The sequence below is a fragment of the Sphingopyxis sp. EG6 genome (genome assembly GCF_003609815.1).
GTDB lineage: Bacteria > Pseudomonadota > Alphaproteobacteria > Sphingomonadales > Sphingomonadaceae > Sphingopyxis.
On the sequence record NZ_AP017603.1, the window covers coordinates 3,346,989 to 3,458,306 of the forward strand.

The window sequence follows — 111,318 nt, forward strand, 5'->3', positions numbered from 1 at the left end:
ATAACTGGCTCCCCAAGCGAGCTGCGAACCCGGGATGTCGTGGCGTAGGCTGACATCGACCAGATACTCCTGCCCCTCGCTCTGATCGCGCCAACTGCCCGTCAGCGGATCCCGCACGCGGTTGCGGCGCCAGGTCAGGTCGCTGTTGATGCGCGCGCCTTTCCAGCCCAGCCGATCGAGCAGCAGCGTCGCCTTTGAACTGATGCGATAAAGATGCGCACCCGGCAAATTGCCGCGGCCCTCGGTGGTCGGCGACAGCGGGATCTGGTCGACCAGGTCCTGCGCATAGGCATAAGCGAAGGCGACCGAGGCGTTGCCCCATGCGCTCAGGTCTTGGACGAACTCCAGCTCGGTGCGGTTGACCACCGGCGGCACCAGCAGGCCGTTGCCGCCGTTGCCCTGGCCGTTGGCGACATCGACTGAACTCGCAAAATCGAAGAAGTTGAGCTGGTCGACGCGGCGCTGGAGCTGATAGTTGATCGTGGTCCGCGGCCCGACCTTCCACGCCAGCGCAAGCTTGCCTTTCGGCCGCACAAAGCGGCGCGTCAGGCCATCGGGACCCGATGACGACAGCGCGCTATATTCGGCGCCAAGGTTGATCTGCGCGGTGAGGTTCGGCGCCAGTGCGCGCCCCCAAGTCAGCGATGCTTCGCCGCGCTTTTCCTCGACCTTGGTCTTTTCACCGCCGAAGATGACGGGCAGGAAGCTGCCGTCGGGCTGGAGCGTCGCGAACTCGGCATCGACGTCGAGTGTATTATACGCCCCCTCCAGCGCGACCTGCCAGTCGGTGCCGCCTGCGGTGCGCCAGCCATATTCGCCGCGCAGGATCGATTCGCCCTCGTCGGCGGTCTGGGTGAACCGCTCGCCGCTGCGCCCGCCAATCGCCCTGTCGACGATGAACGTGTCGACATTGGGGCTATGTTCGAACCGGTAGAGTCCGATCAGTTTGAGCCGTCCTTGGCCCAGCCCAAATTCATAATCGCCGCCGACGTCGAAATTATGCTCGTCTTCAACCGATTTGAACGTCTCGCGCAAAGTGCCGTTTGTTGGCCCCACCGCGACGCTGCTCGCCGCATCGACGAGCTTCTGCAACTGGCCGCCCAGATTGAAATTCCACTTGTCGCCGCCGGCCGTGGTGCGCGCGAGAGCCAGGGCGAGACGCGGCCTGTCACCGCTGTAGCTGGCCAACTCGTCGCGTGTCGATTGCCGCACGCCGTTGCCGTCAAACCGTTGCTCCGGACCCCAATGGCCATTCCGGTTGGCTTCATTCTTCAGGCTGAGCGTCACATGGGTGCCGCCGATCGTGCCGGTGGTCGAAACCTCGCCGTTCAGCCAATTGTCGTCGAGCCGTGGGCGCCAGTCGGGTTGCCAGCGGATTGTGGTCGTGAACCCCGCCTGTGCCGTGCCCGCGACCAAGACGACATTGGCGACCTGGCCCGTCAAGCCTGGAACATTCAGGCTGGCCCCGTCGACGATATCGACATAGGCGACCTGCGAGGCGGCAATGCGTTGCAGCGCGCTGCGCGCGTCGGTCGATTTATTGGCGATACGCTCGCCGTTGATCAGGACATTCTCGGTCGCCGCACCCAGCCCGCGGGCGCCCCCGTTGGTGCCGGTGACGATCACGAATCCCGGCACCTTTTCGACCATGTCGAGCGCGGTGCGCGGCGAAAAGCTGGCGAAATCGCCGGGGGTGTAACGCTGCGCGCCGTCGGCCGGAGCCGGAACCGCACTGGCAGCGGTAGCGGTAGCGGTAGCGTCTCCGGCCACCGGCTCGGCGCTCTGCGCAAAGGCAAGTTGAGGCGCCAACAATCCCATGGCCATCGCTAACGTCGATGCCCCTGCGGTCATCCGCATCATAATCCCTCCCTCGGCGCTGTCGCTTCGACACAGCACCCGCGGCGATCGTTTTCAGGGGCTGGAAGTCAAAAGCTTATCCACCAACGCCGCGCGAATTTCGACGAGCACGTTGCACCGGTACCTCGACGTACACAGCGCGCGATGGCTGTTGTGCCGCGAAACTCAATCGCGCAGCAGCTCGTTGATCCCGGTCTTGGCGCGGGTTTTGGCGTCGACGCGCTTGACGATGACCGCGCAATAAAGCGACGGCCCCGGCGTCCCGTCGGGCAGCGGCTTGCCGGGCAGCGATCCGGGCACGACGACCGAATAGGCCGGAACCTCGCCCATGAAGACCTCGCCCGTCGCGCGGTCGATGATCTTGGTCGAGGCGCCGAGATAGACCCCCATCGACAGCACCGCGCCCTCGCGGACGATCACCCCCTCAGCGACTTCGGCGCGCGCGCCGATGAAGGCGCCGTCCTCGATCACCACCGGTCCGGCCTGTAGCGGTTCCAGTACCCCGCCGATCCCGGCGCCGCCCGACAGATGGACGTTGGCGCCGATCTGGGCGCAGCTGCCGACGGTGGCCCAAGCGTCGACCATCGACCCCTCGCCGACATAGGCGCCGATGTTGACGAAGCTCGGCATCAGTACCGCACCTTTGCTGATAAAGGCACCGCGGCGGACGATCGAACCGGGGACAGCGCGGAAGCCCGCATCGCGGAAACGATTCTCGCCCCAGCCGACGAATTTCGACGGCACCTTGTCCCACCAGGTCGCGCCGCCGGGGCCGCCATCGATGATTGCCATGTCGTTGAGGCGGAACGACAGCAGCACCGCCTTTTTCAGCCACTGGTTGACCTGCCACGCGCCGTCCGCGTCGCGTGTCGCAACGCGATAGCTGCCGTCATCGAGCCCGGCGATCGCGGTGTCCACCGCCTCGCGCACCGCGCCGGTCGTCGTCAGGCCCAGCGTGTCGCGCGCGTCCCACGCGGCTTCGATCGTGCTTTGCAGGTCGCTGGTCATGAAATTCCCCATGGTAAAGGCAGGCTGTCGAGCCAGTCGGTGATGTCGTTCACATGAAAATCGACCTGATCCGGCAGGTGGTCGCGATGGCCGCTTTCGCTGCCATTGTCCAGCCAGACGGTGGTCATCCCCAGCGCTTTTGCGGGGGTCAGGTTGCGCGCCATATCCTCGACAAACAGGCTGCGCGCCGGGTCGATACCCAGATGCGTGGTCATCATGGCATAGGCCGCGGGATCGGGTTTGGGCGTATAGGCGGTGGCGCGAATGTCGCAGATGCCGTCGAACAGGTCGGCAATGCCCCGCGCATCGAGCACGCGCGCCGCATAATCGGCGTCGGCGTTGGTGAAGACCAGCTTGCGACCCGGCAGGCGCTCAAGCCCTGCACGAAGCCGCCCATCGGGCGCGATCCGGTCGAGCGCGATGTCATGGACGTCGACCAGAAAATCCTCGGGATCGACGTCATGGTGGCGCATCAGCCCCGCCATCGTCGTGCCATGATCATGAAAATATTGCTTTTGCACCCGCCGCGCCTCGACCGCGTCGACATTCAGCAAGCGCATGATGAACGCGCCCATCCGCGCGTCGATCAGGTCGAACAGCTTTGCCGACGGCGCATAGAGCGTGTTGTCGAGATCGAAGACCCAGGCGTCGATATGGTCGAGGGGAACGGACATGGCGTGGCGGCGCATAAGGGCTGGGGTGGGCGGCGGCAAGCGCGAGCGTTTTACCGGACTGCAATATCTGTAGATATAGATGGGACGATGCTAGCTTGACCGTCATCCCGGCGAAGGCCGGAATCGCAACGACGCGTCGAAGTCAGAGGGCGAGATCCCGGCCTTCGCCGGGATGACGAAAGTCAGGGGAATGGCGATGGCCCAAGCGAACCGATCCGAAAATATCCGGCGGATGTCTGGCCGTCCCTTGTCGGCCTTGCTCAGCATCGCTGCGCTGTCGCTCGCCGGTTGTGGCGGCGGGGGCGGGGCGCGGCCTGCGCCGACCCCGGCCCCGCCCGCGGCTCCGGCACCGACCCCAACCCCCGTGCCGACTCCGACGCCCGCACCCACCCCGACCCCGCCGCCGACGGGCAATTTCAACACCCCCGAAACGCGGCGATCGGATGGGGTGAATTTCCACGGCGCGATCACGGCCTATCAGGCGGGGGCGAGCGGGCAGGGCATTTTGGCGGGGGTCATCGACGACGGTATCGACGAAGACAGCCCGGAGTTTGCCGGGCGCATTTCGTCCTTCTCGGCCGATCTTGCCGGATCGCGCGGGATCAATGGCGAAGGCACGCATGGCACCAACGTCGCACAGATCCTGCTCGGGGCGAAAAACGACGCGGGGACGATGGGCATCGCCTATAACGCCAATCTGCTCGTGCTGCGCGCCGACCGGCCGGGAAGCTGCGCCACCGAGGATCCGGCCAACGACGAAAGCGGATGCCAGTTTCCCGAAAGCGCCATTGCCGCGGGGCTCGATCGCGCGATCAGCGCTGGCGCGCGCGTCGTCAACATCTCGCTTGGCGGCGACGATCCGCCCGGTGCGACCTTGCGCAGCGCGGTGCAACGCGCCACCGCGGCCGGGATCATCGTCGTCCTTTCGGCGGGGAATGAAGGCGACACCACCGCGAGCGGCAACGATCCCAACAACCCGGAACCTTTTGCGCAGGGGATGCGCGATGCCGGTGGCGGCCTGGTCATCATCGTCGGTTCGGTCGACGAAAATGGCGTCCGGTCGGACTTCAGCAACCGGGCCGGGATCTATGCCGGATCCTATCTGGCGGCGCTCGGCGAGGAAGTGTGCTGCACCTACAAGGATGGCGTGATCGAAACCGAGGGCAATTTTGTCTTCGTCATCAGCGGGACCAGCTTCGCGGCGCCGCAAGTCGCGGGCGCGGTGGCGCTCTTGGCGCAGGCGTTTCCGAACCTGTCGAGCCAACAGATCGTGCAATTGCTCTATCAATCGGCGCGCGATGCGGGCGCAGCGGGCGACGACGCCGTGTACGGGCAGGGCATTCTCGACATCGCGCGCGCGTTCCAGCCGATGGGGGCGACGGCACTGGCGGGGACCGCGACGGCGGTCAATCTGGGCAGCGCGCTGGGGGTGCTTGGCGGGCCGATGGGCGACGCGGGGGCGGTCGGCACCGGGGCGACAGTCGGGCTGGTCACCGACGGTTTCGGCCGCGCCTTCAACGTCGATTTCGGCCAGTCGCTGGCGCCGCGCCGCCCCGATTTCAAATTGTCGGGCGCGTTTGGCGGATTGATCCGCCAGCAAAGCGCCGCCAGCCGAGCCACCGCCTTGTCGCTGGTGACCGCGACGGGGGCGGGGACGGGCAGGGGCGACGCGCTCGCCGGGCTGTCGTTTCACGATGCGCAGGCGGCCCGCACCCTTGCCGCATCGGTGGTGACGCGCCTCGACGCGCGGACGCGGATCGGCTTTGCGGCGGGGCGCGGGACGAGCGGCTTGCTCGCGGGCGAACGCGGTGAAAGCGGTCATGCCATGCTGATCGGCGACGGCGCGCACGATGGGCTGGGCTTTGCCGCCAGTCCGGGTATCGGATCGATGCTGCGCCACAATATCGCGGCCAATCACCATGTCAGCATCGTCTTGGAAGACGGCTGGGTATCGGGTTCGCGCTGGCAGGACGATCCGCTGCTCCGTTACCGTTCTGCTCGCGACAGCCGGTACCAGCGGGTCGGCGCCGCGTGGGACGCCCGCTTCGGTTCCGCTCGCGCCGTGCTCGGCGGCAGCTGGCTGCGCGAATCGGACAGCCTGCTCGGCGCGCGGCTCGGCCCGGTGTTTGGGTCTGGCGGCGCAACCAGCCTGGTCGGCGATGCCAGCCTGGGCGTCACACTGACAAAGGGCTGGAGCCTGACGGGTGCCTGGCGACAAATGTGGACCCGTCCCGATCGCGCCGGGCTGGTTGCGGGCGGGGCGCTGTGGTCGTCGGCCTTCTCGGTCGACATCGCCAAGGCGGGATTGTTCCGCCCCGGCGACCGCGCCGCGCTTCGCATGGCCCAGCCGCTGCGTGTCGCGCGCGGCGGCGTCGACCTGATGCTGCCGGTCGCGCATGATTATGCCAGCGGGCGCACCGACTTCGCCCGTCGCCCCTATAATCTCGCGCCCACCGGGCGTGAACTGGTCGTCGAGGCGAGCTATGCGCTGTCGCTGCTCGGCGGCGACCTGATCGCCAACACATGGATCCGCCGCGATCCGGGCCACATCGCGGCGCTGCCCGACGACAAGGGCGCGGCGCTGCGCTTTACGCTCGGCTTCTGATCGGCTCTAACACTCCCCAAACGCAAATCAGGGGATGCCAGAATGAAACCGATCCATTGCCTTCCGCTCGCGCTGCTCGGCGCCGCGCTCGCGTCGCCGCTTGCGGCGCAGACGCCCGCGCGCACCGTGATTCACGCCGGACAATTGCTCGCCGAACCGGGCAAGCCGGTGCGCGGCGCCTCGACGATTGTCGTCGAAAATGGCCGGATCATTGCGGTAACCGACGGCTATCAACCCGCCGAACCCGGCGCGACGCTGATCGATCTCAAGGACAAATATGTCCTGCCCGGCCTGATCGACAGCCATGTCCATCTGACCAGCGATGCAGGCGGGATCGCCGGGCAGCTTGAGGATGTCACGCTCAGCCCCGCAGCGCAGGCGTTCAATGCGCAGGTCAACGGGATGAAGACGCTGCGCGCCGGTTTCACCACGGTCCGCAATCTTGGCGATGGCGACGGCGCGACCCTCGCGCTGCGCGATGCCATCCTGGCGGGCAAGGTGCAGGGGCCGCGCATCGTCGATGCGGGCGCCAGCATTTCGGGCAGCGCCGGGCATATGGACGGCTCCTTGGGCTATCGCGACGAGCTGCGGCCCTTTTTCGCAGGCGCGGGCAACACCTGCAACGGCGCCGACGATTGCCGCCGCGCGGTGCGGCTCCAGGTCGGGCGCGGCGCCGACGTCATCAAATTCGCCTCGACCGGCGGGGTGAACAGCCGCATCGGCGCGGGCCTTGGCAAACAGATGTTCGATGATGAAGCGAGGGCGATCGTCGAAACCGCGCAATTGTTCGGGAAAAAGGTCGCGGTCCATGCACATGGTGCCGACGGTATTCGCCTTGCGATCGATGCCGGGGCCGACTCGATCGAACATGGCACGATCCTCGATGAAGCGACGATCGCCGCGTGGGCGAAATCGAAGACCTATTATGTCCCGACGCTGTCGACCGTGAACGGCTACAAGGAACGCATTGCCGCCAATGCCGCGGCGTATGAACCCGATGTGCTGGCGAAGATCCAGTGGCGCATCGGCATCACCGGGAAGAGCCTGGAACAGCTTGTCCCGCGCGGGGTGAAGATCGCCTTCGGAACCGACGCTGGCGTGTCGAAGCACGGCCGCAACGGCGACGAGTTCGAGCTGATGGTCCAGCACGGCATGACCCCGGTCGCGGCGCTCAAGGCGGCGACGGTCAACGCCGCCGACCTGCTCGGCCTGTCGAACGAGATCGGCAGCATTGCCGTAGGCAAGAGCGCCGACATCATCGCCGTGGCGAGCGATCCGCTGGCCGACGTGCGGGTGCTGAAAAAGGTCGATTTCGTGATGGCGCGGGGAGCGGTGGTCGATTGACCGCCCAAAATCCTCCCTGCCGCGTAACGGTGGGGAGGGGGACCGCCCGTGAAACGGGTGGTGGAGGGGCGGCAACGTCGCGCCATGGCCCCTCCGTCAGCGCTTCGCGCTGCCACCTCCCCATCGCTGCGCGACAGGGAGGATCGTCTAATTCGCCAATGCCGCGCGCAACGCCAACCACTGCTCCTGCTTCGCCGCATAGCCGATCGTATTCGCCGCACTGCTCGACGGCAGATCGACGATCGCGAGGTCGTCGATCACCGGGAGCTGCTTCCGCCCGATCGCCGCGGCCTTGCCACCATTGAACGCAATCATGCGCAGCTCAGGCAGCCCGGCGATCAGCGCCGCAAGGTCGTGCGCTTCGACCTCGCGAATCTCGCTGTCGCTGCTCGACCGGCGCGCCGCCGAACGGATCACATCCCACAACCCGATTTTCGCCGCGCATAACGCGGCAAGCCGGTCGTCGTAGCTCCGGTCGGCAAGCGGCTGGCCAATAACTGCACCGAGCAGGCGCCAGAACTGGTTGGTCGGATGGGCATAATATTGGCGCGCGGCGAGCGACCGTGCGCCCGGCAGGCTGCCGAGGATCAGCAGCCGGGTGTCTGCTGCCACTTGGGGCGCGAAGCTGGCGTGGCGGATGATGGTCATGCGCGGTCGATAGCTCGCGCGAACCGGCGCAACAATATTGCCCACCCCTTGACCGCGACGGGAATCGGGTCTAGGGGCGCGCTCGACCGAAAAGGGCGGTTTGCCGCCTTTTTCAGTTGCAACAGCGCTTGAACATTGCTGGCGCGGATGGAGCCTCCGGGGATCAATTGCGATCGACCGGGGTCTTTTGCTGTTACAAGGTCGCCTGTTTTCCGCAGAATTCTGCGGGTTTCGGACCGATGCTTCATCCACCGCGGTACAGTAACCGTTCGCCCCGATGGGCGGACATGTAAAGGTGAAGCATTCATGCCCACGATCAACCAGCTGGTCCGCAAGGGCCGGACTCCCCAGAAGGTGAAGTCCAAAGTCCCGGCGATGGACGCGAACCCGCAGAAGCGCGGCGTTTGCACCCGTGTCTATACGACGACCCCGAAAAAGCCGAACTCGGCGCTCCGCAAGGTTGCGAAGGTCCGCCTGACCAACAGCCGCGAAGTCATCACCTACATCCCCGGCGAAGGCCACAACCTCCAGGAACACAGCGTTGTGCTGATCCGCGGCGGTCGTGTCCGCGACCTTCCCGGTGTGCGTTACCACGTCCTGCGCGGCGTGCTCGATACGCAGGGTGTGAAGGACCGCAAGCAGAGCCGTTCGAAGTACGGCGCGAAGCGTCCGAAGTAAGGACCGCTTTTTCGGCTATTTGATCATCCCGAGCCGCCAATGCGCCGGGATGCTGTTGTAAAAGGAATTACCCATGGCTCGTCGTCGTCGTCCTGAACGCCGCGAAATCCTGCCCGATCCCCGTTTCGGGGATGTCGTGCTGTCGAAATTCATGAACAGCGTCATGCTGGACGGGAAAAAGTCCGTTGCCGAAAGCATCGTTTACGGTGCGCTCGAATCGGTCGAAGCCCGCGCCAAGAAGGAACCGCTCGGCGTGTTCCACGAAGCGCTCGCGAACATCCGCCCGAACATTGAAGTCCGCAGCCGCCGCGTCGGTGGTGCGACCTATCAGGTTCCGGTCGAAGTCCGCCCCGACCGCGCGCAGGCGCTCGCGATCCGCTGGCTGATCACCGCCGCGCGCAACCGCAGCGAAACCACGATGGCCGCACGTCTGTCGGGCGAACTGCTCGACGCGTCGAACAACCGCGGCAATGCGGTCAAGAAGCGCGAAGACACGCATCGCATGGCCGAAGCCAACCGCGCTTTCAGCCACTACCGCTGGTAATTGCGGGGGCGCTCCCTGCGTAAGGGGACGTCTCGCAATCGTAACAATCGTTCCTATATCGGGGGTGGCTCCAAAGGCCTCCCCCCAAATCCAAGGAAAAGACCATGGCACGCAGCCATCCGCTCGAACGCTATCGCAATTTCGGTATCATGGCGCACATCGACGCCGGCAAGACCACCACGACCGAGCGTATCCTTTACTACACCGGCAAGTCCTACAAGATCGGCGAAGTCCATGACGGCGCTGCGACGATGGACTGGATGGAGCAGGAGCAGGAACGCGGCATCACGATCACGTCGGCCGCCACCACCTGCCTGTGGAAAGCCGACGAAGGTCAGGGTCCGGAACACCGCCTGAACATCATCGACACCCCCGGCCACGTCGACTTCACCATCGAAGTCGAGCGCTCGCTGCGCGTGCTCGACGGCGCGATCACCGCGTTCGACGGCGTTGCCGGCGTTGAGCCGCAGTCGGAAACCGTGTGGCGCCAGGCGGACAAGTACAAGGTTCCGCGGATGTGCTTCATCAACAAGCTCGACCGCACCGGCGCCGATTTCTATTATTGCGTCCAGACGATCATCGATCGCCTCGGCGCGACCCCGGCTGTGCTGTATCTGCCGATCGGTTCGGAAGGCGGCTTCAAGGGGCTCGTCGACCTCGTCAACGAACGCGCGATCATCTGGAAGGACGAAAGCCTCGGCGCCGAATTCTTCTATGAAGACATCCCCGCCGACCTCGCCGACAAGGCTGCCGAATATCGCGAAAAGCTCGTCGAACTCGCCGTCGAACAGGACGACGAGGCGATGGAAGCCTATCTCGACGGCACCGTCCCCGACGTCGCGACGCTCAAGAAGCTGATCCGCAAGGGGACGCTGGCGCAGGCGTTCGTTCCGGTCCTTTGCGGTTCGGCGTTCAAGAACAAGGGCGTCCAGACGCTGCTCGACGCGGTTGTCGACTATCTGCCTTCGCCGCTCGACATTCCCGACGTTCAGGGGATCAACCCCGACACCGACCAGCCCGACTCGCGTGAGACGTCGGACGCGGCGCCGTTGTCGCTGCTCGCGTTCAAGATCATGAACGACCCGTTCGTCGGCTCGCTCACCTTCGCGCGCATCTATTCGGGTACGCTCAATAAGGGCACGTATCTGAACTCGGTGAAGGACAAGAAGGAAAAGGTTGGCCGCATGCTGCTGATGCATGCGAACAGCCGCGAAGACATCGAAGAAGCCTATGCGGGCGACATCGTTGCGCTGGCCGGCCTCAAGGAAACCACCACCGGGGACACGCTCTGCGCGACCAACGCGCCGATCATCCTCGAGCGGATGGAATTCCCCGAGCCGGTGATCGAGCTGTCGGTGGAACCGAAGACCAAGGCCGACCAGGAACGCATGGGCATCGCGCTCAACCGCCTGGCCGCCGAGGATCCCTCGTTCCGCGTGTCGACCGACCATGAATCGGGCCAGACGATCATCAAGGGCATGGGCGAGCTTCACCTCGACATCCTCGTCGATCGCATGAAGCGCGAGTTCAAGGTCGAAGCGAACGTCGGCGCGCCGCAGGTGGCGTACCGCGAATCGCTCGCGAAGGCGGTCGACGTCGACTATACCCACAAGAAGCAGTCGGGCGGCTCGGGCCAGTTCGGCCGCGTCAAGGTCACCGTTTCGCCGGGCGAACGCGGCGCGGGCATCACCTTCATCGACGAGATCAAGGGCGGTAACATTCCGCGCGAATATATCCCGTCGGTCGAAAAGGGCATGCGCGAGTCGGCCGAAAACGGTCATATGATCGGCTTCCCGATCATCGACTTCGAAATCAAGCTCACGGACGGCGCGTATCACGACGTCGACTCGTCGGCGCTGGCGTTCGAAATCGCGGGCCGTGCGGCGATGCGCGAAGTGGCGGCAAAGGCCGGCATCAAGCTGCTCGAACCGGTGATGAAGGTCGAAGTCGTTACCCCTGAGGAATTCATGGGCGACGTGATCGGCGACCTTAACAGCCGTCGCGGGCAGATTCAGGGCACCGACAGCCGGGGTATCGCCCAGGTCGTCGAAGCGATCGTGCCGCTGGCGAACATGTTCGGTTATGTGAACCAGCTGCGCAGCTTCAGCCAGGGTCGCGCAAGCTACTCGATGCAATTCTCGCATTATGAAGAAGTGCCGACCAACGTCGCCGAAGAAGTGAAGGCCAAGATGGCCTGATGGGGTTGAAGCCGCGCGGGCTTGCACCGCGCGGCAAGACCCTCTAAGGGCGGCGCCTGATTCAGCAGGCTCGTCCAGGACTGATCAACGCAAACATTGAACAAGAAGGTTATACCATCATGGCCAAGGCTAAATTTGAGCGGACGAAGCCGCACTGCAACATCGGCACCATCGGTCACGTCGACCATGGCAAGACCTCGCTGACCGCAGCGATCACCAAGGTGCTCGCCGAAAACGTCGCCGGCAACGCCGCCGTCGACTTCGCGAACATCGACAAAGCTCCGGAAGAGCGCGAGCGCGGCATCACCATTTCGACCGCACACGTCGAATATGAAACCGACGGCCGCCACTATGCGCACGTCGACTGCCCGGGCCACGCCGACTATGTGAAGAACATGATCACCGGTGCCGCCCAGATGGACGGCGCGATCCTCGTCGTGTCGGCCGCTGACGGCCCGATGCCGCAGACCAAGGAACACATCCTGCTCGCAAAGCAGGTCGGCGTTCCGACCATGGTCGTCTTCCTCAACAAGGTCGACCAGCTGGACGATCCCGAGCTGCTCGAACTCGTCGAGCTGGAAATCCGCGAAGAACTGTCGAAGCGCGACTTCGACGGCGACAATATTCCGATCATCCCGGGTTCGGCGCTCGCCGCCCTCGAAGGTCGCGACGACAACATCGGCAAGGACGCGATCCTGAAGCTGATGGCTGCCGTTGACGAATGGATCCCGCAGCCGGAACGTCCGCTCGACAAGCCCTTCCTGATGCCGATCGAAGACGTGTTCTCGATCTCGGGTCGTGGTACGGTTGTCACCGGCCGCGTCGAAACCGGCATCGTCAAGGTTGGTGAAGAAGTCGAAATCGTCGGCATCAAGGACACCAAGAAGACCGTCGTCACCGGCGTCGAAATGTTCCGCAAGCTGCTCGACCAGGGCCAGGCTGGCGACAACATCGGTGCGCTGATCCGTGGTGTTGGCCGTGAAGAAGTCGAGCGTGGCCAGGTTCTGGCGAAGCCCGGCTCGATCACCCCGCACACCGAGTTCACCTCGGAAGTGTACGTCCTGTCGAAGGACGAAGGTGGCCGTCACACGCCGTTCTTTGCGAACTATCGTCCGCAGTTCTACTTCCGCACCACCGACGTCACCGGCGAGGTCATCCTCCCCGAGGGCACCGAGATGGTCATGCCGGGCGACAACGTCCAGCTGTCGGTCAAGCTGATCGCCCCGATCGCCATGGACCAGGGTCTGCGCTTCGCGATTCGCGAAGGCGGCCGCACGGTCGGCGCAGGGGTTGTCGCGACCATCACAAAGTAATATAGGGCCGCGAGCCGCGCGATTCGGACCGATTCGCGCGGCTCGTAGCTTAAAGATTTTTGATGGCCGGACCGGCTTCCTCGAGGGGGCCGGTACAGGCCATTTCGGCTCTTTCGCATCGTCAGACGGGATTCGACTGGAACAGTCATGGAAACGCAGAATATTCGCATTCGCCTGAAGGCCTTTGATCACCGCGTGCTCGATCAGGCCACCACCGACATCGCCGACACGGCGCGTCGTACCGGAGCGCTTATTCGCGGCCCGATCCCGCTGCCGACGCGCATTGAAAAATTCACCGTGAACCGCGGCCCGCACATCGACAAGAAGTCGCGCGAGCAGTTCGAGGTGCGTACCCACAAGCGGCTGCTCGACATCGTGCAGCCCACCCCGCAGACGGTCGACGCGCTGATGAAGCTCGACCTTGCCGCGGGCGTGAACGTCGAAATCAAGTTGGCCTAAGCCAACGCAGCCCTCGCAATAGCGAGGGTCTCTATCGGCAGCTGCTTCGGTGGCTGCATTTGTCCGGAGTGATCCGGACCGACGATAGGGTGGATACCGCCGGACCGCTTCTTCGAAGCATCAGGGTCCGGGCTGCGTCCCCCGTCTCGCCGCTTCTCCTTCGGGAAGGCGGCACCTCAGCCCGGACGGGGCGATGCATCAAAATTTGGGCTGGGAGGGTTCCGTCGGGGCAATGTCCCAATGGGTCCCGCAAGCCGTGCGGAATGGTCCGCCCGGCCTCTGTTGAGGAGTATTGATCATGCGGACTGGCGTGATCGCGAAGAAAATGGGGATGACCCGCCTGTTTCAGGACGACGGCCGCCATGTGCCCGTCACCGTCCTGAGCCTCGAAGGCTGCCAGGTCATTTCCGTGCGCGAACAAGAACGCGACGGCTATGTTGCCGTCCAGCTCGGTGCCGGCTCGGCGAAGGCGAAGAATGTTGCGAAGCCGCAGCGTGGCGCTTTCGGCAAGGCCGAAGTCGAACCCAAGGCGAAGGTCGTCGAATTCCGCGTCTCCGACGACGCGACGCTCGACGTCGGCGCCGAACTGTCGGCCGACCATTTCGTCGCTGGCCAGATCGTCGACATCCAGGGTGTGACCCAGGGTAAGGGCTTTGCCGGTGCGATGAAGCGCTGGGGTTTCGGCGGTATGCGCGCGAGCCACGGTGTTTCGATCAGCCACCGTGCGCATGGCTCGACCGGTAACCGCCAGGATCCGGGCCGCGTCTTCAAGAACAAGAAGATGGCCGGTCACATGGGCGCGCGCAACCGCACCCAGCAGAATCTCGAAATCGTCCGTACCGACGCCGAGCGCGGCCTTCTCTTCGTCAAGGGCTCGGTCCCTGGCTCGAAGGGCGGCTGGCTGATGGTCCGCGATGCGGTCAAGCTGCCGCGCCACCCCGAAGCCCCCTATCCGGCGGGCATCAAGAGCGCCGCGAACGCCAATCACGAAGCCCCGGCTGATGCGCCGGTCGAAACCCCGGTCGAAGAAACCGTGGTCGACACCGCCACCACCGACGGCGCACAGGAGTCCTGATCATGAAGGTCAAGGTTCAAACCCTCGACGGTAAAGCCGGCACCGACATCGATCTCAACGACGATGTGTTCGGCGTCGACGCCCGCGCCGACATCCTGCACCGCGTTGTTGCATGGCAGCTCGAAAAGCGCCGTGGTCCGGCCCGCGCCGCCCGCGAACGCAGCGATGTGTCGCGCACCGGCAAGAAATTCGGTCGCCAGAAGGGCGGCGGTACCGCGCGTCACGGCGATCGCAAGGCGCCGATCTTCATCGGCGGTGGCAAGGCGCACGGCCCCCGGGCCCGCACCTTCGGTCACTCGCTGAACAAGAAGATCCGCGCGCTCGGCCTGAAGATGGCATTGAGCGACAAGGCGAAGGGCGGCAAGATCGTCGTTCTCGACACGCTCGAGCTCAAGGATGCCAAGACCAAGGCGCTCGCCGGCAAGCTCGGCAAGCTCGAACTCGGCAACCGCGCTCTCTTCATCGATGGCGATGCGGTCCATGAAAGCTTCGCCATGGCATCGGCCAACCTGATCGGTGTCGACTCGATGCCGGCGGCTGGCGCCAACGTCTATGACATCATCCGTGCCGACACGCTGGTCCTGACCCGCGCGGCGGTCGAAAAGCTGGAGGCCCGTTTCAATGGCTAAGGCAAAAACAGTCGACGCGCGTCACTATGACGTGATCCTCGCTCCGGTGATCACCGAAAAGTCGACGCTGCTCAGCGAGAACAACGCGGTGGTGTTCAAGGTCGCGAACGACGCAACCAAGCCCGCCATCAAGGCCGCCGTCGAGGCGCTGTTCGATGTCAAGGTGATCGGCGTGAACACGCTCGTCACCAAGGGCAAGACCAAGCGCTGGAAGGGCAAGCCCTACACCCGCAGCGACGTGAAGAAGGCGATCGTTCGCCTGGCCGAAGGCCAGTCGATCGACGTCACGACCGGCGTCTGATTGTAGGAAGAGGCAGAGAAAATGGCACTTAAATCCTATAATCCAACCAGCCCCGGACAGCGCGGCCTGATCCTCGTCGACAAGTCGGCGCTGTGGAAGGGCAAGCCCGTCAAGGCGCTGACCGAAGGCAAGCGCAAGACCGGCGGTCGCAACAACAAGGGTCATGTGACCTCGCGCGGCATCGCCGGCGGCCACAAGCAGAAGTACCGCTTCATCGACTTCAAGCGTCGCAAGTGGGACATGTCGGCCACCGTCGAACGTCTGGAATATGACCCCAACCGCACCGCTTTCATCGCGCTGGTGAAATATGAGGACGGCGAACTCGCCTATATCCTCGCGCCGCAGCGTCTGGCGGTCGGCGACACTATCGTCGCGGGCAAGAAGACCGACGTGAAGCCGGGCAATGCGATGGAATTGTCGCAGATGCCGGTCGGCACGATCGTCCACAATATCGAGATGAAGCCGGGCAAGGGTGGCCAGATCGCCCGTTCGGCAGGCACCTATGCCCAGGTCGTTGGTCGCGACCGCGGCCTGGTGATCGTGCGTCTCGGTTCGGGCGAGCAGCGCTACATCCGCGGCGAGTGCATGGGTACGGTTGGCGCGGTGTCGAACCCCGACAACCAGAACACCAACATCGGCAAGGCCGGTCGCAGCCGCTGGCTTGGCAAGCGCCCGCTGACGCGCGGTGTTGCGAAGAACCCGGTCGATCACCCGCATGGTGGTGGTGAAGGCCGCACCTCGGGTGGCCGTCATCCGGTGACCCCGTGGGGCAAGCCGACCAAGGGCGCCCGCACCCGCCACAACAAGTCGACCGACAAGATGATCATCCGGTCGCGTCACGCGAAGAAGAAGAGGTAAGCCATGGCTCGCTCGGTCTGGAAGGGTCCCTTTGTGGACCTCCATCTGCTCAAGAAAGCCGAAACGGCCCAGGACGGCGGCAGCTCTGCCCCGATCAAGACCTGGTCGCGCCGGTCCACCATCCTGCCGCAGTTCGTGGGGCTGACCTTCAACGTCTATAACGGCCGCAAGTTCGTGCCGGTATCGGTCAACGAAGACATGGTCGGCATGAAGTTGGGTGAATTTGCGCCGACGCGCTTCTTCCCCGGCCACGCGGCTGACAAGAAGGGCAAACGCTAATGGGCAAGGAAAAGTCCCCCCGCCGCGTTGCGGATAACGAGGCGCTGTCGGTCGGCACGCAGATCCGCGGGTCGGCGCAGAAGCTGAACCTCGTCGCCGCGCTGATCCGCGGTCGCAAGGTCGAAGACGCGATGAACGTCCTCGCTTTCTCGAAGAAGGCGATGGCGGTTGACGTGCGCAAGGTTCTCGCCAGCGCCGTCGCCAACGCGGAAAACAACCACAACCTCGACGTCGACGCGCTCGTCGTCAAGGAAGCGAGCGTCGGCAAGTCGCTGTCGATGAAGCGCTGGCATGCGCGTGGCCGCGGCAAGTCGACCCGGATCGTCAAGCCGTTCAGCCGCATCCGCATCGTCGTGCGCGAACAGGAAGAAGAGGCGTAAGATGGGCCAGAAGAGCAATCCGATCGGCCTGCGCCTGCAGGTCAACCGCACCTGGGACAGCCGCTGGTTCGCCGAAGGCCAGGACTATGGCCGCATGCTGGTCGAGGATCTGAAGATCCGCCAATATGTGTTCAAGACCCTGCCGCAGGCCGCGATCTCGAAGGTCGTGATCGAACGTCCGGCGAAACTGTGCCGCGTTTCGATCTATGCCGCCCGCCCGGGCGTCATCATCGGCAAGAAGGGCGCGGACATTGAAAAGCTGCGCAAGAAGCTCGGTGAACTGACGGGCAGCGACGTGTCGCTGAACATCGTCGAAATCCGCAAGCCCGAAGTCGACGCCAAGCTCGTCGGCCAGGGCATTGCCGACCAGCTCGAACGCCGCGTCGCGTTCCGCCGCGCGATGAAGCGCGCGGTGCAGTCGGCGATGCGTCTGGGCGCCGAAGGCATCCGCATCAACTGCGCCGGCCGTCTCGGCGGCGCGGAAATCGCGCGCACCGAATGGTACCGCGAAGGCCGGGTGCCGCTGCACACGCTGCGCGCCAATGTCGACTATGCCGAATCGACCGCGCACACCGCCTATGGCGTGTGCGGGATCAAGGTGTGGATCTTCAAGGGCGAGATTCTCGGCCACGACCCGATGGCGACCGACCGTCTGATGCTCGATGCACAGACGACCGGCGTCCGTCCGGCTCGTGAAGATCGCCGCTAAGGACAACTGACATGTTGCAACCGAAAAAAACCAAGTTCCGCAAGGCTTTCAAGGGCCGCATCCACGGCAATGCCAAGGGTGGCACCAGCCTGAACTTCGGCTCCTACGGGCTGAAGGCGATGGAACCCGAGCGCATCACCGCGCGCCAGATCGAAGCGGCTCGCCGTGCGATCAGCCGTGCGATCAAGCGCCAGGGCCGTTTGTGGATCCGCATCTTCCCCGACGTCCCCGTGTCGTCGAAGCCTGCCGAAGTCCGCATGGGTAAGGGCAAGGGTTCGCCGGAATATTGGGCGGCGCGCGTGAAGCCGGGTCGCATCCTGTTCGAACTCGACGGCGTTCCCGGCCCGGTGGCCGCGCTGGCGTTCGAACGCGCGGCGATGAAGCTGCCGATCAAGACGAAGGTGATCGCCCGTCTCGGCGACACCTCGCACCTGGAGGGTTAAGGGCCATGGCCAAGACCGAAGATTTCAAGGCCAAGACCGACGACCAACTGTCGGAACAGCTTGGCGAACTGAAGCGTGAGGCGTTCAACCTCCGCTTCCAGGCGGCCACCGGCCAGCTTGAAAAAGCATCGCGCGTCAAGGAAGTCCGGCGTTCGATCGCCCGCATCAAGACGCAGCAGACCGAGCGCGCGCGCTCGGCCGCGAAGTAAGGAGACTATCGATGCCGAAGCGCATTCTGACCGGTACGGTGGTGTCCGACAAGGGCGACAAGACCGTCGTGGTGAAGGTCGAACGGAAGGTGAAGCACCCTCTGTACGGCAAGATCATCCGCCGCTCGAAAAAATATCACGCCCATGATGAGGACAATGCCATCAAGGCTGGCGAAACCGTCCGCATCGAGGAAACGAAGCCGATTTCGAAGCTCAAGACGTGGAAGGTGCTCGACAAGGTCGACACCCACAGCAAGCCCCAGAGCCCGACGGCTCCCGCTGCTGACGCCTGAGCTGAGTTTCACGGAACCGCCGGGGTTGCCCGGTAGGCCAAAAGAGAAGGAAGTGCATCGATGATTCAGATGCAGTCACAATTGGAAGTCGCTGACAACAGCGGTGCCAAACGCGTCCAGTGCATCAAGGTGCTGGGCGGATCGAAGCGCCGCACCGCCGGCGTCGGCGACGTCATCGTCGTGTCGATCAAGGAAGCCCAGCCGCGCGGCAAGGTGAAGAAGGGTGACGTGCATCGCGCCGTCATCGTCCGCACCCGCAAGGATGTGCGCCGCGCCGACGGTTCGGTGATCCGTTTCGACACCAACGCCGCCGTGCTCGTCAACAAAAATGAAGAGCCGATCGGCACGCGTATCTTTGGCCCCGTCGTTCGCGAACTGCGCGGCCGTGGCTATATGAAGATCATCAGCCTGGCGCCGGAGGTGCTCTGACCATGGCCAACAAGATCAAGAAGGGCGACACGGTTGTCATCCTGTCCGGCAAGGACAAGGGCAAGACCGGCGAAGTGACGCAGAGCCTGCCGAAAGACGGCAAGGTTGTCGTCGCGGGCGTCAACATCATCACGCGGCACCGCAAGCCGAGCCAGACCAACCCGCAGGGTGGCCTGGAACGCAAGGAAGCGCCGCTGTTCGCGAGCAAGGTTGCGCTGGCCGATCCCAAGACCGGCAAGCCGACGCGCGTGCGTTTTGAAACCAAGGACGGCAAGAAGGTGCGTGTCGCCGTGAAGTCCGGGGAGACCATCAGTGGCTGACAATTACACCCCCCGCATGCGCAAGCGCTACGACGATGTGATCGTCAAGGCGATGACCGAAAAATTCGGTTACAAGAATGCGATGGAAGTGCCGAAGATCGAAAAGATCACGCTCAACATGGGCGTCGGCGAAGCCACGCAGGACAAGAAGAAGGTCGAAGCGGCCGCTGCCGAGATGGAACTCATCGCCGGCCAGAAGCCCGTCGTGACCAAGGCGAAGAAGTCGATCGCACAGTTCAAGCTGCGCGAAGGCATGCCGATCGGTTGCAAGGTCACCCTGCGCCGCGAACGCATGTATGAATTCCTCGATCGCCTGATCACGATCGCAATGCCGCGCATCCGCGACTTCCGCGGCGTGTCGGCGACCAGCTTCGACGGTCGTGGCAACTATGCCATGGGCCTGAAAGAGCAGATCATCTTCCCCGAAATCAACTATGACCGCATCGACCAGGTGCGCGGCATGGATGTGATCGTGACCACCACGGCGCGTACCGACGACGAAGCCCGCGAACTGCTCAAGCTGTTCGGCTTCCCGTTCCCGATCGCAGCCGAAGAAAAGGCAGCCGCCTGAGTCCCCGACGGGACCAGGCCGGCTCTTTCAAGAAGGAAAGAGAACTTAAGTCATGGCGAAACTGAGTTCGACGAACAAAAATGAGCGTCGCAAGCAGCTGGTGAAGAAATATGCCGGCCGTTATGCGAAGCTGAAGGCGATTGCTGCGGACACCTCGCTCGACGATGGCGAGCGTCTGATCGCGCGCCTCAAGATGGCGGAAATCCCGCGCAATGGTAACCCGACCCGCATCCGTAACCGGTGCGAGATGACGGGCCGCCCGCGCGCTTATTATCGCAAATTCCGGCTGTGCCGTATTCAGCTCCGCGATCTGGCCAACAAGGGCCTGATCCCCGGTGTTGTTAAGTCGAGCTGGTAAGGGACTGACAAGATGGCAATGACCGATCCTTTGGGTGATATGCTCACCCGCATCCGCAACGGCCAGACGGCGAAGAAGGACAGCGTCCTGACGCCGGCGTCGACCCTGCGCGTCCGCGTTCTCGATGTTCTGCAGCGCGAAGGCTATATCCGCGGTTACAGCGAAGAAGCGCTGGGCGCCAAGGGCGAGCACAAGGGCATCCGCATCGAGCTGAAATATTTCGAAGGGCAGCCGGCGATCCGCCATGTGGCGCGCGTTTCGAAGCCGGGCCGCCGCATCTATTCGGGGTCGAAGGACCTGCCGATCGTGCGCAACGGCCTCGGCATCACCATCGTGTCGACCCCGCGCGGCGTCCTGTCGGACGCCGAAGCCCGCGAGCAAAATGTCGGCGGCGAAGTGCTGGCGGAGGTGTTCTGATGTCGCGCATTGGTAAAAAGGCAGTAGCGATCCCCGGCGGTGTCACCGCCGCGATCGACGGCGGCCAGCTGTCGGTGAAGGGTCCCAAGGGCACCCTCGCGATGCCGCTTTCCGACCTCATCAATTATGAAGTCGGCGAAGGCAGCATCTCGGTGCAGCCCGCGAACGCAACTCGCGAAGCGCGCGCGTTCTGGGGCATGCAGCGCACCCTGGTGCAGAACCTGGTCACCGGTGTGACCGAAGGTTTCACCAAGGTGCTCGAAATCACCGGTGTCGGCTATCGCGCCAACTCGCAGGGCAAGACGCTGAAGCTGCAGCTTGGCTACAGCCATGATGTCGATTTTGCGGTGCCCGAAGGCATCGAGATCAAGACGCCGGACAATACGACGATCGAGATCAGCGGCATCGACAAGCAGAAGGTCGGTCAGGTCGCGGCGGAAATCCGCCGTTGGCGCAAGCCGGAGCCCTATAAGGGCAAGGGCATCAAATATCGCGGCGAGTACATCTTCCGCAAAGAAGGCAAGAAGAAGTAAGCCATGGCACATCTTACCCCATTCGAAAAACGCCGCCAGCGCGTTCGTACTGCCCTTCGCAAGCGGGCTGGTGGGCGCGCGCGCCTGTCGGTGCACCGTTCGGGCCGGCATATCTATGCCCAGCTTATCGATGATGCCGCCGGCCAGACGCTGGCTGCCGCCTCGACGCTGGACAAGGATGTCCGCGGCAAGACCGGCGCGACCACCGCGGCGGCTGCCGACGTTGGCAAGCGCCTCGCCGCTGCCGCGAAAAAGGCCGGCGTGACCCAGGTCGTGTTCGACCGCGGCGGTTTCCTGTTCCACGGGCGCATCAAGGCGCTGGCCGACGCGGCTCGCGAAGGCGGATTGGAGTTCTAATATGGCTGACGAAGTACAGAACGCCGAAGGCGCTGTCGAAGCGACCGAAAACACCGGCGCGCCGCGCCGTGGCCGTGGCGGCCGCGACGGTGGCCGCGGTGGTCGTGAAGGTGGCCGTGGTCGCCGCGACGACCGTCGCCCGCGCGACGAGGATGGTGGCGAAGAGCTGATCGAAAAGCTCGTCCACATCAACCGCGTTTCGAAGACCGTGAAGGGCGGCAAGCGCTTCGGTTTCGCCGCGCTCGTCGTTGTTGGCGACGGCAAGGGCCGCGCCGGTTTCGGTCATGGCAAGGCGCGCGAAGTGCCCGAAGCCATTTCGAAGGCGACCGCTGCCGCGAAGAAGGCGATGATTCGCGTTCCGCTGCGCGATGGCCGCACGCTGCACCATGATGGCCGCGGTCATTTCGGCGCCGGTCTGGTGACCGTGCGTTCGGCACCCGCGGGGACCGGCATCATCGCCGGTGGTCCGATGCGCGCCGTGTTCGAATCGCTGGGCGTGGCCGACGTTGTGACCAAGTCGAACGGCACCTCGAACCCCTATAACATGATCCGTGCGACCTTTGAGGCGCTCGGCGAACAGACCAGCCCCAAGTCGGTCGCGCAGCGTCGCGGCAAGAAGGTGTCGGATCTGATCAAGCGCGGCGGTGCATCCGACCGGGCAGCCGAAGCCGAAGCGGCAGCGGTGACGGAGTAAGATCATGGCCGACAAGAAGATCAAGATCCGCCAGATCGGTTCGCCGATCCGTCGTCCCAAGGGCCAGCGCGCCATCCTGACGGGCCTCGGCCTCGGCAAGATGCACCGCGAGGTCGAACTGGTCGACACCCCCGAAGTGCGCGGCATGATCCGCAAGCTTCCGCACATGGTGGAAGTCGTCGAGGGCTAAAGGCGCGATGAAGCTCTACCGCCTGTTGACCGGTCCCGACGACAGCGCCTTTTGCGCGCGGGTCGAAGGATTGCTCAACCGGGGGTGGCAGCTTCATGGCAGCCCCTCGATCACCCAAGTCGATGGCCGCGGCTATGTCGCCCAGGCCATTGTGATGGAAAAGGCCGGACCCTATCCCGGTTTTCAGCCATCGAGTGAAATTGAACCGGACTGAACGTCTTTCCTCGGAAAAACGGCAGTCCATAGCGCGACCACAGCGAAAGCGAGTGCAACATGACGATCAAGCTTAACGAACTTCGTGACAACAACGGCGCCCGCAAGGGCCGCATGCGCGTCGGACGCGGCATCGGCTCGGGCAAGGGCAAGACCGCCGGCCGCGGCCAAAAGGGTCAGAAGGCCCGCAGCGGCGTCGCGATCAACGGCTTCGAAGGCGGCCAGATGCCGCTTCACATGCGCATCCCGAAGCGCGGCTTCAACAACATCTTCGGCAAGGACTTTGCGATCGTCAATCTGGGCATGATCCAGAAGCTCGTCGACGCGAAGAAGCTGGATGCCAAGGCTGTTGTCGATCACGCCGCGCTCAAGGCCGCTGGCGTGGCGCGCGGCGGCAAGGACGGCGTCCGCCTCCTCGCCAAGGGCGAATTTACCGCCAAGCTGAACTTCGCGGTCGCCGGTGCGTCGAAGGGCGCGATCGAAGCGGTCGAAAAGGCCGGTGGCAAGGTCGAACTTCCCGAAGTCAAGGAAGCGGCGCCCGAAGGCAAGAAGGCCCAGCGTCGGGCCAAAGCCAAGGCCGAATAATTCAGACAAGGGCGGCTCCTCCGGAACCGCCCTTTGTCATTTGAACACACCCTATCCCCGTTCGTGTCCCGACTTCGCTCGACACGAACGGATGAAGCAGCCGGTATCGACCAGCTGCGTTGCAAAATAGGCCTTTCCCCTTGCGCTTCGTGACCGGCGAACGCACATAGGCGCCGGGTCGCGGGGGGCGCGGTCCGGAATATCCTCGAGGAAACTACCCATGGCCTCTCGCGCCGACCAGCTTGCTTCCAACCTCAATTTCTCGAAATTCGGTCAGGCGACCGAACTCAAGAACCGCATCTGGTTCACGATCGGCGCGCTGATCGTCTTCCGCTTCCTGTCGTTCGTCCCGCTGCCCGGCGTCGATCCGGTCGCGCTGTCGACGCTCTACAGCCAGGCGGCATCGGGCGGCGTCCTCGACATCTTCAACACCTTCTCGGGCGGCAGCCTGGAGCGCATGAGCATCATCGCGCTCGGCGTCATGCCCTACATCACCGCGTCCATCGTGGTGCAGCTCGCGGCAGCCCTGTCGCCCAGCCTCGCCGCGCTCAAGAAAGAGGGCGAAAGCGGGCGCAAGAAGCTCAACCAATATACCCGCTATGGCACCGTGTTCCTGACCGCGATCCAGGGCTATTTCATCGCCGTCGGTCTCGAAACCCTCGGCGCCAGCCAGGGCATCGCCGCAGTGGTCGATCCGGGCATGATGTTCCGGATCGGCGCGGTGATCAGCATCGTCGGCGGTACCTTGTTCCTGATGTGGCTTGGTGAGCAGATCACCGCGCGCGGGATCGGCAATGGCGTGTCGCTGATCATCATGGCGGGCATCCTCGCCCAGCTGCCGCGCAGCTTTGCCCAGATGTTCACCCAGGTCCGCGAAGGATCGATGGGCGGCGGCACGGTGGTCGCGGTGTTCGCGGGCGCCATCCTCGTCATCGCCTTCATCGCCTTCATGGAACGCGCCCAGCGCCGCGTGCTCGTCCAATATCCCAAGCGCGCGACGCAGCGCGGCGGGATGCAGGCCGACCGCAGCCATCTGCCGCTCAAGGTCAACACTGCGGGCGTCATCCCGCCGATCTTTGCCTCGTCGCTTTTGCTGATGCCGCTGACGATCACCCAGATGATGGGCAATAATGTCCAGGGCGATACCGCGATGGGCGATTTCCTGATCACGCTGAACCAGTATCTGGCGCACGGTCAGCCGCTCTACATGGCGCTCTATGCCGCGGGTATCATCTTCTTCTGCTTCTTCTATGTCGCGGTCGTCTTCAACCCCGAAGAAACCGCGGACAATCTGAAGCGTCAGAACGGCTTCATCCCCGGCATCCGCCCCGGCAAGAATACCGCCGCCTATCTCGACCATGTCTTGACCCGCATCACCGTGCTGGGGGCGGCCTATCTGGCGGCGATCTGTCTGGTCCCCGAATATTTCATCGCGCAATCGGGGCTTCCCTTCGCGCTCGGCGGCACCAGCCTGCTGATCATCGTCAACGTGACGATCGACACGATCAGCCAGATCCAGAGCCACATGCTCGCGCATCAATATGGCGACCTGATCAAAAAGGCGAAATTGAAAGGCGGCGTTGCGCGGCGCTAAAGCGCCCGCTACGGCAACTGCGACACGGCAGAGGCAACAGGGGCTTCCATGACGCTGAATATCATTTTGCTCGGTCCGCCGGGAGCGGGCAAGGGAACGCAGGCGGTGCGGCTCGAGGACGAGCATGGCATGGTTCAGCTGTCGACCGGCGACATGCTGCGCGCGGCGGTCAAGGCGGGAACCCCGATCGGCGTCCAGGCCAAGGCGGTGATGGACGCGGGCGAGCTGGTGTCGGACGAAATCGTCTCGGGGCTGATCGGTGAACGGCTCGATGCGCTCGGCAACGAAACCTCGGTGATCTTCGACGGCTATCCGCGCACCGCCGCGCAGGCCGACGCGCTGGACAAGATCCTGTCGGACCGCGGCCGCAAGCTCGATCATGTCATCGAGCTGCTGGTCGAGGAAGACGCGCTCGTCGACCGCATCACCGGACGCTTTTCGTGCGGCAATTGCGGCGCCGGCTATCACGACCGTTACAAGCTCCCCAAGGTGGCCGATGTTTGCGACGTTTGCGGCAGCCACGACTTCAAGCGCCGCCCCGACGACAATGAAGAAACCGTGCGCACCCGCATGGCCGAATATCGCGCCAAGACCGCACCGATCCTGCCGATCTATGAGGCGCGCGGCATCGTGACGCGGGTCGACGGGATGGCGCCGATCGATCAGGTCAACGACGCGATCGAGGCGATCCTCGCCCCTGCTGGCTAGTCAGCTCCCTCGGCGCCGGTTATTGAGGCACCAAGGGGGGACAGGCTGATGGCAATTTCCGGATATTTCGCAGGCGCCACGATGATTGCGGCGCTGACCTTTGCGCCCGCCGCGACTGCCAAGGTCGTCGACCAGAGCGAGGCCGGCTTCACCGTCGCGCACGCCGCCCAGGTCGCCGCGACCCCCGCCGACGTGTGGAAAATGCTGCGTATGCCGCAAAACTGGTGGTCGAAAGATCACAGCTGGTCCGGCGACGCCGCGAACTTCTGGCTCGATTCGCAGGCGGGCGGCTGCTTCTGTGAAAAATTGCCCGACACCGGCGCCGGGGTTGGCAGCGTCCAGCATGCGCGCGTGCTGTTTTCCAAGCCCGGCCAGCTGCTCCGCCTGTCGGGCGCCTTCGGTCCGCTGCAGGGCGAAGCGCTGAACGGCACGTTGACGATCCAGATCAAGGCCACCCCCACTGGCAGCGCGCTGCGCTTCGACTATGTCGTCGGCGGCTATATGCGCTTCAAGGTCGCCGACATCGCGCCCGCGGTCGACAAGGTGATCGGCGAGCAATTGATCGGACTGGCGAATGCGCTCGGCGGCGCGCTGCCACCGAGCCGCGAGGAAAAGGCTGCTACTGCGGCCGAAGCGGCTGCCAAGCCCGCCGCCGAAACCCCGCCCGCTGAGGATGAGCCGGGCCTCGACGCCGCGGTCGCCGATCTGGTCGATGAGACGCCGAAGGCCGAGCCCGAAGGCGGGCGCTAAGCACGTAGGCCAAATTTTGACCCGTTTGCCCTGAGCTTGTCGAAGGGCCGCCCTTTCTTTTGGCGCCGCAAGAAGACCAGTGCTTCGACAAGCTCAGCACGAACGGTTTGAGATGAATGGGTCGGCGCTAAGCGTCCGGCGTTCCGCGCAGCCTGGCCAGCGCCGCAAACGGCCCCGCCGCCTCTTCGCTCAGCACGCCCTTCTCCGCGAGAATCCGGTCGGCGTCGGGGTGGCGCGGAAAGGGGTCGAGCGCGAGCGACAGCGTCTGCACCGCGGCCTCGCCCAGGTCGATGCGATCGCCTTCGAGCGGCAGCAGGTCGCAATCCTCGCTGCTGATCTCAATCTCTTCCTCGGCGTCGACCGGCGCGTCGACATCGCGCAGGAAACGCAGATCGAACGGTTCGTCCACCGTCGCCGGAACGGGCAGCCCGGTCGCGGCGCACGACTGGACGATGGTCGCGCGCACCGCCCCCTTGGCGCCGATTCCGCCCGCAACGGACCGGATTTCGGCGGTGAGGAAAAAATGATCGACCGCGATCAACCCCAGTCGCTTTGCGATTCGCGCGCGCGCCTCGGCATCGGCTTCGACCGCCACGGCGCGCCCCTGCGCCGCATCGGCCAGCGTCAGGGCCAGCGAAAATTCGCTCGCCGCGCTCACGCCGTCGCTCCGCCCAGCCGGTCCGCGACGATCAGCTCGGCCACCGGGGTTGCTGTCAACGCCGCGCGCAGCTTGGCGACTTCGGCCATCACATGCGCCAGCCCCGCCGCATCGGGTGCGCTACCGCGCCACAGATTGCGGACCAGCGCGGCGCGGAGCTCCTCCGACCCGTCGGCGGCACGATAAACGCCCAATCGCCCGCCCAGCGCCCCGACCATCCGGCCGATCTGCTTGCCGACCACCATGTCGCCAAACCCGATCTGGCGCATCTGGCCGTCCATGTCGGTGACGAACAATTCGGTTAGTTCGACCCCGGCGCGCGCCTGTGCGGGATCGTCGTCGATCCGGTGGAGGACGAGCGCGAGGACCAGGCTGACCATGTCGAAACGCCCGTCGAGCGTGTCTGGGACCAGGCCCTCAGCATACCAGTGCGGCGCGCGCGCGGCGGCGACGACGGCGTTCCACAGCGGGCGACGCGCCTCGCGCGGGTCGGGCTGCGAACGGAAGAGTTTGCGGAGCGAGAACATGCCCACCGCTTAGGCGCAATTCGTGCCGCCGAAAAGGGGCGCCGGTCCGCCGCACGGTCAGCTTCTGGCAAGCTTCGCCGCGCCACAAGCAGCTTGTGCGCCGCATCTGCTTGCGGTTAAGAGGCGCGAGAGCGAGCGCCGACCGCTGGCAAAGGCCGCGACAGGCGCAACGGAGATTATAGATGCCGAATTTCAAGCTTTCGTCTGCCGCTCCGCGCGCGCGCCTGATCGTTCTTGGACTTGCCGTCGCGCTGACCGCCAGCGGCTGCGCGCAGCTCAAGGGCCGACAGGGCTATGTCGTCGATCCGCTGCTGACCACCGCGATCACCCCCGGCGTCGACAACCGCGAATCGGTCGAAAAGACGCTCGGCCGTCCGACCTTCGTCGGCCAGTTCAGTGACAATGAATATTATTATGTCTCGCGCGAAACGCGCCAGCTCGCCTTCGCCAAGCCGCGCCCGGTCGACCAGCAGGTGCTGCGCGTCCGCTTCGACGCCGCGGGCAATGTCGCCGCGGTCGACCGCACCGGACTGGAGTTGGTGAGCAAGATCAGCCCTGAAGGCGACAAGACCCCGACGCTGGGCCGCGAACGCAGCTTCTTCGAAGATATTTTCGGCAATATCGGCGCGGTCGGCGCACCGGGCGCGGGGGCGCCCAGCGGGCAGTAATCTTTATGCTTTAATCCTCCCTGTCGCGTAGCGATGGGGAGGGGGACCGCTCGCCGGAGGCGAGTGGTGGAGGGGCGGCGACGTCGCGCCAAAGCCCCTCCGTCAGCGCTTCGCGCTGCCACCTCCCCATGGCTGCGCCACAGGGAGGAACATTAGAAATTACTGCGCGATTCCGCCCGCCGCGAGCACCGCGAGCGTGACCAGGTCCGACGCGGTCGATGCCATCGTCGCGACCTGCACCGGATGCTCCATCCCCACCAGCATCGGCCCGATCACCGCGCCGCCACCGAGCTCGCGCAGCAGCTTTGCCGACAGGTTCGCCGATTGCAGCCCCGGCATGACCAGCACATTCGCGGGGCCCGACAGGCGGCAGAAGGGGTAGTTTTTCATCACCTTGGCGTTCAGCGCGACGTCGGGCGCCATTTCGCCTTCATATTCGAACGCCGGCTGGCGCCGGTCAAGGATCGCCACCGCCTCGCGGATATTCTCGAGCCAGCTCCCCTCGGGGTTGCCGAAGGTCGAATAGGACAGGAAAGCGACGCGCGGTTCGTGGCCCATGCGCCGCGCGACCTGCGCGGTGCGCTCGGCGATATCGGCGAGCATTTCGGCGGTCGGCCGCTCGTTGACCGTCGTGTCGGCCATGAAGATCGTGTGATGCTGGTCGACGAGCACATGAATACCGAACGGCGTCTTGCCCTCGGCATGGTCAATCACGCGGCGGATTTCGCGCATCGTCTGCGAATAGGTACGCGTCGTGCCGGTGATCATCGTATCGCCCAGCCCCATTTTCAGCAGCAGCGAGCCAAAGATATTGCGGTCGCGGTTGACCATGCGCTCGACGTCGCGGCGCAAATATCCGCGCCGCTGGAGCCGCTCATAGAGCATGTCGACCATCGCGGGGACGTGCGGTGAATTGACGCTGTTGTGCACCTCGAAACTCTCCGCGTCGGCGACGCCCATCGCGCGCAGCTTCTCGTGCAGCCCTTCGCGCCCGACAAGCACCGGCGTGCCGTACCCGCCGTCGCGGAACTGGATCGCGGCGCGCAGCACCGTTTCTTCCTCGCCCTCGGCAAAGACGACGCGCTTCGGATTGTTGCGCGCGGCTTCATAGGCGAGCGTGAGCACCGAGGTCGTCGGGTTGAGCCGCGCGCGCAAGGACGTGCGATAGGCGTCGAGATCGGCGATCGGCCGCTGCGCAACCCCCGTCTCCATCGCCGCCTTGGCGACCGCCGCGGGCACGATTTCCATCAGCCGCGGGTCGAAGGGCGAGGGGATGATATATTCGGGGCCAAAGCTCGACGCGCGCCCGCCATAGGCCGCGGCGACTTCTTCGGGCACCTGCTGGCGCGCAAGGTCGGCAATGGCGTATGCAGCTGCGATCTTCATTTCCTCGTTGATCGCGGTCGCATGGACGTCGAGCGCGCCGCGGAAGATGAAGGGGAAGCAGAGCACATTGTTGACCTGGTTCGGATAGTCCGACCGCCCCGTCGCGATGATCGCGTCGGGTCTTGCTGCACGGGCATCCGGCGGCGAGATTTCGGGATCGGGGTTCGCCATCGCAAAGATGATCGGCGCGGGCGCCATATCCTTGACCATCTCGGGCTTCAGCGCGCCGGCGGCGGAGAGGCCCAGGAACACGTCGGCGCCGACGAGCGCTTCGGTTAGGTCGCGCGCCTCGGTCGGCACGGCGTGCGCCGATTTCCACTGGTCCATGCCTTCGGTGCGGCCCTGATAGATGGTACCCTTGCGGTCGCACATGATGACATTTTCGTGCCGGACGCCCATCGCCTTGATCAGCGCGGTGCACGCGATCGCCGCCGCCCCCGCGCCGTTGACGACGACCTTGACCGTCGAAAGGTCGCGCCCGGTCAGGTAACAGGCGTTGATCAGCCCCGCCGCGGTGATGATCGCGGTGCCGTGCTGGTCGTCGTGAAACACCGGGATGTTCATGCGCTCTTTCAGCGCGGCCTCGATGATGAAGCAGTTGGGCGCGGCAATATCTTCGAGGTTGATGCCGCCAAAGCTTGGCGCGAGCAGCTCGACCGCCTCGATGAAGCGCTGCGGATCTTCGGTATCGACCTCAAGGTCGATCGAATCGACGTCGGCAAAGCGCTTGAACAGCACCGCCTTGCCTTCCATCACCGGCTTCGAGGCGAGCGCGCCGAGATTGCCGAGCCCCAGGATCGCGGTTCCGTTGGAAATCACCGCGACCAGATTGCCCTTGATCGTATAGTCATAGGCCTTGGCGGGATCTTCGGCGATCGCCTTCACCGGCACCGCGACGCCGGGCGAATAGGCAAGGCTCAAATCGCGCTGCGTCGCCATCGGCTTCGACGCGACGATCTCGATTTTCCCGGGGCGTCCATATTCATGGTAAAGCAACGCCTCGCGGTCCGAAAACTGCACCTTGCTGCCGCTGTCCATCATCTATCCCCTATTCAATCGCATCAGACGCGCGCCCGAGCCCTTTCCCTAACGTCGCGGGCGCCGATTGTAACCGGCAATATTATCGAGCGGCGGTCCGCCGAACGGTTCCGGTTTTTGCATCCCGGATAGAGTCCGCGATGCTGCGTGTCCGCATGCAGCCGGAAGCGGACGTGTCTTCTCCCCTCCCTTTTAGGGAGGGGCTGGGGGTGGGTAGCCGCCGAAGGCGGCATTCTGCCCCGGCTCGCTTCGCTCGCACCCACCCCTAACCCCTCCCTGAAAGGGAGGGGAATGGCTTAAAACCACCCCAAAGCGGCCATTCCGCCCGCACCCGCTACCCCGACCTTGCCTTGTGTCCCCCAATCACTAAGCAGGGCGCATGCCCGCCACTGCCCGCTCCGCTGCCAATTCCAACCAAGCCGCGCCCGCCGCAACGCCGATGATGGCGCAATATTGGTCGTTGAAGGACAAGGCGGGCGACTGCCTGCTTTTCTATCGCATGGGCGATTTCTTCGAGCTGTTCTTTGATGATGCCAAGGCGGCGGCGGCGACGCTCGACATTGCGCTTACCTCGCGCGGCGAACATGGCGGACAGTCGGTGCCGATGTGCGGGGTTCCCGTGCACGCCGCCGAAGCCTATCTCGCGCGGCTGATCCGCGCGGGACACCGCGTCGCGATCGCCGAACAGGTCGAAACCCCCGCCGAAGCGAAGGCGCGCGGCGGGTCGAAGGCGCTCGTCGCGCGCGACATCGTGCGGTTCGTCACCGCAGGAACGCTGACCGAGGAAAGCCTGCTCGAAGGGCGTAGCGCCAACCGGCTCGCGGCGCTCGCCGAGGTCGGCACCGATGGCGAGGTCGCGATCGCCGCCGCCGATATTTCGACCGGGCGGTTCGAGGTCGTCGCGGTCGCGCGGCACGCGGTCGATGCCGAACTCGCGCGGCTCGCGCCGTCCGAACTACTGCTCAGCGAGAGCGCGGGCGACCTGCCGATTTCGTCGGCACGCCAGATCGTGCGCCGCCCGCCGTCGGACTTTGCCAGCACAAACGCACAGAAACGGCTCGAGGCCTTTTTCGGTGTCCAGACGCTCGATGGTTTCGGCGCGTTTTCGCGCGGCGAGGTCGCGGCGATGGGTGCGCTCGTCGCCTATCTCGACCATGTCGGCACCGGCTCGCCGACCTTCCTCCAGCCGCCGCTGCGCCACCTCGCGTCGGGCCGCATGGCGATCGACGCGGCGACGCGCGAAAGCCTCGAACTCGTCCGCACGATGACAGGGACGCGCGACGGCAGCCTGCTCGGCACGATCGATCGTACGGTGACCGCGGCTGGCGCGCGGCTGCTCGCCGACGATATCGCGAGCCCGCTCACCGACAAGGCGGCGATCCTCGACAGGCTCGACCTCGTCGATGCGCTCGCGCGTGATGCGCTGTGGCGCGGCGAGCTCCGCGCGGCGCTGCGCGCGCTTCCCGATGCCGGTCGCGCGCTCGGGCGCCTCGTCGCCGGACGCGGCGGACCGCGCGACTTGGCGCAGCTTCGCGATGCGCTCGGCGGCGCGCGGCTGCTCCGCGAACGCCTCGCGCGCCGCGCCGACCTGCCGCCTTTGCTCGCGCGCCTGCTTCCCGGGCTCGACGGGCATGGCGCGCTCGTCGACGAACTGACGCGCGCGCTCATCGAGACCCCGCCGGTCGACGCCGCGCAGGGCGGCTATGTCGCCGAAGGCTACGACCATGCGCTCGACGCCTTGCGCGAGACCGCGCGCGACGGGCGCAAGGCGATTGCCACATTGGAAGCGCAGTATCGCGACCGCACCGGCATCACGTCCCTGAAGATCCGCCACAATGGTGTGCTCGGCTATCATGTCGAGGTACCCGCGAAGCACGCGGACGCGCTGATGGCGCCCGAATCGGGCTTCACCCATCGCCAGACGCTCGCGGGCGTGGTGCGCTTCAACTCGTCCGATCTCCACGAAGCCGCGAGCCGCGTCACGCAGGCGGGCGTCCACGCGGTCGCTGCCGAGGCGGCACATCTCGAAGCCCTCACCGACGCCGCGATCGCGCGGCGTGAGGGGATCGCCGCGTCGTGCGACGTGCTCGCGCGGATCGACGTCGCCGCCGCGCTCGCCGACCATGCGATGAGCCACAACTGGTGCCGCCCCGACCTTGCCGACACGCCGTGCCTCGACGTCACCGGCGGGCGCCATCCGGTGGTCGAAGCCGCGCTCGTCAAATCGGGCGAGCGCTTTGTTCCCAACGATGTGTGGCTGTCGGAAGCCGACCGCCTCTGGCTCGTGACGGGTCCGAACATGGGCGGCAAATCGACCTTCCTCCGCCAGAATGCGTTGATCGTCGTGCTCGCGCAGGCGGGCGGCTTCGTCCCTGCCGCGACCGCCCGGCTCGGGCTCGTCGACCGCCTGTTCAGCCGCGTCGGGGCGAGCGACAATCTGGCGCGCGGGCGCTCGACCTTCATGGTTGAAATGGTCGAGACCGCGGCGATCCTCGCACAGGCGACCCCGCAAAGCTTTGTGATCCTCGACGAGGTCGGGCGCGGCACCTCAACCTACGACGGGCTCGCGCTCGCCTGGTCGGTGGTCGAGGCGGTGCACGAGGTCAACCGGTGCCGCTGCCTCTTCGCTACCCACTATCACGAACTCACGCGGCTTGCCGAAACGCTGAACGCGCTGTCGCTCCACCATGTCCGCGCGCGCGAATGGCAGGGCGATCTGGTGCTGCTCCACGAAGTCGCCGATGGCCCCGCCGACCGTAGCTATGGCCTCGCGGTCGCGCGGCTCGCGGGGGTTTCACCAAAGGTCGTGAAGCGCGCCGAAGCGGTGCTCGCCAAGCTTGAGGCGGGGCGCGAGGCGACCGGCGGGCTCGCCGCGGGGCTCGACGATTTGCCGCTGTTCGCCGCAACCCTCGCCGATGCGCCCGCCGCGGCAAAGGATGCGCTGCGCGAGGCGCTTAGCTGCATCGACCCCGACGCGCTCGCCCCGCGCGAGGCGCTCGACGCGCTCTATACGCTCAAGCGCCTGATGGCCGACGAGACATGAGCAATTTGTTCGACAATCTCGACCAGCGCCGCGCGATCATCGATCGCCGTGCGCTCGCGGGGCGGCTCGACGAGATCGCCGCCGAAACCAGCGATGCGGGCGCGCGCCGCCGTGCGATGGTCGCGCTGCTCAAGGATGCGCTCGAGGCGGGCCGGGCAGAGGTCGAACGCCGCCTGCGCGATCGCCCCTCGGCGGGGCGCGTCGCGGCGCAGGCGACCGCCTTCCTGATCGACCAGATCGTCCGCCTAGGCCATGATTTCACCGTCGGCCATCTCTATCCCGCGAACAACCGTTCGGCAGGCGAGCGCATCACCCTGATCGCGGTCGGCGGCTATGGCCGCGGCGAAATGGCGCCGCACAGCGACATCGACATCGGCTTCCTCACCCCGTTCAAGCAGACGAGCTGGACCGAACAGGTGATCGAGGCACAGCTTTACACGCTGTGGGATCTGGGGCTGAAGGTCGGCCATTCGAGCCGCTCATTGGACGAAATGGTGCGCGCCGCCAAGGACGACCTCACGATCCGCACCGCGCTGCTCGAAGGGCGCTTCATTTGGGGCGACCGCCAGCTTTACGACCAGGCCTCAGCGCGCTTCGATGCCGAAGTCGTCGCGGGCAATGCGCGCGCCTTCGTTGCCGAAAAGCTTGCCGAGCGCGACGAGCGCCACAAAAGGATGGGCGATTCGCGTTATGTCGTCGAACCCAATGTGAAGGAGGGGAAGGGCGGCCTGCGCGACCTTCACACGCTGTTCTGGATCGGCAAGTTCATCCACCGCGTGCGCACCGTTCCCGAGCTGGTCGATGCCGGGCTGCTCAGCGCGCGCGAGCTGCGCCAGTTCGAGCGCGCCGAAAATTTCCTGCTCGCGGTCCGCTGCCACCTCCACACGCTTGCCGGGCGCGCCGAGGACCGGTTGACCTTTGATTTCCAGCCCGAAATCGCGCGGCGGATGCATTTCGCCGACCGGCCGGGAAAAAGCGCGGTCGAGCGGTTCATGCAGCTCTATTTCCTCCACGCCAAAAGCGTCGGCGACGTTACAGGAACCTTTCTCGCGCATCTCGACGAACAGCTCGCGGCGCGCGGGCGGCGCTTCCTGCCGACGATCCGGCGGCGGCCGGGCAAGCTCAACGGCTTCGTCCTCGACCGCGGCCGCCTCGCGCTAGCCAGCGACGAATTTTTTCAGCAGGATCCGGTGCGGCTGATCGAGATTTTCGCGCTCGCCGACAAGCACGGCCTCGAAATCCATCCGCAGGCGATGCGCCAGGCGCGCCACGATGCGAAGCTGATCGAGACGCAGGGGGTGCGCCGGAACGCGCGCGCCAACGCGCTGTTCCTCGACGTGCTGACGTCTCCGCGCGATCCCGAAACGGTGCTGCGCTGGATGAACGAGGCGGGGGTGTTCGGCCGTTTCGTGCCCGATTTTGGCCGCGTCGTGGCGCAGATGCAGTTCGACATGTATCACCACTATACGGTCGATGAACATACGATCCGCGCCATCGGCCTGCTCGCCGACATCGAACAGGGGCGGCTCAAGGACGATCATCCGCTCTCGACCGCGATCATGGGGCAGATCCATTCGCGCCGCACCGTTTATGTTGCGGTGCTGCTCCACGACATCGCCAAGGGGCGTGGCGGCGATCACAGCGTGCTCGGCGCCGAGCTCGCGCTGCGCGTCTGCCCGCGGCTGGGGCTGAATGAGGCCGAGACCGAAACCGTGTCGTGGCTCGTGCGCTACCACCTGCTGATGTCGGCGACCGCGTTCAAGCGCGACCTTGCCGATTTCAAGACGATCCTTGACTTCGCGGGACAGGTGCAAAGCCCCGAACGCCTGCGTCTGCTCCTCGTGCTTACCGTGGTCGATATTCGCGCCGTCGGCCCCGGCGTGTGGAACAGCTGGAAACGGCAGTTGCTCACCGAACTTTATGACGCGGCGGAGGAGGTGCTGCGCCTCGGCCACAAGCAAAAGGGCCGCGAACAACGCATTGCCAGCAAGAAGGAAGCCGTCGCGGCGCAGTTCGGTTTCGACCAGAAAAGCTTCGACAAGGTCGCGAAGCGGCTGCCCGAAAGCTACTGGATCGCCGAGCCGATCGAAGTCATCGCCGCGAACCTTGTTCATATCCGGCAGGCGGGCGATGCGCCGCTGCACATCGCCGCAGTCCCCGACGACGATCGCGGCGCGACCTTGGTGATGGTGCTCGCCGCCGACCATCCGGGGCTCTTTTACCGTATCGCGGGGGGCATCCATCTGGCGGGCGGCAACATCATCGATGCGCGCATCCACACGACGCGCGACGGCCTCGCGCTCGACAATTTCCTCGTCCAGGATCCGATCGGCCGCCCGTTCGACGAGCCGGGGCAGATCGGCCGCCTGACGCGGGCGATCGAGGATGCACTCGCCAACCGCCAGAAACTGCTCCCCAAACTCGAAGCGCGCGCACTGCCGCGCACCCGCGCCGAAGCCTTCCGCATCGCCCCCAATGTCTTCGTCGACAACAAGGCGTCGAACCGCTTCACCGTGATCGAAGTCAACGCACAGGACCGCCCCGCGCTGCTCAACCAGCTCGCCTATGCGCTCTTCCAGTCGAAGGTCACCGTCCACAGCGCCCACGTCGCCACCTATGGCGAACGCGCGGTCGACACCTTCTATGTCACCGACCTGATCGGCGACAAGATCGACAGCGCGGCGCGGGTAAAGTCGCTGGAAAAACGCCTGCTCGAAGCGGCGACGAGCGCGAGCGAAGAGGCGGTGGCGGCTTAGGGGGTGGCGATGCCCCGGCGGTGGGGCGCCGGGGCATCTATTGGCTCGCAGGGGACCAACCATGCGACCCAAATCCCTCAAAAAATGCTCGCGATCGGGCGTTCTGGTCCGCATTCACCCCGATCTGCCGTGCCGACCTATGCGCCGGAGCCGTCGAGCATGGTCAGCAGGCGCCGCGCGTCCCATCCCTCGCGCAGCGCCAGCCCGTCGTCGAGCAGCCGCTGGAACGCCACATCGTCCATTGGCGCCGCGAACAAATAGCCCTGGCCCACCGAGCACCCCAGCGCGCGCATGATGGCGCGCTCGGCCTCGGTCTCGATCCCCTCGGCAACAACGCGAATGTCGAGCGCCGCGCCCAGCTTGACTATGCTTTCGACGATGACGCGCTTGGCCGCGCTGTGCGCAAGGTCGTGGACAAAGCTGCGATCGACCTTGATTTCGCTGAGCGGAAAACTTTCCAGATAGCGCAGGTTGGAATAGCCGGTGCCGAAGTCGTCGATCGAGATGCTGACGCCCAGGCGCCGCAGGTTGCCGAACGCGCGGCGAATCTCCTCTGGCTCGGGGACCATCAGATTTTCGGTCAGCTCCAGCGTCAGCCATTCGGGCCGACAGCCGGTCTCCCCCAGCACCTGCTCGACAAAAGCCACCATGTCGCGCCGCATGAATTCGACGACCGAGACATTGAACGAAAAGCGGATCGGGATGCGGCGACCGCGGTTGATCTTGGCGGCCTGCGCGGTGAGCATGTGCAAGCCCCAGGCGCCGATATCCAGAATTGTGCCCGTTTCTTCGGCCACCGCGATGAAGCGGTCGGGCGGCTGGAGCCCGAAGGCGCCATGGTTCCAGCGCAGCAGGGCTTCGGCGCCAACCACATCGCCCGAGGCCAGGTCGATCTGCGGCTGATAATGAAACAGTAGTTCCTGGTTCGCTACGGCGGTCTGCAGGTCGCTCGCCAGCCGGATGCGATTGTGCGCATCGCGTTCGTCCGCCGCGGCATAGGGATGTGGCGGATGACCAGGCATCGCCTTCGATCGCTGCAACGCCGCGCCGGCTTGGCGAACCAGCTGGAGCGGGTCGTGACCGGCGAAGCCGATCGCAAAGCCGGCGGCGAACTGGACCGCAATCGACGCGCCGGGCAGGACGAAACGAGGCCGTAACAGCACAAGAATTTCGTCGACGATGCTCCCCGCCTGATCGACATCGCCGAGTTCGAAGGCGAGCGTGAAACTGTTCGTCCCGACGCGGGCGATCGCCGCGGCCGTGCGGGTCGAAAGGCGCGTCGCTACCGAACGCAGCAGCGCGTCGCCGACGTCGTAACCGAACCCGTTGTTGACATCGTGAAACCGCAGGATGTCGAGCTTCACCAGCAGCACCGCGGAACTTGCCGGGACGTCGATCGCGGCGAGCCGGTCGAGCAGGCCATAGCGATCGAGCAGGCCGGTCAGGCGATCAATGCCGGGCGCGTGCGTCACATCGCGGATGATCCCGACAAAATGTGTTACCGGTCCTCCGCCACTGCGAAAAGGCACCAAGCGAAGTGCGTTGCGGAACATCGTCCCGTCGCGGCGATAGTTGCGCAGCGTCACCGAACATTCGCGACCTTCGGCCAGCGCGGCCCGCATTTCGGCGATCTCGGGCTGAAGCCGGTCGTTGCCCTGCAGATAGCGGCAATTCTTGCCGATCGCCTCGGCCGCCGTATAGCCGGTGATCGCCTCGAATGCCGGGTTCACCTGGACGATCGGCTGTCCCCGCTGCCGTACGTCGGCGACCAGCACCCCGTCGCCGATATGGTCGAGCGCGAGCAAAAATGGGTCGGACAGTGCCACGGGCTCGCTTGGACGCTGGGTCAGACGGCGCCACCGCGCCGGGGTGAATGTCGCGATATCGGACGCCGGGCTGCCGACGCGCTCTGTCTCACGCACCATGATGCCGACGCGTTTGGGCCGTTGTCGAAACCGCCATCCACCGTTGGACGTTCATTATTGTATGCACGACGGGTTCAGTTCGCATCTGTTGGCCTCCGGACGCAACGATGCGACGCTGGTGCCAGCGCTTCAATGTCCGCCACGCGGCATTTCAGGACAAAATGGCGGCACTTTCGTCCGTGCGCGTATCGGGCGACTCGGTGGTCTGAAAGCGCTGGCGATAATCGACCGGGGTGACGCCGATGATACGCAAAAAGGCTCGCCGGAGCGTGGTGGTCGATCCGAAACCGGCGGCGTGGGCAATCGCCTTGATCGGCGCACTGCTGTTTTCCAGCAGGTGCCGGGCCATATCGACTCGGGTCAATTCGACATAGGCGGCCGGGTTCATGCCCAGCTCCGCCCGAAACAGTCGCGACAGGTGGCGGGGACTGACGCTGGCGACGTCGGCCAATGCCTCGAGGCCTAGGTCCGCGCGCGGGCTTTCCAGGATGTGCAACCTGACCCGATCGATCGGGCCGGTGCCCACCGCCTGCGAGGTCAAGGCCTCGCTGAATTGCGACTGCCCGCCGGGTCGCTTCAGAAAGACGACCAACCGGCGTGCCACCCACAGCGCCAGCGCGCGGCCATGATCCTCTTCGATCAACGAAAAGGCGAGGTCGATGGCCGCGGTAACCCCGGCAGAACTGAACACGGGGCCATCGCGAACGAAGATGCGATCGGGCTCGACCCGGATGTCCGGAAAATCGGTGGCCAGGCGTTCGGCATATTGCCAGTGCGTTGTCGCGCGGCGTCCCGACAACAGCCCGGCCTGGGCCAGCAGGAACGCGCCCGTGCAGGTCGAGCCGTAGCGCCGCGAACTCAGCGCCTGCTTGCGCAGCCACCCTATGACGTCGTCGCTCGGACGGGTGGGAAGGCCATAGGGTCCGACTACGATCAGCGTGTCACAGGCCTGGATCGCATCGGCGATCCCCGCGTCGGGGACAAAGGTTACGCCCGAGGCGCTTTCCTCGGCGATGCCCTGCTCGGTCACCAGCAGGACGCGATAGGAGCGGCCCGGCCCCGTTTTGCAGTTTGCCTCGAACAGCGCGTCGCGCACGCCGGCGATCTCCAGCAGGTGCACCTTACCGGGAGCAAAGATCGTGATGCGCATAGGCGGAGCTCCGCTCGGCGGCGGCGCCAGGCCGTCAATCGGAACTCAATATACCTCTATCGCCCGATCACCTAGCGCGATCGCTGGATAGCGATGGGTCAGCTTGCGATACGGCGCAGCGATTGCGCGCCCGGGTCGGTCAAGGCGGGGCTGGTGGGCTGCTCAGAAAGGGTAGGTTGCGTCAAATTGATCGCAGTCCGCGTTCGGACAGTCGGTCAGTTCCAGGGGCGCGCCATGAAACGCGCCTTCGCGCCGTTCAGCACGTTCAGCGCCTGGTCAATATTCCGGGTGCGGGCCGCATCGGACTTCAGCCGTGCAAAATAACGCAAAATCTCTTTCTGCAAGCTCGGGGCCAGCTGGTCCCATCGCGCCTTGGCGACCGGATTGGCATCAAGGCGCGCCGCAAATTCGGCCGGTATCGCGTGCGCGGGGCCACCGCGATAACGGTCGTCGAACGCCACCGTGACGTCCACGGTGTCGCCGACCTTGGTACCCGACGCCTTGCGAATGGAACCATCGAGATAGAGCAGGAAGCCGCCGTCCCCCGCGGGCATCATGTTGACGCGCGCGGGCGGCTCAGGCTGACCATTGACCTGTACCGTAACCGGGATCGGCCGTTTACAGTCGGGCCGGATTTGCTGCGCCCGCGCTTCGCTGACCATCACATAGGGGTTGAGACCCCGCAGCTCGATCCGGGCCGTGAACTTCATCGCAGACCCGTTGCCCAAGCGCGCATCACCCGCGCAGCACCGCCCCCACCTTCGCCGCTGCTGCGACCACCTTGTCGGCGATCGCCTTCAGCTCGGCGTCGGTGAAGCTTTTTTCGACCGGCTGCAATTCGACCTCGACCGCCAGGCTCACCTGACCTTCGGGCACGCCTTGCCCGACAAAGCGGTCGAACAGCCGCGCGCCGACGATCGCTGCCTTGTCGGCGCTGCGTACCGCGCGGACCAGCTCGGCGGCGGTCAGGCTCGTCGGCGCGAGGAAGGCGAAGTCGCGGCGCACTGATTGCAGCGCGGGGGGCGTGAATGCCGCGCGCGCGGGACCGCTCGCGCGTTTTGCCGGGATCGCATCCAGGAAAATCTGCACCGCCATCACCGGACCGTCGACGTCGAACGCGCGGGTCAGCTCGGGATGGAGCGCGCCGAATTCGGCGAGCACCGCCTTGGGGCCGAGCCGCAGCGTCGCCGATTGGCCGGGGTGCCAGATGCTACCCTCGGCGACCGGCTCCATCACCTGCAAGCGATCGGCGGGGGCCCCCGCGGCATCGAGCAATGCCAGTGCCGCGGCCTTGGCGTCGAACGCATCGAAGGGCGCCGCCTTGCCTGCCTGCCAGCCGCGTGCGCGCTTGTCGCCCGCCATCAGGATCGCCAGCGTCGGATGCTCGGCGTCGGAAAGGTAGCGGCGCCCGATCTCGAACAGGCGAATGCTGTCGGCACCGCGATTCTGGTTGCGCGCCGCCGCGGCGAGCAGGCCGGGCAGCAGCGACGGGCGCATGACCTTCAGATCTTCGCTGATCGGATTGGCAAGGCTCCACGCGCCGCCGCCGAAGGGTGCGGCTTCGGCCTCGCTGATGAACGACCAGGTCACCGCTTCATGGAAGCCCGACGACGCCGCGGCGCGGCGCAGGCGGCGTTCGAGCATCTGTTCGGGGGTCGCGGTCGGTTTCGCGACGCCATCGGTGCGGGGCAGCGCGACCGACGCGATCGCGTCGAACCCGGTGATGCGCGTGACCTCCTCGACCACGTCAGGGGCGGCGTCCATGTCGCGGCGCCAGCTCGGTACGGCCACCTGCCAGCGGCCGCCCTGTTCGGTCACGCTGAAACCCAGCGCAGAGAGGATTTCCTGCTGCCGTTCGGGCGCGATCGCGATGCCGCCGAGCGTCGCCGACAGCGCGGGGTCGTATTCGATCACCTTGACCTCGGCAGGCGGGGTGCCCGCGCGCGTCACCATCGACGGCTGGCCGCCGCAGATATTGAGGATATGCTGCGTCACGATCGCGGTCGCATCATCGAGGAATGCGGGATCGACGCCGCGCTCGAAGCGGCTGCGCGCGTCGCTCGACAGGCCGAGCGCTTGCCCCGTCAGTGCGATGCGTTCGGGGGTGAAATAGGCGACCTCGATCAGCACATCGGTCGTCGTCTCGCTGCACCCGCTATGCTCGCCGCCCATGATGCCCGCGATGTCGTGGACCTCATTGTCGTCGGCGATCACCGTCATGGTGTCGGTGAGCGTATAGTCCTTGCCGTTGAGCGCAGTGACCGTTTCGCCGTCCCGCGCGCGCCGCGCAACGAGCGCGCGCGCAAGCTTGGCGCGGTCATAGATGTGGCTCGGGCGGCCGAGGTCGAACATCACATAGTTGCTGATGTCGACGAGCGCCGAGATCGAGCGCTGGCCGACCGCTTCCAACCGGCGGCGCATCCATTCGGGGGCGGTGCCGTTGGTGACGCCGCTGATCGTGCGGCCGAAGAAGGCGGGGCAGGCTTCGGGGTCGAGGGTCGCGATTTCGGTCGCGGGGGCGCCCTCACCGATGATCGTCGGGACGTCGAGCGGTTTCAGCGTGCCGAGTCCGGCGGCGGCAAGGTCGCGCGCGATGCCGCGCACGCCCATGCAGTCCTGCCGGTTGGGGGTGATCGAAATGTCGACCACCGGATCGCCCGCGCCGCTGTAATCGGCAAAGGGGGTGCCGACCTGCGCATCGGCGGGAAGTTCGATGATCCCGTCATGGTCGTCGCCCAGCTCCAGCTCGCGCGACGAGCACATCATGCCGTTCGATTCGACCCCGCGCACCGCGGCGACCTTCAGCTCCATCCCGTTCGCAGGCACCACCGCGCCGGGCAGTCCAAGCACGCCGACCAGTCCCGCGCGCGCATTGGGGGCGCCGCACACCACGGTCAGCGGCGCGCCGCCGTCGCCCGTATCGACAGTCAGCACCTGCAATTTGTCGGCCTGCGGGTGTTTCTCGGCGGTCAGCACCTTGGCGACGCGGAAGCCCGCAAGCTTGTCGACCGGATTCTCGACGCCTTCGACCTCATGGCCGATGCGGTTGAGCGTGGCGACGACGTCATCGACGGTGAAATCGCCGTCGAGATGCTCGCGGAGCCAGTCGAGGGTGATCTTCATGCCGAAATCCCCCCGCTCAGCGTCGGCACACTCAGCGCGCCGAACCCGTAGTGCGCGAGCCAGCGCAGGTCGCCGTCGAAGAAGGCGCGCAGATCGTCCATGCCATATTTCAGCATCGCGAGCCGGTCGACCCCGACCCCAAAGGCAAAGCCCTGCCATTCGTCGGGATCGAGCCCGCAGTTCGCGATCACGCGGCGATTGACCATCCCGCTGCCGAGCAGCTCCATCCACGCATGGCCGTCAACGTCGCCATGGCCGCCAACGATGCGGCGGCCCTTTTCTTGGCGGTAGCCGACGTCGACTTCGGCCGACGGTTCGGTGAAGGGGAAATAGCTCGGACGCAGCCGCAGCACGATGTCGTCGCGCTCGAAATAGGCCTTCAGGAAGGTCTCGAGCGTCCACTTCAGATGCCCCATATGGATGCCGCGGTCGATGACGAGACCTTCGACCTGATGAAACATCGGCGTGTGCGTCGCGTCGCTGTCGCTGCGATAGACGCGGCCCGGCGCGATAATGCGGATCGGCGGGGCTTCCGACATCATCGTCCTAATTTGCACCGGCGATGTGTGCGTCCGCAGCAACATACGCTGCGTGGCACCTTCGCCAACTTCCGGGAAATAGAAGGTGTCGTGCATCGCGCGCGCCGGATGCGTCTCCGGAATATTGAGCGCCGTGAAATTGTGCCAGTCGTCCTCAATCTCGGGACCGGTCGCGACGGCAAAGCCCATGTCGGCAAAGATTTCGGCGAGTTCGTCCATCACCTGGCTGACCGGATGGACGCTCCCGCGCGGGGTTTCGGCGGCGGGGAGCGTCATGTCGATCGCTTCGGCGGCGAGTTTGACGTCGAGCGCCGCGGCGTCGAGCGCCGCCTTGCGGCTGGCAATCGCGGTGGTGACACTTTCACGCAGGGCGTGGATCCGCGGCCCCTGCGCCTGTCGCTCTTCGGGGCTCATCCCCCCCAGCGTTTTCAGGAGCGCAGTGATGCTGCCTGCCTTGCCGAGCGCGGCGACGCGCAGCGCTTCGAGCGTGTCGAGGTCGCTCGCCGCATTTATGTTGTCCACCAGCCGGGCCTGAACGGCCTGAATATCGCTCATCATCATTCGTCCTGCAGCGGCGACCAAAAGCCGCGCCGCCGCTTGCACCGAACGCAATGCGTGGGTCAAGCCCCGGGGGCTATCCGCCGGGCTTGTGCAGCCCCTGGACCGGCGCGCCGATTGCTGCGGCGCGCGCCTTGGCGGCGGCGCCCAGGATCGGTTTGGGGCGCGCGGCATATTCGCGCGGGCTCATTCCCATGAACTTGGCAAAGTCGCGGGTGAATTGCGCCTGGTCATAATAATGATGATCCATCGTATCGATCCACGCCATCGACGGGTCGAGCATGAAGCGCGCCAGCGAGCGTAGAAAGCGCTGGCGGCGCAGCAGGAGCTTGGGCGAAAAGCCGAAGGCGCGATGGCTGAGGCGTTCGATCGAGCGTTCGGACAGCCCCAGCTTGGCCGACAGGTCGGCGACGGTCGACAGGTCGTCGTCAACAAGCGCGCGGTGCGCCGCGAGGATCGCGGGATCGTCGGGCGGGGCGTCACCCAACAAAGCGCAGAAATGGGCGTCGATCATGGCGGCGGCGGCATCGACATCGTTCACCCCCCGCAACTTTTCGCCCAGCGGCGCGAATGCGGCAAAGGCGGGGTGCGCGGCACCGTCGCAGAACTGGTCGGCCATTTCGTCGGCCGGCAGCGGGATGAGTTTTGCCCACCCCAGTGGCACGATGCCGATGCCCCAGACGCGCATATTGCCGACGGCGAAATAGGTGGCGGTGCTCGTAGGGCCGGTCGCGATAAAGTGCGGCGTCGGGACCGCCGGGGCGCCGCCGACCGACGCCAACGGGACGTCGCCGTCGACAAAGCGCAAATTGGCCCATTCGGGGTGAAGATAGTCGTCGACGCGGGTTCCCGCGGGTACCGACACTTCGGTGAGATAGATGGTGCTGAGATAGGAGCGCAGCGCCGACGACACCGCGAAAAACCGGGTGGCGATTCGGACGTCGGACGGGGTGGCATCGGGCGCGCTGCGTTCGGGCATCGACATCCCTCTAACGAGCATTAACGACAAAAAACAACATTTTGACGCTATTCTCTGTCGGGTTTGTACAATTTTCTACGTCCCAACTTCTTCATAGTTGCGCCAATCATCCTTTGGAGGTGCTCTCCGACGGGCAAAAATTTGCAAACTTCACCCGGCCGGCAGCTTTCTGCGACCCACGGCTTTTCGGAACGGGCGGGGGGGCGATGGTTTCCCACTGGAACCATTGTCGAAGCGGCGCGAGGCGAGAGCTTCGCGCCGCTTCTTCGTTGATCAGGGGCGAGTGGGGGCGCCGGGGTGGGGAGCCGACCTCACCGATCCTCCCCGGAACGGGGAGGGGGACCAGCGAAGCTGGTGGAGGGGCACAAGAGAGTTGCCTTGTCGGAAAGGTCGCACACCACGGCAGCATTGCCGGAAATGCGGGGCTTTATCTATTCGGCGCTGTGCAAACCTCGCGTGCCCCTCCACCACCCTTCGGGTGGTCCCCCTCCCCCTTGGGGGAGGATCGCTTTTGTCCGCTTCCGCCCGCCAACATCCCCGCCGCCCAGACGCCAACGAAAAAGGGCGGCCCCGCCGGGACCGCCCTTGTTTCGTGCCGTTCGGCCGAAAAGCGTCAGGCTGCCTTGGGCAGCGCCGCTTTCGCCTGGGCGATGATGGCGGTGAAGACCGCGCCTTCGTTCATCGCGAGGTCGGCCATGACCTTCCGGTCGAGCTCGATCCCGGCCAGCTTCACGCCGTGCATGAACTGCGAATAGGTCAGGCCTTCGGCGCGGACCGCCGCGTTGATGCGCTGGATCCACAGGCCGCGGAAGCTCCGCTTCTTAACCTTGCGGTCGCGATAAGCATATTGGCCGGCCTTTTCGACCGCCTGCTTGGCGATGCGGATCGTATTCTTGCGACGGCCATAATAGCCCTTCGCCTGTTCCAGAATCCGTTTGTGCTTGGCGTGCGTCGTCGTACCGCGTTTGATGCGTGACATGGTCTAGCGCTCCTTACTTCAGGCCGTAGGGCGCCCAGAGGCGCACATGGGCTGCGTCCGAATCGCTGAGCACGCTGGTGCCGCGGTTGGTACGGATATACTTCGCGTTATGCGAAATCAGGCGGTGGCGCTTGCCGGCGACGCCGTGCTTCACCTTGCCCGAGGCGGTGAATTTGAAGCGTTTCTTCACACCGCTCTTGGTCTTCATCTTGGGCATTTTGGTCTCCTTTTGAAGTCCGTTTGCGTATCGGCCTGGCAGCCCTTGTCGCCAGCCGGTACAATCGGAAGCGGCGCGCTTAGGGGGATTCGCGCGGAAATGCAAGCGTTGCAGGTGTCGCAGCGCCGGGCGCGCATTCAATGATGGCAGGCGAGCCCTTCGATCACATCCTCGAGCCGAGCCGGATCACCAAGCGCGATGACATGGCCCGCACTGTCGGCGCTCAACGGGTCGCCGTTCCAGTCGCACATCGTCCCGCCCGCACCCTCGACGATCGGTGCCAGCGCGGCGAAGTCGTGGAGCTTGAGGCCAGCCTCGACCACCAGATCGATGTGACCGCTCGCCAGCAGGCCATAATTATAGCAATCGCCGCCGAAGACCATGCGCTTGTGCGCGGTCTTGGCGGCGAGCGCCATGAAATGCTCGCCGTCATGATCGCTGAAATATTGCGGGCCGGTGGTGGCGAGCACCGCGTCGCCGAGCGTGCGGCAGCTTCGCGCCCGCGCTGGCTGTCCGTTGAACAAGGTCGGTTGTCCGACCGCACCGACCCAGCGTTCGCCCGCGATCGGCTGGTCGATGATGCCCAGCACCGGCCAGCCGTCCTGCAGCAGCGCGATCAGCGTGCCGAAGATCGGGCGTCCGGCCATGAAGCTGACGGTGCCGTCGATCGGGTCGAGCACCCATTGGCGCGACGCTTCCGCGCGCTCCGTCCCATATTCCTCGCCGATGATCCCGTCGCGCGGCGCTTCGGCGTCGAGCAGGCGGCGCATCGCGGCTTCGGCGGCGCGGTCGGCCTCGGTCACCGGCGAGGCGTCGGCCTTGGCTTCGTGCGCCCAGGCCGAACGGAACAGCGGGCGGATGGCCGCGCCCGCCGCATCGGCGAGGCGATGGGCGAGGGCGATGTCGGATTCGAGCGTCATGCGATCAGTCGAACAGCGACGAGACGCTCGATTCGTCGGCGATGCGCTTGATCGCTTCGCCGAGCAGCGGGGCGACGGTCAGCGCGCGAACCTTCTTGCTGTCGTTGACCGCATCGGTCGGCTGGATCGAATCGGTGATGACGAGTTCGGTGAGCTCGCTCGCTTCGACGCGCGCGACCGCGCCGCCGGACAACACGCCATGGGTGCAATAAGCGACGACGCCTTCGGCGCCCGCGGCCTTCAGCGCCCCGGCGGCGTTGCACAAAGTGCCTGCCGAATCGACGATGTCGTCGATGAGGATGCAGAAGCGGCCCGAAACGTCGCCGATGATATTCATCACTTCGGATTCGCCGGCGCGTTCGCGGCGCTTGTCGACGATCGCCAGTGGCGCATTGTCGAGCCGCTTGGCGAGCGCGCGGGCGCGGACCACGCCGCCGACGTCGGGCGACACGACCATCAGATTGCGGTCGCCAAAGCGCGCCTGGATGTCGGCGCTCATCACCGGCGCGGCGTAGAGATTGTCGGTCGGAATGTCGAAGAAGCCCTGGATCTGCCCGGCGTGCAGGTCGATCGCGAGGACGCGGTCGGCGCCCGAGGTGGTGATCAGATTGGCGACAAGCTTGGCCGAAATCGGCGTGCGCGGGCCGGGTTTGCGATCCTGGCGGGCATAGCCGAAATAGGGGATGACCGCCGTGATGCGTTTCGCCGAGGCGCGGCGGAGCGCGTCGGTGATGATCAGCAACTCCATCAGATTGTCGTTGGCCGGAAAATTAGTCGGCTGGACGATGAACACGTCCTGGCCGCGAACATTTTCATGGATTTCGACGAACACTTCCTCGTCGGCAAAGCGGCGCACGCTGGTGTCGGTCAGCGGCAGTTCCAGATAGTCCGCAATGGCGCGGGCGAGAGGCAGGTTGCTGTTGCCGGAGATCAGTTTCATGGGGTGCGCGGCCCTTTCGCGGCGGATAGGATTGCGCGCCCCTTAGCCAGCGGGGGGCGATAGGGGAAGGGTCAAGTTGCGCCTTGACCCTCCCTCACCAGTCATTCGGTCCTCGCACACCGTCAAGCAGTGCCTGCGTTGCTTCACACGGTGGACCCGAAAGCGACGCTCCGGTCACTCGTAGGACTGGTTCCCTGGACGCCCCGGGCTCGAAGTCGATTTGCTTGCGCAGTTCGAAAACATGGATGTGGGTGCCAAGACCACCGTGATAGTACCAGCCGATGGTGCGATCGACGAACGTGTACGCGCGCAAAAATTGGCGATGCGGCAGATTCTTGGATCCGTCGAAGACATCATAGGGAACGAACGGTTCGCCGACATCGGCGACGGCGAGGTCCAGTCGCTTGAATTCGGACGCGATATCAGGCGCGTCCTTCAGCGACGCGATGACGGCTGCCGGGCGGCTGAAGTAGCATTCGGGAATGTTCATGTCAGGCCGCGTTACTTCGGTCTGCGCTGACACGGGCGGTCCGGCACAGAAACTGACGGCGAGGGCGAAGGTAGCACTCAGGTTCCGTCGCAAGGCAAATCTCCTAGCTTTTCGTTCAAAACCATCCCGCGGCGCGAAGCTGCGGCATCATGTCGCGCGATACCGGCACCTCCTGCCCGCCAGCCAGCGTCAGGATCGCGGTCCGTCCGTCGCGGCGCACCGCGGTCACCCCGCCGCGCGCTACCCACCAGCTGCGATGGACGCGCAGGCCGTCGGCATGGCCGAGCCGCTCGATGGCGTCGCGCAGCCGCATCAGGATCAGCTCTTCGCGACCGTCGCCGATGACGCGGACGTAATGATCCTCTCCCTTCAATGCGCGCACCGGGCCGAAGCCGGGCGGGAGCGGCAATGTTGGCGCCGTCGGTGCAGCAGCGCTGCCCCCGGCATTCGCGGCGACGGGTTTCGGCGTCGGCGGAGCCACCGGGGCCGTCGTCGGTTCGGGATCGGCGGCGGGGCGGAAAAGCAGATACATTGCCGTGTGGATGATCACCCCGATCACCAGCACCTGCAGATAGATCGCGCCGAGCAGCGGCGACTGGAGCGCCTCGCCAACCGATGCGCGCCGCCAGAGCAGCATGACGAGCAGGGTCATCGGCATCGAACCGACGATCAGCCCCAGCGCGATGGTCACGGCATAAGGGATGCGCACCGCCTCGGCGAGCCAGCGCGCCACGGCACCGAGGCCGCCGAAGATCGGATAACCGCACAGGATCATCAGCGGCCACAGGACCAGCCGCTGCACCAGCGGCAATTCGTAGCTGCCGAAAGGACCGATCAGCGCGAGGATGATTCCCGCGACGATCATCAGAAAGCTTTCGATCGCAATTTTCCGCGCCATGACGCCGGTCTGGCTGCCACTTGGCGCTTCGTCAATTGGCAGCTGCGCCGGATTCGCGAAGTTTTCGGCCGGACCGGCGAAGTCGCGATTGCCCGCCAATCGCCGTGCGGCATCTGCGGTGCATCGACCAGCAAGGACTATCCGATGACCACCCATGCCGCCGCCGCCTCGCCCATCCGCCGTTACGCCCCCTTTATCCGCGCGGTCGCCCAGACTGCCGCGGTCACCGCCGCGGTACTGGCGCTGGGCTATCTGATGCGCGGGCAGGGCGAATATCGCACCCCGGCCTGGGCGCTGTGGATCCATCTTGGCACCGTGATTCCCGCGGTGCCGCTCGGCGCCTTTGTGCTATGGGCGCCCAAGGGGACGCGTGGGCACAAGGCGGCGGGGCGCGTCTGGGCGCTACTGATGATGGTGACCGCGATCGACAGCTTCTGGCTGCGCGGCCTGACGGGCGGCATCGGACCGATCCACATTTTTTCGGTGATCACCCTCTATTCGATTCCCATGGGCATCTGGCACGCGCGGCGCGGCAATATCATTGCGCACCAGCGCTCGATGCGCGGCGTCTATATCGGGCTGATCGTCGCCGGCGCCTTTTCGATGATGCCGGGCCGGTTCCTTCCCCACCTGCTGTTCGGCTGAGCATTGCAATCGCCGCCGCCGGGCGTATGGCTCGGCGGCATGACCGACGCCGCCGACACGCTCACCATCGTCCTCGCCCAGATGACGCAGGCGGTCGGCGACCTTGTCGCCAATGCCGATGCGATGCGTAGCGTTCGGGCGCGCCACCCCAGGGCCGACCTGATCCTCTACCCGGAGTTCCAGTTGATCGGTTACCCGCCCGAGGATCTGGTGCTGAAACCAGCGCTGGCCGAACGCGCCGCGATCATGCTGGCCGAACTGGCGCTGGAAACCGCTGATGGCGGCCCGGCGATGCTGGTTGGGTCGGTCGAACGCGATGGGGCGGACCTTTATAACATCGTCGCGCTGCTCGATGGCGGCAAGATCGTCGCCACGCGGCGCAAGCACGAACTGCCCAATTACGGTACGTTCGATGAAAAGCGCATCTTTGTCCCCGGTCCGCTCCCCGATGTCGTCGAGTGGCGCGGGATCAAGCTTGGGCTGCCGATCTGCGAGGATGGGTGGCTGCCGAAAGTTTGCCGGCATCTGGCCGACCAGGGCGCTGAACTGCTGATCTCGGTCAACGGCAGCCCCTATGAAATCGACAAGGACGAGCGGCGGCTGACGCAGGTCTTCGCCAGCCGCGTGGCCGAAACCGGGCTGCCCGTGATGTTCCTCAACCGTATTGGCGGGCAGGACGAGATCGTGTTCGATGGCTGCTCGTTCGTGCTCAACGGCGACGGGACGACGGCACACCGGTTGACCGATTGGGAGGCCGAGGAACGCGTCACTCACTGGGTCAAAGGCGCTACGGGCTGGGCGTGCGAAGCGGGGCCGATCGCCGAATGGGAGGCGCACCCCGCCGACATTTACAGCGCGATGATCGTATCCTTGCGCGACTATGTCGAACGCAACCGCTTTCCCGGCGTCGTGCTCGGGCTGTCGGGCGGGATCGATTCGGCGATCTGCGCCGCGATCGCCGCCGACGCGCTCGGCCCCGACAAAGTGTGGTGCGTAATGCTGCCAAGCCGCTTTACCAGCCAGGCGAGCCTCGACGATGCGGCGCACTGCGCCGAATTGATCGGGTGCAAGCTCGACACCATTCCGATCGCGGCCGCGGTGGATGCGTTCGACACGATGCTGGCGGGCAGCTTTGCCGACCGCGAGGTCGATATTACCGAGGAGAATGTCCAGTCGCGTATCCGCGGCGTGACCCTGATGGCGCTGTCGAACAAATTTGGTCCGATGCTGCTGACCACGGGTAACAAGAGCGAGATGAGCGTCGGCTATGCGACGATCTATGGCGACATGGCGGGCGGCTATAATCCGCTCAAGGACGCCTATAAGATGACGGTGTTTGCGGTCGCCAAGTGGCGCAACGAAAATGTGCCGCGCCTGTCGCGCAATCCGGTCGCGCCGGTGATGCCGGAAACGATCATAACCAAGCCGCCAAGCGCCGAGCTGCGTCCCGACCAGAAGGACGAAGACAGCCTGCCGCCCTATCCCGATCTCGACCGCATGCTGCACATGCTGGTCGAAGAGGAAGCCAGCGTCGATGATGTGGTCGCGAAATATGGGTTCGACCGCGATGCGGTGGTGCGGATCGAACGCTTGCTGATGCTCGCCGAATATAAGCGGCGTCAGGCGCCGCCGGGGGTCAAGCTGTCGACGCGCAATTTCGGGCGCGACCGGCGTTATCCGATCACCCACGGTTTCCGCACCGGCTGACCCCCCATCGCCGATAACGGGCGGGTACCGGTACGCCTCCCCTCTTCGTTCCCTTGCCGCTCGCCGCTAAGCTCGCGGATCGGGAAATAATAAAGGGGGAGCAAGATATGGCGTTATTTGGTGAAAAGGCGTCACCGCAAAAGGCCGAGCGGGCGCTCGACGTGCTGCGGATCACCGTCGCGTTACTGATTCTGATTCATGGCGCTTTCCGCTTGATCGCGGGTGGCGTGGCGCCGTTTGGCGTCTGGCTGGAAAGCCAGGGCTTTCCGATGGGATTCGCCTGGGCGCTGGCGGTGACGCTGTTCGAACTCGTCGGCCCGGTGCTGATGCTCGCTCGGCGCTGGACCAGTTTTGCCGCGCTTGGTCATGCGGCGATCCTGACGCTCGGCATGATCATGGTCCATTTGCCCTTCGGCTGGTTCGTGGTCGGCGCGGGGCGCAATGGAATGGAATATAGCGTCATCCTGATCGTCTCTTTGCTGACCATCGCCTGGGCCTATTGGCCGGAGCGCCGCCGCGGCTCCTGACGCGGCACGCTTGGGGTCGCGCGCGGCGGGCGAAGTGGTTATAGGCGCGCGGCATGACCGTCGTGACCCGCTTCGCCCCCTCGCCGACCGGCACCCTGCATGTCGGCAACGTCCGCACCGCGCTCCACAACTGGCTATGGGCGCGGAGGCATGGCGGGCGCTTTCTGCTCCGCATCGACGATACCGACCTTGAACGGTCGAAAGACGAATATGTCGATGCGATTCGCGCCGATCTGGCGTGGCTCGGTCTCGACATCGACGGGGAGGCGCGTCAGTCGGCGCGTTTTGCGCTGTACGAAGCCGAATTCGACAAGCTCAAGGCGGCGGGGCGGGTCTATGCCTGTTACGAAACCCCCGAAGAACTCGACATCCGGCGCAAGATCCTGCTCTCACGTGGACTGCCGCCGGTCTATGAACGGAAGGCGGCGGATGCCCCCGTACCCGACGGCGTGGCACCGCATTGGCGTTTCCGCCTCGACCATGACGCGCCGATCGAGTGGACCGATCTGGTTCGTGGAGAACAGCATTTCGAGCCAAAAACCATGTCCGACCCCGTGGTGCGCCGCGCCGACGGCAGCTGGCTGTACCTGCTGCCCAGCGTGATCGACGATATTGAAATGGGCATTACCCATGTCGTGCGCGGCGAGGATCATGTGTCGAATACCGCGACGCAGATCCAGATGTTCGCCGCGCTGGGCGCCGCGCCACCGCATTTCGCGCACGAGGCGCTGCTGGTGGGTACTAAGGGCAAATTGTCGAAACGGCTCGGTTCGCTCGGCATGGCCAGTTTGCGCGACGAAGGGATCGAGCCGATCGCGCTCGCGGCGCTGCTCGCGCGGCTGGGTACCAGCGATCCGGTCGAGCCGGTGACCAGCCTGACGCCGCTGATCGAGCATATCGACTTTGCACGCTTTGGCCGCGCCCCGGCGCGCTTCGACGAGGCCGAACTGGCGCTGCTCAACCAGAAGATCCTGCACCAGACCGACTATGAAACGGTCGCCGACCGCTTGCCCGCCGCGATCACCGCGGCGCGCTGGCATGCGGTCCGGCCCAATCTGATGACCGTCGCAGAGGCCGCCGATTGGGTCGGGGTGTTCGACGGACCGCTTTCGCCGCCGCTCGCCGATCCGGCCGATCGCGCGGTGCTGACTGCCGCCGCTGCCGCTGCGCCCACGATCGACTGGAGCGCCGACCCCTGGTATGCGCTGACCGCGGCGGTGAAGGAAGCGACCGGGGCAAAGGGCCGCAGCCTGTTCCTGCCGCTCCGCCGTGCCCTGACCGCGCGCGACCATGGTCCTGACATGGCGGAACTGCTGCCGTTGATCGCGAAAGATCAGGCGATCGCGCGTCTGGCCGCCAGCTAGCCAACCAACAACGGTAAGCCAGCGACCTGCTTCCCTACCCTTAAGCTTGACATAGATAGTGATGATATATTATCACTCATATCTGACTTGGCCGATAGCGGTGGTCAAAGCACGGCGGGGCCGGGTCTGACAGGCAAGGAGAGATGCCATGACCCTGATACCCTTGATTTCGACCATCATGACCGCACCCGAGGCGACGACGGCGCCAGCGGCGGGACCGACCTTGCTGCCGCGCAACAGCTATGGCAGCGACCATGGCCGCCATCCGGTGGCGGCGCTCTTTGCAATTGGCCTGCCCGCTGCGCTCGTTGTCGCGGTCGCGCTGTCGCCGATGATCGTCGAGACGCTCCCCGAATCTGAGCCGCAGGTCTGGAAGCCAATCACGCTTGAAAAGCCCACCCCCCGCGAACCGCAACCCGATACCAAGCCGCAGGACCAGCCGACGAAAACCGTGATCGCCGCAACCGATTCGCCCCTGCCGCCGGTAAGTCAAGATCCACCCGTCGGCCAGACCGACGAGCCCTATATCCCGCCGGTGGGCACCGGCACGGGAACGACCGTGCCCCAAGTCATAGACCCGCCCGTGCAACCGCCCAAGCTGGTTCTGGCTCGGCTCGACGAGCGCTATGCGAGTCTTTTTCAACCAGATTATCCAGCGCGTGCACAGCGTGAAGGGATCGAGGGCGTCGCCGTAGTCCGCGTGCTGATCGGTACCGACGGGCGCGTGAAGGCGGTCGAGTTGGTCAGCACCGACGATCCAGCCTTTTTCGAGGCAACGAAGCGGCGCGCGCTAACGAAATGGCGTTTCAAGGCAGCGACGCGCGGCGGGGTTCCCGAGGAAAGCTGGAAGGAAATGCGCGTCCGTTTCGAGATCAAGGCGGCCTGATCGCTCGGCAAGACCCCTCCTGGGCGGACGGCTCGCTGCCGTCCGCCCGCTCTTTTGCTTGACAGAAGCGTCGAATCCGGTCAGAGGCGCGCGAGGTTTTGGGGGCGGCGCGGCGTCGCGCGGCCCCTGAGTTTTTTCACACCAACGTCGGGGCCCTTAGTCCCGCCGCGTCCTCCGGAGCACCGGCGGATGTGCAGTTATTTCGAGGAACAGGGCCATGGCCAAGCCGACGACCGTCAAGATCAAGCTGGTTAGCACCGCCGACACGGGCTTTTTCTATGTCACGAAAAAGAACCCGCGCACGATGACCGAAAAGATGTCGGTGCGGAAGTACGACCCGCGCGTGCGCAAGCATGTCGAGTTCAAGGAATCGAAGATCAAGTGATGCATCGACCCGTTCGGCAGTGCTGGACGGGCTGACGATGCATCATCCCGGCGAAAGCCGGGATCAAGGGGCGGCCTTTTGCGCCGCCCTTTTTCGTGCCGGAACGAATCGCTCCCCCCGCCGCACCTACCCGTCGCGCAGCGGGCGCCGCGCGACGTCGTTTTCGATGATGTTGCGGATCGCGATCAAGGTCGTGAACGAATGAACGCCCTTGTCCTCGCCCAGCGCGCGGCGGGTGAAGGCATCATATTCCTCCATCGAGCCGACCTGCACCTTGAGCAGGAAATCATCCTCGCCAGTGATGTCCCACGCCCCGGTAATTTCTGGATGATGCACGATCGCGCGGGCGAAATTGTCCATCGTCTGCGGCCCCGCTTGCTGCATCTGGACCAGCACATGCATGGTCAGCGCCGACCCGGTGAGCGCCGGGTTGACCACCGCTATGTCCGCGACAATCACCTTTTCATCGCGCAGGCGCCGCAGGCGGCGCAGCACCGCCGAGAGCGACAGGCCGACCTTGTCGGCGAGCACGCGCGCGGGCTCGAGGTTGTTCTGGCGGACCAGCGCCAAGAGCTGCCGGTCGAACCGGTCAAGGTCGGCGATTTTTCGCATGATTGATCAAATAGCGCAAAAATTGGTCGCCCGCACGGTCAATTTTGGCGCCAATCGCCATTCCCTTGGGCCTAAAAATCGCCCGTCGGGCCCGCCCTCTCTCCCTTGCTGCGGCGCCCGACGCAGGAGATGAACAATGACGATAATCCCCGATTCGAACCGGTTCCATCGCGTGTGGAGTGCGGTGATCGAAGCATCCTCAGCCATGGTGGCGATCCATTATGCTGCCCCGTGGAGCGAACGCAGCCCTTCGCGTGGGACGGAGAAGGTACGACGTTATAACGGCTGACGTCGCGGACTGGCCGGGCCTCGCTTTGGCGTGCGTGCAGGCGTTAGGGTTGGGGTAGGCAGCGGACATGCTAGCAACGTCGCCCCCGCGAAGGCGGGGGCCGCTAGCCGCCTATTTCTGCGCTGCCGTGTCAACCGACAGCGGCCCCCGCCTTTGCGGGGGCGACGTGTTGCTTCCGCCGCGCGCCCACGCCTGCCCGTTCAGGCAAACGCCCCGACGCTTTCGATGAACTTGATCACCGAAATCGGTTTCGACACATAGGCCTCGGCGCCTGCGGCGCGGATCTGTTCCTCGTCGCCTTTGCCGGCATAGGCGGTGACCGCCATGATCGGCACGGCGCGCAATGTCAGGTCGGCCTTCATCTGGCCGATCAGCTCCAAGCCGCTGACATGCGGCAGCTGGATGTCCATGATGATCAGGTCGGGGGCAATCTCGCGCGCCTTGTTGAGCGCATCGCGGCCGTCGCGGACCGGGTGCGCGGTATAGCCATGGGCGTTGAGCAGGTCGCAGAAGAGGCGCAGGTTCAGCTCATTATCCTCGACGACCAATATGGTCTTGCCCATGATACTCCGCTTCCCCACCTTGCGTTCGCGGCCCGTTTAGGCGAATCGGCCGCACGACACAATTGCCTCCCGTTGAAGGGAAAAATGCCTTGCACGACGATGACGCGGCTCTGGCGCTTCAGGCGCTCGGCTGGATATTGACCGACGAACCGCGCGCCGAGCGGCTGCTCGGGCTCACCGGCCTGGCGCCGAGCGACCTCCGATCCTCACTGGGCGAGCAGGCGACGCTCGCGGCGATCCTGTCGTTTCTGACGAGCCATGAAAACGACCTTGTCGCCTGCGCCGACGCGTTGCAGGTGCCGCCTGCCACGCTTGCCGCGGCGGCGCAGCGGCTTGAAGGAATGCCTATATGAACCGCCCGCTCGTCATTACCGATTGCGACGAGGTGCTGATGCACATGGTCGTTCCCTTTGCCGAATGGGTCGATGCCGAACATGGCGTGCTGTTTCGCATCGAGGATGCGAGTTTCGCCGGGGCGCTGAAGCGCAAGGAATGCGGCACACCGCTGGAGGCGGCCGAAGTCTGGCCGCTGCTCGACAGCTTTTTCCGCACCGAAATGCCGCGGCAATATCCGATTCCCGGCGCGCTCGCCGCGATGGCGACGATCGCCGAACAGGCCGATATCGTCGTCCTGACCAATGTCGGCCCCGACCATCAGCAGGCGCGGATCGACCAGCTGGCGAGTCATGATTTCCACGCGCCGGTGATCGGCAGCCGCGGCGGCAAGGGCGAACCGGTGCGCCGCCTGGTCGAACAATATCGGCCTTCGGTGGCAATCTTCATCGACGACCTCGCGAACCACCACAGCTCGGTGGCGCACGAAGCGCCCGAAGTGTGGCGGCTTCATCTGGTTGGCGAACCCGCGATCGCCGACAAGATCGCTCCCGCCCGACATGCCCATGCGCGCATCGACGATTGGAATGTCGCGCGCGACTGGATATTGGCGCGGCTGACCGAAAATATCCCCGCCCCCAACCCCGAACTCGCATAAAGGACGCATCATGGACCTCGCCGCCAAACTCGCCGAACTCGGCCTCGAACTTCCCAAGGCTGCGGCACCGGTTGCCGCCTATGTCCCGGTCGTCGAGCAGAATGGTCTGCTCTATGTCAGCGGCCAGCTGCCCTTTCGCGATGGGCAGGTTGTCACCGGGCGCCTCGGCGACGACATGGATGTGGCGGGCGGTCAGGACGCAGCGCAGCGCGTCGCGCTGATGCTCGTCGCGCAGATCGGGCAGGCGATCGGCGGCGACTGGTCGCGTATCGAGCGCGTCGTCAAGCTCGGCGTCTTCGTCAACAGCGCGCCGAGCTTCACCGATCAGGCGAAAGTCGCCAATGGTGCGTCGGAACTGTTCGAGACGCTGTTCGGCGAAGCGGGCCGCCATGCGCGCGCCGCCGTGGGCGTTGCGGTGCTGCCGCTCGGCGCTGCGGTCGAGGCCGATGCAATCGTCGCGGTGAAGCCCGCCTAAGGCTGGCGATGGCCGAAGCCGACCCGCCCGCACGGACGATCTCGCTCGGCACCGGTGTCGCCGCAATCCACGCCGCGGCATGGGACGCGCTGGCCGGCAACGACAATCCGTTTGTCAGCCATGCCTTCCTGTCGCTGCTCGAGCACTCGGGCAGCGTCGGGCCGGGCACCGGCTGGCAGGCGGCGCCGCTGCTGGTCGAGGACGCGGCGGGTGTACTGCTTGCCGCCGCGCCTGCTTACCTCAAATCGCACAGCCAGGGCGAATATGTGTTCGACCAGGGCTGGGCCGACGCTTGGGCGCGTGCCGGCGGTGATTATTATCCCAAGCTTCAGATCGCAGCGCCTTTCACCCCCGTGCCGGGGCCGCGGCTGCTGGTGCAAAGCGAGGAGGATGCGGCGCTGCTGATCCGCGCCGCAGAAGCGGTGGTGCGCCAGAATGGTCTGTCGTCGGCGCATGCGACCTTTGTCGCGCCCGACCAGATGCCGCTGTTCGAAAACGCGGGCTGGCTGGTGCGCCGCGACATCCAGTTCCACTTTGCCAATGCGAACTACGCCAGCTTCGACGAATTCCTCGCGACGCTGACCTCGGCAAAGCGCAAGCAGCTGCGCAAGGAGCGCGCGCGGGCGGTCGAAGGGTTGCGGATCGAGGAGTTGACCGGCGCGGCGATCCGCCCCGAACATTGGGATGCCATGTGGCTCTTCTATCAGGACACTGGCGCGCGCAAATGGGGGCGTCCCTATCTGACGCGCGCGGCGTTCGACCTGATTGGGACGCGGATGGCGGAGCAGGTCATCCTGCTCATCGCTTATGATGATGACCGGCCGGTGGCGGGCGCGCTGCACTTTCTTGGCGCCGACACGCTCTACGGCCGCTATTGGGGGTGCCTGACCGACATCCCCTATCTGCATTTCGAGCTATGCTATTACCGCGCGATCGACATCGCGATCGCGCGCGGGCTGCGCCGGGTCGAGGCGGGCGCGCAAGGCGGGCATAAGCTCGCGCGTGGCTATGGCCCCGTCGCGACATGGTCGGCGCATTTCATCGCCGATCCGGGATTCCGCCGTGCGGTCGCCGATTTTCTGGAGCAGGAGCGCCGCGCCGAAGAAGCCGAAATGGACTGGCTGGAAGGGCATACGCCCTTCAAGCGGAAGGACTAGGCGGCGAAGCGGCGGGCGGCAGGACGGCGCGCCGTCTCGTCGAGCCAGGCGCGCGCCTGGCGCTGCGCTTCGGCGATTTCGTCGCGGCTCATTTCGTCGGACAGGTCGGCGCGGCATTGCTGGCCTTCCTTGTTGCCGCCGAGCGCCGCGAGATTGAACCATTTATGCGCCTGGATCAGATCGACATCGACCCCGCCGGTCCCGGTGGAAAATGCGATCCCCAGATCGAAATAGGCATTGGCGTCGCCGCGCGCCGCATCGAGCAGGCGGCTTTCGATCAGAAATTGCGCGGACTTCAGACTGTTGGCCATAAAAACCCCCTGTCGCCTCCCCCCACAGGAGGCTTCGGGGTCTAACCTTGCGACTTATGGTCAAAAAAGCGTTAACGCGGGGCGCGATTTCTTGTGGATAGCGCGTCAAAGTGACGCAATTCTGCCGATTTTCGTTGTAATCAACTCACCGGATAATTGTCGATCAGCCGCGTTTTGCCCATCCGCGCGGCGGCGAGCAGGCGCGCCGGGTTCCGAAAAACGGTCAATCTTTCAAGGCTGTCGGCATCGGCGAGCGCGACATAATCGACGCTGTCAAAGCCGCCTGCGACGATCGCCGCCGCCGCTTCGGTCAACGCCGCATCGACCTCGCCGCCCCGCGCAATTGTGGTTGCGGCGGCTTTCAGGGCATCGGGAAAGGCGGTTGCGGCAGCGCGCTGCTCGGCCGACAGATAAGCGTTGCGCGACGACAGCGCGAGGCCGTCGGGATCGCGCGCGATCGGGGCACCCAAAATGTCGAGGTGGAAATCGAGGTCGCGCGCCATGCGGCGGATGATCGCGAGCTGCTGCCAGTCCTTTTCGCCGAAGATTGCGATGTCGGGACGAACTTGGTTGAACAATTTGGCGACGACGGTGGCGACGCCGTCGAAATGACCGGGGCGGGCGGCGCCGCAATAATCGGCGCCAAGTTCGGCAACCTCGATATGCGTGCTATGGCCGCCGGGATACATGACCGCGACGTCGGGCGCCCAGAGCAGTGCGACGCCTTGCTCGACCAGCAAGGCCGCATCGCGCGCTTCGTCGCGCGGATAGGCGGCGAAATCCTCATTGGGGCCGAATTGGGTCGGGTTGACGAAGATCGAGACTACGACATGGTCAGCGACGCGCCGCCCCATGTGGACGAGCGAGAGGTGGCCGTCGTGCAGCGCCCCCATCGTCGGCACCAGCGCGACACTTTTGCCGCCCTGCTTCAGCGCCGCGATGCCGCGGTGCAGCGTCGCGATGTCACGGATGATTTGCACGCTTGCCCGCCCTCCGATAATGGCGACGCAACGGCCACCCGAGCGGCTCCCATGCGCCGCCAACAGGAAAATCGCAACGCTCATGACGAACCCCGCCCCGCACCGCATCATCTTTGCCAACGAAAAGGGCGGGACCGGCAAATCGACCTGCGCCGTCCATTTCGCGGTCGCGCTGGCGAGTCAGGGATGGAAGGTGGCGGGGCTTGACCTCGACCCGCGCCAGCGTACCTTTCACCGCTATCTCGAGAACCGGATCAATACCGCCAAACGCCGCGATATCGACCTTCCGACGCCGCATTTCGAGGTATTCGAGGGTTCGACGATCGAGGAACTCGACGCGCAGGTCGCGCGGCTGTCGCACGACGTCGATTATTTCATCGCCGACACGCCCGGCCGCGACGATGTGTTTGCGCGCCATCTGGCGACGTCCGCCGACACGCTGGTCACCCCGATCAACGACAGTTTCATCGATTTCGACCTGATCGGTCAGGTCGATCCCGAGAGTTTTCAGGTCACTCGCCCCAGCTTTTATTCGGAACTGATCTGGGACACGCGCAAGGCGCGCGCCAAGAGCGACGGGCGGACGATCGACTGGATCATCCTGCGCAACCGCCTCCAGCACGTCGATGCGCATAATATGCGCCGCGTCGGCGAGGCGCTGAACCAGCTGTCACGCCGTGTCGGCTTCCGCGTCATCCCCGGGCTTGGCGAGCGTGTGATTTATCGCGAGCTGTTTCCTGCGGGTCTGACCCTGCTCGACAAGGCGCATCTCGGCGGCATGGGGATCGGACATGTCGTCGCGAGGCAGGAATTGCGCGAAGCGATGGGCGGGCTGAACCTCCCCGCGCGCGAGCGGCTGCACCCCGACGGCGATCTGTTCGCCGCCGCCTGACACCTCCCCCACCGCACAAGAATGAGAGCATCATGACGCACAATTTCCATCCCACGATGCTGCGCGAATATGACATCCGCGGCGTGGTCGGCGACACGCTGTCGGACAAGGACGCCTATGCCATCGGGCGTAGTTTCGCGACGCTGGTCGCGCGCGCCGGGGGCAAGCGGATCGCGGTCGGTTATGACGGACGGCTGTCGTCGCCGATGCTTGCCGACGCGCTGATCGCCGGGATCAACGCCGCTGGTATCGACGCGCTGAACGTCGGGCTCGGGCCGACGCCGATGCTCTATTATGCGGCGTCAACCGAAGAGGTGGATGGCGGCATCCAGATAACTGGCAGCCACAATCCCCCCGACTATAATGGCTTCAAATTTGTGATGCAGGGGCGTCCTTTCTATGGCGCCGACATTCAGCGGATCGGGGAAATGGCCGCCGCGGGCGATTGGGAAACTGGCGAAGGTGCCACGCAGAGCATCGACATCATCGACGCCTATGTCGACCGGCTGGTCGAGGGTTTCGCCGGTAGCGCCTTCCGCATCGGCTGGGATGCGGGCAATGGCGCGGCGGGGACGGTGATCGAAAAACTCACCGCGAAGTTGCCGGGCGAGCATTTCCTGTTGTTCACCGACATCGACGGCCATTTCCCGAACCACCATCCCGATCCCACCGAAGAAAAGAATCTGGCCGATCTGAGGAAGCTCGTCGCGGAGAGGAATCTCGATTTCGGCGTCGCTTTCGATGGAGATGGCGACAGGATCGGCGCGATCGACGGCGAGGGACGGGTGATCTGGGGCGACCAGTTGCTGCAAATCTACGCCGCGGCGTTGCTGCAGGACATGCCCGGCGCGACGATCATTGCCGATGTTAAGGCGAGTCAGGCGCTATTCGACCGCGTTGCGGAGCTCGGCGGAACGCCCTTGATGTGGAAGACCGGCCACAGCCTGATCAAGGCAAAGATGAAGGAAACCGGCAGCCCGCTGGCGGGCGAGATGAGCGGGCATGTCTTCTTCGCCGACCGCTATTATGGCTATGACGACGCGCCTTACGCCGCGGTGCGGTTGATCGAGGCGGCGACGAAGCTCGGGCAAAGCGTTACCGAATTGCGCGGCAATATGGCGCCGATGGTCAACACGCCTGAACTCCGCTTCCAGGTCGACGAGGTGCGCAAATTCGCCATTGTGGATGAAGTATTGGCGCGGCTGGCCGCATCGGGGGCAAAGGTCGATCGCACTGACGGCGCGCGGGTGCTGACCGACGACGGCTGGTGGCTGCTCCGCGCCTCGAACACGCAGGATGTGCTGGTCGCGCGCGCCGAAGCGAAGGATGAGGCGGCGCTGGCGCGGCTGATGGCGGCGATCGACGAACAGCTCGGCCTGTCGGGGGTCGTGCGGGGGCCGCAGGCGGGGCACTAATCTCCAACTCGGCTCCCTTCAGGGAGGGGACGGTGGAGGGTATGCGGCGACGAAAGAACGCCCGCTGCGACCCACCCCCAACCCCTCCCTAAAAGGGAGGGGGACAGCCCTGCAAAAATCTTGCCAGATTGACCTTGGCGGCGCTCCTCGGGTAACGCTCGGACATGTCTCCTCTCGAAGCGATGTGGAAATGACCGACGACGAAGCGACCCCTGTGACCGTGACTGCCGACACCGATCACGGCGTCGCCGAACATCGGGCGCATGTCCGCGACGACGCGGCGGCGGGCAACGGGCTGGCGGTGATTTCAATCGCCAAAAGCTATGACAAGCGCGTTGTGCTCTCCGACGTGTCGCTGTCGGTGGCAAAGGGCGAAGTGCTCGGCCTGCTCGGTCCCAATGGCGCCGGCAAGACCACCTGTTTTTATTCGATCATGGGGTTGGTGAAGCCCGACGCTGGACGCATCATGCTCGACGGCGCCGACATCACCGCACTGCCGATGTATCGCCGCGCGATCCTCGGCCTCGGTTATCTGCCGCAGGAAACTTCGATTTTTCGCGGCATGACGGTCGAACAGAATATCAGCGCGGTGCTGGAACTGGCCGAACCCGACAAGATCGCGCGCGAACGGCGGCTCGAAGAATTGCTCGACGAATTCGGGCTGACGCGGCTGCGCAGCGCGGCGGCGATGGCGCTGTCGGGCGGCGAACGGCGCCGCGCCGAGATCGCCCGCGCGTTGGCCGCCAACCCTTCGATCATGCTGCTCGACGAACCCTTTGCCGGCATCGACCCGCTGTCGATCAGCGATATTCGCGATCTCGTCGCCGATCTGAAGACGCGCGGCATCGGCGTGCTCATCACCGACCATAATGTCCGCGAAACGCTCGATCTCGTTGATCGCGCCTGCATCATTTACGACGGCAAGGTGCTGCTCGCGGGTTCGCCCGAGGAACTGGTCGCCGACCCCGAAGTGCGGCGACTGTATCTGGGCGAGGGTTTCTCCTTGTGAGCGATGTGGGCCGTATCGGTGCCGAATGAGCCACTTTCCGTTTCCGTTTGTGTCGAGCGAAGTCGAGGCACACCGAGTACGTGCATGGCTTCACGTGTCTCGACTTCGCTCGACACAAACGGGGTAAAGGGTTGCTGATACCCGATGGCGTTGGGTCCACGCCTCGATCTCCGCCAGTCTCAATCGCTGGTGATGACGCCGCAGCTGCAGCAAGCGATCAAGCTGCTGGCGCTGTCGAACCTCGAACTCGAAGCCTATCTCGCCGAGGCGCTCGAGGGTAACCCGCTGCTCGATGCGACCTCGGGGGATAGCGACGGTAGCGCGGGCGATGCGAATGACAATCCGGGTGACGATGCGCCGATAACCGAGGCAGCATCGCTCGATGCCGACCATGCCTTGTCGTCGGATAGCGGCACCGCGAACGACCTTGATGTCGATATGACCGCCGAAAGCTTTCACCACGACAGCGCCAGCGACAATGTCGGCCTGTCGGGAAGCGATAGCGAAGGCATCGATTTCGACAGCTTCGCCGGCGAGGATGCGACGCTGCACGAGCATTTGCTGGCGCAGGTCGGCGAGCGGTTCAGCGGGCTGGAGGCGATGATCGCCGAACAGCTCGTCGCGCTGATCAACGAAGCCGGCTATTTGCGCGCCGATCTCGCCGAGGTGGCGCAGCGGCTAGGGGTGCCGCTGGCGCTGGTCGAGAGCGTGCTCGCGGGGGTTCAATGCTTCGACCCGTCGGGGGTCGGCGGGCGCGACCTCGCCGAATGTATCGCGATCCAAGCGCGCGAGGCGGATCGTTATGACCCGGCGATGGCGACGATGATCGCGCATCTCGATCTGGTCGCCAAGGGCGCCTTTCCGCAGCTCAAACGCATCTGCGGCGTCGATGACGAGGATCTGGCCGACATGATCCGCGAGCTGCGCGGCTATGATCCCAAGCCCGGTCTGAAATTCGGCGGCGATGCGTCGCAGGCGGTGGTTCCCGATCTCTATATTCGTCGGACGGCGCAGGGCTGGGCGGTCGAGATCAACAGCGGCACCTTGCCGCGCCTGCTCGTCAATCGCCGCTATTATACCGAACTGGCCACCGGCGCTGCGGCCAAGAGCAAGGCGTGGCTGTCCGAGCAGCTGGCGAGCGCGAACTGGCTGGTGCGCGCGCTCGACCAGCGCCAGCGCACCATCATCAAGGTCGCGAGCGCGATCGTGAAGCAGCAGGAAGGGTTTTTCCTGCACGGCGTCGCGCACATGCGCCCGATGACGCTGCGGCAGGTCGCCGAGGAGATCGGCATGCACGAATCGACGGTCAGCCGCGTCACGAGCAACAAATACCTCAGCTGCGCACGCGGGCTGTTCGAGCTCAAATATTTCTTTTCGTCGGGCATTTCGGCGACCGAGGGCGACGGCGCGGTGTCGGCCGAAGCGGTAAAGAGCCGAATCAAGGCGATGATCGAGGGCGAGGATCCAAAGGCGATCCTGTCCGATGAGACGATCGCGCAGAAACTGTCCGCCGAGGGGCACGACATTGCGCGGCGCACGGTGGTCAAATATCGCGAAGCGATGGGCTATGGCTCGTCGGTGCAGCGGCGGCGGCAGAAGGCTTTGGCGGGTTAAAGCCACCTCTGATTCCGTTCGTGTCGAGCGAAGTCGAGACACCCATCGGGGCGGCGCGAGGCATAGGGGCATCTCGACTTCGCTCGATGCGAACGGAAAATGGGGAATTGGCTCAAGGGCCGGTTGACTTTTCGGCCCTATCCCCATAGTTGCGCCGCTTCGCGTCAACACGCCAAGATTTACGGAACAGAACGATGAAGATTCGCAACAGCCTGAAGTCGCTGAAGGACCGCCACCGGGATAACCGCGTTATCCGCCGCCGTGGCCGCACCTATGTGATCAACAAGACCAACCGCCGCTTCAAGGCGCGCCAGGGCTGATTGTCCTGTCGGGGCGTTTTCCGCCCCGCGCGTATAACGAAGTCAGCGTGACGCCGTCGGATGCTTCCGGCGGCGCTTTCGCGTGTCTGGAGTGCCCATGATTCGCCAATCGGTGATTTTTGATGTCGGCCGCGTCCTGTTCGACTGGGACCTCCGCCACCTGTTCGCGAAATTGATCGACGACCGGGACGAGCTCGAATGGTTCGTCGCCAATGTCGTCACGCCCGAATGGCATTTCCAGCACGACGCCGGACGCCCGCTCGCCGAAATGCTGCCCGAGCTCAAGGCCGACTTTCCCGGTCATGACGATCTGATCGACGCTTATGCGGCGCGCTTCAACGAAACGATTCCCGGGCCGATGCCGGGCAGCCTAGAGCTGGTGGCGCGATTGGACGCCGCGGGGGTGCCGCTGTTCGCGATCACCAATTTCGGCCATGAATTCTGGGAAGGCTTCCGTCCGACCCAGCCGGTGTTCGACCGTTTTCAGGGTATCATCGTGTCGGGCACCGAGAAATTGATGAAGCCCGATCCCGCGATCTACCGCCTCGCGATCGAGCGATTCGGCATCGATCCCGCGGGCGCGCTGTTCATCGACGATGTCGAGGCGAATATCGCGGGGGCCGAATCGGTCGGCATCGCCGGCCATCTGTTCGGCGGCGCGGCGATGCTCGAACGCGATCTGGTCGCGCGCGGCTATCTGCCCGGCTGATCGAAACGCAGCACCAGGCGGCGCGTCGTGGTGATTGGCGCGGCAAAGCTGCCGTCGGCCTGCGCGCGCAGATCGGCGATGCCGAACGGATTGACGATCCCCGCGCGGCTCAGTCCGCCTTTGGGGTCGAGCCCGACGATCGTCAGCGGCGCGTCGCTTCGCTGCATCGCGGTGCCGAAATAGGCCAGCATCGCGGGGTGCTGGTCGGCGGTGCCGACGCACAGCCCTGCCTCGATCCGGAAGCGCACCGCGCCTTCGACCGCGACGTCGCCAAAGGTGCCGCGATAGCGCTGCGCCGCGAGCGGGCATTCGGCGGCGACCAGCCCGGCGGGTGCGGCACGGAAGGGCGCGGCGATCATCTGCGCGGTGGGTTCCATGCGCGACACCCACGACGCATTGGACAGCAGGCTGACGGCCGTGCGTTCGCCGCGCCACAGACCGAGCGTGCTGCGCGCGCCAAGCGCTACGCCATTGTGATGGACGATGGGCGCGCCGTCGGCGTCGCTCCCGATGCGCCAGCCGAAACCGACCTCATAATCCTCCGCTCCTGCCGCTTTGCCATCGGCGAGCTTCACCGGCACGAGCATCGCATCAAAGGTATCGGAGCGCACGACGCGGCCGTCGATCATCCGTCCGCCGAAACTTGCGACCGCACTCGCGGTGCCACTGAGCCCGCCGCCGCCCCAGGTGTAGCTGAAATCGTGGCGCGGCAGATCGACCACGCGCCGCTGGTCGAAGCCATAGGCGCGCGAGGCGTTGGGGTCGCCGCTGTCGGTCGCGTCGGCGCGAATCGCGAGCCCCGGTGCGACCTTTTTTGCGACATAGTCGGTGAAGGGGCGTCCGGCCTTGTCCTCGACCAGCGCGCCGAGCAGGCTATAGCCCCATGACGAATAGCTGTAGGCGGTTCCCGGCGGGCTCAGCAGGTCGCGCCCCGCGAAAATCGCGACGGCATCGCGCCCCGTGGCGTAGTGACGCGATCCGCGATCCGCATCGATCGCCTGATAATGCGGCAGGCCCGAGACATGCGCCGCGATCTGGCGTGGGGTGATCGCCGGCCAGCGCGTATCCAGCCATGGCAATTGGCGCTGTACCGGCGCGTCGGGATCGATCCGGCCTTGTTCGGCAAGCTGCATGACGGCGGCGACGGTGAGCAGCTTTGAGACGCTCGCGAGCCGGAACAGCGTGTCGCGCGTGACTGGCGCCCCGCTAGTGCGATCGCGCTGCCCGCTCGCGCCGTCCCAGACGATGCGGCCGTCCTGCCACACCGCGGCGGCCATGCCGGGGACGCCGTTGGTTTCGCGGAGCGTGTCGAGCAGGCGCTGCGCGACGGCAGCCCGGTCGGCGTTAGCGCCGGTTTGCGCGCACGCGGGCGCTGCGCTCGCGAGCAAGGCGGTGGCGCCCAGAATATATGCGATCGGTCGTAACATCATCGGATCCCCTCCCTTTGGTGGAAGGGCGGAATGAGTCCGATCTGTCGCGCCGATGTGCCGAAATGTCGCGCGCCTGTCGCACGCCTTGGGGCTATTGGTACCGGTACCTTATTTCTCGACCCCCAGCTGCGTCAGCACGAAGGCGAACTCCTCGGCGTCCTCGCGCAGCGCGCCCCAGCGGCCCGACTTGCCTGCATGGCCCGCGCCCATGTTGGTGCGTAGCAGCAGGGTCGCGTCGTTGGTGCGCGTCGCGCGGAGTTTGGCGACCCATTTGGCGGGCTCCCAATAGGTGACGCGCGGATCGTTGAGCCCTGCCGATACGAGCATGGGCGGATAGGCCTTGGCGGTCACATTGTCATAGGGGCTGTAGCTCAGCATATAGTCGAACGCGGCCTTGTCGGTGATCGGATTGCCCCATTCGGGCCATTCGCCGGGGGTCAGTGGCAGCGTCTCGTCGACCATCGTGTTGATCACATCGACGAAGGGCACGCCCGCGAGCACCGCGCCCCACAGTTCCGGCGCCTCGTTATAGACGACCCCCATCACCTGCCCGCCCGCCGAGCGGCCTTCGATCGAAATCTTGCCCGCGCTTGTATATTTGGCGGCGATCAGCCCTTTGGCGACGTCGATGAAGTCGTTGAACGTGTTCTTGCGCGCGGTGGTCTTGCCCGCGAGATACCAGGCGCGGCCGAGGTCGTCGCCGCCACGGACATGCGCGATCGCATAGATCATGCCGCGATCGACGAGGCTGAGGCGCGTGGTCGAAAAGCCCGGCGGCACGCGGTAGCCGTAGGAGCCATAGACATAGAGGTGCAGCGGCGCGCTGCCGTCCCGCGGCGTGCCCTTCTTATACACCAGCGACACCGGCACCGGGGTGCCGTCGCGCGCGGGCATGTTCACCAATTCGGTTACATATTCATCATGATTGTAACCAGACGGAATCTCCTGCACCTTGAGCGTTTCGAGTTTGCCGCTGGCGATGTCGTAATCATAAACGGTGTCGGGGGTGACCATCGATTCATAGTCGAGCCGCAGCTTGTCCTGATGATATTCGGGATTGTCGCCCAATCCCGCGACATAGGTCGTCTCGGGAAATTTGATGCGGCCCGGGGTCAGCGGCGCGTCGTAGCGGCGGACATCGACCTGATCGACGCCCTTTTCGCGCGATTCGAGGACGAAATAGTCTCGGAAGATCGACAGGCCGGTGATGTAATTATCGTCAGAACCGGGGATCAGCGTTTGCCATTCGCCCGGGTTGTCGAGGCTGGCGGTCGCGACGCGGAAATTGGCATGATCGTCGTTGGTGTGGATGTAGAGCGTCTTTTCGCGGACATCGACGCTGTATTCGCGGCCCTTCTTGCGCGCCGATACCAGCATCGGCTGGGCGCCCGGATCGTCGGCAGGAAGCAGATAGACTTCGCTCGTTTCATTGTCGCCGGTCGCGATCACGATATAGGCGTCGTCGGCGGTCTTGCCGATGCCGACCCCGAAACCAATGTCGGCTTCCTTGTAGATGCGGACATCTTCGCTGACCGGGGTGCCCAGATAATGGACATGGACATTGTCGGTGCGCCAGTTTTCATTGGCGAGGCCATAGAGCAGCGCGTCGCTGTTCTCGGTCCACACCAGCGACGACAGGGTGCCGGGGATGACGTCGGGCAGCGCCTTTCCGGTCGTCAGGTCGGTGAAGCGTACCTCGAAGCGTTCCGAGCCATTGTCATCGACGGCATAGGCCATCAGCTTGCCATTGGGGCTGATCGCGACGTCGGACAGGCGGAAATATTCCTTGTCCTTCGCCATCGCGACCTCGTCGAGGATCAGCGCGGCATCACCGCCCGCCGCGGGCCGCCGGTACCATTTCTTATATTCGGCGCCTTCCTCAAATTCGACCCAATAGACCCAGTCGCCGTCCTTTTGCGGCACGCTCGAATCCGCTTCCTTGATCCGGCCCTTCATTTCCTGGAACAGCGTCTCGACCAATGCGGCGTGCGGCTTCATCGCCGCGTCGAAATAGGCGTTCTCGGCTTTCACATAGTCGAGCACATCCTTGTCATCGATCACCGGATAGCTCTCGTCCTTCAGCCAGTGATACGGATCGGAGAGCTTCTTGCCGTGCAGCTTCATTTCATGCGAGCGCTTTTCCGCGACGGGGGCGGCGGGCAGGGCAGGGGCGGGGCTGGTCAAGGCGGCGTCTTTCTGTTGGGCAAGCAGGGGCGATGATGCGAGAAGCGGGGTGGCAATTGCCGCCAGAAACATCCAAATAGCGCGCATCGAAAAATCCCCCGCGGTGTCGCCCGGATCGGGCGGGATCGCCCGCGATGTAGGAATAAGGAACGTCTGATGTCCAGCACCATCCACGCCAATCGTCTTGCCCGCGTCCGCGCCGAACTGAAAGCGCAGGGTCTGGATGGCTTTGTCGTGCCAATCAGCGACGAGCATATGAGCGAATATGTCGGTGATTATGCGCAGCGCATGGCGTGGCTGACGGGCTTCGGCGGATCGGCGGGAACGGCGGCGGTGTTGCCCGAAAAGGCCGCGGTCTTCGTCGACGGACGCTATACGGTGCAGGTGCGCGATCAGGTCGACGGCGCGCTGTTCGACTATGTCGGCGTGCCTCAGTCGAGCGTCGCGGAATGGCTGGGTGCCAATATCAGCGCGGGTCAGAAGGTCGGCTATGATCCGTGGCTCCACACCATCGACTGGGCGCGCGGCCTTGAAAAGGCGCTGGCGGCGAAGGGGGCGAGCCTCGTTGCGGTCGACGCGAACCCGCTCGACGCGGCGTGGGACGACCAGCCGGTGCCGAGCGCGGCGGTGGTCACCGTCCACGACGCGGCGCTCGCGGGGCAGGCTGCGACCCAAAAGCGCGAAATCATCGCCGACTGGCTGAAGGCGAACGGTCTCGACACGACGGTGATGACCGCGCTCGATTCGATCGCGTGGACGTTCAACATCCGCGGTACCGACGTCAGTCACACCCCGGTCGGGCTGGCTTTCGCGCTGCTCCATGCCGACGCGACCGCCGACCTGTTCATCGCGCCCGAGAAAGTCACCGACGCGGTGCGCGCGCACCTTGGCAACAGCGTCCGCATCCACGATCGCGACGCGTTCGAGGCGGCGCTCGCCGACCTTAAGGACAGACGGGTAGCGGTCGATCCCGACCGCGCGGTCGCGGCGATCTTTACCGCGCTCGAGAGTGCGGGGGCGAAGATCGCGCGGCATCGCGATCCGGCGGTGCTGCCCAAGGCGATCAAGAATGACGCCGAACTCAGCGGCACGCGCGCGGCGCATGTCCGCGACGGCGTCGCGGTGTCGCGCTTCCTCAAATGGATGGAGGAGGTGGCGCCGCAGGGAGGGCTCGACGAGCTCGGCGCCGCGGCGAAGCTGCGCGAATTTCGCGACGCCAATGGCGCGCTGCGCGACCTGTCGTTCGACACGATCTCGGCGGCCGGTCCCAACGGCGCGCTGCCGCACTATAAGGTCGACGAAACGACCAACCGCGCGATCGAGACCGGCACGCTCTATCTCGTCGATTCGGGCGGGCAATATGACGACGGCACCACCGACATCACGCGCACGATCGCGGTCGGCGCGCCGACCGCCGAAATGCGCCGCCGCTTCACGCAGGTGCTCAAGGGTCATATCGCGCTCGCGACAGCGCGCTTTCCCAAGGGCACGCGCGGCAGCCAGCTCGACATATTGGCGCGTCAATATCTGTGGGCCGACGGGGTCGATTATGCGCATGGTACCGGGCACGGCGTCGGCAGCTATCTGGCGGTGCACGAAGGGCCGCAGCGGATCGCCAAGCCCGCTGGCGGACAGGCGGGAACCGAGGAGCCTTTGCATGCGGGCATGATCCTGTCGAACGAGCCCGGCTATTACAAGGCGGGCAGCTTTGGCATCCGCATCGAAAATCTGGTGGTCGTCACGCCCGTCCGCATCGACGGCGCCGAAGAGGATATGCTGGGGTTCGAGACGATCACCTTTGCGCCGATCGCGCAAAATCTGGTCGAAACCGCGCTTTTGTCGCCTGCCGAGGCTGATTGGCTCGATGCCTATCACGCCGAGGTGTTCGCGAAGCTGGCGCCGGGACTGAGCGCGGACGATCGCGCCTGGCTCGAAGCGGCCTGCGCGCCGCTCGACCGCACCCCCGCCGCACTCGCGGCCTGAGGCGGCGATGGACAGCAGCAACGGCGAGGTGCCGCGCGAGGATTTTCGGGTCCACGAGACGGTGCGCGTGCGCTTCAACGAGATCGACGGCCAGAACATCGTCTTCAACGGCAATTATCTGGTCTATGCCGATATCGGCGTGACCGAATATTTTCGTGCATTGGGCGAAGGTCAGCCCGGCCCCTATTTTCACCAATATGGTACAGATATTCGCGAGACACGGTGCGAAATCGAATATCACGCCCCTGCCCGGCTCGACGAGCAGATTACCATTGCGGCGCGGGTGAGCCGGTTCGAGCGGACGAGTTTCACCGTCCATTGCGCGATTTTTCGCGGCGCCGAGCGGTTGACCGATATCGCGATCAGCTATGCGCATGTCGATCTCGACAGCGGCGCCGCGACGCCCTTACCCGGCAGTTTCATCGCCGAAGTCCGCCGATTCGAAAAGCGGATTCCGTTGCAGGCGTGATTCGCGAATCACCGGGAATGCCTAACAGCGGCATCTCTCAACCAAAAAGGTCGAAAAAAAGGGCCGCCCGAGGGGCGGCCCATGAAAGTTTTGGGAGAGGATGCCTAAAAGGCATGCTCATATTGCAGCGCACAAAAAATTGTGCAACTGCGAAATGAGCATCTGCAATTGCATTTTTTGCAATCTATGGCCGGCGCTGCAATCGTTCGGTGCAATCGCCGCCCTCTCGCCAATCGCCGCGAGATCGCCTAAATTGCCGCCATGGGAATGTTCAACAACGTCGACATCGGCGGCGGCCTGTCCGATTTCTGGGCCTATGTCCGCGAACCGCGTCCGCACCGCTGGGCCAGCTGGGGCGTTGCGATCGTGCTGCCGATCGTCGTTTTCTATGGTTTTTCCGAGCATCTGATCCGCACCGAGGAGCCGAAGGCGCAGATCATCTATTTCGAAAACTGGTCCGCCGACCGCAGCGCCGCCGAAATCCGCGCCGATTGGGTCGCGCGCGCGAAAGAAACGACGCGCGCCAATGCCGAAAAGCGCGCCGAATATCAGCGACTCGCCGATATGATGGGGGTCGAATATGATTCGGCCGAGGCCGACAAGGTGACCCGCGAAACGCTGGGCGAAGCGGAAGCGGCCGCGGCGAAGCAGAAAAAGCCCGTCGCTGCGGCGCGTTCGACGCTCGCCGAACGCGCCGCGCGCGGGCCGCGAGCGCAGGCAGCCGACTGAGCGCATGCAGCGACGACCTGCCGATGCCGACTGGATGGCGGTCGCCATCGCGCTGTCGCGGCGGGGCCGCCCGGCGGCGGCGCCCAATCCCAATGTCGGCTGTCTGATCGTCAAGGACGAGAAGGTCATCGCACGCGGCTGGACGCAAGCGGGCGGGCGCCCCCATGCCGAGGCGATGGCACTCGCTGCCGCCGGCAATGCGGCGCGCGGTGCCACTGCCTATGTCAGCCTGGAACCCTGCGCCCACGCCAGCCCGCGTGGCCCCTGCTGCACCGACGCGCTGATCGCCGCCGGGGTCGCGCGCGTCGTGGTCGCCGCGCAGGACCCTGACTCGCGAACCAACGGTCAGGGAATCGCGCGCTTGCGCGACGCGGGGATCGACGTCGTCGAAGGCGTCCTGCCCGCCGCAGCGCGCGCCGCGATGGCGCCTTGGTGGACGCGGCAGGCCGAACGGCGTCCGTTCGTGACGCTGAAGCTCGCGACGTCGCTTGACGGTTGTATCGCGCGGGCGGATGGGTCGAGCCGCTGGATCACCGGCGAACGCGCGCGCGCGCACGGCCACCTCGAGCGCACGCAGCATCAGGCGATTCTCGTCGGACGCGGAACGCTCGAGGCCGACGATCCGAAACTTGACGTGCGGCTGTCCGGGCTGGAAGCGCGCAGCCCGAAAAGGCTGCTGCTGACGCGAGGCAGCGCTCCGCCAGGCTGGACCGCGGTCGGATCGCCCGAAGCGATCGACGGCGTCGATTCGGTGCTGGTCGAGGGGGGCGCCGGGGCGGCATCCGCTTTTCTGGCCGCCGACCGCGTCGACCGGCTCTTGCTCTACCGCGCCCCGATCCTGATCGGCGGCGGCAAGCCCGCGCTCGGTGACATTGGCCTCGCCGATCTTGCCGGTGCCCATGGTCGCTGGCGGCTGACCGACAGCCGCCTGCTTGGCAGCGACCGACTCGACGTTTACGAGCGGGTCAGAGAAGGATAAGCGCCCCCCATGTTCACCGGCATCATTACCGACATCGGCACCGTTCGTTCGCGCGAGGATCGCGGCGACACGCGGCTGGTCATCGCCACGGCCTATGACACCAGCACGATCGACCTCGGCGCATCGATCGCCTGTTCGGGCGCGTGCCTGACCGTGGTCGACAAGGGCCGCGATGGCGACGGCAACTGGTTCGCGATCGATGCGAGCGCCGAAACGCTCGCGCGCACTGCGCCGGGCATGTGGGACGCGGGCCGCCGCCTGAACCTTGAGCGCGCGCTGAAGGTCGGCGACGAGCTCGGCGGGCATATCGTTACCGGGCATGTCGATGCGGTGGGATCGATCGTGTCGGTCGTGCCCGTCGGCGACAGCGTGACGGTGACCGTTGCGGCGCCCGCCTCACTCGCGCCGCATATTGCGCCGAAAGGTTCGATCACCGTCGATGGCGTGTCGCTGACCGTCAACGACGTCACCGATCAGCCCGATGGCAGTGCGCACTTCACGCTGAACATCATCCCGCACACGCAGGCGATGACGACGCTGGATGAGGCGGCGGCGGGGCGTCCGGTCAATCTGGAGATCGACATCCTCGCGCGCTATCTGGCGCGGATGCAGGCGCGTTCCTGATACGTCGTCCCCGCGGAGGCGGGGCCGCTATCGGCGTGGAGCAGGTTGCCAACGGTCCCCGCCTTCGCGGGGGTGACGCTCAACCCTCGACCCAGCCCGCCGCCAATTCGGGATCCATCGCGATCATCGAGCGTCGCATCGCCAGCCGACCGATACGCAGCAATTCGGCCTTGCGCCGCGCCGGGGCGAGGTTGCAGCTTGCCGCTTCGCGCACCACCGCCGCGCCATAGCGGTCGGCGATGATCAGTCCCGATGTTGCCGGGCGATAGCCTTCGGTTTCGAGGATTGCAGGGTCCAGCCCTGATGCCAGCGCCCAGTAGAAGCGGTCGCACCAGTCGCAATAGTCAGGCCATTTGCCGTCGCCGTGCAGGTCGGCGCGGCTGACCTTGATCTCGACGATTGTGATGTTGCCCTTGGCGTCGATCGCGGTGAGGTCGGTGCGACGCCCGTTGGGCAGCGGCACTTCGGGGATCGCAACCAGCCCCTGCTGCGCAAACAGGCGGCACACGCCGCGCGCGACATCGGCGGCGGTGATGACATCAATCGACATGGCCGGACATCTGCATGATGCTGGACGCGATCCAAAAGCCGTAGCCCTGAGCCTGTCGAAGGGCGCCTATCCGATAAGCGCCCTTCGACAGGCTCAGGGCTACGGTTTCAATCCAGTCGTCGGCAGACGATCAGAACGGAACGTCGTCGTCCAGATCGTCGTCGAAGGGCGGACGTCCGCCGCCTCCGCTCGAACCGCCGCCAAAGCCGCCGCCGGACGATCCGCCCGAGCCGCCGCCCTGGTTCCAGCCGCCACCCGAGCCACCGCCCGAACCGCCACCGCTGCCCCAGCTATCCTCGCCGCCACCGCCGCGCGATCCGCCGCCGCCACCCGGCGCGCCGTCGAGCATGGTCAGCGTGCCGCCCATGCCCGCGATCACCACTTCGGTGGTATATTTGTCGTTGCCGTCGCGGTCCTGCCATTTGCGCGTGCGCAGGCTACCCTCGATATAGACTTTCGAGCCCTTTTTCAGATAGCGTTCGACCACGCCGACCAGCCCGTCGCCGTTGATCACGACATTGTGCCACTCGGTGCGCTCCTTGCGCTCGCCGGTCATGCGGTCCTTCCACTGTTCGCTCGTCGCGATGCGGATATTGGCGATCTTGCCGCCATTCTGGAACGACTTGATTTCGGGATCGGCGCCGAGGTTGCCGATGAGAATTACCTTGTTGACGCTGCCAGCCATGCCGCTCCGCTCCGCAATAATGTTGGAAGGATCAGCCTAGTCCAAAGGCAACGGCTGTCCAGTAAGTGATACCTGCTGCGGCATAGGCGAGCGCGAACAAATAGCCAACCATGAACAGCGGCCATTTCCATCCGTTGGTCTCGCGCCGGGTGATCGCAATCGTCGAGATGCACTGCGGCGCGAACACGAACCAGGCGAGGAACGCGAGCGCGGTGGCGATGCTCCAGCGGCCCTGCAGCCGTTCGCTCAGCGATTGCGCCATCGCTTCCTCGTCGTCGCCCGCCTCGATCGCGTTTGCGGTAGCAAGCGCCGACACAGCGACCTCGCGCGCCGCCATTGCCGGGATCAGCGCGAGCGCGATGTCGTGGTTGAAGCCGATCGGTTTGACCACAACCTCCAGCCCGCTCGCGATGCGACCGGCGATGCTGTAATCGACCTGGCTTTCGGCGCTGCCCTCCGGCACTTTCGGATAGCTCAGCAGCAGCCATAGCGCGATCGTGGTCACAAAGATGATCGTCCCGGCGCGGCGCAGGAAAATCCACGCACGTTGCCACAACGCAATGCCGACATCGCGCAGCCGCGGCCATTGGTAGCGCGGCATTTCCATCATGAAGCCCGCGGCATTGCCCTTGGCGACGGTGCGGCGCAGCACCAGCGCGACGACCAGCGCGCCAACGATGCCCGACAGATACAGGCCGAACAGCACGAGGCCTTGCAGGCCGACGGGCGATCCGCCGACATTGCTGTTCGGAATGAAGGCGCCGATGATCAGCGTGTAAACGGGCAGCCGCGCCGAACAGGTCATCAGCGGCGCAATCAATATCGTCGTCAGCCGGTCCTTGGGGTCGGGAATCGCGCGCGTCGCCATGATCCCGGGGACGGCGCAGGCGAAGCTGGAGAGCAAAGGGATGAAGCCGCGGCCCGACAGCCCGACCTTCGCCATGATGCCGTCCATCAGAAAGGCGGCGCGGGTCATGTACCCCGACGCCTCGAGCAGCAGGATGAACAGGAACAGGATCAGGATCTGCGGCAGGAAGACGATCACCGACCCGACCCCGCCGAGGATGCCTTCGATGATCAGCCCGCGCAGGAAACCGTCGGGCAGCGCGGCATCGACCGCGCCCTGCAGGGCGCCGATGCCGCCCTCGATCCAGCCGATCGGTGCTTCGGACCAGGCATAGACGCCCTGGAACATCACGAACATCAGCGCGAGCAGGATGAGGAAGCCGAGGGCGGGGTGGAGCAGCACGGCATCGACGCGCTGGGTCCAGCGGCGCACCGGGGTTTCGGACAAGGTCGCGGCGCGCGCGATCGCCCGCGCCCGCTGGTGCAGCGCGGCGTCGGAGGGGGGCGGGGCGGATTGCGCCGTGGCCTGCGTCTGGTGCGACAGGATCGCGCCGTCGACCGCGGCGAGCAGATCGGTCAGCCCGCGCTTGCGCACCGCGACGGTCGGGACCACCGGCACGCCGAGCTCTTGCGACAAGCGCTGCGGGTCCAGCACCAGCCCGTCGCGCTCGGCGAGGTCGAGCATGTTGAGCGCGACCACCGTCGGCAGCCCGAGCGCGATCAGTTCGAGCGCGAAGCAGAGATGGTTGTCGAGGTTGGCGGCATCGACGACGACGACCAGCGCATCGGGGCGCCGTTCGCCCGCCTGCTGGCCCAGCACGACGTCGCGCGTCACCGCCTCGTCGGGGCTGGCGGGGGTCAGGCTGTAACTGCCGGGCAGGTCGACCAGCGCCAGCGGCCGCCCGTCGGCAAAGCTGGCGTGCCCCGCCTTGCGCTCGACGGTCACGCCGGGATAATTGGCGATCTTTTGCCGCGCGCCGGTCAGCGCGTTGAACAGGCTCGATTTGCCGGCGTTGGGATTGCCGACCAGTGCGATCGTCGGGATGGCGCCGGTCATGATGCGGTGGACGCCACTTCGATCATCGCCGCCTGGCGCGCGCGGATGATGACCTGCATCCGCCCGATCGCCAGCGCCAGCGGATCGCGCGAAAACAGGCTGCCGCGGTGGAGCGGGGTGACTTCGATCCCTTCCATCAACCCGAATTCGCGCAGCCGTCGCCCTTCGTCATGCGACATGGCGTCCCAATCGATACGGGATATACGGACGGCGACGCCCAATGGCGCGGAGTCGAGCTTCGAGTTCATTTGCGAGCGATTATCAATAACACCGGGGGAGCGCCAGTGCTTTATCGTGTCGCTATCGCCCCGGATAGCGCAGCCGCCCGACAAAGCGCGCAAGGCTGGGGCGTTCGGTGATGCGCGATGCGCGGCGGTATTTCCAGCTTTCGAAGCGCATCACCTGGTCGATCCGGCGCGCGAGGAAGGCGCGGGTGTCGGCGTAACCATCGCTCTCGTCGTTCAGGAACACCGCCATCGTCGATGCATAGACCGCGCCGAGGATCGCGCGCTTGCTGTAGTGATTATAGTCGGTCGCGGTGTCGCCCGCGAGCCGCCACATCGCGTCGGCGCTGCGCCAGCCGAGCTTGGCCGCGAACGGCACGTTGGTGGGGAGCGCCAGCAGCGCGAGTGCGCGGCGCAGCGATTCGCGGTCGGGGGCGAGCAGGTCGAGGCGCGTTTCGACCAACGTCGTGATGCGCTCGCGGATCTTGAGCGCCGCCAGCCTGTCGGCGGGCCATTTCGCTGCCATGCGATCGTCGATGTCGGCGAACCACGCGTCGACCATGTCGCGCCCGCCGCCGGGAAAGGCGAGGCTGGCGACATCGGGATCGACCGCGGCGCGGCGCGCGGCGTCGGCGAGCGCCGCAGCGCTGAAGCCATCGAACGCCGCCGACGATGCGATCAGCGGCGCCAGCGCGGCGCGAATCTCGTCGAGGGTCGGATCGGCGGGAAGGATCGAAGCCATCGGATTTAGATAGGCGGCGCGCGGCGGTTCGGCAACCGGATCAGCACCAGCGCCGCTCCGACCATCATGCCGCCGAAAATGTCGATGGGGCCGAGCAGCTCGCCGAATGCCAGCCAGCCCGCGAGCGCGGCCACTGCGGGCTGGACGAGCAGGGTCAGTCCGATCACCAGCGGTGAGAAGCGCGGCAGCGACCAGGTCATCAGCCCCTGCCCGATGATCTGGCTGGTCAGCGCGAGCAGGATCAGCGGGGTCCAGTTCTGCGGCATGATCGCCTCGCCCAGACCGAAGGCCGTGCCGAACAGGATCGGCACGCACACCACCGACGAAATCGCGAGCGCGGTCCAGGGTTCGAGCGTGCCGCGCACGCGCCGCATCAGGATGACATAAACCGTGTAGAGCACCCCCGCGAGCAGACTGAGCAGGTCGCCGACCAGATAGGCGGGCGACAATTCGTAGCTCTGCCCCATGAGCAGCGCCGATCCGGCAAAGGCGAGCAGGATCGCCAGCGCCTGCCACCCGCGCGGCCAGCTGCGCGCAAGGAAGATGCCCCAGATCACGAGCAGCAAGCTAGCACAATTGCCGAACAGCGTCGCATTGGCGACCTTGGTCTGGAGGATGCCGATGTGCCAGGCGACGAGGTCGAGCGCGAAAAAAATGCCCGCGGCGCTCGCAACGACGATGGCGTTTCGGGGCGGCATGCGCCCGCCGCTCTCGCGCCACGCCAGCGCGAGCAGGAAGGGCAGGGCGATCGCCATGCGCCAGAATGCCGACGCGGTCGGCCCCGTGTCGGCGAGGCGGACGAGCAGGGCGCCGACCGACAGCGAGATATTGCCCGCGAGCAGCGCCAGAAACGCCCAGCGTCCGGCGACCGGGATCGGACGTTCGTCTGGGTCGAGGCTTTCGATCTTGGCTGTCATTTAGATTTTCTTTTGATACTGACCATTGTGCAGGCACCGCAGCGTCCATAGCTTTGCGGGCCATAGCGGCGCCCCGATCGGTCGTCGCCGGAAATTTGGAACGTGGAGGATTTATGGCCGTATCGCTTTTCGACCCGATCAAGCTGGGCGCCATCGAGGCGCCGAACCGCATCATCATGGCGCCGCTGACCCGCGGCCGCGCCGGGCCGGGCTTTGTCCCCAACGAACTGGCGGTCGAATATTATCGCCAGCGCGCCTCGGCCGGACTGATCATTTCCGAAGCGACCGGCATTTCGCAGGAAGGCCTCGGCTGGCCGTCGGCGCCGGGGCTGTGGACCGACGCGCAGGTCGAAGGCTGGAAGCCGGTAACCGATGCCGTCCATGCCGCGGGCGGGCGGATCATCGCGCAGCTGTGGCATATGGGCCGCCTCGTCCATTCGGTGTTCAACGACGGCAAGCCGCCGGTGTCGGCTTCGGCCACCGTCGGCGCCGGGCGCGCGCATACCCCTGTCGGTCGCCGCGACCTGGAAGTTGCGCGTCCGCTGGAACTGAACGAGATCCCCCGCGTGATCGCCGATTATGTCCACGCCGCCGAAAATGCCAAGAAAGCGGGGTTCGATGGGGTGCAGCTGCACGGCGCCAATGGCTATCTGATCGATCAGTTTTTGCGCGACAATTCGAACCTGCGCGACGATGATTATGGCGGCCCGGTCGAAAACCGCATCCGCCTGCTGCGCGAAGTGACCGAAGCGCTGACCGGCGTCTGGGGCGCCGGCCGCGTGTCGGTGCGCCTGTCGCCCAACGGCGAAACGCAGGGCGTCGACGACAGCGCGCCCGAAAAACTGTTCCCGGCGGCCGCCGCCGCGCTCGACGCGCTCGGCATCGCTTTCCTCGAACTGCGCGAACCCGGTCCCGACGGGACGTTCGGCAATACCAATGTACCCAAGCAGTCGCCCGCGATTCGCAAGGCGTTCAAAGGCCCGCTGATCCTCAACAGCGACTATGACGTGGCGAAGGCCGAAGCGGTGCTCGCCGAGGGGGTTGCCGACGCGATTTCCTTTGGTCGTCCGTTCATCGGCAATCCGGACCTCGTCGAACGGATCAAGAGCGGCGCCGCATGGGCCGCGGATAATCCGCAGACCTGGTACTCGCCGGGCCCCGAAGGTTACACCGACTATCCGGCGTTGGTGGACGCGTAAGCTGTGTCGATCCTCCCCGTGGCGCAGCCATGGGGAGGTGGCAGCCTCAGAGAGGCTGACGGAGGGGCATTGGCGCGCGGTCGGCGCCCCTCCACCACCGCCTGCGGCGGCGGTCCTCCTCCCCATCGCTTCGCGACAGGGAGGATCAGCTAACCCTTCTCCGCAATCGCCTTGTCGACAATCCCTGCGCCCAGCGGACCGAGGATGTTGCTGCCGAAACGGAACAGCAGGAAGGCGCCGACGAACAGCAGGATCGGCTGGATGATCAGCGCGACGATCGCGGCGGTCAGCAGCACGAAAAACAGCGTCACAAATCCGCCGCTCAGCGTCTGCTGACCCTTTGGGCCAAGCTCGATCGTGCGCGGCCCCTTTGCATCCCACCATTTGCCGGTGACTATCGTCTTGCAACCGCCGCGCTGCGGCGCCGGACGGCTGGGGACGCGCGCCGGGGTTGGTGCGGTGTTCGGTGTCGGCGCCGGCGGGTCCTTTGGCCCGTTTGCCCACGGCCGTTTGCTCGGGTCGGTGGCCGCGCCGCTGCTGCGTTGTCTGGTGGGGGCAGGCGTGGGCGGCTGGTTCGGCGCGGGCCGCGCGCTCAGCCCCGATTCGGCCCGCGCTGCGGCTGACAGGTCGGGTGTCTGGCTGGGCCGTTCGGGGCGGATCGGTTCGACGCCCAGCTGGCGATCGTGAATTTCCATGCGCTCGGCGGCGCTCAGCGGCGTCTGGCCGGTTTCCCGGTCGATCACCACCAGCCGTCCGCCGCGCTCGACGACGGAAAAACGACTGGGGGGCGGGCGATCAACCAATGCCGAATTGTTCCTTCAGGGCCAGCATGGCGATCGCGGCCTTCGCCGCTTCGCCGCCCTTATCCTTGCGCGTCTTGTCGGCGCGCGCAAGCGCCTGTTCCTCATTCTCGACGGTCAATATGCCGTTGCCGATCGCGAGCCCGTCGAGGGTCAGCGCCATGATGCCGCGCGCGCTTTCGTTCGACACCACCTCGAAATGATAGGTTTCGCCGCGGATCACGACGCCGAGCGCGACATAGGCGTCAAAGCGCCCGCTGTCGGCGGCAAGCGAGATCGCCGCGGGCACTTCGAGCGCGCCAGGCACCGTCACCGTCTCATGGCTGTGCCCTTCGGCCTCGAGCGCGCTGCGCACGCCGTCCAGCAGCATGTCGTTGAGGTGCGAATAGAAACGGGCTTCGACGATCAGGACGTGCGCCATGTCATGCTTCTCCGGGGATCGAGCGTTCGCCGACGACCGACAGACCATAGCCCTCCAGCCCGACGAGATTATTGTGCGACGGGGTCAGCAATTCCATCGCGTGGACGCCGAGGTCGGCGAGGATCTGCGCGCCGATGCCATAGGTGCGAAGGTCCATGCCGCCGGTCGGCGGCGGGGTCGCTTCGGCCTCGGCCGATCCGGGCAGTGGGCGCATCAGCATGACGATCAGGCCCGATCCGGCTTCGCCGATTGCCTCCATCGAGCGTTGCAGGCGGCGCTTTTTCGGCCCCGGACGCCCCATGATGTCGTCAAAGATCGACACCGGGTGCATACGGACCAGCGTCACCCCGGCGGGATCGACCGCGCCCTTTTGCAGCACCAGATTAACGCTGCCGTCGATCTTGTTGCGATAGGATTTCAGCCGCCAGTCGCCGCCATAATCCGATTCGAAAGGCTCGTCGGCGACGCATTCGACCAGCCGGTCGTTACGGTGGCGATAGGCGATGAGGTCGGCGATCGTCCCGATCTTCAGCCCGTGGCGCCGCGCGAAGGGAATGAGGTCGTCGAGCCGTGCCATCGAACCATCGTCGTTCATGATCTCGCAGATCACCCCCGACGGGTTGAGCCCGGCGAGCCGCGCGATGTCGACCGACGCCTCGGTGTGACCGGCGCGCACCAGCACGCCGCCATCGCGCGCGATCAGCGGAAAGACGTGGCCGGGGGTGACGATATCGTCGCGGCCCTTCGATGCGTCGATCGCGACGGACACGGTGCGCGCGCGATCGGCGGCGGATATACCGGTGGTGACCCCCTCGCGCGCTTCGATCGAAGTGGTGAAGGCGGTTTCGTGGCGGGTGCCGTTGGCGCGGCTCATCAGTTCAAGGCCGAGCTGGTCGACGCGCGCCTTCGTCAGCGTCAGGCAGATCAGCCCGCGACCATGCGTCGCCATGAAATTGACCGCGTCGGGGGTCGCCATCTGCGCCGGAATGACCAGATCGCCCTCATTCTCGCGGTCCTCGTCGTCGACCAGGATGAACATGCGGCCGTTGCGCGCTTCGGCGATAATCTCTTCGGGCGTCGCCATCGGCGACAGGTCGCTGCCGTGCGCCAGCCAGTTTTCCAGCTTGCGCAATGTTTCGGCGGTGGGATTCCAGCCGGGCGATTCGAGGTCGCGCAGGCTGTTGGCATGCAGCCCCGCCGCGCGGGCAAGGCCCGACCGCGACATGCTGCCGTCATCGACGATGGCGCGGATGCGCTCGATAAGCTGTGTGGACATGATCGGCATGTCTCACACTACAATGTGATTGTCAATCAGGGAATCACATTGATCCCGTCAGTTCGGGCCGAAGCTCGGCCCGAGATCGCGAACCGGACCATCGGGCTTGGCTTCGAGAATCGCCGTCAATTGCCCGGTGCGGTCGTCGCGCTTGGCGTAGTCGCGCGCCGACATGCCGGTGACATGATCGGCCTTGTCGGGGTTGGCGCGGTTGCGCACGAGCAGGCGAACCATGGCGACATTCTTGGTCTGCACCGCCAGAATCAGTGCTGTTTCGCCGCGCCGATTGGTCTGATCGACGGGCGCCTTGGCGTTCAGCAGATCCTGCGCGCCGTCGGTGAAGTTGAGCAGCGCGGCGTGCATCAGCGGGGTCATGCCCTGGCGATCGGCGATCGCCGGATCGGCATCCTTGGCGAGCAGAAAACGCAGCCAGGTCGCGTCCCGGCGCTTGGCGACGATCGCCAGCGCGGTCTCGCCGGTGTCGGCATTGCGCGTGTTGATCAGCGTTGCATCGTCTTTCAGCGCTTCGGTCGCCTTGGTCCCGTCGCGGTTTTCGACCGCCTGCAAAAAGGCGTAGCCGCCGCGGAACTGCGCTTGCGCCGGGCCATGGAGCAAGCCGGTCGTGGCGACGAGCGCGAGAGACAGGGCGGCGATGCGGAACTCCGCGCGTCGGAACATGATCGGGGTGACCCTTGGCAAGCATCGGCGCGACATCGCGACGACAATAGTTGATTTTCGCGGCTTAGCCGACCAAGGCTGGCCGCATGATGAATATTGCGAATATGGGACAAAAGCTTGTCCGTGCAAGCCTGATCGTCGCTTTCGGCGCGATGCTGGCTGGATGCGGCGGTCCCGTCGATGCGCCGCCCGCGACCCCGCCGCTCGAAGGGGCGCGGATCGGCGGGCCCTTCACCCTCACCGACCAGAATGGCAAAACGGTCCGCGACAGTGATTTTGCGGGCAAATACCGCCTCGTCTATTTCGGCTACAGCTTTTGCCCCGACATCTGCCCGGTCGACCTGCAAAAGCTGATGCGCGGGCTGGCCGCTTTCGAAAAGGCCGACGCCGCGCGCGGGGCCAAGGTCGCGCCGCTGTTCATCACCGTCGATCCGGCGCGCGATACCCCCGAAGCGCTGAAGCCGTTCGTGGCGCGCTATCATCCGCGCCTGCTTGGCCTCACCGGCACCCCCGAACAGATTGCCGCCGTCGCGAAGGCCTTTGTCGTCACCTATAACAAGGTCGATGGTTCGGCCCCCGACCGCTATTTGATGGCGCACAGCCAGCTCGCCTTCCTGATGGACCCCGCGGGCAAGCCGCTGGCGCTGCTGCCGCTCGACGATCCGTCGACCGATGCCGATGAAGGCGCGCCCGCAGCGGTTGCCGCCGATCTGGCGAAGTGGGTCAAATGACCGCGGATGCGGCGCCGCCCCCCTTTTGGGAAGCGCCGCTCGCCAGTCTCGACGCGGGGCAGTGGGAAGCGCTGTGCGACGGGTGCGGCAAATGCTGCCTGCACAAGATCGAGGATGAAGATACGGGGCGCATCTATCCGACCAATGTCGCGTGCCGCCTGCTCGACCTGACCACCGCGCGTTGCGGCGATTACAAGCATCGCCGCCGCCATGTCCCCGATTGCCTGACGCTGACCAAGGCCAAGGTGACTGATATCGAATGGTTGCCGCAAAGCTGCGCCTATCGCCTGCGCGCCGAAGGCGAGCCGCTCCCGGCCTGGCATTATCTGGTGTGCGGCGACCGCGACGCGGTGCACCGCGCCGGGCAGTCGATTGCCGGCTGGACGGTCAGCGAGAATGTCGCGGGACCGCTGGAAAATCATCTTGTCGAACGCGTGGTTTAATTCGCGCGCCGAGGCGCCGTACATCCAGGTCGGCGACGACGCCTGGCCGGCGCGTGTCGTCCAGCACGCGCAATCGCGGCGCTACCGCCTGGTATTCGACGCCGCGCGCGGCCAGTTGCGGCTGACCGTGCCGCGGCGGACAAATATCCGCGCGGCGCTGAAATGGGCGAGCGAGCAGCAGGCGTGGCTGGCCGAACAGGTCGGCAAGGCGGCGCTGCCGGTCATCGTCGGTCCGGGCGCTTCGGTGCCGTTCCGGGGTATCGATCGCCGGATCGAATGGCTGCCCACGGCGCCGCGTGCAATCGCAATGACGCCCGATGCCCTCCACGTCGGCGGTCCCGCCGAAACCGTCGGTCGCCGCGTCGAACGCTGGTTGAAAGCGCAGGCGCTCGACCTGCTCGACCGCGAAAGCCGCGAGATTGCCGCTGGGGCAGGGCTGGCGGTTGGCCGTGTCGGGGTCGGCGATCCGCAGAGCCGCTGGGGGAGCTGCACCTCGGGTGGTGATCTGCGCTATAGCTGGCGGCTGGTCATGGCGCCCGACCATGTCCGCCGCGCAACCGTCGCGCACGAGGTCGCGCATCTCGAACATATGGACCATGGCCCTGCCTTCCATGCGCTGGTCGACGAGCTGCACGACGGTGATGTTGCCGCCGCCCGCGGCTGGCTGCGCCGCGAAGGGCGCAGCCTGCACCGCTACCGCTTCGTGGCCTAGACCTTAGTTGAACTCTGCGGGTGGCGGTCGCTGCGCGGGCGCCTTTGTCGCGGGCGGTTGCCCCTTGGGCACCGCGCCATTTTTGGGCGCCGCGCCGGGCTCGCCGGGGCCGCGCCGCCCGGTCTGCTCCTCGATCCACTGCTGATCGAGCACCGGGCCGTCTTCGGGCGCGGGCGCGGGTGCGGCGCTTTCGGGCGGTCGCATGTCATAGGGCAGCTCGATCGGCATGCCATTTTCGTCGACCAGCGCGCCTTCGCCGGGTTCGCCCATATAGGCCTCGTCCTCGTCCTCGAGCTGCCATTCGGGCAGCACGACTTCGGTGTCGAACGCCTCGACCGGGCGCCGCGCCACCGCGACGCGCATATAATCGGCAAAGGCCTGCGCGGGCGCGCGCCCGCCTTGCAATCCGCCGACCGCCTTCGCATCGTCGCGGCCCATCCAAACGCCGGTGGTCAACCCGCTCGAAAAGCCCAGGAACCAGCCGTCCTTGTTGCTCGACGTCGTGCCGGTCTTGCCCGCGACGGGGCGGCCGATCTGCGCGGCGCGGCCGGTGCCGGTGTTGACCGCGGTCTGCAGCAGGTCGGTGATCCCCGCCGCGACCCAGTTATCGACCAGCACCTGCCCGCGTTCCGCGGGACGCTGATAGAGCAGGCGTCCGTCGGCGGTCGTGACCTTGGTGATCGCATAGGGTTCGACCGAAATGCCGCCGCGCGATACCGCGGCAAAGGCGGCGGCCATGTCGATCACCCGCACTTCGGCGCTGCCCAGAACCATCGACGGATGGGTGTTGACCGGGGTGGTGATGCCGAACCGGCGCGCCATGTTGGCGACCGCGGAAAAACCGATTTCGTCGCCGAGCTTCGCCGCGACGGTGTTCACCGAATAGGCAAAGGCGCTGCGCAGATCCATCGGGCCGGCGAAGCGTCCCGACGAGTTGCGCGGCGACCAGCCGTTGATCGTCACCGGTTCGTCGACCACCGGGTCGTCGACCTTATACCCGGCCTCCAGCGCCGCCATATAGACGAACAGCTTCCACGCCGATCCCGGCTGGCGCAGCGCCTGCGTCGCGCGATTATAGTTCGACGTCACATAATCGGTGCCGCCCACCATCGCGCGCACCGCACCGTCGCGGTCGAGCGAAACCAGCGCCCCCTGCACCCCGCGCGGCGTATTGGCCTGGATCGCCGCGGTCGCCGCGCGCTGCATATTGAGGTCGATCGTGGTGTAAACGTCGAGCGCCTCGCTGCCTTCGTCGATCAGCATGTCGAGCTGAGGCAGCGCCCAGTCGCTGAAATATCGCGCGCTGTTCTGCCCGGTTTCCTGTGCCAGCTGGACGTCGGCGGGTTTGGCACTGTCGGCCTGGCTCTGGGTGATCACCCCGGCGTCGACCATCACGCCCAGCACGACCCCCGCGCGGCCGAGCGCAGCGGAGGCGTCGGCGGTCGGTGAATAGCGCGACGGCGCCTTCACCAGCCCGGCGACGACGGCGGCCTCGGACAGCGACATTTCGGTCGCGCTATGGCCAAAGAAACGGCGCGACGCGGCATCGATGCCGTAGCTGCCGCCGCCGAAATAGACCTTGTTGAGATAGAGTTCGAGGATCTCGTCCTTCGAAAATTTCCATTCGAGCGCGAGCGCGAGGATCATTTCGCGGGCCTTGCGCTTGAAATCATAGCTGTTCGACAGAAAGATGTTGCGCGCCAGCTGCTGGGTGATCGTCGAGGCGCCCTGCAGGCGTCGTCCGCTGCCGCGATTCTGGACCGCAACCACCGCGGCGCGCGCCATGCCGACCGGGTCGAGCCCGGGGTGATAGCGAAAGCGCCGGTCCTCGACCGCGACCATCGCATCCTGCATCACTTGCGGCGTTTCGCGCAGCGTCAGCCAGCGCCCGTAATTGGGGCCGAGCGACAGGAACACGGTGCCATCGGCGGCGCGGACGCGGATCGTCTGTCCGGCAGGCGATTTCTTGAGCTCCTCGAAACTCGGCATGCGCTGCACGGCGATACCGACGGCGACCGCCAGCGCGACGAGCGCAACGACCGCGAGCGCAAGCCCCCAGCGGAAAATGCGGCGCACCCAGACGCGAAAGCGCGACGGCGCGGCGTCGGACGTGCCGCTCCGGCTAGTGGACGATGGCGATTGTTTCGACGAAGCCTGCTCTCTTTCGCGGCGCAAAGCCCGTATTCCTTCCCTCGCTTCGCCCCTGATCTCTCAGTCCGGTGGCAGCGTTTCAGCCTTCGCCGGTCTCAGCCTCATCCGGCCCGCGCTCGGCGAAGTCAAGCGCCGCGCTGTTGATGCAATAGCGCAGCCCCGTCGGGCCGGGGCCATCGGGAAAGACATGGCCGAGATGGCCGTCGCATTTGGCGCAGCGCACTTCGGTGCGGACCATGCCGTGGCTGGTGTCGGTCAGTTCGGTCACCGCGTCGTTTTCGGCGGGTGCAGTATAGCTCGGCCAGCCCGAGCCGCTGTCATATTTGGTGCGGCTGTCGAACAAAGGTTCGCCGCATCCGGCGCAGCGATACAGGCCGTCGCCCTTGTGGTCGGTATATTTGCCGGTGAAGGCGCGTTCAGTGCCGCCCTCGCGCAGCACATGGTGCGCCATCGGGTCGAGGGGTCTTTGATCGGTCATGGCGGATTTCTCCTTGGTGCGAGCCAGTCTTGGGCGGCATCGCGGTTCGCCCGCAATATCGTGTCGAACCCGCGATCCCGCAAGGGGGAGCTGCTCAGCCGTCGCCGATGCGCGTCGCGCGCGAGGCCGCGCGCACCAGTGAAGGAAAGGCGTTCGCGAGCGATGTCAAACTGCCCGCGGTCCGGGGGTTTTCGCCGAGCCGCCAGACGGTGCTCGCGATGGCGAAGGGCCGCCGCAGGCGCGCCGCCAGCGCTTGTTGGAACGCGGGGGCGGCATCGCTGCCGCCGCGCCGCCACGCTGTCACCGCCGCGTCGCCACTGGCAAGCGCCAGCCCCATGCCCTCGCCCGCGAGGCTGGGGATCACCCCCGCCTGATCGCCGAGGCGGAACAGTCCGGGCGCGGTATCGGCGGTGCGCCAGCCATAGGGGACGTGGCCGATCGCATCGATGGATCGCGACCAGTCGGCGAAGGCGCACCGCTCGCCAAGGTGCGGATGTGCGGCGCCGAGAGCCCGAAGTAGCGCCGCGGGATCGCCGCCCGCCGCGTCGAGCCGCGATTTGTGCGTGGCGAGGCATAGATTGGCGCTGCCATCCTCCTGCCGCACCAGCCCGGCATAGCCGCGGTCGAACAGGTGCAGCTCGACCGCGTCGCCGATCAGGCGATCGAGCGTAGGGTGCGGCGGCACCCGCAGCCGCAAGCCCATGACGGGGTCATGTTGCTGCCATGCCGCGGGTTCGCGCGCCTGGCCGCGAAAGCCATGCTTGCCCGACGCCAGGAACAGCGACGGCGCCGAAAGGGTCGCGCCGTCGCGCGTCTGCACGGTCTGGCCGTCGATCATTGTCGCATGGACGCCGCGCCGCATATCGGCCCCCGCCGCGACCGCCGCCGCCTGCAGGACAGTGTCGAGGCGGCGGCGCGACACCCCCAATGCGGCTTGTGGAAGGTCCGTCTCGCTGCGCCGCGACCCGGCAAACAGCCGCACCCGCGTGACCGGCTGCCCGCCGAGCGCGGCGCGATCGATCCCCAGCGCATCGAGCCGTGCCAGCGAATGCCAACTCAGGAAACCCCCGCACAGCGCGTCGTCGGTTTCGCGTGTCCTCTCGAGTAACTGCACGGCGGCGCCAGCGCGCGCCAGTCCGATTGCCGCGGCGGCACCCGCGGGTCCAGCGCCGATGACGATCGCGTCGGTCACCTGATCCGCTCGACGCAAAGGCGATAGGGAAAGCTGCGAAAGATACGCGCTTCGGCGGCACTGTCCGGTAGGGCGTCCGCCAGCATCGCCCGCCATTCGGCGCGGCGAAAGCTGCGACCGACAGACAGCTGGCCATCGCGGCGCACGATCGGATCGACCCACGCGAGCGCCGCGAGCAGCGGATAACCGGCAAAGGGCAGGCGTTGGCGGTGGAGGTCGTTGACCAGCCAGCCGCGCGCACTCTCGGTGTCCATGAAACGCAGGAATTCGGTGCGCTCGGCGGCACGCATATGGTGGGTGACGAGGCTGGAGAGGATGATGTCCCACCCCTGCCCGGCCAGATCGCGGTAATCGCCGGTGATCAGCTGGGCGCGCCCGCCGACCCGTGTTTTGGCGACCGGGGCGCTATTGGGGTTGAGATCGACCCCGACCAGATCGAGCGCGACCCCGCGCTTGCTCCCCCAGCGGGCGATCCGCGCCAGCATGTCGCCGCTGCCGAAACCGACATCGAGAATCCGCCATGGTCTTGTCCCGACCCCACGCGCTGCAACGCGATCCAGAAAGCCCAACGTCGGGCGCGCCGCCAGCGTCAGCGCGTTGATCCGCGACAGGTCGGCGAGCACCCGGGCGTAGCGCGCGGGGGCGAGCTCGGCCGCGTCCATCTCCTCCTCCGCGTCGATCGGCGCGTGAAGGCTGGTGAAGGGGTTCATGCCGTGAAGCGGATCGCTTCGGCGGCAAGGCCCGGGCCAAAAGCGATCGCCAGCCCCTCGCCCGTCGCCCCGCGTGCCATCATGTCGGCGAGCACGAACAATATCGTCGCCGACGACATATTGCCAAAGCGCGCGAGCACTGCGCGGCTGTCGGCGAGCGCCGCCGCCGGGACGCCAAGCGCCGCCTCGACCGCGTCGAGCACCGAACGCCCGCCCGCATGGACGGCGAGCAGCGGCGGCGGGCTCCCGGCGCCGAACAGCCGGCTGCGAACATCGGGCGCCGACAGCGCATCGCGCAGCCGCCCCGGCACTTCGCCCGACAATTGCATGGCAAAGCCGGTGTCGCCGATGTCCCAGCGGATCAGATCGGCGCTGTCCTCCAATGCCAGGCTGGCGCCCTCGCCCAATGCCAAACCGACGGGATCGGCGGACACGATTGCCGCCGCGGCGCCGTCGCTGAACTGGAGCATCGCGAGCAGCGGCTCGGGCGTGTCTTCGAGCTGCAGGTGCAGGGTCGACAATTCGACGCTGACCACCAGCACGACCGATTGCGGCTCCGACCGCACGATATGCCGCGCGGTGCGCAGCGCGGTAACCCCGGCGTAGCAGCCCATGAAGCCGATCAGCACCCGCTCGACCGTCGGCGCGAGGCCGAGCCGCCGCGAAAGGATCTGGTCGATCCCTGGCGCGACAAAGCCGGTGCAACTCGCGACGACGATATGGGTGATCCGCGCCGCATCGAACGCGTCGCCCAGCGCGGCAATCGCCTGCATCGCCAGCTCGGGGGCATGGTCGGCATAGGCGTGCATCCGCGCCGACGTCGGCGGCAGCCCGGCGACGTCGTAGAACCCGCCCGACGCGACCGGCGATCCGCCGTCGGATGTGGGGGGCAGCACCGACCAGCGATGCTCGATCCCCGACCGCGCGGTCATCCGCGAAAAGACCGCGCGCACGCGCTCGTCGGCCAGCCGCGGGGTCGCCCAGTCGATAAAGGCCTGGTGGATGTCGTGGCCCGGCACCGCGGTGGCGAGCGCGTTCAGCCGGGGGGACGGCGGGAATGTGGTCATCGCGCACATGTGGCCGAAAAGCCGGAAACTAGCCAGCGATTAGCGGTGCGGCCATTTTACGCGGGATTAACCATGATGATGCTAAGCGGTCCGCTGTGAAACTGCGCCTTTTCCTTGCCTTTGCGCTGACCAGCCTCAGCGTACCCGCGGCGGCCGCACAATGCCTGCTCTGCGCGCCCGACAAGCCGACCAGCGCCGCGGCGCGCGAGGCCGAGGTGCCGCTGCGCGTCGAGGTCGAAACCCGCCTCGACATGGGCCGCGTCGCGGTCGGCGCGATGGGCGGCGCGGTGACGGTCGATCCGGTCTCGGGCGCCCGCCGTCTGAGCGGCGACGTCGTCGATCTCGGTGGGTTCGCACTGACCGGTATCGTCACGGTACGCGGCGCGCCCGGCGCCGAAGTACGCGTCATCCTGCCGGCGAGCGTCGATCTGGAAGGCGGCCATGGCCGCACCGCGCGCGTCACCGACCTCGCCACCGACCTGTCAGCGGCCCCACGGCTCGGCCCCGACGGCAGCCTGCAATTCCGCTTCGGCGGGCGACTACAGATTGCGGGCGCCGACGACGGCGACTATCGCGGGCGGATTCCGGTGACGGTGGAGTATCAATAGGGCGGATGCAACGTCAGAACGCGGTCGTTCATTCTGCCGCGAGTGGCGGAGAGCCAGTGATTGTTCCTACCCAAAAGAATCCATCATAATTCGGTAGCGGATCGCCGTCGGTCGGTGAGGTAACGGAGATAAAGGGGCTGCGGTTCAAGTCCGCATTTCCCCGCATCGGATGCAGCCCGCACGTCGGCGCATCTTCGGTGAGAGACGTCTCGTCACGCGCAGCTGCCGTCGCTTTTCGGATGCAGGCCCAGCTGGTGCCAGCGGCGTACTGCATATTCAAGGTCAGGGTATTGCCGAATCCGTTCAGACGCGCGGCCATCGGATCGAACTGGACGCCATCCCAATTAACGCGCTGTTTTCCAGCATGAAAATTTCCCACGAGCACTAGGACGCGATCGTAATTTCCCTGTTCGGCTGCGTGCGCGATATTCTCGGCCTGCGCCGCTTCGTGGGGTCCTTGCCCCGCCAAATTGGCATAGCGCTTTGCTTGCGCTTCATCGCGATCGCCATTGAACGCGACGACGCCAATGGGCAGGCCTTTTTCTTTCAATTCGTGCAGATCCACCAGCATCGCGAACATCGCCTGACTGGCGACGCCATCCTGACGCCCCACCCAGCCGATCTTTGCCAGCGCCTTGCCGAACTGATCGCTCGGCAATTTCCACGCGGCTTGCAACGCGGCGTCGTCGGTCGCATCCTTCTCAACGGCCAACAGAATTCGCTCGCCCTTGGTGGCCAGTGCGCAGGCCAGACTACCGACGAAGGCCGGTGCTTGCTGGGTGCCGTGCAGCTCGCCAAAGACGATATAGCGCGGGTTTCGCCGTTCCGCTTCGTCCCATCCGTCGGGTTCGCGGCACCCCTCCGCTTGCGGCACCGGCGCGATCGGGCTTGCGCTCACTTGTCCCGGATCGGACGCCACCAAAAGCAACAGACCCGCCATCAGCGTCATAACCGCATCTCCAAACGCAAATCATCGGCTCGAGGCATAGTCCGGCTTTTACGGCGAGTGACCGGCCAAAATGACCTAGTTCCCCCGCGCCCCAAACAGCGCGGTCCCGACGCGGACGTGCGTCGCGCCCAGCATCACCGCGGTTTCATAATCGCTGCTCATTCCCATCGAGCGCCCCGGCAGGCCGTGGCGTTCGGCTAGCTCGTCTAGCAGGGCAAAGAAGGGCGCGGGCTCGATGTCTGCAGGGGGGATGGCCATCAGGCCGTCGATCGTCAGCCCCGCCGTCTCGGCTTCGGCGAGTAAAGCGGGCAGGTCGGCGACCTTGCAGCCACCCTTTTGCTCCTCGTCGCCGATGTTGACCTGTACGAACAGCTGCGGCTGCCTGCCCGCCTTGTCGCAGGCTTTCGCGAGTGCCTGTACCAGCGACGAGCGGTCGACCGAATGGATGGCATCGAACAGCGCGACCGCTTCGTCGGCCTTGTTCGATTGCAGCTGGCCGATCAGGTGGAGCATGATGCCGGGGGTTTCGGCGCGCAATTCGGGCCATTTCGCCGCGGCTTCCTGCACGCGGTTCTCGCCGAAATGGCGCTGGCCCGCCGCGATCAGCGGGCGGATTGCAGCGGCGTCGTGCGTTTTCGACACCGCGATCAGGCAGATGTCGGCCGCCTTGCGCTGCGCGCGCGACGCCGCGTCGGCGATTCGGGTCCGTACGTCGCTCAGTCTGTCCGCCGCGTCGCTCATCATTCTTCCGATCCCGGCGCGTTGCGTGCGCCCACGACGCGCCTATAGGAAGGGCGATGGTCCGACGCCACCCCCTGCCGCCGCAATGGCTGTTCAGCGACGAGCGGCTGGCCGTCGGCGTCGTTCGACTGGCCGCGTTGCTGCCGCCGGGCAGCGGGATCGTGCTGCGCCACGACAGGTTGAGCGCTGGCGCGCGCTGGCGCCTGTTCCGGCGGTTGATGCGAATGGCGCGGGCGCGGGGGCTATTGATTTTGCTTGCCGGGTCGCCCGCCATGGCGCGGCGCTGGGGCGCCGACGGGGTTCACCTCCGCCAGCATGATGCGCGCCGCGCGGTGCAGGCGCGCCGGCTCGGTCTGCTCGTGACAATGCCGGTGCATGACGCGCGCGAGGCGCGCGCCGCGCGCCGCGCAAAGGCCGACGCGGTCTTCATCTCACCGCTGCACCCGACACGCTCGCACCTTGGCGCCAAGGCGCTTGGCACAGCGGAGTGGTCGCGGCTGGCGCGGCTCGCGGGCGGCCAGCCGACCGCGCTGGGCGGAATGACGCTCACCCGTGCCCGAGCGCTGACCCGTCGGATGAGCGGCCTGAAACCCGGCTGGGCAGCGATCGATGCGTGGGAGAAAAAGGCGGCGCGGCGCGGAGTAAAGGCTGCGTCGCTATTTGGGTCAGAGCGAGTCGAAAATAGTGACGTTCCGTGACCCGGAGCGCAGCGCACTTAATGTGCGTGAGCACCGGAAGCGCGGAAGGTTGCTATTTGCAGGCCGCTATGGCCTGAATAGCGATGCAGCCTAGAAGCGGAAGGCGGTTCCGACATAGACCGCCTGGCTGTCGCGACGCGAGTCGGTCAGCGGTTCGACGCGGTCGTCGGCGCGGTAACGGACGCCGGCCGTGACATCGATATTCTTGGTCAGGCGATAGCTGCTGACCACATCGACCGCAGCGGCATCACCCGGTGCGGTGATGCGATCGGTCGCGCCGCTCGGGTCGGCGGGGCGGCTGATCATCCGCGTCGCAAAACGCGATTTCTTTTCGGCCTGTTCGGGCGCCTTGGCGACCGGCAGGTTCCTGAGGTCGGTCCCGCGCGGCAGCGTCGGGGTGACGAATTTTTCGAACCCGACCGACGCGCCCAGATTATAGGCGACGGGGGTGATCGCGATCGGCGCTGTGCGACCCGCGGCAATGGCCGAGGTGCGTGCGGCGCTCGATGCGTCGTCGCGCGCCCGAATCACAACAGTGATCGCGCGGTTCTTGCGGCTGTCATCGGTGAGCGCGGGCGTGAAGCTGAAGCTGCGGCGCTGTTCGGCCGACATCTTGGCATAGCGCGCGATCAGGCGGGGGTCGCCCGAAGCCGGGGTGAATTGACCCAGCAAAGTTTCGGACAAGGCGGTGTCACGGATGCGTTCCGAGCGCGACATGGCAGCGAGCGCAGGCGGCAAGGCAAGCGAAATCACCGCCAAAGCGGTGAGACTGCCCTTCCAAAAATGCCGCGGTTTCCGCGTCATGACCCTGCGACTCCAACCCCAAGTGATTCACGAGATAGGCTGCCTGCGACCATTTTGCCAGTGATTCCCGGCTAATTATTATGGCCAAACCGCTTTTCGATGAAATTGTTGCGCGATCACCACAGTCGCTCGGCGAATCTGACCAGAATCTGAACCGCGCCAGCGCCGAAATTGCCGCGCTTGCGGGGCGGCGGCAAGGGCGATAGAGACGCTGGCAATATCGTTCTGCGCGGCGCGGTTCTTGCGATCCGGCCACGCCCAAATAGATAAGGTGTTACCGGCATGTCCCAGCTTTCCGTCCTTGCTTCGCGTGGTCGCCGTCCGATCGCGTTCGCGCTGCTCGGGCTTGCCGCGCTTGGGCTTTCGGCATGCGCCAACAAGGATCGGCCGCGCGCCGACCTCGCCGCCAGCCAGGTTACGACGATTGGCGTCAACAGCTATTTGTGGCGCGCCTCGCTCGACGCGCTGTCGTTCATGCCGCTGCTCCAGGCCGATTCGTCGGGCGGCGTCATCATCACCGACTGGTACGCGAACCCGGGCAATCCCGGCGAGCGGATGAAGGTGACGGTGTCGATCCTCGACCGCGACCTGCGCGCCGATGCGCTGCGCGTTGCCGCCTCGCGCCAGGTGGCGCAGGGCACCGCATGGGTCGACGCGCCGGTCCAGGCAGCGACCGTTCAGAAGCTTGAGGAAATCATCCTCACCCGCGCCCGCGACCTGCGCCGCAGCGCCTTCAAGGACTAATCCGGCGGCGCGGGTTCGCGCCGACAACCAGACAAACGGGGTAACCGACAAATGACCCGCGAACCGCGCTTTGGCGCCCTCGCCGCTGACGCCCGCTGGCAAAAGGCGTGGGAGGCGGCGAACAGCTTTGCCACCACCGACAGCAGCGACAGGCCCAAGGCCTATATCCTCGAGATGTTCCCCTATCCGTCGGGGCGCATCCACGTCGGCCATGTCCGCAATTATACGATGGGCGACGTGCTGGCGCGGTTCAAAAAAATGACCGGGCATGACGTGCTCCACCCGATGGGCTGGGACGCGTTCGGGATGCCGGCCGAAAATGCCGCGATGGAAAAGGGCGTCCATCCGGGCGGCTGGACGCGCGACAATATTGCCGCGATGCGCGCGCAGCTGAAACGCCTCGGCCTCGCGATCGACTGGAGCCGCGAGCTCGCGACGTGCGAGCCCGATTATTATGGGCAGGAGCAGGCGCTGTTCCTCGACCTGTTCGCCGCGGGGCTGGTCACGCGCAAGGAAAGCTACGTCAATTGGGACCCCGTCGACATGACCGTGCTCGCCAACGAGCAGGTGATCGACGGCCGCGGCTGGCGCTCCGGCGCGTTGGTCGAAAAGAAAAAGCTGTCGCAGTGGTTTCTGAAGATCACCGACTTTGCCGACGATCTGCTCGAAGGGCTCGGCAGCCTCGACAAATGGCCCGACAAGGTGCGGCTGATGCAGGAAAACTGGATCGGCAAGTCGCAGGGGCTGGAATTCAGCTTTAAACTGGCGGGCGGCGCGCCGGGTTTCGACGTCTTCACGACGCGCCCCGACACGTTGTTTGGTGCCAGCTTCGCGGCGATCTCGCCTGACCATCCGCTTGCCGAGAAACTCGCGAAGGATTCGCCGGAGCTGGCGGCGTTCATCGCCGAATGCCGCCGTCAGGGCACCGCCGCCGAGCAGCTCGATACCGCCGAGAAAATGGGCTTCGACACCGGCATAGCGGTCGAACATCCACTCGATCCCAATTGGCATCTGCCGGTCTGGGTCGTGAACTATGTGCTGATGGACTATGGTACCGGCGCGATCTTTGGCTGTCCGGCCCACGACCAGCGCGACCTCGATTTCTCGCGCAAATATGGCCTGCCCGTTCACCGCGTGATCGCCGATGGCGACGAAACCGCCCAGCATTTCACCAGCGATGAGGCCTATACCGGCCCGGGCCGCCTCGTGAACAGCCACTTCCTCGACGGCATGAGCATCGACGAAGCCAAGGCGGCGGTCATCGCGCGCGCCGAGCATGAAGGCTGGGGCAAGGGCACGACTGTGTGGCGCCTGCGCGACTGGGGCGTGTCGCGCCAGCGTTACTGGGGGACGCCGATCCCGTTCATTCATTGCGACGCGTGCGGGACGGTGCCGGTCCCCAAGGGCCAATTGCCCGTCGTGCTGCCCGAGGATGTCGATTTCTCGATCCCCGGCAATCCGCTCGACCGCCATCCGACGTGGAAACATGTCGCTTGCCCGACCTGCGGCGGCGCGGCGGTGCGCGAAACCGATACGCTCGACACCTTTGTCGATTCGTCCTGGTATTTCCTGCGCTTTGCGAGCTCGCCGAGCGACCGGCCCTTCGACCCGGCGGTGATCCGCCGCTGGCTGCCGATCGACCAATATATCGGCGGCGTCGAACATGCGATCCTTCACCTGCTCTACGCACGCTTCTGGACGCGCGCGCTGCACAAGATGGGGATGATCGAAATCGTCGAACCCTTCGCCAGCCTGTTCACGCAGGGGATGGTGACGCACGAGACGTACAGCCGGTCGCAGGGCGAAGGCCTGCCGCCGATCTTTTTCACGCCCGACGAGGTTCGCCGCAGCGCCGATGGCGCAACGCTCGAAGCTGATGGCGCGCCGGTCGACGTCGGCCGCGTTATCAAGATGTCGAAGTCGAAGAAGAATGTCGTCGATCCCGACGCGATCCTCGACCAATATGGCGCCGACGCCACGCGCTGGTTCATGCTGTCCGACAGCCCGCCCGAACGCGACCTGCCGTGGAGCGAAGCGGGGATCGAGGGGGCGTGGCGCTTCGTTCAGCGTCTGTGGCGCCTGTTCGGCGAGACCGAAAATGTCGGTGATGGCGGTGAGGACTCGGGCCTCGCGCGCAAGCTGCACCAGGCGATCGCCGGGGTCGCCGCCGACATCGAGGCGCTGGGCTTCAACAAGGCGGTCGCCAAAATCCACGCGCTGGCGAACGACATCGAAAAGGCGAAACCTTCGGCGACGCGCGCGGAGGCGTGCCTGACGCTGATCCGCCTCGTCGCGCCGATGCTGCCGCACCTGGCCGAGGAAGCCTGGGCGGCGCTGCCCGAAGGTCGGCGCATCACGACGCTGATCGCCGATGCCGCCTGGCCGACCGCCGATCCGGCGCTGCTGGTCGACGATGAGGTCACCATCGCGATCCAGATCGCGGGCAAGCTGCGCGATACGATGACGGTGGCCAAGGGGCTCGACAAGGATGCCACCGAAGCGGCCGCGCTCGCGCGCCCCCGCATCGTCGAACTGCTCGGCGGTGCGGCGCCGAAGAAGGTGATCGTGGTCCCCGACCGGCTCGTGAACATTGTTGTCTGACGGGATTTGAGGGAACGAACCGCTTCATTTCCCGTTCGTGTCGAGCGAAGTCGAGACACCCCAAGGTATACACGACCGATGGGTGTCTCGACTTCGCTCGACACGAACGGAATAAGGGTTACTGGTGCACAAGATGCGTAACCTCCTTCTCTCATCGCTCATCGCGGCTTCGCTCACCCTTGGCGGCTGCGGTCTGCGGCCGCTCTACGCGAACGGCAGCCGCGGCGCGGTGGCGACGGTGCTCGCCGATGTCGATGTCGCGCCGATTGAGGGGCACTCGGGCTGGCTCGTCCGCAACGCGCTGCGCGACCGGTTGCAGGCGACGCAGGGCGGACAGGGCGCGGGCAAACGCTTGCGCCTCGACGTGCGGCTCGAGGATTCGATCACCGGCTTTGGCGTCCGCGCCGACGATGCGGTGACGCGCGAGCGCCGGACGCTGCGCGCCCGTTACCAGCTCGTCGATGCGGCATCGGGCGAAGTGCTGCTCGACGCGACCGCCGCCCAAGATGCCGGGATCGACGTCGTGGGCAGCGAATATGCGACGATCGCCGCCGAATCGTCGGCGCTCGAACGGCTCGCTTCGGGGATTTCGGACCAGATCGTCACGCGGCTCGCGGTCTATGCCAATCGTGGCGGCGGCCGGACGGCGACCTCCGCGCCGACCCCGTAGCCGGCGATGAAGACGGTCAAGCCTGCCGATCTCGAACGCCAGTCGCGCCTCGACCCCGCGCTCCGTTTCACCCTGCTGACCGGTCCCGACGAAGCGACGATGGCCGCGGTCGCCAGCCACCTAGTCGGACTGGCGGGCAAGGACGCCGAACGGGTCGACCTGTCGGGATCGCAGCTGGCGCAGGATCCTTCGCTGCTCGCCGCCGAAGCCGCGTCGATGTCGCTGTTTTCGTCGGCGCGGATCATCCGCCTCGAACTCACCGGCAGCGGCGACGACAGCGTCCCCGCAGTCGAGGCGCTGCTGGCTGCTGACACCGTCATCAACCCGGTGATCGCGACCGGCGCGTCGGTCACCGCCAAGTCGAAACTGGTCAAGCTGGTCGAGGGCTCCGACCATGCCGTCGCGGCGATCTGTTACCAGCCCGACCGCCGCGCGCTGGTCGGCATCGCGATGAGCGCCGCCGAGGAGCAGGGATTGCGGCTCGCCAATGCCGAGGCGCAATTGCTGGTCGATCTGGTGTCGGGCGATCAGGCGCTGATGCGGCGCGAGATTGAAAAAATGGCTCTGTATCTCGACGCCGCCGCCGATCGCCAGCGGCAGGTGACCTCCGCCGACATCGCCGCGCTGGGCGCCGCGACGCATGAGGAAGACGTCAGCGAGTGCATCAATGTCGCACTGGGCGGCAAGGTGCGCGACCTGCCCGACATGCTGGCGAAGGCTGCGGCGGTGGGCGTCGCCGAAATCCGCATCATTCGCGCGCTTGCGATCCGCGCGCTGGCGCTGGCGCGGCTGCGCGCCGAGGTCGATGCCGGGGCGCATCCCGCCACCGTCGTCGCGGCGCGCACCAGTGGTATTTTCTGGAAGGAACGCGACGCGGTGACCGCGCAGCTGCGCATCTGGGATTCGGTGCGCGTCGCCCGGTTGATGAGCCGCCTGATCGAATGCGAACGCGCGCTCAAATCATCGGGAACGCCCGGCGGGGTACTGTTCCGCAAGCTGATGACCGACATCACGCACCAGGCGGCGCGCGCGCGGTAATAACTCAACCGGTCCTGCAAAATTCGAACCGTAGCCCTGAGTCTGTCGAAGGGCGCTTACGGCATAAGCGCCCTTCGACAGGCTCAGGGCTACGGTGATAGTGGCCGGCGCCCAAAGGAAAGGGTCTGACGCAACAGTGCCCGGCTGCGACAGACCCTCCCTACGCCCTCCCCGACCGGGGAGGGGGAGAGGCCGGATCAGAACTGGCCGCGCAGCGTCACGCCATAGGTGCGCGGTTCGCCGGGGAAACCGACGAACAGCTGGTTCGCCGTCCCACTGAGCCCGCTCGATGCGGGCGCCGCGACGGCGCGGAAGGTGCCGCCACCCTGCAGCGGCATGTCGGCGCCGATCTGATAATAACGCTTGTTGAACAGATTCTGCCCCCACAGCTCGACGCCCCAGCGGCGATCGGGGCCGTAGAGACCGATCCGCCCGTTGAAGATCGCAAAGCCGTCCTGAACCTTTTCGACGTCGAGATCGGAACCGGTGTTGGTGTCGCTTTGCAGGCGGGTGTCGAAATAGACGAGGCCGCTCATCCCCGAACTGCCGATCGGCGGTGTCCAGCTGATCCCCGCGGTCGCGACATAGCGCGGCGCGTTCGACACCCCGCGGCCGGGCAGCTGGAACAGCACTGGCGACAGTGGCCGCCCACCGGTGCCCACCAGGTTGCGGCGATAGAGGGTGTCGACATAGGTCAGCCCCATGTTCACCGACAGATAACGCGCGGGGCGAATGAACGCCTCGATCTCGACCCCTTTCGACCGTACCCCGGGTTTCAGCCGGTTGGCGGCGCAGCCGCCGGTGGTCGCCGATCCGTCGGCGTCGGCGCCGCCCAGATCATCCTTGCACGCCTGGATATTGGTGACCTCGAAATTCACCCCGTTGAAGGTGTTGAGCTGGTAATTGCTATATTCCTGAAAGAAGGCCGCGACGTTGAGGTCAAAGCCCGGCCCGTCAAATTTGACCCCGATTTCATAGGCATCGACCTTTTCGCTGGCGAACTGCAGGTCGCTCGCTTCGGGGCGTCCGTTGCCGCTGGTGTTGGCGGGCAGCGCCAGCCGCGCCGCGCAGGCGGTGTCAAACGTGACGTTGCAGGTGCGGTCGAGCGCCGAAAAGTCGAGGTTGAACCCGCCCGCCTTATACCCCTTGGACACCGAGCCATAGACAAGCAGCTCGGGGGTCGTTTTCCAGCTGAGCACCGCGGTGCCGGTCCATTCATTGTCCTTGAACTTCGTTCCGGCGGTGCCGCGCGGCAGATCGGGCGCGGTGCCGTTGATCACGCAGGGCAGGGTCGCGAGCGACTGGAACGGCGAATTGACCACCAGCGGACAGATGCCGTTGTTGAAATTGGCGTCGGCATCCAGCGTCTTGCGCTCGCTGGTATAGCGCGCGCCGATCGTCAGCGTCAGCATATCTTCGACGATGTCGAAGCTGTTGTGGGTGAAGACCGCGAAGTTGCGGCTTTTCTGGGCAAAGGTCGATCCCTGGTTGCCAGTGCCGTTGATCGCCAACGTCGGCTGGCCGAGCGCCGCGGCGAGCGAGCCGAAACCGGGGCGCGCCGGGTTCGCGATCAGCGCCGACAGCAGCGGGATCGACGCGCGGCGTGGGTCGCCGACCGGCAGCGCCGACAGCGCGGTGATCGTCCCCTGCACCACCGGCACATTCACGCATTGCGGGTTGGTCGGCAGCACCGCGGTCGGCAGCGCACTGGCGAACAGCAGGCAGTTGGCGAACTGTTCGTAATTATTGCCATAAACAATGTCGTCATCGACATCGAGTTTCTCATTGGCGTAATAGCCGCCGACCAGCCAGTCGAGCCGCCCGTCGAACGCCTCGCCCTGCAACCGCAATTCCTGCGTGAACAGGCGGAAACGGCGGTCGAGGTCGGTGCGGCGCAAGATGTCGAGGGCGCTGAAATCGGCGTCCTGGCCCTGCGCATTCTTGTAATCGCGATAGGCGGTGATCGAGGTCAGCGATGCGCCGCCCAGATCCCAGCTGAGCTCGCCCGACAGCCCCCAATCCTTCGTATCCGAACGATAGGTCACGCCGGGGGTCGTCGCCTGGGTCCGGATGAAGCTGGTGCCGGTGGGCGGCACCTGATGGTTGGCGCCGAGCGCTTGCAGCACCGGCAGCAACGTGTTCGCCGATGCGATGGGGAAACCGTCGGCGCCGCGCGTCAGGTTGCGCACCGGATTGAGCAGCACGCCGCCGCAGCAATTCTCGCTGCGCTCGCTGTAATCGGCAATCAGGCGCAGCTTCACCGTTTCGCTCGGTTCGAGCAGCAACTGGCCGCGCGCCAGCCAGCGGTCGCGGTCGTTGATGTCGGGCTCGCCCGCGGTCGCATTTTCGATAAAGCCGTCGCGACGTTGCCACACCCCGTCGACGCGCACCGCGGCCTTTTCGCCCAGCGGCGCATTGACCATGCCGTCGACGCGCCAATAGTCGTAATTGCCGAAACTGACCGACCCCTTGGCGCCGAACGCCCCAAGGTCCGGACCCTTGGTGACAATGTTGATCAGCCCGGCGGTCGAGTTGCGGCCGAACAAGGTCCCCTGCGGACCGCGCAGCACTTCGACGCGTTCGATGTCGCCGAGTTCGGACAGGCCGACCCCGGCGCGGCTGCGATAGACGCCGTCGATGAACAGCCCGACCGAGCTTTCGAGGCCGGGGTTTTCACCCACCGTACCGATGCCGCGGATGCGCGCCGAGAAATTGACCTCGCTGGTCGCCCCCGACACGAGCAGCGACGGCGCCACCTGACCCAGCGCGCGCACGTCGGTTGCGCCGGTCTTTTCCAGCGTCTCGCCGGTGACTGCGGACACGGCGATCGGCACGTCGGACAGCGCCTCGCTGCGCCGGGTGGCGGTGACGATGATCGTCTCGTCGCTCGTTTCGGCCCCGGCGTCCTGCGCCGTGGCGGGCGTCGCCAGCAGGGCAAATGACAGCGACACGCCGACCGCGCTGGCGCGCAGCAAACCGGCGGTCCGGCTGGAAATATTGGTCATGGATCTGGCCCTCCTCAATCGGTCAAATTTTGCGGGAGAGCGGCACGATTTCTTGTTTGTGGCGGAGCCTATCATGACATCGCGGTGGCTGGCCAGTACCAGCCCGCGCCGTAACGTCATTGCGCGCCGAGCGCGGCTTTTCGGTCACAGCTGTCAGAGGTGACAGCTTGACGGGCGCGGCGGCGTTTCGGGGCAAAAAAAGAGGGCGGGACCGATGGTCCCGCCCTCGCTGTCGTCAAGGACGATGTGCGGTCAGAACTTGCCGCGCAGCGTCACGCCATAGGTCCGCGGTTCGGCCAGGAACTGCGAGAAGATCTGGCGGCCGCCCGGATATTGCGGGTCGACGAACGGTGCTGCCGTCGTCCCCGCCTGGAACGGCGAGTTGAACGCGACCTGGGCGTAGTTTTTGTTGAAGATATTCTGCGCCCACAATTCGACGCCCCACTTCTCGTCGGGGCCGCGCAGGCCAAGGCGCGCGTTGAACAGCGCATAGCCATCCTGCGCCTTTTGCGGGAACAGGTCGGACCCGGTGTTATAATCGCTGGTCATGCGGCCATCGATATAGACCAGGCCGGTCAGCCCGCTGCTCCCGATTTCGGGCGTCCAGGTCACGCTGCCGGTCGCGACCAGTTCGGGCGCGTTCGACAGATTGTTGCCGGGCAGCTTGCGCAGCGCCGAATCGAGCGGCGTGCCATTTTTGGTGCCGACCAGGTCGCTGCGATATTTGGTGCGAGCATAGGTCAGGCCCGCCGCGACGCGGAAGTTGCGCGCCGGGACCAGCTGCGCCTCCAGCTCGAACCCCTGCGTGCGGACGCCGTAGGTGACATCGTCGGTCGCACAGGTGCCGGTGGCGTTGCTGAGGTCGGTATCGGCGCCGGGGCCGCCGACCAGATTGTCACAGCCGTTGATCGTCTGGACCAGGAACACGGTGCCGTTGAAGGTGTTCAGCTGGAAATTGCTGAAATCCGACCGGAAGGCCGACAGGCTCAAGCTGAACGGGCCCGTCGAATATTTGGCACCGATTTCATAGCTGTCGACCAGTTCGGGATCGAACTGGAGATTGCCGACCAGCGCCTGTGCGCCGCCGACCGATGCGAAGGAAACGACCGGCGGCTTCAGCGCCGAGCGGTCAAGGTTGAAGCCACCCGCCTTATAACCGCGCGCAAAGCTGCCATAGACGAGCAGATCGTCGGTCGGCTTGTACGACAGGATCGCCGTGCCGGTCCATTCGTCTTCGCTGCGATCGTCGTTGATCGACACGCCGTTAAGCTCTGCGGTCGAATTGCCCTGGCAGGCCAGCCCGATCAGTCCTTGCGACACGGCCGCCAGCGCTGCAACGCCCGTGAAGCCGCCGACAAGCCCTTGCACCGTGGTACAGCCGGTGTTGTCGTTGCCGAAGGTGGCGTTAAACTTCTTCTTGTCGTTGGTGTAGCGCAGCCCCAGCGTCAGATCGAGGCGATCGGTGATGTGCACGATATTATGCGTGAACAGCGCCCAGTTATTGCCTTCCTGGAAATAACGGTCGTTGGTCGTGCCGCGGTCGTTGATGCTGTCGAGAACGTCGAACGCGGCGTAGATCGCCGGCGACGCCGCGCCAAAGGCTGCCGGACGCGCGGCGAGACAGCCGGGCGACGTTGGCGAATAGAGCCCGGCAAGACCGCCGCCCGAAATGATGCGGCAAGTGGCGAAGCGCCCGTACTGGCTCCCAAAACGCAGATTGTCGCGCACCGTCAGCTTTTCGTTGGCGTAAAAGCCGCCGACCAGCCAGTCGAGCGTTCCGTCGAACGCCTCACCCTGCAGGCGCAGTTCCTGCGTGAAGGTGTGGAACTGGCGATAGGCGTCATCGCTCGGGGCGCGATAGAGAATATCGACTGCGCCATAGTCGGTGTCCGATGCCTGGCTCGAACGATATTCGCGGTACGCGGTGATCGAGGTCAGCGTCGCGCCGCCGAAATCATAGTCGATCTGGCCGGAGAAACCGTAATCCTTGGTCTGGCCCTCGAAGCTGCGCCCCGGGCTGACCGAGATCGCGCGGCCATAGCCCTGATTGAACGCCGACAGCGGCTGCCCCAGGTCGCGCAGCACATTGATGATGTTGTTGCCGTTGGTCTGCAGCGGCGTCAGCGGCGTCGACGGGTTGTTGAGGTCGCCGATATACGGATTGACGCTGTTGTCGACATAGGTCGCGGCGCAGCATTTTTCGTCGCGATAGGTATAATCGGCGATCAGCCGGATCGACAGTGCGTCGGTCGGTTCGAACAGGATCTGGCCGCGCAGGAAATAACGGTCGCGGTCGTTGACGTCGGTGTTGTTCGTCGTGTCGCGATAGAAACCGTCGCGCTGGACATAGACGCCGTCGAGGCGCGCCGCGATCGTTTCGCTGAGCGGGCCGGTGACGCTACCGGTAAAGCGCAGGAAGTCGTAGTTGCCATAGGTGATTTCGCCGTTGGCGCCGAAATCAAACTCGGGCTTTTTCGAATAAATGCTGATCAGGCCTGCCGACGAGTTGCGGCCGCCCAGCGTGCCCTGCGGCCCGCGCTGCACTTCGACGCGGTCGATTTCGCCAAGTTCGTTGAGGCCGATCCCCGAACGCGACCGGTAAACGCCGTCGATGAACACGGGAACCGAGCTTTCGAGCCCGGGGTTGTCGCCGACGGTGCCGATGCCGCGAATACGCGCCGAACCATTGGCTTCCGACCCGGTCGACGAGACGAGCAGCGACGGGGCGACCTGGTTCAGCTGGCGAATGTCGTTGGCGCCGCTGTTCTGCAGCGTTTCGGCGTTCACCGCCGAAATCGCGACCGGCACGTCGGACAACAGCTGCGAGCGGCCCTGCGCGGTCACGATGATCGGCGTGTCGTCGCTGTCATCGACGGTTTCGGCGGCGGGGGCGTCCTGCGCAAAGGCGGGCGCGGCGACGACGGCCATGGCGATCGACACACCCAGCGCCGTGGTGCGCATAAATCGGGCAGCACAAAGGGAAGATGATTTCATGTCGGGCACTCCTCTCAACATTTCATTATTTTTGTTGCCGCGGGAGCATAACTCAATTGCGTCATCGATCCAGCGAAAGGCCCGCATTTGCGTCGTTTTTGGCGGGGTGAGGCTTTTTGGTCACAGCCAAAAAAGCGCCCGATCGGCGATGTTTAGCGGCTAGTTTGCGCGTCGGACGCGGCTTGCCGTAGCGTCATCGCGCGTGCGGCCAGCGCAGGGGAAGCAAAGTTGGCGGTCCCCCGCCACCAGCATCGCGCGATAGGGTCCGATAAAATTTTCGGCGATCACCGGGTCGGTGACGGCGAGTCCGCCGGTCAGGGTGCCGAAGGCGGGCAGAATCAGACGCCGGTCGTCGCCCGCGAAGCAGGGGCGCGACACATGGCGGCCGCGGACGGTCAGCCGCAGCTTGGGGTGGAAATGCCCCGACACTTCGGGGCGGTTGTCATGGGCCACGCTCTGGTGCCGAAACACGATGCCGTCGGCGACATGCTCGTCGGCGATCTCGCCGCCCCACGCGCCGCCGGTCAGCCCGTCATGGTTGCCCGCGATCCACAGCAGCTGCGTCGCGCTCGCCTGTTCACGCAGGCGCGCGGCGATTGCCGGGACGATGCGCGCGGCGGCATCGCGGTCGTGGAAACTGTCGCCGAGGCACCAGATCGCGCGCGCGCCGGTTGCGGCGGCGAGCCGCGCCAGCCGGTCGAGCGTATCGTGGCTGTCATAGGGGGGCAGCGGCTGCCCCAGCGCCGCATACCAGCTGCCCTTTTCCAGGTGCAGGTCAGCGACGATCAACGCGCCGTGGCGCGGCCAGAACAGCGCGCGATCGGCCAGCATCTGAAAGGACTGACCGGCAAAGGTAAAGGGCGCGGCGGCGGACATCGCGCCGCTATGGCAAAGCGATCCGGGTCTAGCTACCCCGCGCGGGCATATTCGCGGCAAAGCGTTGTCCGGTTTGCCGGGTCGCCCCGTCGGGCAGGTCGAACACGACACGCCGGTTCGGGAAATCAATCTCGACCCGGTCGAACAGCGACAGGCTGTCCATGCCGAGCAGCAGCGCGGGCCGGTCGTGGAGGCCGAGGACGCGGAACGCCTGGCTGTCGGCAAAGCTGACGGGCAAGTCGTTGACGTCCATGCCGTTGATGACGATGCGTTTGATCGCGGTGCGCACCGCGGGGACGTCCTCTCCCGTCACCGCGGTGAGCTCGGTCGCGTCAAAGGGCAGGCGGTTGGCGCGCCGTTCGGCGACGAGCCTTTGCAGCGCCATGTTGCCGACACTGGTCTGCGCGCCCGTGTCGACGATCACGTCGATGCGTTTGCCGTGCAGCCGCGCATCGGACAGGATCAGGCGCCCCGCCGAATTGCGCGCGGTGACGACGATCGCGTCATCATCCTTGATCAGCGACGGGGCGCGGCGGCGCGTTTCCAGAATCTGCATCGATTCCTTGCGGAAATCGATCAGCACCCGGCGTTCCTCCAGCATGTCGACGCCGATCAGGCCCGCGGCGCCGATGTGGCGGCCGTGAAAGGCGGGCGCCTCGACCGATGCCAGATGCAGGTTCGACATTTGCAGCGCCGCGATGCGGAAACTGGGGACGGTCGCCGACCCGCCGATCGTCGCGAGCCGCAATTTGCCGCCCTCGGCAAGCCCGAGCCGCGCGGCGAGTTCGCGCGCGATGACCGTGCGCTCGGCGCCGGTATCGACCAGAAAGGCGAACGGGCCTTTGCCGCCGACCATGACCTGAACCGACATGCGCCGCGTCGCGTCAAGGTCGAACGGCTGGATGAAGGGGACGATTTCGCTTGTAGTGGCCGGTTCGATCAGCGCGTCGACCGCGTCGGTGGCGGTCGGCGGCGGGGTCGGGGCCGCGATGGCGGGCGGCGCGGCGGGGGGTGTTTGGCTGGCGCCGATCAGCACCGGCGCGGCGAGTATTGCCGTCCAGAACATCGACCGCCTGAATAGGTGGGTCATCGCGGGCATCCCCTCCATGTTCTTTTGCGTATATTTTGACGCAATCTACGCCTCATCCGGGCTGGCAGCAAGCGAAACGCCGAGGTGACATCTTATCCTCCCTGTCGCGCAGCGATGGGGAGGGGGACCGCCGCCGCAGGCGGTGGTGGAGGGGCAACGAGGGCAGTGCCAAAGCCCCTCCGTCAGCGGCCACGCCGCTGCCACCTCCCCATGGCTTCGCCACAGGGAGGAGCGATCAATCCGACCCCATCGCCTGATCCGCGAGCGTGTCGGCGAGTTCGCCGAGCAGCGCGTCGTCGACGTCGGCGCCCGCGACGCTTTCGCGGCCGATCAACACCAGCACCGGGATTGCCAGCGGACTGATCCGCTCCAGCTTCTGGTGCAGCATTGTTCCCGCCGCTCGGTCGAGCAGGTCGCCAAGCCGCGCGACGTCGGTCAGCCGCTCGCGCGCGTCGGCCCATGCGGCCTCGAGCAGCAGATGGTCGGGTTCATATTTGCGCAGCACGTCAAAGATCAGGTCGGTCGAAAAGGTCACCTGCTTCCCGGTCTTGCGCTTGCCGGGATGCTGGCGCTCGATCAGCCCGCCGATCACCGCGACCTCGCGGAATGCCCGCTTGAGCAGGTGCGATCCCTCGACCCACTGGGCAAATTCATCCTCGAGGATTGCGGGGTCGAACAGCGCGGCCGGATCGGCGACCGGGCGCAGCGACCAGATCGCCAGCGCATAATCGGAGGCGACGAAGCCCAGCGGCTGCAGCCCGGCGCGTTCCATCCGCTTGGTGATCAGCATGCCCAGCGACTGGTGCGCGTTCCACCCTTCGAAGGGATAGGCGACCAGATAATGATTGCCCTCGTGCGGGAAGGTCTCGACGAGCAACTCGCCGGGTTGCGGAAGGACCGATCGCAGCGCCTGCATCTCCAGCCAGAAGCGCACATCGGCGGGGAAACGCTGCCAGCTCGCCGGGTCGGCGAGGAACCCGCGCACGCGGTCGGCGAGCCGCGTCGTCAGCGCCATGCGCGCGCCGACATAGGAAGGGATGCGCGCCGGTTTGCTCGTCGCACGGACAAGAATGTCGGTGTCGCGGATGCCCTCGACCTCAAGGCTGAGCCCGGCAAAGGCGAAGGTGTCGCCTGGCGACAGCGTGCTCGCGAAATATTCCTCGACCGTACCGAGGCGCCGTCCGTTCCTGAACCGCACGTCGAGCGTCGGGGCATCGACGATGATCCCGGCATTGAGCCGGTGCTGCGCCGCGAGCCGCGGATGCGCGATCCGCCAGCCACCCTGTCCGTCGGGGGCAAGGCGGCGGAAGCGGTCGTAACTTTTGAGCGCATAGCCGCCATCGCGCACGAATCCGAGCAGGCGGACGAACAGCGCGGCGTCGACCCATTGATAGGGCGCGGCGCTGCGAATTTCGGCGAGCAGCGCATCCTCCCTAAACGGCGCGGCGCAGGCGAGCGCCATCACATGTTGCGCCAACACATCGAGCGCGCCGGGGCGAAAGCGGTCGGCGTCGCGTTCGCCCGCTTCGACCGCATCCAATGCCGCCTGCGCTTCGAGATATTCGAAGCGGTTGCCGGGAACGATCAGCGCCTTGCTCGGCTCGTCCAGCCGGTGGTTGGCGCGCCCGATGCGCTGGAGCAGCCGCGATGAGCCCTTGGGCGCCCCCATCTGGATCACGCAATCGACGTCGCCCCAGTCGAGCCCGAGGTCGAGGCTGGAGGTTGCCACCAGCGCGCGCAGCCGTCCCTCGGCCATTGCCGCCTCGGCGCGCTGGCGCGCTTCGCGGTCGAGGCTGCCGTGATGGATCGCGATCGGCAAGCTGAGGTCGTTGACCTTCCACAGCTCCTGAAAGATCAGCTCGGCCAGCCCGCGGGTGTTGCAGAAAATGATCGTGGTTCGGTTCCTGGCGACCTCGGTCATCACCTGATGCACCGCATAGCGCCCCGAATGTCCCGCCCACGGGACCGCGCCCTCGGGCAGCAGGATCGATATGTCGGGATCGGCCCCCGCCTCGCCCGCGACGATCGTGACGCTGTCGCCCGCCGCGCCCGGCGCCAGCCATGCAGCATATTGCGCGGGTTCGGCGATCGTCGCCGACAGCCCGACGCGGCGCATGGCGGGGGCGATGTGCTGCAATCGTGCCAGCGCGAGGCTCAGCAAATCGCCGCGCTTGCCGGGTGCGAAGGCATGGATCTCGTCGATCACCACCGTCTTGAGGTCCGCAAACATCGTGAAGCTGTCGGGATAGGACAGCAGCAGCGAGAGCGATTCGGGGGTGGTGAGCAGGATATTGGGCGGACGACTCCGCTGGCGCGCCTTCTTGTCCGAACTCGTGTCGCCGCTGCGGCTCTCGACGCTGATATCGAGGCTCATGTCGGCGATCGGACCGAGCAGATTGCGTTCGACGTCGGCGGCCAGCGCTTTGAGCGGCGACACATAGAGCGTGTGCAGCCGGTCGGAGGGATGCGCCGCGAGATCGACGAGCGTCGGCAGGAATCCTGCGAGCGTCTTCCCCGCACCCGTCGCCGCGACAAGCAGCGCATGCTCGCCCCGCTCGCCCGCCCCGAGCATATCGGCCTGATGCCGCCTGAGTCGCCACCCGCGCGCGGCGAACCAGTCGGTGAAGGGGGCGGGGAGGCGCATGGCGCAGATGTGGCGGTCGCAGGGCGCGGGGGCAAGCGTTTCGGGTGAGGGTGGTTCGCGATGGTTGGGGCGAAGAACGACTGGAAGCGGGCGAAAGCGGACCTTTATTTAATCGTCATCCCGGCGAAGGCCGGGATCTCGCCGGTGCGGTAAATCGATAGGGTGAGATCCCGGCCTTCGCCGGGATGACGAATAAGGGAATGTCCGCTCCCCACCCCAAATCAGCCCTCACATCCGCGCCGCCATTGCCTTCAGCAACCCCCGCCAATGCTCGCCCAGTCGCCGTTGGAGCAGCATCAGTTCGAAGCCGTGACGCGCGACGTGGTTTTGCGGGATGCTGTCCCAGCCGCGATGCTCGACCGTGACGCGCGTTTCGGCGCCGACCGCTTCGAAGTGGACATCGACCTCGGTCGCCTGATCGCCGCGAAAGCTCGGCAGGCGCCAGCCGAAGGCCAGCCGCTCGCCGGGCAGCCAGTGGCGCACCGGGCCGATTTCCCACTCGCGGCCATCGTCGAAGCGTGTGACGAGACGGCCGTCGGGGCCCGCGGGATCGAAGCGCAGCGTCCCGTCGCCGCGCCGGCTGAGCTGGAACAGCGGATGGCTTTGCCACCAGATGCCGATGTCGCGCGTGAAGGCGGTGAACGCCGCCTGGGGCGTCGCCGCGACGCGCAACGCGACGATGACCGCGGCGCTCATTCGCCGCCCTCGACA

At 65.7% G+C, this 111,318-nt stretch carries 115 protein-coding genes (2 of these 115 running past the window's edge); 65 read left to right on the forward strand and 50 right to left on the reverse strand.

Annotated features, from left to right (window positions below; genetic code table 11):
* From SPYCW_RS16235 to SPYCW_RS16245, 3 genes are all read right to left on the reverse strand, one after another.
* A protein-coding gene (locus SPYCW_RS16235) for a TonB-dependent receptor (RefSeq protein WP_145985999.1) crosses the window boundary here: on the reverse strand, positions 1-1,860 show its 5' portion. Its footprint begins 264 nt before the window's first position; only the first 1,860 of its 2,124 coding nucleotides appear in the window; it begins with the start codon at positions 1,858-1,860; the stop codon falls past the left edge of the window.
* 162 nt (positions 1,861-2,022) lie between these two features.
* Positions 2,023-2,865 (reverse strand): 2,3,4,5-tetrahydropyridine-2,6-dicarboxylate N-succinyltransferase, encoded by an 843-nt coding sequence (gene dapD / locus SPYCW_RS16240; protein ID WP_120217689.1) that lies wholly within the window; start codon positions 2,863-2,865, stop codon positions 2,023-2,025.
* Positions 2,862-3,539, reverse strand: a complete 678-nt coding sequence (locus tag SPYCW_RS16245; protein WP_120218359.1) for a pyrimidine 5'-nucleotidase — start codon at positions 3,537-3,539, stop codon at positions 2,862-2,864. Before SPYCW_RS16245 ends, dapD begins: the two co-directional genes overlap by 4 nt.
* A 196-nt stretch (positions 3,540-3,735) precedes the next feature.
* On the opposite strand from SPYCW_RS16245, the gene SPYCW_RS16250 reads away from it, so the two are divergent.
* Both SPYCW_RS16250 and SPYCW_RS16255 read left to right on the forward strand, forming a co-directional pair.
* Complete coding sequence (locus tag SPYCW_RS16250) at positions 3,736-6,144, forward strand: S8 family peptidase (RefSeq protein WP_172595532.1); 2,409 nt, start codon at positions 3,736-3,738, stop codon at positions 6,142-6,144.
* 42 nt (positions 6,145-6,186) lie between these two features.
* Positions 6,187-7,488 carry a metal-dependent hydrolase family protein gene (locus SPYCW_RS16255; RefSeq protein ID WP_120217691.1) on the forward strand — a complete coding sequence of 434 codons (1,302 nt, stop codon included), beginning with the start codon at positions 6,187-6,189 and terminating at the stop codon, positions 7,486-7,488.
* Positions 7,489-7,635: 147 nt separating this feature from the next.
* Here SPYCW_RS16255 and SPYCW_RS16260 read toward each other — a convergent pair whose 3' ends face one another.
* Entirely contained in the window at positions 7,636-8,136 is a 501-nt protein-coding gene (locus tag SPYCW_RS16260) for a DNA-deoxyinosine glycosylase (RefSeq protein WP_120218360.1), read from the reverse strand.
* 306 nt (positions 8,137-8,442) lie between these two features.
* On the opposite strand from SPYCW_RS16260, the gene rpsL reads away from it, so the two are divergent.
* From rpsL to SPYCW_RS16405, 29 genes are all read left to right on the forward strand, one after another.
* Complete coding sequence (gene rpsL, locus SPYCW_RS16265; RefSeq protein ID WP_058805196.1) at positions 8,443-8,814, forward strand: 30S ribosomal protein S12; 372 nt, start codon at positions 8,443-8,445, stop codon at positions 8,812-8,814.
* A gap of 73 nt (positions 8,815-8,887) precedes the next feature.
* A complete protein-coding gene (gene rpsG / locus SPYCW_RS16270; RefSeq protein WP_033074359.1) occupies positions 8,888-9,358 on the forward strand; it encodes a 30S ribosomal protein S7 in 471 nt (156 codons plus the stop codon).
* Between the two features lie 104 nt (positions 9,359-9,462).
* Entirely contained in the window at positions 9,463-11,556 is a 2,094-nt protein-coding gene (fusA, locus tag SPYCW_RS16275; protein ID WP_120217692.1) for an elongation factor G, read from the forward strand.
* Between the two features lie 119 nt (positions 11,557-11,675).
* Positions 11,676-12,869, forward strand: coding sequence for an elongation factor Tu (tuf, locus tag SPYCW_RS16280; protein ID WP_120217693.1), 1,194 nt, complete (start codon positions 11,676-11,678; stop codon positions 12,867-12,869).
* 147 nt (positions 12,870-13,016) lie between these two features.
* On the forward strand, positions 13,017-13,328 hold the full coding sequence (rpsJ, locus tag SPYCW_RS16285; protein WP_011543089.1) for a 30S ribosomal protein S10: 312 nt from the start codon (positions 13,017-13,019) through the stop codon (positions 13,326-13,328).
* A gap of 298 nt (positions 13,329-13,626) precedes the next feature.
* On the forward strand, positions 13,627-14,403 hold the full coding sequence (rplC, locus tag SPYCW_RS16290; RefSeq protein WP_120218361.1) for a 50S ribosomal protein L3: 777 nt from the start codon (positions 13,627-13,629) through the stop codon (positions 14,401-14,403).
* Between the two features lie 2 nt (positions 14,404-14,405).
* Complete coding sequence (rplD, locus tag SPYCW_RS16295; RefSeq protein ID WP_120217694.1) at positions 14,406-15,032, forward strand: 50S ribosomal protein L4; 627 nt, start codon at positions 14,406-14,408, stop codon at positions 15,030-15,032.
* Positions 15,025-15,333, forward strand: coding sequence for a 50S ribosomal protein L23 (locus SPYCW_RS16300; RefSeq protein ID WP_058806667.1), 309 nt, complete (start codon positions 15,025-15,027; stop codon positions 15,331-15,333). The genes rplD and SPYCW_RS16300 overlap by 8 nt, the downstream gene beginning before the upstream one ends.
* 21 nt (positions 15,334-15,354) lie before the next feature.
* Positions 15,355-16,191: a 50S ribosomal protein L2 gene (gene rplB / locus SPYCW_RS16305; RefSeq protein WP_120217695.1), complete on the forward strand. Its 837-nt coding sequence runs from the start codon at positions 15,355-15,357 to the stop codon at positions 16,189-16,191.
* A 3-nt stretch (positions 16,192-16,194) separates the two neighbouring features.
* Positions 16,195-16,470: a 30S ribosomal protein S19 gene (rpsS, locus tag SPYCW_RS16310; protein WP_037556370.1), complete on the forward strand. Its 276-nt coding sequence runs from the start codon at positions 16,195-16,197 to the stop codon at positions 16,468-16,470.
* A complete protein-coding gene (gene rplV, locus SPYCW_RS16315; RefSeq protein ID WP_011543083.1) occupies positions 16,470-16,850 on the forward strand; it encodes a 50S ribosomal protein L22 in 381 nt (126 codons plus the stop codon). The genes rpsS and rplV overlap by 1 nt, the downstream gene beginning before the upstream one ends.
* A 1-nt stretch (position 16,851) precedes the next feature.
* Positions 16,852-17,559: a 30S ribosomal protein S3 gene (rpsC, locus tag SPYCW_RS16320; RefSeq protein ID WP_120217696.1), complete on the forward strand. Its 708-nt coding sequence runs from the start codon at positions 16,852-16,854 to the stop codon at positions 17,557-17,559.
* Positions 17,560-17,570: 11 nt separating this feature from the next.
* The gene (gene rplP, locus SPYCW_RS16325) at positions 17,571-18,002 is read left to right on the forward strand and encodes a 50S ribosomal protein L16 (RefSeq protein ID WP_011543081.1); all 432 of its coding nucleotides are present in this window, start codon (positions 17,571-17,573) and stop codon (positions 18,000-18,002) included.
* Between the two features lie 5 nt (positions 18,003-18,007).
* Positions 18,008-18,211 carry a 50S ribosomal protein L29 gene (gene rpmC, locus SPYCW_RS16330; protein WP_120217697.1) on the forward strand — a complete coding sequence of 68 codons (204 nt, stop codon included), beginning with the start codon at positions 18,008-18,010 and terminating at the stop codon, positions 18,209-18,211.
* 11 nt (positions 18,212-18,222) lie between these two features.
* Positions 18,223-18,504: a 30S ribosomal protein S17 gene (rpsQ, locus tag SPYCW_RS16335; protein WP_120217698.1), complete on the forward strand. Its 282-nt coding sequence runs from the start codon at positions 18,223-18,225 to the stop codon at positions 18,502-18,504.
* Positions 18,505-18,564: 60 nt separating this feature from the next.
* Positions 18,565-18,933, forward strand: a complete 369-nt coding sequence (rplN, locus tag SPYCW_RS16340; protein WP_120217699.1) for a 50S ribosomal protein L14 — start codon at positions 18,565-18,567, stop codon at positions 18,931-18,933.
* 2 nt (positions 18,934-18,935) lie between these two features.
* Entirely contained in the window at positions 18,936-19,253 is a 318-nt protein-coding gene (rplX, locus tag SPYCW_RS16345; protein ID WP_120217700.1) for a 50S ribosomal protein L24, read from the forward strand.
* Positions 19,246-19,824 (forward strand): 50S ribosomal protein L5, encoded by a 579-nt coding sequence (gene rplE, locus SPYCW_RS16350; RefSeq protein WP_120217701.1) that lies wholly within the window; start codon positions 19,246-19,248, stop codon positions 19,822-19,824. The genes rplX and rplE overlap by 8 nt, the downstream gene beginning before the upstream one ends.
* A gap of 52 nt (positions 19,825-19,876) precedes the next feature.
* Positions 19,877-20,182 carry a 30S ribosomal protein S14 gene (rpsN, locus tag SPYCW_RS16355; protein ID WP_120217702.1) on the forward strand — a complete coding sequence of 102 codons (306 nt, stop codon included), beginning with the start codon at positions 19,877-19,879 and terminating at the stop codon, positions 20,180-20,182.
* A 12-nt stretch (positions 20,183-20,194) separates the two neighbouring features.
* Positions 20,195-20,599 carry a 30S ribosomal protein S8 gene (rpsH, locus tag SPYCW_RS16360; RefSeq protein WP_120217703.1) on the forward strand — a complete coding sequence of 135 codons (405 nt, stop codon included), beginning with the start codon at positions 20,195-20,197 and terminating at the stop codon, positions 20,597-20,599.
* Complete coding sequence (gene rplF, locus SPYCW_RS16365) at positions 20,599-21,132, forward strand: 50S ribosomal protein L6 (protein WP_120217704.1); 534 nt, start codon at positions 20,599-20,601, stop codon at positions 21,130-21,132. Before rpsH ends, rplF begins: the two co-directional genes overlap by 1 nt.
* Positions 21,133-21,135: 3 nt before the next feature.
* Complete coding sequence (rplR, locus tag SPYCW_RS16370) at positions 21,136-21,489, forward strand: 50S ribosomal protein L18 (RefSeq protein ID WP_120217705.1); 354 nt, start codon at positions 21,136-21,138, stop codon at positions 21,487-21,489.
* A 1-nt stretch (position 21,490) separates the two neighbouring features.
* On the forward strand, positions 21,491-22,183 hold the full coding sequence (gene rpsE / locus SPYCW_RS16375; protein WP_120217706.1) for a 30S ribosomal protein S5: 693 nt from the start codon (positions 21,491-21,493) through the stop codon (positions 22,181-22,183).
* 4 nt (positions 22,184-22,187) lie between these two features.
* A complete protein-coding gene (gene rpmD / locus SPYCW_RS16380; protein WP_120217707.1) occupies positions 22,188-22,373 on the forward strand; it encodes a 50S ribosomal protein L30 in 186 nt (61 codons plus the stop codon).
* A 7-nt stretch (positions 22,374-22,380) separates the two neighbouring features.
* Positions 22,381-22,587: a DUF1737 domain-containing protein gene (locus tag SPYCW_RS16385; RefSeq protein ID WP_067180143.1), complete on the forward strand. Its 207-nt coding sequence runs from the start codon at positions 22,381-22,383 to the stop codon at positions 22,585-22,587.
* 59 nt (positions 22,588-22,646) lie between these two features.
* Positions 22,647-23,171: a 50S ribosomal protein L15 gene (gene rplO, locus SPYCW_RS16390; RefSeq protein ID WP_120217708.1), complete on the forward strand. Its 525-nt coding sequence runs from the start codon at positions 22,647-22,649 to the stop codon at positions 23,169-23,171.
* Positions 23,172-23,391: 220 nt separating this feature from the next.
* Positions 23,392-24,765, forward strand: coding sequence for a preprotein translocase subunit SecY (gene secY / locus SPYCW_RS16395; protein WP_120217709.1), 1,374 nt, complete (start codon positions 23,392-23,394; stop codon positions 24,763-24,765).
* Between the two features lie 48 nt (positions 24,766-24,813).
* Entirely contained in the window at positions 24,814-25,473 is a 660-nt protein-coding gene (locus SPYCW_RS16400) for an adenylate kinase (RefSeq protein WP_171005197.1), read from the forward strand.
* A 48-nt stretch (positions 25,474-25,521) separates the two neighbouring features.
* On the forward strand, positions 25,522-26,223 hold the full coding sequence (locus tag SPYCW_RS16405) for a hypothetical protein (RefSeq protein WP_120217710.1): 702 nt from the start codon (positions 25,522-25,524) through the stop codon (positions 26,221-26,223).
* A 127-nt stretch (positions 26,224-26,350) separates the two neighbouring features.
* On the opposite strand, the gene SPYCW_RS16410 is transcribed toward SPYCW_RS16405, so the two are convergent.
* Complete coding sequence (locus tag SPYCW_RS16410; protein ID WP_120217711.1) at positions 26,351-26,881, reverse strand: YceD family protein; 531 nt, start codon at positions 26,879-26,881, stop codon at positions 26,351-26,353.
* Entirely contained in the window at positions 26,878-27,408 is a 531-nt protein-coding gene (locus SPYCW_RS16415; RefSeq protein ID WP_120217712.1) for a ubiquinol-cytochrome C chaperone family protein, read from the reverse strand. The genes SPYCW_RS16410 and SPYCW_RS16415 overlap by 4 nt, the downstream gene beginning before the upstream one ends.
* A gap of 182 nt (positions 27,409-27,590) precedes the next feature.
* Here SPYCW_RS16415 and SPYCW_RS16420 point away from each other — a divergent pair, with 182 nt between their 5' ends.
* Positions 27,591-28,076 (forward strand): outer membrane protein assembly factor BamE, encoded by a 486-nt coding sequence (locus SPYCW_RS16420; protein ID WP_120217713.1) that lies wholly within the window; start codon positions 27,591-27,593, stop codon positions 28,074-28,076.
* A gap of 159 nt (positions 28,077-28,235) precedes the next feature.
* Here the strand turns inward: SPYCW_RS16420 and SPYCW_RS16425 are convergent, their stop codons facing one another.
* Positions 28,236-30,500 carry an NADP-dependent malic enzyme gene (locus SPYCW_RS16425; RefSeq protein ID WP_120217714.1) on the reverse strand — a complete coding sequence of 755 codons (2,265 nt, stop codon included), beginning with the start codon at positions 30,498-30,500 and terminating at the stop codon, positions 28,236-28,238.
* Between the two features lie 379 nt (positions 30,501-30,879).
* Between SPYCW_RS16425 and mutS the strand changes: the two genes are divergently transcribed.
* Together mutS and SPYCW_RS16435 are read left to right on the forward strand one after the other, a co-directional pair.
* On the forward strand, positions 30,880-33,543 hold the full coding sequence (mutS, locus tag SPYCW_RS16430) for a DNA mismatch repair protein MutS (protein ID WP_120217715.1): 2,664 nt from the start codon (positions 30,880-30,882) through the stop codon (positions 33,541-33,543).
* The gene (locus SPYCW_RS16435) at positions 33,540-36,299 is read left to right on the forward strand and encodes a [protein-PII] uridylyltransferase (RefSeq protein WP_120217716.1); all 2,760 of its coding nucleotides are present in this window, start codon (positions 33,540-33,542) and stop codon (positions 36,297-36,299) included. Before mutS ends, SPYCW_RS16435 begins: the two co-directional genes overlap by 4 nt.
* Before the next feature lie 137 nt (positions 36,300-36,436).
* Here SPYCW_RS16435 and SPYCW_RS16440 read toward each other — a convergent pair whose 3' ends face one another.
* The 12 genes from SPYCW_RS16440 to SPYCW_RS19065 all read right to left on the reverse strand — a co-directional run bounded on the left by SPYCW_RS16440 (position 36,437) and on the right by SPYCW_RS19065 (position 49,017).
* Positions 36,437-38,224 carry a putative bifunctional diguanylate cyclase/phosphodiesterase gene (locus SPYCW_RS16440; protein ID WP_120217717.1) on the reverse strand — a complete coding sequence of 596 codons (1,788 nt, stop codon included), beginning with the start codon at positions 38,222-38,224 and terminating at the stop codon, positions 36,437-36,439.
* Positions 38,225-38,375: 151 nt separating this feature from the next.
* A complete protein-coding gene (locus SPYCW_RS16445) occupies positions 38,376-39,374 on the reverse strand; it encodes a GlxA family transcriptional regulator (protein ID WP_120217718.1) in 999 nt (332 codons plus the stop codon).
* A gap of 215 nt (positions 39,375-39,589) precedes the next feature.
* On the reverse strand, positions 39,590-40,084 hold the full coding sequence (locus SPYCW_RS16450) for a YdeI/OmpD-associated family protein (RefSeq protein WP_120217719.1): 495 nt from the start codon (positions 40,082-40,084) through the stop codon (positions 39,590-39,592).
* Between the two features lie 25 nt (positions 40,085-40,109).
* Positions 40,110-42,497, reverse strand: a complete 2,388-nt coding sequence (gene pheT, locus SPYCW_RS16455) for a phenylalanine--tRNA ligase subunit beta (RefSeq protein WP_120217720.1) — start codon at positions 42,495-42,497, stop codon at positions 40,110-40,112.
* On the reverse strand, positions 42,494-43,591 hold the full coding sequence (pheS, locus tag SPYCW_RS16460; RefSeq protein ID WP_120218363.1) for a phenylalanine--tRNA ligase subunit alpha: 1,098 nt from the start codon (positions 43,589-43,591) through the stop codon (positions 42,494-42,496). The genes pheT and pheS overlap by 4 nt, the downstream gene beginning before the upstream one ends.
* Positions 43,592-43,670: 79 nt before the next feature.
* A complete protein-coding gene (locus tag SPYCW_RS16465) occupies positions 43,671-44,573 on the reverse strand; it encodes a helix-turn-helix domain-containing protein (RefSeq protein ID WP_120218364.1) in 903 nt (300 codons plus the stop codon).
* A 613-nt stretch (positions 44,574-45,186) separates the two neighbouring features.
* Positions 45,187-45,552, reverse strand: coding sequence for a 50S ribosomal protein L20 (gene rplT, locus SPYCW_RS16470; RefSeq protein ID WP_120217721.1), 366 nt, complete (start codon positions 45,550-45,552; stop codon positions 45,187-45,189).
* Positions 45,553-45,565: 13 nt separating this feature from the next.
* Positions 45,566-45,769, reverse strand: coding sequence for a 50S ribosomal protein L35 (gene rpmI, locus SPYCW_RS16475; protein WP_120217722.1), 204 nt, complete (start codon positions 45,767-45,769; stop codon positions 45,566-45,568).
* A 137-nt stretch (positions 45,770-45,906) separates the two neighbouring features.
* Positions 45,907-46,689, reverse strand: coding sequence for a histidinol-phosphatase (hisN, locus tag SPYCW_RS16480; RefSeq protein ID WP_120217723.1), 783 nt, complete (start codon positions 46,687-46,689; stop codon positions 45,907-45,909).
* A gap of 4 nt (positions 46,690-46,693) precedes the next feature.
* Positions 46,694-47,629 (reverse strand): ribose-phosphate pyrophosphokinase, encoded by a 936-nt coding sequence (locus SPYCW_RS16485; protein WP_120217724.1) that lies wholly within the window; start codon positions 47,627-47,629, stop codon positions 46,694-46,696.
* Positions 47,630-47,723: 94 nt separating this feature from the next.
* Positions 47,724-48,119: a hypothetical protein gene (locus SPYCW_RS16490; RefSeq protein WP_120217725.1), complete on the reverse strand. Its 396-nt coding sequence runs from the start codon at positions 48,117-48,119 to the stop codon at positions 47,724-47,726.
* A 115-nt stretch (positions 48,120-48,234) separates the two neighbouring features.
* On the reverse strand, positions 48,235-49,017 hold the full coding sequence (locus tag SPYCW_RS19065; RefSeq protein WP_172595533.1) for a LytTR family DNA-binding domain-containing protein: 783 nt from the start codon (positions 49,015-49,017) through the stop codon (positions 48,235-48,237).
* A gap of 144 nt (positions 49,018-49,161) precedes the next feature.
* On the opposite strand from SPYCW_RS19065, the gene SPYCW_RS19070 reads away from it, so the two are divergent.
* From SPYCW_RS19070 to rpmG, 6 genes are all read left to right on the forward strand, one after another.
* Complete coding sequence (locus tag SPYCW_RS19070) at positions 49,162-49,662, forward strand: DUF2306 domain-containing protein (protein WP_172595534.1); 501 nt, start codon at positions 49,162-49,164, stop codon at positions 49,660-49,662.
* Between the two features lie 39 nt (positions 49,663-49,701).
* Positions 49,702-51,369: an NAD+ synthase gene (locus SPYCW_RS16500; RefSeq protein WP_120217726.1), complete on the forward strand. Its 1,668-nt coding sequence runs from the start codon at positions 49,702-49,704 to the stop codon at positions 51,367-51,369.
* Between the two features lie 107 nt (positions 51,370-51,476).
* Positions 51,477-51,896 carry a DoxX family protein gene (locus tag SPYCW_RS16505; RefSeq protein ID WP_120217727.1) on the forward strand — a complete coding sequence of 140 codons (420 nt, stop codon included), beginning with the start codon at positions 51,477-51,479 and terminating at the stop codon, positions 51,894-51,896.
* A 53-nt stretch (positions 51,897-51,949) separates the two neighbouring features.
* Entirely contained in the window at positions 51,950-53,260 is a 1,311-nt protein-coding gene (gene gltX, locus SPYCW_RS16510; protein WP_120217728.1) for a glutamate--tRNA ligase, read from the forward strand.
* Between the two features lie 148 nt (positions 53,261-53,408).
* Positions 53,409-54,146, forward strand: a complete 738-nt coding sequence (locus SPYCW_RS16515; RefSeq protein WP_120217729.1) for an energy transducer TonB — start codon at positions 53,409-53,411, stop codon at positions 54,144-54,146.
* Between the two features lie 217 nt (positions 54,147-54,363).
* Positions 54,364-54,531, forward strand: coding sequence for a 50S ribosomal protein L33 (gene rpmG, locus SPYCW_RS16520; protein WP_058818055.1), 168 nt, complete (start codon positions 54,364-54,366; stop codon positions 54,529-54,531).
* Positions 54,532-54,657: 126 nt separating this feature from the next.
* On the opposite strand, the gene SPYCW_RS16525 is transcribed toward rpmG, so the two are convergent.
* Both SPYCW_RS16525 and SPYCW_RS16530 read right to left on the reverse strand, forming a co-directional pair.
* Positions 54,658-55,143: an Lrp/AsnC family transcriptional regulator gene (locus SPYCW_RS16525; protein WP_120217730.1), complete on the reverse strand. Its 486-nt coding sequence runs from the start codon at positions 55,141-55,143 to the stop codon at positions 54,658-54,660.
* A gap of 489 nt (positions 55,144-55,632) precedes the next feature.
* On the reverse strand, positions 55,633-55,995 hold the full coding sequence (locus SPYCW_RS16530; RefSeq protein WP_120217731.1) for a response regulator: 363 nt from the start codon (positions 55,993-55,995) through the stop codon (positions 55,633-55,635).
* Between the two features lie 89 nt (positions 55,996-56,084).
* On the opposite strand from SPYCW_RS16530, the gene SPYCW_RS16535 reads away from it, so the two are divergent.
* The 4 genes from SPYCW_RS16535 to SPYCW_RS16550 are packed head-to-tail and all read left to right on the forward strand — an operon-like array spanning position 56,085 to position 58,618.
* The gene (locus SPYCW_RS16535) at positions 56,085-56,348 is read left to right on the forward strand and encodes a DUF3572 domain-containing protein (RefSeq protein WP_120217732.1); all 264 of its coding nucleotides are present in this window, start codon (positions 56,085-56,087) and stop codon (positions 56,346-56,348) included.
* Complete coding sequence (locus SPYCW_RS16540; RefSeq protein ID WP_120217733.1) at positions 56,345-56,986, forward strand: HAD family hydrolase; 642 nt, start codon at positions 56,345-56,347, stop codon at positions 56,984-56,986. The genes SPYCW_RS16535 and SPYCW_RS16540 overlap by 4 nt, the downstream gene beginning before the upstream one ends.
* A gap of 10 nt (positions 56,987-56,996) precedes the next feature.
* Positions 56,997-57,461 (forward strand): RidA family protein, encoded by a 465-nt coding sequence (locus SPYCW_RS16545; protein ID WP_120217734.1) that lies wholly within the window; start codon positions 56,997-56,999, stop codon positions 57,459-57,461.
* An 8-nt stretch (positions 57,462-57,469) separates the two neighbouring features.
* Positions 57,470-58,618: a GNAT family N-acetyltransferase gene (locus tag SPYCW_RS16550; RefSeq protein WP_120217735.1), complete on the forward strand. Its 1,149-nt coding sequence runs from the start codon at positions 57,470-57,472 to the stop codon at positions 58,616-58,618.
* Here the strand turns inward: SPYCW_RS16550 and SPYCW_RS16555 are convergent.
* A complete protein-coding gene (locus tag SPYCW_RS16555; RefSeq protein WP_120217736.1) occupies positions 58,615-58,929 on the reverse strand; it encodes a sel1 repeat family protein in 315 nt (104 codons plus the stop codon). The genes SPYCW_RS16550 and SPYCW_RS16555 overlap by 4 nt on opposite strands.
* 140 nt (positions 58,930-59,069) lie before the next feature.
* Entirely contained in the window at positions 59,070-59,909 is an 840-nt protein-coding gene (gene panC / locus SPYCW_RS16560) for a pantoate--beta-alanine ligase (RefSeq protein WP_120217737.1), read from the reverse strand.
* Positions 59,910-59,991: 82 nt separating this feature from the next.
* Between panC and SPYCW_RS16565 the strand changes: the two genes are divergently transcribed.
* The 6 genes from SPYCW_RS16565 (at position 59,992) to SPYCW_RS16590 (ending at position 65,868) form a co-directional block, all read left to right on the forward strand.
* Positions 59,992-60,801 (forward strand): division plane positioning ATPase MipZ, encoded by an 810-nt coding sequence (locus SPYCW_RS16565; protein ID WP_120218366.1) that lies wholly within the window; start codon positions 59,992-59,994, stop codon positions 60,799-60,801.
* Positions 60,802-60,833: 32 nt separating this feature from the next.
* Positions 60,834-62,216 (forward strand): phosphoglucomutase/phosphomannomutase PgmG, encoded by a 1,383-nt coding sequence (gene pgmG, locus SPYCW_RS16570; protein ID WP_120217738.1) that lies wholly within the window; start codon positions 60,834-60,836, stop codon positions 62,214-62,216.
* A gap of 190 nt (positions 62,217-62,406) precedes the next feature.
* Positions 62,407-63,225 carry an LPS export ABC transporter ATP-binding protein gene (gene lptB / locus SPYCW_RS16575; protein WP_120217739.1) on the forward strand — a complete coding sequence of 273 codons (819 nt, stop codon included), beginning with the start codon at positions 62,407-62,409 and terminating at the stop codon, positions 63,223-63,225.
* A gap of 144 nt (positions 63,226-63,369) precedes the next feature.
* Positions 63,370-64,839, forward strand: coding sequence for an RNA polymerase factor sigma-54 (gene rpoN / locus SPYCW_RS16580; protein ID WP_120217740.1), 1,470 nt, complete (start codon positions 63,370-63,372; stop codon positions 64,837-64,839).
* A 194-nt stretch (positions 64,840-65,033) separates the two neighbouring features.
* On the forward strand, positions 65,034-65,159 hold the full coding sequence (gene ykgO / locus SPYCW_RS16585) for a type B 50S ribosomal protein L36 (RefSeq protein WP_003046794.1): 126 nt from the start codon (positions 65,034-65,036) through the stop codon (positions 65,157-65,159).
* A 97-nt stretch (positions 65,160-65,256) separates the two neighbouring features.
* Positions 65,257-65,868 (forward strand): HAD family hydrolase, encoded by a 612-nt coding sequence (locus SPYCW_RS16590; RefSeq protein WP_120217741.1) that lies wholly within the window; start codon positions 65,257-65,259, stop codon positions 65,866-65,868.
* Here SPYCW_RS16590 and SPYCW_RS16595 read toward each other — a convergent pair.
* Together SPYCW_RS16595 and SPYCW_RS16600 are read right to left on the reverse strand one after the other, a co-directional pair.
* On the reverse strand, positions 65,853-67,298 hold the full coding sequence (locus tag SPYCW_RS16595; protein WP_120217742.1) for a serine hydrolase domain-containing protein: 1,446 nt from the start codon (positions 67,296-67,298) through the stop codon (positions 65,853-65,855). The genes SPYCW_RS16590 and SPYCW_RS16595 overlap by 16 nt on opposite strands.
* A gap of 108 nt (positions 67,299-67,406) precedes the next feature.
* The gene (locus SPYCW_RS16600; protein ID WP_120217743.1) at positions 67,407-69,554 is read right to left on the reverse strand and encodes a S9 family peptidase; all 2,148 of its coding nucleotides are present in this window, start codon (positions 69,552-69,554) and stop codon (positions 67,407-67,409) included.
* Positions 69,555-69,638: 84 nt separating this feature from the next.
* Here SPYCW_RS16600 and SPYCW_RS16605 point away from each other — a divergent pair, with 84 nt between their 5' ends.
* The 5 genes from SPYCW_RS16605 to SPYCW_RS16625 all read left to right on the forward strand — a co-directional run bounded on the left by SPYCW_RS16605 (position 69,639) and on the right by SPYCW_RS16625 (position 74,266).
* Positions 69,639-71,465, forward strand: a complete 1,827-nt coding sequence (locus SPYCW_RS16605) for an aminopeptidase P family protein (protein ID WP_120217744.1) — start codon at positions 69,639-69,641, stop codon at positions 71,463-71,465.
* Between the two features lie 7 nt (positions 71,466-71,472).
* Positions 71,473-71,934, forward strand: a complete 462-nt coding sequence (locus tag SPYCW_RS16610; protein ID WP_120217745.1) for an acyl-CoA thioesterase — start codon at positions 71,473-71,475, stop codon at positions 71,932-71,934.
* 261 nt (positions 71,935-72,195) lie between these two features.
* The gene (locus tag SPYCW_RS16615; protein WP_232014742.1) at positions 72,196-72,663 is read left to right on the forward strand and encodes a hypothetical protein; all 468 of its coding nucleotides are present in this window, start codon (positions 72,196-72,198) and stop codon (positions 72,661-72,663) included.
* A 34-nt stretch (positions 72,664-72,697) separates the two neighbouring features.
* Complete coding sequence (ribD, locus tag SPYCW_RS16620; protein WP_120217747.1) at positions 72,698-73,642, forward strand: bifunctional diaminohydroxyphosphoribosylaminopyrimidine deaminase/5-amino-6-(5-phosphoribosylamino)uracil reductase RibD; 945 nt, start codon at positions 72,698-72,700, stop codon at positions 73,640-73,642.
* Between the two features lie 9 nt (positions 73,643-73,651).
* Positions 73,652-74,266 (forward strand): riboflavin synthase, encoded by a 615-nt coding sequence (locus SPYCW_RS16625; RefSeq protein WP_120217748.1) that lies wholly within the window; start codon positions 73,652-73,654, stop codon positions 74,264-74,266.
* 79 nt (positions 74,267-74,345) lie between these two features.
* Here SPYCW_RS16625 and SPYCW_RS16630 read toward each other — a convergent pair whose 3' ends face one another.
* The 6 genes from SPYCW_RS16630 to SPYCW_RS16655 all read right to left on the reverse strand — a co-directional run bounded on the left by SPYCW_RS16630 (position 74,346) and on the right by SPYCW_RS16655 (position 79,287).
* The gene (locus tag SPYCW_RS16630; RefSeq protein WP_120217749.1) at positions 74,346-74,816 is read right to left on the reverse strand and encodes an MmcB family DNA repair protein; all 471 of its coding nucleotides are present in this window, start codon (positions 74,814-74,816) and stop codon (positions 74,346-74,348) included.
* Between the two features lie 130 nt (positions 74,817-74,946).
* Entirely contained in the window at positions 74,947-75,501 is a 555-nt protein-coding gene (ssb, locus tag SPYCW_RS16635) for a single-stranded DNA-binding protein (RefSeq protein ID WP_120217750.1), read from the reverse strand.
* Between the two features lie 31 nt (positions 75,502-75,532).
* Complete coding sequence (gene feoB / locus SPYCW_RS16640) at positions 75,533-77,404, reverse strand: ferrous iron transporter B (RefSeq protein WP_120217751.1); 1,872 nt, start codon at positions 77,402-77,404, stop codon at positions 75,533-75,535.
* On the reverse strand, positions 77,401-77,652 hold the full coding sequence (locus tag SPYCW_RS16645) for a FeoA family protein (RefSeq protein WP_120217752.1): 252 nt from the start codon (positions 77,650-77,652) through the stop codon (positions 77,401-77,403). The genes feoB and SPYCW_RS16645 overlap by 4 nt, the downstream gene beginning before the upstream one ends.
* Positions 77,653-77,704: 52 nt before the next feature.
* Positions 77,705-78,370, reverse strand: a complete 666-nt coding sequence (locus SPYCW_RS16650) for a COQ9 family protein (protein WP_120217753.1) — start codon at positions 78,368-78,370, stop codon at positions 77,705-77,707.
* Positions 78,371-78,375: 5 nt separating this feature from the next.
* Positions 78,376-79,287 (reverse strand): DMT family transporter, encoded by a 912-nt coding sequence (locus tag SPYCW_RS16655; RefSeq protein ID WP_120217754.1) that lies wholly within the window; start codon positions 79,285-79,287, stop codon positions 78,376-78,378.
* A gap of 113 nt (positions 79,288-79,400) precedes the next feature.
* On the opposite strand from SPYCW_RS16655, the gene SPYCW_RS16660 reads away from it, so the two are divergent.
* Positions 79,401-80,486, forward strand: a complete 1,086-nt coding sequence (locus SPYCW_RS16660; protein WP_120217755.1) for an alkene reductase — start codon at positions 79,401-79,403, stop codon at positions 80,484-80,486.
* Between the two features lie 149 nt (positions 80,487-80,635).
* Here the strand turns inward: SPYCW_RS16660 and SPYCW_RS16665 are convergent, their stop codons facing one another.
* The 4 genes from SPYCW_RS16665 to SPYCW_RS16680 are packed head-to-tail and all read right to left on the reverse strand — an operon-like array spanning position 80,636 to position 83,661.
* Positions 80,636-81,289 carry a DUF2125 domain-containing protein gene (locus SPYCW_RS16665; protein WP_145986002.1) on the reverse strand — a complete coding sequence of 218 codons (654 nt, stop codon included), beginning with the start codon at positions 81,287-81,289 and terminating at the stop codon, positions 80,636-80,638.
* A complete protein-coding gene (gene ribH / locus SPYCW_RS16670; RefSeq protein ID WP_120217757.1) occupies positions 81,282-81,707 on the reverse strand; it encodes a 6,7-dimethyl-8-ribityllumazine synthase in 426 nt (141 codons plus the stop codon). The genes SPYCW_RS16665 and ribH overlap by 8 nt, the downstream gene beginning before the upstream one ends.
* Position 81,708: 1 nt before the next feature.
* The gene (gene ribB, locus SPYCW_RS16675) at positions 81,709-82,983 is read right to left on the reverse strand and encodes a 3,4-dihydroxy-2-butanone-4-phosphate synthase (RefSeq protein WP_120218367.1); all 1,275 of its coding nucleotides are present in this window, start codon (positions 82,981-82,983) and stop codon (positions 81,709-81,711) included.
* A 57-nt stretch (positions 82,984-83,040) separates the two neighbouring features.
* A complete protein-coding gene (locus SPYCW_RS16680; RefSeq protein WP_120217758.1) occupies positions 83,041-83,661 on the reverse strand; it encodes an ankyrin repeat domain-containing protein in 621 nt (206 codons plus the stop codon).
* 86 nt (positions 83,662-83,747) lie between these two features.
* Between SPYCW_RS16680 and SPYCW_RS16685 the strand changes: the two genes are divergently transcribed.
* From SPYCW_RS16685 to SPYCW_RS16695, 3 genes are read left to right on the forward strand one after another with little or no spacing between them, the layout of a single operon-like run.
* Positions 83,748-84,392, forward strand: coding sequence for an SCO family protein (locus SPYCW_RS16685; protein WP_171005203.1), 645 nt, complete (start codon positions 83,748-83,750; stop codon positions 84,390-84,392).
* Complete coding sequence (locus SPYCW_RS16690; RefSeq protein ID WP_120217759.1) at positions 84,389-84,835, forward strand: YcgN family cysteine cluster protein; 447 nt, start codon at positions 84,389-84,391, stop codon at positions 84,833-84,835. The genes SPYCW_RS16685 and SPYCW_RS16690 overlap by 4 nt, the downstream gene beginning before the upstream one ends.
* Positions 84,816-85,547 carry a M48 family metallopeptidase gene (locus SPYCW_RS16695; protein ID WP_232014743.1) on the forward strand — a complete coding sequence of 244 codons (732 nt, stop codon included), beginning with the start codon at positions 84,816-84,818 and terminating at the stop codon, positions 85,545-85,547. The genes SPYCW_RS16690 and SPYCW_RS16695 overlap by 20 nt, the downstream gene beginning before the upstream one ends.
* A 3-nt stretch (positions 85,548-85,550) precedes the next feature.
* Here the strand turns inward: SPYCW_RS16695 and SPYCW_RS16700 are convergent, their stop codons facing one another.
* The 5 genes from SPYCW_RS16700 to SPYCW_RS16720 form a co-directional block, all read right to left on the reverse strand.
* Positions 85,551-87,722 carry a transglycosylase domain-containing protein gene (locus SPYCW_RS16700; RefSeq protein WP_172595535.1) on the reverse strand — a complete coding sequence of 724 codons (2,172 nt, stop codon included), beginning with the start codon at positions 87,720-87,722 and terminating at the stop codon, positions 85,551-85,553.
* Between the two features lie 55 nt (positions 87,723-87,777).
* Positions 87,778-88,176 (reverse strand): peptide-methionine (R)-S-oxide reductase MsrB, encoded by a 399-nt coding sequence (gene msrB / locus SPYCW_RS16705; protein WP_120217761.1) that lies wholly within the window; start codon positions 88,174-88,176, stop codon positions 87,778-87,780.
* Between the two features lie 94 nt (positions 88,177-88,270).
* The gene (locus SPYCW_RS16710) at positions 88,271-89,368 is read right to left on the reverse strand and encodes an NAD(P)/FAD-dependent oxidoreductase (RefSeq protein ID WP_232014744.1); all 1,098 of its coding nucleotides are present in this window, start codon (positions 89,366-89,368) and stop codon (positions 88,271-88,273) included.
* Positions 89,365-90,078, reverse strand: a complete 714-nt coding sequence (locus SPYCW_RS16715) for a methyltransferase domain-containing protein (protein ID WP_232014745.1) — start codon at positions 90,076-90,078, stop codon at positions 89,365-89,367. The genes SPYCW_RS16710 and SPYCW_RS16715 overlap by 4 nt, the downstream gene beginning before the upstream one ends.
* Positions 90,075-91,145: a type III polyketide synthase gene (locus SPYCW_RS16720; protein WP_443029451.1), complete on the reverse strand. Its 1,071-nt coding sequence runs from the start codon at positions 91,143-91,145 to the stop codon at positions 90,075-90,077. Before SPYCW_RS16720 ends, SPYCW_RS16715 begins: the two co-directional genes overlap by 4 nt.
* A gap of 95 nt (positions 91,146-91,240) precedes the next feature.
* Between SPYCW_RS16720 and SPYCW_RS16725 the strand changes: the two genes are divergently transcribed.
* Positions 91,241-91,753, forward strand: coding sequence for a DUF4402 domain-containing protein (locus SPYCW_RS16725; protein ID WP_232014746.1), 513 nt, complete (start codon positions 91,241-91,243; stop codon positions 91,751-91,753).
* 28 nt (positions 91,754-91,781) lie between these two features.
* Here SPYCW_RS16725 and SPYCW_RS16730 read toward each other — a convergent pair whose 3' ends face one another.
* Together SPYCW_RS16730 and SPYCW_RS16735 are read right to left on the reverse strand one after the other, a co-directional pair.
* Positions 91,782-92,702 carry a hypothetical protein gene (locus SPYCW_RS16730; protein WP_120217764.1) on the reverse strand — a complete coding sequence of 307 codons (921 nt, stop codon included), beginning with the start codon at positions 92,700-92,702 and terminating at the stop codon, positions 91,782-91,784.
* 75 nt (positions 92,703-92,777) lie between these two features.
* Positions 92,778-93,443: a YggS family pyridoxal phosphate-dependent enzyme gene (locus tag SPYCW_RS16735; RefSeq protein ID WP_120218372.1), complete on the reverse strand. Its 666-nt coding sequence runs from the start codon at positions 93,441-93,443 to the stop codon at positions 92,778-92,780.
* Between the two features lie 56 nt (positions 93,444-93,499).
* Here SPYCW_RS16735 and SPYCW_RS16740 point away from each other — a divergent pair, with 56 nt between their 5' ends.
* Positions 93,500-94,141, forward strand: a complete 642-nt coding sequence (locus SPYCW_RS16740) for a thiamine phosphate synthase (RefSeq protein WP_120217765.1) — start codon at positions 93,500-93,502, stop codon at positions 94,139-94,141.
* 90 nt (positions 94,142-94,231) lie between these two features.
* Here SPYCW_RS16740 and SPYCW_RS16745 read toward each other — a convergent pair whose 3' ends face one another.
* Positions 94,232-94,945, reverse strand: a complete 714-nt coding sequence (locus SPYCW_RS16745) for a hypothetical protein (RefSeq protein WP_120217766.1) — start codon at positions 94,943-94,945, stop codon at positions 94,232-94,234.
* A 282-nt stretch (positions 94,946-95,227) separates the two neighbouring features.
* Between SPYCW_RS16745 and SPYCW_RS16750 the strand changes: the two genes are divergently transcribed.
* The 4 genes from SPYCW_RS16750 to holA all read left to right on the forward strand — a co-directional run bounded on the left by SPYCW_RS16750 (position 95,228) and on the right by holA (position 99,998).
* Positions 95,228-95,689, forward strand: coding sequence for a DUF3576 domain-containing protein (locus SPYCW_RS16750; RefSeq protein ID WP_120217767.1), 462 nt, complete (start codon positions 95,228-95,230; stop codon positions 95,687-95,689).
* A gap of 51 nt (positions 95,690-95,740) precedes the next feature.
* Entirely contained in the window at positions 95,741-98,290 is a 2,550-nt protein-coding gene (leuS, locus tag SPYCW_RS16755; RefSeq protein WP_120217768.1) for a leucine--tRNA ligase, read from the forward strand.
* Positions 98,291-98,423: 133 nt separating this feature from the next.
* On the forward strand, positions 98,424-98,960 hold the full coding sequence (lptE, locus tag SPYCW_RS16760; RefSeq protein WP_120217769.1) for an LPS assembly lipoprotein LptE: 537 nt from the start codon (positions 98,424-98,426) through the stop codon (positions 98,958-98,960).
* 6 nt (positions 98,961-98,966) lie between these two features.
* Positions 98,967-99,998, forward strand: coding sequence for a DNA polymerase III subunit delta (gene holA / locus SPYCW_RS16765; RefSeq protein ID WP_120217770.1), 1,032 nt, complete (start codon positions 98,967-98,969; stop codon positions 99,996-99,998).
* 197 nt (positions 99,999-100,195) lie between these two features.
* On the opposite strand, the gene SPYCW_RS16770 is transcribed toward holA, so the two are convergent.
* The 7 genes from SPYCW_RS16770 to SPYCW_RS16800 all read right to left on the reverse strand — a co-directional run.
* Positions 100,196-103,003, reverse strand: a complete 2,808-nt coding sequence (locus SPYCW_RS16770) for a TonB-dependent receptor (protein ID WP_120217771.1) — start codon at positions 103,001-103,003, stop codon at positions 100,196-100,198.
* Positions 103,004-103,255: 252 nt separating this feature from the next.
* Entirely contained in the window at positions 103,256-105,997 is a 2,742-nt protein-coding gene (locus SPYCW_RS16775) for a TonB-dependent receptor domain-containing protein (protein WP_172595536.1), read from the reverse strand.
* Between the two features lie 159 nt (positions 105,998-106,156).
* Positions 106,157-106,873: a ligase-associated DNA damage response endonuclease PdeM gene (gene pdeM, locus SPYCW_RS16780; protein WP_120217773.1), complete on the reverse strand. Its 717-nt coding sequence runs from the start codon at positions 106,871-106,873 to the stop codon at positions 106,157-106,159.
* Positions 106,874-106,901: 28 nt separating this feature from the next.
* Positions 106,902-107,963 carry a retroviral-like aspartic protease family protein gene (locus SPYCW_RS16785; RefSeq protein ID WP_120218373.1) on the reverse strand — a complete coding sequence of 354 codons (1,062 nt, stop codon included), beginning with the start codon at positions 107,961-107,963 and terminating at the stop codon, positions 106,902-106,904.
* Between the two features lie 235 nt (positions 107,964-108,198).
* Complete coding sequence (locus SPYCW_RS16790; RefSeq protein WP_120217774.1) at positions 108,199-110,607, reverse strand: ligase-associated DNA damage response DEXH box helicase; 2,409 nt, start codon at positions 110,605-110,607, stop codon at positions 108,199-108,201.
* A gap of 228 nt (positions 110,608-110,835) precedes the next feature.
* Positions 110,836-111,303 (reverse strand): SRPBCC domain-containing protein, encoded by a 468-nt coding sequence (locus SPYCW_RS16795; protein ID WP_120217775.1) that lies wholly within the window; start codon positions 111,301-111,303, stop codon positions 110,836-110,838.
* Positions 111,300-111,318: the 3' end of an ArsR/SmtB family transcription factor gene (locus SPYCW_RS16800; protein ID WP_120217776.1), read on the reverse strand. It continues 308 nt past the right edge of the window; 19 of the gene's 327 nt are visible here — the last part of the coding sequence; the start codon falls outside the window, past its right edge — the gene reads right to left on this strand; it ends in the stop codon at positions 111,300-111,302. The genes SPYCW_RS16795 and SPYCW_RS16800 overlap by 4 nt, the downstream gene beginning before the upstream one ends.

Bases quoted from the DNA above. Each gene is read 5' to 3' on its own strand.
- dapD (WP_120217689.1), bottom strand. From the start codon at position 2,865: ATGACCAGCGACCTGCAAAGCACGATCGAAGCCGCGTGGGACGCGCGC.
- SPYCW_RS16245 (WP_120218359.1), bottom strand. From the start codon at position 3,539: ATGTCCGTTCCCCTCGACCATATCGACGCCTGGGTCTTCGATCTCGAC.
- SPYCW_RS16250 (WP_172595532.1), top strand. From the start codon at position 3,736: ATGGCCCAAGCGAACCGATCCGAAAATATCCGGCGGATGTCTGGCCGT.
- SPYCW_RS16255 (WP_120217691.1), top strand. From the start codon at position 6,187: ATGAAACCGATCCATTGCCTTCCGCTCGCGCTGCTCGGCGCCGCGCTC.
- SPYCW_RS16260 (WP_120218360.1), bottom strand. From the start codon at position 8,136: ATGACCATCATCCGCCACGCCAGCTTCGCGCCCCAAGTGGCAGCAGAC.
- rpsL (WP_058805196.1), top strand. From the start codon at position 8,443: ATGCCCACGATCAACCAGCTGGTCCGCAAGGGCCGGACTCCCCAGAAG.
- rpsG (WP_033074359.1), top strand. From the start codon at position 8,888: ATGGCTCGTCGTCGTCGTCCTGAACGCCGCGAAATCCTGCCCGATCCC.
- fusA (WP_120217692.1), top strand. From the start codon at position 9,463: ATGGCACGCAGCCATCCGCTCGAACGCTATCGCAATTTCGGTATCATG.
- tuf (WP_120217693.1), top strand. From the start codon at position 11,676: ATGGCCAAGGCTAAATTTGAGCGGACGAAGCCGCACTGCAACATCGGC.
- rpsJ (WP_011543089.1), top strand. From the start codon at position 13,017: ATGGAAACGCAGAATATTCGCATTCGCCTGAAGGCCTTTGATCACCGC.
- rplC (WP_120218361.1), top strand. From the start codon at position 13,627: ATGCGGACTGGCGTGATCGCGAAGAAAATGGGGATGACCCGCCTGTTT.
- rplD (WP_120217694.1), top strand. From the start codon at position 14,406: ATGAAGGTCAAGGTTCAAACCCTCGACGGTAAAGCCGGCACCGACATC.
- SPYCW_RS16300 (WP_058806667.1), top strand. From the start codon at position 15,025: ATGGCTAAGGCAAAAACAGTCGACGCGCGTCACTATGACGTGATCCTC.
- rplB (WP_120217695.1), top strand. From the start codon at position 15,355: ATGGCACTTAAATCCTATAATCCAACCAGCCCCGGACAGCGCGGCCTG.
- rpsS (WP_037556370.1), top strand. From the start codon at position 16,195: ATGGCTCGCTCGGTCTGGAAGGGTCCCTTTGTGGACCTCCATCTGCTC.
- rplV (WP_011543083.1), top strand. From the start codon at position 16,470: ATGGGCAAGGAAAAGTCCCCCCGCCGCGTTGCGGATAACGAGGCGCTG.
- rpsC (WP_120217696.1), top strand. From the start codon at position 16,852: ATGGGCCAGAAGAGCAATCCGATCGGCCTGCGCCTGCAGGTCAACCGC.
- rplP (WP_011543081.1), top strand. From the start codon at position 17,571: ATGTTGCAACCGAAAAAAACCAAGTTCCGCAAGGCTTTCAAGGGCCGC.
- rpmC (WP_120217697.1), top strand. From the start codon at position 18,008: ATGGCCAAGACCGAAGATTTCAAGGCCAAGACCGACGACCAACTGTCG.
- rpsQ (WP_120217698.1), top strand. From the start codon at position 18,223: ATGCCGAAGCGCATTCTGACCGGTACGGTGGTGTCCGACAAGGGCGAC.
- rplN (WP_120217699.1), top strand. From the start codon at position 18,565: ATGATTCAGATGCAGTCACAATTGGAAGTCGCTGACAACAGCGGTGCC.
- rplX (WP_120217700.1), top strand. From the start codon at position 18,936: ATGGCCAACAAGATCAAGAAGGGCGACACGGTTGTCATCCTGTCCGGC.
- rpsN (WP_120217702.1), top strand. From the start codon at position 19,877: ATGGCGAAACTGAGTTCGACGAACAAAAATGAGCGTCGCAAGCAGCTG.
- rpsH (WP_120217703.1), top strand. From the start codon at position 20,195: ATGGCAATGACCGATCCTTTGGGTGATATGCTCACCCGCATCCGCAAC.
- rplF (WP_120217704.1), top strand. From the start codon at position 20,599: ATGTCGCGCATTGGTAAAAAGGCAGTAGCGATCCCCGGCGGTGTCACC.
- rplR (WP_120217705.1), top strand. From the start codon at position 21,136: ATGGCACATCTTACCCCATTCGAAAAACGCCGCCAGCGCGTTCGTACT.
- rpsE (WP_120217706.1), top strand. From the start codon at position 21,491: ATGGCTGACGAAGTACAGAACGCCGAAGGCGCTGTCGAAGCGACCGAA.
- rpmD (WP_120217707.1), top strand. From the start codon at position 22,188: ATGGCCGACAAGAAGATCAAGATCCGCCAGATCGGTTCGCCGATCCGT.
- SPYCW_RS16385 (WP_067180143.1), top strand. From the start codon at position 22,381: ATGAAGCTCTACCGCCTGTTGACCGGTCCCGACGACAGCGCCTTTTGC.
- rplO (WP_120217708.1), top strand. From the start codon at position 22,647: ATGACGATCAAGCTTAACGAACTTCGTGACAACAACGGCGCCCGCAAG.
- secY (WP_120217709.1), top strand. From the start codon at position 23,392: ATGGCCTCTCGCGCCGACCAGCTTGCTTCCAACCTCAATTTCTCGAAA.
- SPYCW_RS16400 (WP_171005197.1), top strand. From the start codon at position 24,814: ATGACGCTGAATATCATTTTGCTCGGTCCGCCGGGAGCGGGCAAGGGA.
- SPYCW_RS16405 (WP_120217710.1), top strand. From the start codon at position 25,522: ATGGCAATTTCCGGATATTTCGCAGGCGCCACGATGATTGCGGCGCTG.
- SPYCW_RS16415 (WP_120217712.1), bottom strand. From the start codon at position 27,408: ATGTTCTCGCTCCGCAAACTCTTCCGTTCGCAGCCCGACCCGCGCGAG.
- SPYCW_RS16420 (WP_120217713.1), top strand. From the start codon at position 27,591: ATGCCGAATTTCAAGCTTTCGTCTGCCGCTCCGCGCGCGCGCCTGATC.
- SPYCW_RS16425 (WP_120217714.1), bottom strand. From the start codon at position 30,500: ATGGACAGCGGCAGCAAGGTGCAGTTTTCGGACCGCGAGGCGTTGCTT.
- mutS (WP_120217715.1), top strand. From the start codon at position 30,880: ATGCCCGCCACTGCCCGCTCCGCTGCCAATTCCAACCAAGCCGCGCCC.
- SPYCW_RS16435 (WP_120217716.1), top strand. From the start codon at position 33,540: ATGAGCAATTTGTTCGACAATCTCGACCAGCGCCGCGCGATCATCGAT.
- SPYCW_RS16440 (WP_120217717.1), bottom strand. From the start codon at position 38,224: ATGGTGCGTGAGACAGAGCGCGTCGGCAGCCCGGCGTCCGATATCGCG.
- SPYCW_RS16445 (WP_120217718.1), bottom strand. From the start codon at position 39,374: ATGCGCATCACGATCTTTGCTCCCGGTAAGGTGCACCTGCTGGAGATC.
- SPYCW_RS16450 (WP_120217719.1), bottom strand. From the start codon at position 40,084: ATGAAGTTCACGGCCCGGATCGAGCTGCGGGGTCTCAACCCCTATGTG.
- pheT (WP_120217720.1), bottom strand. From the start codon at position 42,497: ATGAAGATCACCCTCGACTGGCTCCGCGAGCATCTCGACGGCGATTTC.
- pheS (WP_120218363.1), bottom strand. From the start codon at position 43,591: ATGAGCGATATTCAGGCCGTTCAGGCCCGGCTGGTGGACAACATAAAT.
- SPYCW_RS16465 (WP_120218364.1), bottom strand. From the start codon at position 44,573: ATGCCCGAACGCAGCGCGCCCGATGCCACCCCGTCCGACGTCCGAATC.
- rplT (WP_120217721.1), bottom strand. From the start codon at position 45,552: ATGTCACGCATCAAACGCGGTACGACGACGCACGCCAAGCACAAACGG.
- rpmI (WP_120217722.1), bottom strand. From the start codon at position 45,769: ATGCCCAAGATGAAGACCAAGAGCGGTGTGAAGAAACGCTTCAAATTC.
- hisN (WP_120217723.1), bottom strand. From the start codon at position 46,689: ATGACGCTCGAATCCGACATCGCCCTCGCCCATCGCCTCGCCGATGCG.
- SPYCW_RS16485 (WP_120217724.1), bottom strand. From the start codon at position 47,629: ATGAAACTGATCTCCGGCAACAGCAACCTGCCTCTCGCCCGCGCCATT.
- SPYCW_RS16490 (WP_120217725.1), bottom strand. From the start codon at position 48,119: ATGAACATTCCCGAATGCTACTTCAGCCGCCCGGCAGCCGTCATCGCG.
- SPYCW_RS19065 (WP_172595533.1), bottom strand. From the start codon at position 49,017: ATGGCGCGGAAAATTGCGATCGAAAGCTTTCTGATGATCGTCGCGGGA.
- SPYCW_RS19070 (WP_172595534.1), top strand. From the start codon at position 49,162: ATGACCACCCATGCCGCCGCCGCCTCGCCCATCCGCCGTTACGCCCCC.
- SPYCW_RS16500 (WP_120217726.1), top strand. From the start codon at position 49,702: ATGACCGACGCCGCCGACACGCTCACCATCGTCCTCGCCCAGATGACG.
- SPYCW_RS16505 (WP_120217727.1), top strand. From the start codon at position 51,477: ATGGCGTTATTTGGTGAAAAGGCGTCACCGCAAAAGGCCGAGCGGGCG.
- gltX (WP_120217728.1), top strand. From the start codon at position 51,950: ATGACCGTCGTGACCCGCTTCGCCCCCTCGCCGACCGGCACCCTGCAT.
- SPYCW_RS16515 (WP_120217729.1), top strand. From the start codon at position 53,409: ATGACCCTGATACCCTTGATTTCGACCATCATGACCGCACCCGAGGCG.
- rpmG (WP_058818055.1), top strand. From the start codon at position 54,364: ATGGCCAAGCCGACGACCGTCAAGATCAAGCTGGTTAGCACCGCCGAC.
- SPYCW_RS16525 (WP_120217730.1), bottom strand. From the start codon at position 55,143: ATGCGAAAAATCGCCGACCTTGACCGGTTCGACCGGCAGCTCTTGGCG.
- SPYCW_RS16530 (WP_120217731.1), bottom strand. From the start codon at position 55,995: ATGGGCAAGACCATATTGGTCGTCGAGGATAATGAGCTGAACCTGCGC.
- SPYCW_RS16540 (WP_120217733.1), top strand. From the start codon at position 56,345: ATGAACCGCCCGCTCGTCATTACCGATTGCGACGAGGTGCTGATGCAC.
- SPYCW_RS16545 (WP_120217734.1), top strand. From the start codon at position 56,997: ATGGACCTCGCCGCCAAACTCGCCGAACTCGGCCTCGAACTTCCCAAG.
- SPYCW_RS16550 (WP_120217735.1), top strand. From the start codon at position 57,470: ATGGCCGAAGCCGACCCGCCCGCACGGACGATCTCGCTCGGCACCGGT.
- SPYCW_RS16555 (WP_120217736.1), bottom strand. From the start codon at position 58,929: ATGGCCAACAGTCTGAAGTCCGCGCAATTTCTGATCGAAAGCCGCCTG.
- SPYCW_RS16565 (WP_120218366.1), top strand. From the start codon at position 59,992: ATGACGAACCCCGCCCCGCACCGCATCATCTTTGCCAACGAAAAGGGC.
- pgmG (WP_120217738.1), top strand. From the start codon at position 60,834: ATGACGCACAATTTCCATCCCACGATGCTGCGCGAATATGACATCCGC.
- lptB (WP_120217739.1), top strand. From the start codon at position 62,407: ATGACCGACGACGAAGCGACCCCTGTGACCGTGACTGCCGACACCGAT.
- rpoN (WP_120217740.1), top strand. From the start codon at position 63,370: ATGGCGTTGGGTCCACGCCTCGATCTCCGCCAGTCTCAATCGCTGGTG.
- ykgO (WP_003046794.1), top strand. From the start codon at position 65,034: ATGAAGATTCGCAACAGCCTGAAGTCGCTGAAGGACCGCCACCGGGAT.
- SPYCW_RS16590 (WP_120217741.1), top strand. From the start codon at position 65,257: ATGATTCGCCAATCGGTGATTTTTGATGTCGGCCGCGTCCTGTTCGAC.
- SPYCW_RS16595 (WP_120217742.1), bottom strand. From the start codon at position 67,298: ATGATGTTACGACCGATCGCATATATTCTGGGCGCCACCGCCTTGCTC.
- SPYCW_RS16600 (WP_120217743.1), bottom strand. From the start codon at position 69,554: ATGTTTCTGGCGGCAATTGCCACCCCGCTTCTCGCATCATCGCCCCTG.
- SPYCW_RS16605 (WP_120217744.1), top strand. From the start codon at position 69,639: ATGTCCAGCACCATCCACGCCAATCGTCTTGCCCGCGTCCGCGCCGAA.
- SPYCW_RS16610 (WP_120217745.1), top strand. From the start codon at position 71,473: ATGGACAGCAGCAACGGCGAGGTGCCGCGCGAGGATTTTCGGGTCCAC.
- SPYCW_RS16615 (WP_232014742.1), top strand. From the start codon at position 72,196: ATGGGAATGTTCAACAACGTCGACATCGGCGGCGGCCTGTCCGATTTC.
- ribD (WP_120217747.1), top strand. From the start codon at position 72,698: ATGGCGGTCGCCATCGCGCTGTCGCGGCGGGGCCGCCCGGCGGCGGCG.
- SPYCW_RS16625 (WP_120217748.1), top strand. From the start codon at position 73,652: ATGTTCACCGGCATCATTACCGACATCGGCACCGTTCGTTCGCGCGAG.
- SPYCW_RS16630 (WP_120217749.1), bottom strand. From the start codon at position 74,816: ATGTCGATTGATGTCATCACCGCCGCCGATGTCGCGCGCGGCGTGTGC.
- ssb (WP_120217750.1), bottom strand. From the start codon at position 75,501: ATGGCTGGCAGCGTCAACAAGGTAATTCTCATCGGCAACCTCGGCGCC.
- feoB (WP_120217751.1), bottom strand. From the start codon at position 77,404: ATGACCGGCGCCATCCCGACGATCGCACTGGTCGGCAATCCCAACGCC.
- SPYCW_RS16645 (WP_120217752.1), bottom strand. From the start codon at position 77,652: ATGAACTCGAAGCTCGACTCCGCGCCATTGGGCGTCGCCGTCCGTATA.
- SPYCW_RS16650 (WP_120217753.1), bottom strand. From the start codon at position 78,370: ATGGCTTCGATCCTTCCCGCCGATCCGACCCTCGACGAGATTCGCGCC.
- SPYCW_RS16655 (WP_120217754.1), bottom strand. From the start codon at position 79,287: ATGACAGCCAAGATCGAAAGCCTCGACCCAGACGAACGTCCGATCCCG.
- SPYCW_RS16660 (WP_120217755.1), top strand. From the start codon at position 79,401: ATGGCCGTATCGCTTTTCGACCCGATCAAGCTGGGCGCCATCGAGGCG.
- ribH (WP_120217757.1), bottom strand. From the start codon at position 81,707: ATGGCGCACGTCCTGATCGTCGAAGCCCGTTTCTATTCGCACCTCAAC.
- ribB (WP_120218367.1), bottom strand. From the start codon at position 82,983: ATGTCCACACAGCTTATCGAGCGCATCCGCGCCATCGTCGATGACGGC.
- SPYCW_RS16680 (WP_120217758.1), bottom strand. From the start codon at position 83,661: ATGTTCCGACGCGCGGAGTTCCGCATCGCCGCCCTGTCTCTCGCGCTC.
- SPYCW_RS16685 (WP_171005203.1), top strand. From the start codon at position 83,748: ATGATGAATATTGCGAATATGGGACAAAAGCTTGTCCGTGCAAGCCTG.
- SPYCW_RS16690 (WP_120217759.1), top strand. From the start codon at position 84,389: ATGACCGCGGATGCGGCGCCGCCCCCCTTTTGGGAAGCGCCGCTCGCC.
- msrB (WP_120217761.1), bottom strand. From the start codon at position 88,176: ATGACCGATCAAAGACCCCTCGACCCGATGGCGCACCATGTGCTGCGC.
- SPYCW_RS16715 (WP_232014745.1), bottom strand. From the start codon at position 90,078: ATGAACCCCTTCACCAGCCTTCACGCGCCGATCGACGCGGAGGAGGAG.
- SPYCW_RS16720 (WP_443029451.1), bottom strand. From the start codon at position 91,145: ATGACCACATTCCCGCCGTCCCCCCGGCTGAACGCGCTCGCCACCGCG.
- SPYCW_RS16730 (WP_120217764.1), bottom strand. From the start codon at position 92,702: ATGACGCTGATGGCGGGTCTGTTGCTTTTGGTGGCGTCCGATCCGGGA.
- SPYCW_RS16735 (WP_120218372.1), bottom strand. From the start codon at position 93,443: ATGAGCGACGCGGCGGACAGACTGAGCGACGTACGGACCCGAATCGCC.
- SPYCW_RS16740 (WP_120217765.1), top strand. From the start codon at position 93,500: ATGGTCCGACGCCACCCCCTGCCGCCGCAATGGCTGTTCAGCGACGAG.
- SPYCW_RS16745 (WP_120217766.1), bottom strand. From the start codon at position 94,945: ATGACGCGGAAACCGCGGCATTTTTGGAAGGGCAGTCTCACCGCTTTG.
- SPYCW_RS16750 (WP_120217767.1), top strand. From the start codon at position 95,228: ATGTCCCAGCTTTCCGTCCTTGCTTCGCGTGGTCGCCGTCCGATCGCG.
- leuS (WP_120217768.1), top strand. From the start codon at position 95,741: ATGACCCGCGAACCGCGCTTTGGCGCCCTCGCCGCTGACGCCCGCTGG.
- lptE (WP_120217769.1), top strand. From the start codon at position 98,424: ATGCGTAACCTCCTTCTCTCATCGCTCATCGCGGCTTCGCTCACCCTT.
- holA (WP_120217770.1), top strand. From the start codon at position 98,967: ATGAAGACGGTCAAGCCTGCCGATCTCGAACGCCAGTCGCGCCTCGAC.
- SPYCW_RS16770 (WP_120217771.1), bottom strand. From the start codon at position 103,003: ATGACCAATATTTCCAGCCGGACCGCCGGTTTGCTGCGCGCCAGCGCG.
- SPYCW_RS16775 (WP_172595536.1), bottom strand. From the start codon at position 105,997: ATGAAATCATCTTCCCTTTGTGCTGCCCGATTTATGCGCACCACGGCG.
- pdeM (WP_120217773.1), bottom strand. From the start codon at position 106,873: ATGTCCGCCGCCGCGCCCTTTACCTTTGCCGGTCAGTCCTTTCAGATG.
- SPYCW_RS16785 (WP_120218373.1), bottom strand. From the start codon at position 107,963: ATGACCCACCTATTCAGGCGGTCGATGTTCTGGACGGCAATACTCGCC.
- SPYCW_RS16790 (WP_120217774.1), bottom strand. From the start codon at position 110,607: ATGCGCCTCCCCGCCCCCTTCACCGACTGGTTCGCCGCGCGCGGGTGG.
- SPYCW_RS16795 (WP_120217775.1), bottom strand. From the start codon at position 111,303: ATGAGCGCCGCGGTCATCGTCGCGTTGCGCGTCGCGGCGACGCCCCAG.